This window comes from Salinarimonas rosea DSM 21201, from assembly GCF_000429045.1.
GTDB lineage: Bacteria > Pseudomonadota > Alphaproteobacteria > Rhizobiales > Beijerinckiaceae > Salinarimonas > Salinarimonas rosea.
This window is the reverse complement of sequence record NZ_AUBC01000016.1, coordinates 1-112,950: the sequence shown is the minus strand read 5'-3', so window position 1 is coordinate 112,950 and position 112,950 is coordinate 1. Positions and strand designations below refer to the sequence as shown.

Sequence of the window (112,950 nt, the reverse complement as noted above, 5' to 3'; positions counted from 1 at the left end):
GGGTCGCCGGCGCGCACCGTCTCGCCCAGATCGACATGGAAGGCGACGAGGCCGCCCTCCTCGGCGAAGGCGAAGCAGTCGCCCGACGGCATGTCGAGCCAGCGCGTCTCGCGCCGTTCCACTGCGCCCCCGAGGATGCCGGCGTGGATCAGGAGGTCGCGCACGCCCGCGCGGGCGATCGCGGCCGTGCGCGCCGAGGCGGTGCCGCCGCCGCCGAGCTCGGTCGTCACGAAGGTCTTCCCCATCGCCTCGACGGTGGTGTCGAGCATGCCGACCGCGTCGATCTCGAGCATGGTCATCGAGTAGGGCGCCCCGAACGCCTCCACCGCCGCCTTGCACGCCGCCTCCTGGGCCGCGTCCGGCAGGCGGTGGGCGGCGGCGAAGGGGACGAAGTCGAGCGTCCGGCCCCCGGAATGGAAGTCGAGCACGATGTCGGCGAGCGGCACCAGCGCGCGGGAGACGCAGTCCGCGATCTTCTGCGTCACCGTCCCGTCCGGCCGCCCGGGGAACGAGCGGTTGAGGTTGCCCCGGTCGATCGGCGAGGTGCGCGTGCCCGCCTCGAAGGCGGGGTAGTTCAGCGCGGGCAGGACGATCACCCGTCCCGTCACGTCCTGCGGCCGGAGGGTGCGGGCGAGCTCGTAGAGGGCGATCGGCCCCTCGTACTCGTCGCCGTGGTTGGCGCCCGTCAGGAGGGCGGTGGGGCCCTCCCCGTTGGCGACGACGCAGATCGGGATCATCACCGAGCCCCAGGCCGAGTCGTCGCGGCTGTAGGGCAGGCGCAGGTGGCCGTGCCGGACGCCGTCGGCCTCGAGGTCGATCGTCGGGACCACCGGCGACGGCGGCAGGTCGGGAGCGGGGATCGCCATGACGCGCCTCAGGCCTTCGCGAACAGCTCGCGCGGCACGTTCGCGAGGCATTCGACGCCGCTCTCGGTGATCACGATGCTCTCGGTGATCTCGAGGCCCATGTCCTCGAGCCAGAGCCCGGTCATGAAGTGGAAGGTCATGCCCGGCTCGAGCACCGTGCGGTCGCCGCGCCGCAGGCTCATCGTGCGCTCGCCCCAGTCCGGCGGGTAGGACAGGCCGATCGGGTAGCCGGTGCGGTTGTCCTTGACGATGCCGTGGCGCTCCAGCACCGCGAAGAAGGCGATGGCGATGTCCTCGCAGGTGTTGCCCGGCTTCGCCGCGGCGAGGCCCGCCTCCATGCCCTCGAGCGTCGCCGTCTCCGCATCGCGGAAGGCCTGGCTCGGCTTGCCGAGGAAGACCGTGCGCGAGAGCGGGCAATGGTAGCGGTTCACGCAGCCGGCGATCTCGAAGAACGTGCCCTCGCCCGTGCGCATCGGCCGATCGTCCCAGGTGAGGTGCGGCGCCGAGGCGTCGGCGCCCGACGGGAGCAGCGGCACGATCGCCGGATAGTCGCCGCCGACCTCCGGCGTGCCGCGGATGCCGGCGTCCCAGATCTCCGCGACGAGGTCGCACTTGCGCATCCCGGGCTCGATCGTCTCGAGGATGCGTGCGTGCATGCGCTCGACGATCCGCGCCGCCTGGCGCATGTAGGCGAGTTCCTGCGCGCTCTTGACCGCGCGCTGCCAGTTCACGAGCGCGGTCGCGTCGGCGAACTTCACGCCCGGCAGGCCCAGCAGCAGGCGCGTGTAGGCCTGGGCCGAGAAGTAGTAGTTGTCCATCTCGACACCGATCGTGCCCTGGGCCCAGCCGCGGTCCTGGAGCACGGTGCACAGGGCGTCCATCGGATGACGCTCGGTGGACTGCACGTAATGGTCGGCATAGCCGACGATGTCGTCTTGCCCGAGATAGGCGGTGCGCTTGGCCCCGTTCGCGTCCTGCCCGCGGCCGAACCACACGGGGTCGCCCTCGGGGCCGACGACGACGCATTGGTGGACGTAGAACGACCAGCCGTCGTAGCCCGTCAGCCAGGCCATGTTGGACGGGTCGGTGACGATCAGCGCGTCGAGACCGCGCGCCTCCATCGCCTTGCGGGTCTTGGCGAGACGCGCGGCGTACTCGGCGCGGGTGAACTTGAGGGCGGGCTCGGTCATGGCGGGTCTCGCGAGGGATCAGGTGTCGGTGGTGAGGCCCGCGCCGGCGTCGGCGACGCGGGCGCGGGCGAGGGTGGCGATGGCGGTGTCCTGCGCGCCGGTGCCGGTGAGGTCGCACACGGTGATGGCGTCGGATCCCGGACGGCCGGGGGCCGCGCCGGAGAGGACGACGCCGAGCTCGGGGCAGGCGAAATCGTGGGGGAGCACCCCCGCCGCGATCGCCGCGCGCAGCTCGCCGAGACGGCGGCTCTGGGCGAGGCTGTCGACGACGAGGCGATCCGCCCGCGCCAGGACGGCGGGCTCGAGCTCGGTCTTCGTGTCCGCGTCCGAGCCCATCGCGGTGACGTGCTGGCCCGGCGCGAGCCAGCCGGCGAACAGGATCGGCGCCGTCGCCGGCGTGGTGGTCACGACGACGTCGGCACCTGCCAAGGCGCGGCGCGGCTCGGCCGCGGCCCGGGTGGGCACGCCGGTCGCGGCCTCGATGTCGGCCGCGCAGGCGGCGGCCTTCACCGCGTCGCGCGCCCAGACGCGGATCTCGGCGAGATCGCGCACGAGTGCGAGCGCCTGCATCTGCAGCCGCGCCTGCGTGCCGGCGCCGAGCACGGTCGCGATCCGCGCGTCCGGCCGGGCGAGCGCGTCTGCGGCGACCGCGCCGGCGGCGGCCGTGCGCACGTCGGTGAGCCAGCCGTTGTCGAGGAACACCGCCTCGACGAGCCCCGTCTGCGTGGACAGGAGCACCATCAGCCCGTTCACGGAGGGGAAGCCGCGCTTCGGGTTGTCGAAGAAGCCCGGCGAGATCTTCACCGCGAAGCCGTCGAGGCCCGGCACGAAGGCGGTCTTCACGTCGACCTCGCCGTGGACCTCCGGCATCGCCATCGAGAGGATCGGCGGCATGATCACGCGCCCCGAGGCGAGCGCCAGGAAGGCGCCGCGCACGGCGTCGATCGCGGCGCGGTCGAGCGGCACGAGCGCACGCAGCTCCCGCTCACCGACGAGGGTGACCTTGCCCATCAGGCGAGCCTTTCGAGGATGGCGGGATCGGACACGATGCGGGCGTGCTGCGCGGGGTCGACGTTCGCGCCCGTGAGCAGCGCGACGGTCGGGCCGATCGGGCGGATGCGGCCGGCGAGGATCGCCGCCGGCCCCACCGCGCCGCCGCCCTCCACCACGACGCCCTCCGCGACGTGGCAGAAGGCCATGCCGGCGGCGATCTCGTCCTCGCCGAGGAGCACGACCTCGTCCATGAGGTCGCGCAGCATCGCGAGGGTGTGGCGGTTGGCGAGGCCGATGCCGCCGCCCAGCGAATCCGCGAGGCTCTCCGCCTCCTCGACGAGGACGGGCCGGCCCGCGCTCAGGCTCGCGTGCATGGCCGCACCCCGCTCCATCGAGATCCCGACGACGCGGGCGCGGGGGCGCTTCGCCTTCACCGCCGCGGCGACGCCTGCCGCGAGGCCGCCGCCGGAGAGCGGGATCAGCACCTGCGCGAGGTCGGGGACGTCGTCGAGGATCTCGAGCCCCAGCGTGCCCTGGCCCGCGATGACGTCGGGATGGTCGAAGGGCGGGATCTCGACGAGGCCTTCGTCGGCCACGCGGCGATCGACCTCCTCTTGCGCCTCGTCCTGCGAGGCGCCCCGGATCGCGATCTCGGCGCCCAGCGCGGCGATGGCCTCGAGCTTGTTCTTCGGGACCAGCCGGGACATGGCGACGACGCAGCGTACGCCGGCCTCGCGCGCCGCATGCGCCAGCGCGCGGCCATGATTGCCGGTGGAGACGGTGACGACGCCGCGGGCGCGCTCCGCGTCGGAGAGGTTGGCGAGGGCGTTCGTCGCACCGCGCAGCTTGAAGGCGCCGGTGTGCTGCTCGTGCTCGTGCTTGAGTACAACGGGAACGCCGAGACGCTCCGAGAGACGCGGCGAGTGCCGCGCCGGCGTGTGCCGGACGCGTCCTGCGAGCGCCGTGCGGGCACGCTCGATCTCGGCGAGGCCGGGGTGCGGGCTCATGCGAAGGCCGCGGGGTCGGGGAGGGGGAGGGCGGCGAGGCGCGCGTCCACGCGCGGGCTCTCGCCGACGAGCCGCGCGCAGGCCCAGGCGGTGGCGAGATTGGAGGTGACGACGGGTACGCCGAGCTCCGTCTCGATCGCGCCCGCGATCGCGGCGGAGCGCAGCGCCGTGCAGGACACGAACAGCGCCTCCGAGCCCGGCGCGAGCGCCGCACGGGCAGCCTCGACGAGCGTCGTCGCGTCGAGCCGTGCCATGCGGCGGTCGTCGTCGAGCCCGAGGCACGAGAGCGCATCGACCGAGAACCCCTGCGCCTCGAAATGGGGGCCGACGGAGGCGGAGGTCTCGACCGTGTAGGGGGTGAGGATGGAGATCCGCCGCGCCCCGAGCCCGCGCAGCGCCTCGACCGCCGCGCGGGTCGGCGTCACGACCGGCACGCCGGGCTTGCCGTCGCCGATCGCCGCCGCGACCGCGTCGTCGCCGATGACGACGGACGCCGAGGTGCAGGAATAGCAGATCGCGTCGAGCCGCTCGTCCGGCAGCAGCAGCGCCGCCCCGCGGGCGAGGTCCGGCTGCATCGCGGCGAGGTTCTCCGGCGTCGTCGGGTTGGCGTAGGCGATCCGCGCCACATACACGCCGAGCCGCGGCCCGGCGACCATGCGCGCGAAATCCGGCTCGGTCGTGTGGTCCGTCGCGAGCACGACGAGGCCGATGCGGCGCGCCACGGGGTCGGCGTCGAAGCCGAGCGGCAGGTCGAGGCGGTGCGGCGGGCGGGCGTCGCTCACGACCCGACCCTCCCGTAGCGCCGCTCGAGCCAGCGCAGGCCGAAGACGGAGATCAGGCTGATCACGAGGAAGAACACGCCCACCATCGTCATCGGCTCGATGTAGCGGTAGTTGAAGTTGGCGATGGAGCGGGCCTGGTTCATCAGCTCGAGGATGGTGATGGCGGAGAGGAGCGGCGTCTCCTTGAACATGGCGATGAAGTAGTTCGCCAAAGCCGGGATCATCGGCGGCACCGCCTGGGGCATGATGATGCGCGTCCAGGTCTGCGACGGCGTGAGGTTGACCGCCTTCGCCGCCTCCCACTGCCCGCGCGGCACGTTGTCGATGCCCGCCCGGTAGACCTCGGCGGTGTAGGTGCCGTAGTGCAGCCCGAGCCCGATCACGCCCGCGACCAGCGGCGAGAGCGTGATGCCGATGTCCGGCAGGACGTAGAACAGCACGTAGAGCTGGACGAGGAGCGGCGTGCCGCGGACGAACTCCGCCAGGAACGCGACCGGCTTGCAGACGAGGGGATTCCGCGAGCGCCGCAGGAGCGCGATGGCGAGCCCCACCACCGCCGCGACGACCGAGCCGAGCAGGGTGGCGAGGATCGTGATCTTCACGCCCTCCCAGAGGGTGGGGATGATCGAGATCGCGAAGGACCAGTCCCAGAGCATCCGCGTCCCTCCCTCAGGCCCGCACGCCGTCGAGGCCGCGCGTGAGGCGGCGCTCGAGGGCCCTGATCGCGCCGGATATCGCGAGCGCGAACAGGAAGTAGATCACCATGATCGTGGCGAAGGGCACGAGCGTGCTGCCCGTCTGGGCACGCATCACCTGCGCCTGGAAGGTCATGTCCGAGATCGAGATCAGCGAGACGATTGCGGTCGCCTTGAGCAGCTCGATGGCGTTGTTGCCGAAGGTCGGTAGCATCGGGACGATCGCCTGCGGCAGCACGACCCAGCGCATCGCCTGGAAGCGGGTGAGGTTGAGCGCCACGCACGCCTCGCGCTGCTCCCTCCCGATGGACTGAACCGCGCCGCGCACGACCTCCGCCCCGTAGGCGCCGACGTTGAGGCCCAGCGCCAGCACCCCCGCCTGGAGGGGCGTGAGCTCGACCCCCAGCAGCGGCAGCACGAAATACGCCCAGAACAGCTGCACGAAGACCGACGTGCCGCGGAAGAACTCGATGTAGGCGGTCGCGAGCGCCCGCACCGCGCCGAAGCGCGACAGCCGCCCGAGCCCCGCGACGAAGGCCATGACGAGCGCCAGCGCGCAGCCCATCACGGTCAGCTTCGCCGTGACGAGGGCGCCCTGCAGGATCAGCGCGATGTAGCCGGAATAGTCCATGGCGCGGCGTCTCGACGGGTTGCTCGAGCGAGGCGGGAGCGCGGCGCGCCGACGGGCGGCGCGCCGCGGGAGGCGGATCAGCCGCCGGCGCAGAGCTTCTCGCGGCTCGTGCTCATCGCGGCCGCGGCGGAGAAGCCGTAGGGCTCGATGATCGCGGCGAACTCGCCCGATTCCTTCATCTCGGCGAGGATGCGGTCGTACTCGTCGCGCAGCGCCGTGTCCTGCCGGCGGAAGGCGGCGCCGTCGCAATAGACCGGCGCGTCGGCGACCGGCGCGACCATCGCGAGGTTCGCGTCCTCGGCGCGCTTGAGCAGGTCGGAGATCGAGAGCACCGGCAGCGAGTAGACGTCGATGCGCCCGTCCTGGAGCATGTTGATGCCGCTCTGGCCGTCCGGCACGACGATGACGCGATCGCGCGGCACGCCGGCCTCGAGCGCCAGGCGCTCCTCGGTGCCGCCGCCCGGCGCGCCGATCGTCGCCGTCGGGTGCGCGGCGATGTCGGCGAAGGTCTCGAGGCCGAGCGGGTTGCCCGCCTTCACCGCGAAGGCCTCGGCGTCGCACAGGACCGGCTCGGAATAGGCCACCGCCGCGCAGCGCTCGGGCCGCATGAACAGGCCCGCCGTCACCGCGTCGAAGCGCCCCGCCTGGAGGCCGGGGATCATGGCGCCGTACTCGGAGATCGAGGCGACCACGTCGTCGATGCCCATGCGCTTGAAGACCTCGCGGGCCACGTCGGGCGCGGCGCCGGTGACGGTGCCGTCCGGGTTCACCTGGGTGAAGGGCGGCTCGTTGGCGATGGCGATGCGGGCGAAGCCCTGGTCGCGCAGCTCCTGGATGCGCGGGTCGTCCTGCGCGGCGGCCGGCCCGGCGAGCGCGGCTGCGGCGCCGACGAGCGCGACGGCCGCGATCCGGCGGGTGAGCGTGGCGATGGTCATGGTTCTGGTTCCCCTTCTTGGTCGGCGTCTCTCTGGTCGTCGTCGCACCCGGCCCGCCGGAGGGGGCCGGGGGTCACACGCGGTGTCCGGCCGCGATGATCTTGCGCAGGAAGCCCTGCGTGCGCTCCTCGCGCGGGTTCGTGAAGATCTCGTCCGGCGGGCCCTGCTCGACGATCCGCCCGCGGTCGAAGAACATCACGCGGTCGGCGAAGTCGTGGGCGAAGCCCATCTCGTGGGTGACGAGGAGCATGGTCATGTCGGTCTCGCGCGCGAGCCGATGCATCACCGTGAGCACCTCCTCGACGAGCTCGGGATCGAGCGCGGAGGTGACCTCGTCGAACAGCATGATCCTCGGCTCGAGGGCGAGCGCGCGGGCGATGGCGACGCGCTGCTTCTGCCCGCCGGAGAGCTGCGAGGGCATCGCCTTCGCCTTGTCGGCGAGGCCGACCATGTCGAGCAGCTCCATCGCCCGCCGCTTGGCGGCGTCCTTGGCGACGCCCTTGGTCAGGATCGGCGCGAGCGTCACGTTGTCGAGCACGCACATGTGCGGAAACAGGTTGAACAGCTGGAAGACCATGCCGACCTTGGCGCGCATCTCGTGCAGATGCGCCTCGTCGGCGGGGACGAGCCGGTCCCCCTTGCGCATGTGGAAGAGCTCCTCGCCGTCGATGCGGATGTGGCCGCCGTCGATGGTCTCGAGCGTCATCAGGATGCGCAGGATCGTCGTCTTCCCCGAGCCCGACGGGCCGATCAGCGCGAGCTTCTCGGCGGGCGCGACGGTGAAGGCGAGCTCGTCCAGAACCTGGAACTCGCCGAAGCTCTTCGAGACGCGGTCGACCTCGATGATCGGGGCTGTCGCGGTCGGCTGGGTCACGGGGGCGCCTCGCTGTCCTGCGATGAGACGCCCGACGGTGACGCTCGGGCAAAGTCATGTCAATGTACAAAATAAAACCATGACAATTTAGATGCGCCTGCGCTCCTTGCAGGCGCGCCGCTCAGATCGCGAGCAGCGCCGGCTCCGGCGCGGCGTGGATCAGGTGGGCCACCTGGGCGAGGCCCGTGCGCAGCTGCGTCGCGTCCGTCGAGCCCAGCGAGATCCGGACGGAGGGCGGCAGCGGTGCGTCGCCGATGCGGAAGCTCTGGCCGGGCGCGATGGCGACGCCCTGCGCCCGCGCCTGGCTGACGAAGGCGCTCTCGCCGTGCGCCTCCGGCAGGGGCACCCAGACGTGCAGGCTCTCGGGATGGGCGCGGTAGGCGATGCCGGCGAGCGCCTCGGCGACGATCCTGTGGCGGGCGTGGATCGCCCGGCGCTGCCAGCGCACCAGCTCCATCGCGGTGCCGTCCGCGACCCAGGTCGAGGCGATCTCCGCCATCAGCGGCGTCGCCATCCACATGGTGACGAGGTGCCGGTTGGCGGCGGCGGCCACGAAGCGGTCGGGGACGGCGAGATAGCCGATGCGCAGGCCGGGCATCACGATCTTGCTGAAGCTCGTGACGTAGAGTGTGCGCTCGGGCGCGAGGCGGGCGAGCGGCGGCGGGCGGCCCTCGACGATCGGCCCGAGCGGGTCGTTCTCGATGAGCGCGAGGTCGCGGCGGCGCGCGACCTCGACGAGGGCGGCGCGCCGGGCCTCGCTCATCAGGGTCGCGCAGGGATTGATCACCGTCGGCTGCACGAAGACCGCGCGCAGGTCGTGCTCGGCGCAGGCCCGGTCGAGCGCCTCGGGGACCATGCCCTCGCCGTCCACGTCGATTCCCACGAGCCTGATGCCGAGATAGCCGGCGAGCGGGGTGAGCGTGTGGTGCCCGATCGCCTCGGTGCCGACGGCGGAGCCGGGCGGGGCCGTGCTCATCAGCGCGATCGTCTGCGCCGGGGTGGCGCCGTTCGTCACGGTCACGTTGAGCGGCGAGACGTCGAGCCCGCAGCCGCGCAGCCAGTCGGCGGCGAGCGCACGGTGACGGGGGAAGACGACGTTGGGGCGAAACGACAGGATCGCGCTCGCCGGCACGTCCTCCGACAGGCGGGCGAGCGCCGCCTTCATGCGCTCGAGGTGGATCGGCTCGCAGATCGGCTTCAGGATCGAGAGGTCGATGAGCTCGTTCAGCCGCTCGGGCAGGTAGGGTGGCTCCGGCTCCCGACGCAGGCTGCGCACGAAGGTGCCGCGCCCGGTCTCGCCGGCCACGAGGCCGCGGCGGGCGAGATCCTCGTAGGCGCGGCTCACGGTCTGCACGGCGATGCCGAGGTCGTCGGCGAGCCTGCGCTGCACGGGCAGCTGGGTACCCTCGGCGAGCGCGCCGTCCGCGATCGCGCGGGCGATCTGGTCGGCGAGCGAGGCGTAGACGGGACGCTTCAGCGTGGACGGGTCGGGGTGCCAGATTGTCATGAGTTCACTTGTCGTTTAAGTCAGTGCAATCGGCAAGGACTTTCACGCGGGAACGGGCGACACGATGAGGCCTCCGAAGCTCGACGCCATCGATCTGCGCATCCTCGCCGCGGTGCAGCGCAACGGGCGGATCACCAAGCTCGCGCTGGCCGAGGCCGTCGGCCTGTCGCCGACGCCGTGCTGGAACAGGCTCGACCGCCTGGAGAAGGCGGGCATCGTCACCGGCTACCATGCCCGGGTGTCCCTGAAGGGCCTCGGGCTCTCCGCGGCCACCGTGATGATGGAGGTGACGCTCGGCGCGCACCGGCAGGCGGATTTCGAGCGCTTCGAGCGGGCTGTGAGGACGACGCCGGAGATCGTGGCGTGCTGGTCCGTCGGCGGCGGGGTCGACTACGTGCTCAAGGTCGTCACCCGCGACATCGACGCCTACCAGCGCCTCGTCGACGGCCTGCTGGAGCGCCAGATCGGTATCGACCGGTACTTCACCTACATCGTCACCCGCACGGTGAAGGACGAGCCGGGGCCCGACCTCGCGGCCATGGCGGAGGACGAGGGCGGCGAGGTGCCGGCCGCGTGGTGACCGTCCGCCCGGGCGGAAGGCGCGTGCCGGATCTCGCGCGGGACCTTGCGCGCAAGCCGGAATTCTCGCATCAGGAGCGCATGATCGACACGAGCGACAGCGGAGCGCCCCGGAGTGGTGCGCCAGAGGCCCCCTCCGAGCCGGATTACGGCGAGACCGGCCGCAAGGTCTTCGCGCGCGAGGCTGCGTTCCGCACCGCCGCCGACAAGTCCGAGTCCCTGCCTCCCATGCAGGGGCTCGAGATCGCCTTCGCCGGGCGCTCGAACGTGGGCAAGTCGAGCCTCGTCAACGCGCTCACCGGGCGCAATGCGCTGGCGCGCACCTCGCACACGCCCGGGCGCACCCAGCAGCTCATCTTCTTCGACGTCGGCGGGCTGTTCACGCTCGTCGACATGCCCGGATACGGCTACGCGGCGGTCTCCAAGCAGAAGGTCGCGGCCTGGACGCAGCTCGTGCGCGACTACCTGCGCGGGCGCGCCAACCTCGCCCGGATCCTGCTCCTGATCGACGCACGCCACGGCATCAAGCCCAACGATTCCGAGATCATGGACATGCTCGACAAGGCGGCGGTGTCCTACCAGATCGTGCTCACCAAGGCGGACGCGCCGAAGAAGGCCGAGCTCGACGCCGTGATCGCCCGCACGGGCGAGCTGATCGCCCGGCGCCCGGCGGCGCATCCGCGGGTGCTCGTCACCTCGAGCCGCTCGGCCGAGGGGATCTCGGAGCTACGCGCCGCGATCGCGCAGCTCCTCGCCGAGCGCGGCGTGGCACTGCCGGCAGGGCAGGGCGGGTGAGCGCCATGGCGGAGCGGCTGCTTCTCGCGTCTGGCGCGCTGGCCGGGCTGCTGGGCGTCGCCTTCTCGGCGATGGCGACGCACCTGGCCGGGTCCGGCACGCTCGAGGTCTCCGCCTCGTTCCTGCTGTTCCACGCCGCGGCGCTGGTGGGGATCGCGGCGCTGATCCTGGGCGCCCACGTGGGTCGCAAGGCGGGGCTCGTCGCGGGCTGGCTGCTCGTCTTGGGCCTCGCACTGTTCTCGGGCGACCTCGCGCTGCGCGCCTTCGAGGGGCGCGCGCTCTTCGCCAACGCCGCGCCGACGGGCGGCGTGCTGCTGATGGCGGGATGGCTGGCGCTGGGCGTGGCGGCGTTCGTGCGGCGGTGAGCCGTCGCGAAAACGTCCGACGATCCGGCTACCGTCCGACCCCGTTTCCCATTAGAAGCCGCACCAGCGCCTGAAGCTCGAACCGCCGGACGACCGCCGAAATGACCGAGAAGACTCCCGACACCACCCCCTCCGCCCTCGAGCGCGCCGAGATCCTCGTCCAGGCGCTGCCGCACATGCAGCGCTACGACGAGGAGGTCGTGGTCATCAAGTACGGCGGTCACGCCATGGGCGACCAGGCGGCGGCGGAGGACTTCGCCGAGGACATCGTGCTGCTCGAGCAGTCGGGCTTGAAGCCCATCGTCGTGCACGGCGGCGGGCCGCAGATCGGCGCGATGCTGAAGCGGCTCGGCATCGAGAGCGAGTTCCAGGCGGGTCTGCGGGTCACCGACAAGGCCACCGTCGAGATCGTCGAGATGGTGCTCGCGGGCTCGATCAACAAGCAGATCGTCGGCTGGATCGCGGCCGAGGGCGGCAAGGCGATCGGCCTGTGCGGCAAGGACGGCAACATGGTGCACGCCCGCAAGGTGACGCGCACCATCGTCGACGCGGATTCGAACATCGAGAAGGTGGTCGACCTCGGCTTCGTCGGCGAGCCCGACCACGTCAACCGCCAGATCCTCGACGCCGTGCTCAAGGCCGAGCTTATCCCGGTCCTCGCGCCGGTCGCCGTCGGCGACGAGGGTCACACCTACAACGTCAACGCCGACACGTTCGCGGGCGCCATCGCCGGCGCGATGCACGCCAAGCGCCTGCTGCTCCTCACCGACGTGCCGGGCGTGCTCGACAAGAACAAGCAGCTCATCCCGGAGATGACCGTCGACGACTGCCGGCGCCTCATCGCCGACGGCACGATTACCGCGGGGATGATCCCCAAGGTCGAGACCTGCATCTACGCCATCGAGCAGGGTGTCGAGGCGGTGGTCATCCTCGACGGCAAGGTGCCGCACGCGGTGCTGCTCGAGCTGTTCACCGACCACGGCGCGGGCACGCTGATCCGCCGGACGTGAGGTGCTCGCGTCACCTCCCCGGAGGGGAGGAGTCCGCGCGTCAGCGCGGGCGGTGGGGCCGTGAGATCATCGGCTGGGCCGGTTCGCCGCCCTCCCCACCCTCCGGCCTTCGGCCGTCGTCCTCCCCGGCGGGAGGTGACGGCCCCGAACCGCGCCCTCGCAATCCCGGGCCATCCGCGCTACATTGAGAAGGGGCCGCACCGGCCCCTTTTTCGTCGGGACATGAGACACATACCTTCCCCATCCGCCGCGCGGGCCGATCGCCGCCACTTCGTCGCCCCGGACGCGCGGGGATTCGGCCACGTCGAGACGTGGATCTTCGACCTCGACAACACGCTCTACTCCCACGAGGCGAGGGTCTGGCCGCAGATCGACGACCGCATCACGCTCTTCGTCGCCGACTTCTTCGGCATCGACGGGATTTCGGCGCGCGCCCTGCAGAAGCACTACTATCACAAGTACGGCACGACGCTGCGTGCGCTGATGACCGAGCACGACATCGATCCGCACGCCTTCATGGACTTCGTGCACGATATCGACCATCGCCACATCGAGCTGAACTCGGCGCTCGGCGCGGCGATCGAGCGCTTGCCCGGCCGCCGGCTGATCCTCACCAACGGCTCGCGCAAGCACGCCGAGGCGGTGGCGGCGAAGATCGGCATCCTCGACCATTTCGAGGACGTGTTCGACCTCGCGGACGCCAACTTCACGCCCAAGCCCAACCGCGAGGCCTACGAGATCTTCCTCGAGCGCTATGCCGTCGATCCGGCCAAGGCCGCGATGTTCGAGGACATCGCCAAGAACCTGCGCGCGCCGCACGACCTCGGCATGACGACGACGCTCGTCGTCCCGCGCACGAGGGACCCGTTCCGCGATGCCTTCGAGCAGGAGGCGGTGGAGGAGCCGCACATCGACTACATCACCGACGACCTCGCCGCCTTCCTGGCGGGCGAGCCGGGGGCCTGAGGCGTGAAGGGGCCCGGGGCATGACGAGGGCCCGGGGCATGGCCGACGACGTCGTCGTCCCCCGCGATCTCGCGGCGCGCTTCACGGCGCCGGCGGACATCGCCTTCGACGCATTCGACGCCCCCGACGGCATGGCGATCCGCTGGGCCGCGGTGGCGCCAGAGCAGGCGCGCGCGACCGTCGTGCTGCTGCCCGGCTTCACCGAGTACGTCGAGGCCTACTTCGAGACGATCCGCGATCTCCTGGCGGCGGGCATCGCCGTGTTCGCCATGGACTGGCCGGGGCAGGGCGGCTCGGGGCGCTACCTCACCCACCCGGAGAAGGCGCATGCCTGGGGCTTCGAGGCGCACGTGGGGGCTCTCAGGCGCTTTCTCGAGACGATCGTCCTGCCCGCCGAGACGCCGGGTCCGCTGACGCTCGTGGGGCATTCCATGGGCGGGCATCTCGCCACGCGCTTCCTGGAGGAGGTGCCGGGCCTCGCGGACGCGGCCGCGCTCTCTGCGCCGGCCTATGCGGTGGGCGTCGACAGCCCGCTGCCTCCCGGCCCGACGCGGCTCGTGGTCGAGCTCGTCGTCGCGCTCGGCTTCGGCGAGGCCTGGGCGCTCGGCGCGGGGCCGTGGGAGCGCCAGGCGAAGCGGCGCGAGCGCCTGAGGCCGCTCCTCTCCTCCGATCCGGAGCGGGCGGCGATCCTCACGCGTTGGGCGGAGGTCGCCCCGGCGCTCCGCGTCGGCGGTCCGACCTGGGGCTTCGGGCGCAGCTTCATTCGCTCCGCGCGGCTCGTCGTGGAGCCGCAGCGGCTGGCGCGGATCGGCGTGCCGGTGCTGATCGGCTCGGCCGGGCGCGACGCCTTCACCGATTCGCGCCTGCACGAGACGGTGGCCGCGAGCATCCCCACCTGCCGTGTTCTCGCCTACCGCGAGGCGCAGCATTGCCTCTTCCTGGAGAGCGACGCCATCCGAGGCCCCTGGATGAGCGCGCTGATCGCCCTGGCGACGAGCGGGCGCCTTCCGGCCTAGAGCCACGTTCTCGTGATCTCCCGCCGGGAAAAGCGGCTCGCCTCTTGTAACGAACGGCGCCTGCGCTTCGTATACGCTCAGAACGCCACGAGACCGAGGACACCTCCACGATGCGCCACGAGCCTTCGTCCGCCCGCGCGACCGGCCTCGCCGCCCTCCTGCTCCTCGCTGCGACGACCCTGCCGGCGCAGGCGCAGGGCGAGCCCGAGACGCGCGACTTCGCCGACATCCTCGCGGCGGCCGAGGGCCAGACGGTCTACTGGAACGCCTGGGGTGGCGATCCCGCGACGAACGACTTCATCGCCTGGGTCGGCGAGGAGGTCCGCGAACGCCACGGCGTCTCGGTCGTCCACGTCAAGCTCTCCGACACCGCCGAGGCGGTGTCGCGGGTGCTCGCCGAGAAGGCGGCGGGGCGCGACGAAGGCGGGGCGGTCGACCTGATCTGGATCAACGGGCCGAACTTCCTCGCCATGAAGGAAGAGAGCCTCCTCCACGGCCCCTTCGTCGAGGCGCTGCCGAACTTCGCGCTGGTCGACACGCAGGAGAAGCCCTCCAACGTGGTCGATTTCACCGTGCCGGTGGAGGGCCTCGCCGCGCCCTGGCGCATCGCCCAGGTGGCGTACCTCTACGATGTCGAGGCGGTCGACGCCGCCGCGCTGCCGGGCTCGATCCCCGAGATGCGCACGTGGGCCGAGGCGAACCCCGGCCGCCTGACGCACCCCACGGCACGCGACTTCATGGGCACGACCTTCCTCAAGCAGGCGCTCGTCGAGCTCGTCGACGATCGCGCCGCGCTGCAGGAGCCCGCGACGGACGAGACCTACGCGCAGACGGTGGCGCCGCTCTGGGACTGGTACGACGCGCTCCGGCCGAACCTCTGGCGTGCCGGCGCGGAGTTCCCCGAGAGCGGCCCCGCCCAGAACCAGCTCCTCGCCGACGGCGAGATCGACATGGCCATCACCTTCAACCCCGCGGAAGCCGCCGCGGGCGCGATCCAGGGGCGGCTGCCGGAGACGATTCGGGTATTCTTCCTCGAGGACGGCACGATCGGCAACACGTCCTTCGTGGCGATCCCCTACAACGCGGCGCACAAGGAGGGCGCGATGGTGGTGGCGAACTTCCTGATGTCGCCGGAGGCGCAGGCCCGCGGCCAGGACCCCGCCAACCTCGGCGCCTTCACCGTGCTCGACCTCTCCCGCCTCTCGCCGGACGAGCGCGCGGCCTTCGACCAGAGCGACGCGCATCCGGCGATGCCGGCTCCGGAAGAGTTCGTGCGCGTCCTGCCCGAGCCGCATCCCTCCTGGATGACGCGCCTCGTCGCGGATTGGGAGCGGCGGATCTCGGGGTGAGTGGCCGCAAGTCGTACGAGAGCGGCGCGGACGGACCCCACCCCGAGCCGGCTCGCGCCGGCATGTCCCTCCCCGCCAGGGAGGGAAGGCGGCGAGCGGCGACGAACACGACCTTCCGCGCCGACCCGCTGCGGGCGGCGCCGGCGCTGACCCTGGCGCTCTTCCTCCTGCCCATCGGCGCGGGCCTCCTCGGCACGCTCGCGCCCGCCTTCGGGATCTTCCCGGCGCTCGGCGAGACGCAACTCTCGCTCGACCCGTGGCGCGATCTCGTCGCCCAGCCGGGCTTCGCCACCTCGCTGCGGCTGACCCTGACGAGCGGGTTCCTCTCCACCGCGCTCGCGCTCCTCTTCGCCTGCGGCTTCGCCGCGCTCGCCTCGACGCGGGCGGGGACGGCGCGGCTCGAGCGGGCGCTGGCGCCGCTCCTGGCGACACCGCACGTGGCCGTGGCGATCGGGCTCGCCTTCCTGATCGCCTCGTCCGGATTCCTGGCGCGCGTGGTCTCGCCCTGGCTGACGGGTTGGGAGCGGCCGCCGGCGCTGGCCATCGTGCGCGACCCGTGGGGCCTGTCCTACGTGGCGGGGCTCGCGATCAAGGAGACGGCCTATCTCGTCCTGATGGTGCTCGCGGCGCAGGGACAGGTACGCGCGGCCCAGGCGCTCGCGGCGGCGCGCGCGCTCGGCTACCCGCCGCTCGTCGCCTGGGCCAAGGTCGTGCTGCCGGCGATCTACCGGCAGGTCCGCCTGCCGGTCTACGCGGTGCTCGCCTTCTCGCTCTCGAACGTCGAGGTCGCCGTCGTGCTCGCGCCCGGAACGCCGCCGCCCTTGTCGGTGCTGGCGATACGCTGGTTCTCGAGCTGGGACCTCTCGCTCTACCCGACCGCCGCCGCGGCCGCGACGCTCCAGCTCCTCGTCGTCGTCGCGGGCATCGGCGCCTGGCGGCTGGCGGAGATCGCGGGCAAGCGCCTCCACCGCGCCTGGTGCGCGCGCGGGGCGCGGCACGGGCTCGCCGGCCCGATCCTCGGGATCGGCGGGGCGGGCGCCGTCCTCTCGGGCGTGCTGGTGCTCGGCGCGATCGCCGTCATGGCGCTGTGGTCGGTCGCCGAGGGCTGGCGCTATCCGGACGCGCTGCCGCCGACGCTGTCGCTGCGCAATTGGGCGCGCGCGGCACCCACGCTCGTCGACCTCGTCGGCACGACGGCGCTCGTCGCCGCCTGCGCGACCGCGATCGCGCTGGCGCTGGCGCTGGCCTGCCTCGAGAACGAGGCACGCCGTGACCTGAAGCCCGGCGCCGGCGCGCTGTGGCTGCTCTACGTCCCGCTGCTCGTGCCGCAGATCGCCTTCCTGTTCGGCGCGCAGGTCGCGCTGGTGCGGCTCGATCTCGACGCGACGCTCCTCGCGGTGGTCTGGGCGCACCTCCTGTTCGTGCTGCCCTACGTCTTCCTCTCGCTGGCGGACCCGTTCCGCGCGCTCGACCCGCGCTATGCCCGGATCGCCGCCGGGCTCGGGGCGGGGCCGTGGCGCACGTTCCTGGCCGTGAAGCTGCCGATGCTCGCGCGCCCGATCGCGACGGCTTTCGCGGTGGGCTTCTCCGTCTCCGTGGCGCTCTATCTTCCCACGCTCTTCGCAGGCGCAGGACGCATCATGACGCTGACGACCGAAGCCGTGACCCTCTCCTCGGGCGCCGACCGCCGCGTCGTCGGCGTCACCGCCTTCGCCCAGGCGGCGCTGCCCCTCCTCGTCTACGCGGCGGCGCTCGCCGTGCCCGGCCTCCTCGCCGCACGCCGGAGGGTCGCGGCATGACCGGCCTCGTCCTCGACGACGTCGCGATCACGCTCGACGGCCGGCCCCTCGTCGGCCCGCTGTCCATCGAGATCGCGCCGGGCGAGGTGGTGACGGTGATGGGGCCGTCCGGCTCCGGCAAGTCGACGCTCCTCGCCTACGTAGGGGGCTTCCTGCCCAAGGCCTTCGCCGCCCGCGGGCGGGTCGCCGTCGACGGGACCGAGATCGGGGCGCTCCCGCCGGAGAAGCGGGCGGTCGGGATCCTCTTCCAGGACGACCTGCTGTTCCCGCATCTCTCCGTCGGCGGAAATCTCGCCTTCGGGCTGCGCGGGAGCGTGCGCGAGGCGGCACGGCGGCGCGCCCTCGTGGAGGAGGCGCTCGCGCAGGCGAACCTCGCGGGCTTCGCGGACCGCGATCCGGCGACCCTGTCGGGCGGCCAGCGTGCCCGCGTCGCGCTGATGCGCACGCTGCTGGCCGAGCCCCGCGCGCTCCTGCTCGACGAGCCCTTCGGCAAGCTCGACGCGACGCTGCGCCACGACGTGCGCGCCTTCGTGTTCGCCCGCGCCCGCGACCGCGGGCTGCCGACGCTGCTCGTCACCCACGATGCCGAGGACGCCCGCGCCGCCGGCGGGCGCGTGATCGAGGTCGGTGTCGACCCGGGCCAAGACGCGCCGCGCTCTTGACGCCGCCCGCACTTGACGGGCGCCCGGCCCGCGTCGGACATCTTGGGCGATCGCTCGCAGCACGAGGAGCCCCGATGCCCCGCCTCTCGACGCACGTCCTCGACACCGCCAACGGAGGCCCCGCCGCCGGGGTCGCGCTGACGCTCGACCGGATCGAGCCGGACGGCGGGCGCACCCGCCTCGTCGAGACACGCACCAACGCCGACGGGCGCACGGATGCGCCGCTGCTCCAGGGCGCGGACTACCGCGTCGGCACGTACGAGCTCGCCTTCGCCATCGGCGAGTACTTCCGCGCCCGCGGCGCCCCGCTCTCCGAGCCCGCCTTCCTCGACGTGGTGCCGATCCGCTTCGCCGTCGCCGAGCCCGACGGGCACTACCACGTGCCGCTGCTCGCGAGCCCGTGGAGCTATTCCACCTACCGGGGGAGCTGAGCCATGGCCCCGCACATCCCCGTGTTCGACCCCGCGAAGGCCGATTATCCCCGCGACATGATCGGCTACGGCCGAACCCCGCCGCATGCGGCCTGGCCCGGCGGCGCGCGTGTCGCCGTGCAGTTCGTGATCAACTACGAGGAGGGCGGCGAGAACGCCGTCATCCACGGCGACGCGGCATCGGAAGCCTACCTCTCCGAGATCGTCGGCGCGCAGCCCTGGCCGGGCCAGCGGCACTCGAACATGGAGTCGATCTACGAGTACGGCTCCCGCGCCGGGTTCTGGCGGCTGTGGCGGATGTTCGGGGAGCGCGGGATCCCCGTCACCGTCTACGGCGTCGCCACCGCCATGGCGCGCAACCCCGATGCGGTCGCCGCCATGAACGAGGCGGGATGGGAGATCGCCTCGCACGGCCTCAGGTGGATCGACTACCGCGACGCGCCGCCGGACGTGGAGCGGGCACACATCGCCGAGGCGGTGCGGCTCCACACCGAGGTCGCCGGGACGCGGCCGCTCGGGATGTACCAGGGTCGCACGTCCGAGAACACGTTGCGGCTCGTGATGGAGGAGGGCGGCTTCCTCTACGGCGCCGATTCCTACGCCGACGAATTGCCCTACTGGGTCGCCGATCCGCAGGGGCGGCCCTTCCTGATCGTGCCCTACACGCTCGACGCCAACGACATGCGCTTCGCCATGCCGCAGGGCTTCAACTCGGGGGACCAGTTCTACACCTACCTGAAGGACACGTTCGACGTCCTCTGGGAGGAGGGGGCGGATGCGCCGAAGATGATGTCGGTCGGCCTCCACTGCCGGCTCGTCGGGCGCCCCGGCCGCGCCGCGGCGCTCGCGCGCTTTCTCGACTACGTGAAGGCGAAGGACGGCGTCTGGTGCGCCACGCGCCTCGACATCGCCCGGCACTGGGCGCGCAATCACATCCCGGACGGCGTCGCGCCGGCCGACATGGGAAAGCCCCTCTTCGTCGCGGCCTGGGGTGACGTCTTCGAGCACTCGCCCTGGATCGCGGAGGCGGCCTGGGAGGCGGGCCTCGGGCCGGAGACGGCACGCGCCGACGGCCTGCACGCGGCGCTGATGCGCGTCCTCGACGCGGCGCCGCAGGCGCGCAAGCGCGCCCTCATCGACGCCCATCCCGATCTGGCGGGACGCCTCGCGGTGGCGGAGATGGCCCCGGAGAGCCAGGCGGAGCAGGCCTCGGCGGGGCTGACCCGGCTGACGCCCTCCGAGCGCGACCGGTTCCTGGCCCTGAACGACGCCTACAAGGCGCGCTTCGGCCACCCGTTCATCATGGCCGTGCGGGGACGCGGCAAGGGCGAGATCCTCGCAGCCTTCGAGGCGCGGCTCGCCAACGACCCGCAGGCGGAGTTCGAGACCGCGCTCGGCGAGATCGCGACCATCGCGCGCCTGCGCATCGAGGAGCGCATGCAGAAGGGCCGGCCGGGCTGAATGCCGCGGCCGGCCCTGTCGCGTCACGGACGGGGAGGACGCGTCAGGCGTCCGCCGCGACCTTCATCGAGACGATGCGGTCGGGATCGCGCACCGGCTCGCCGCGCTTGATCTGGTCGACGTTCTCCATGCCCTCGGTGACCTTGCCCCAGACGGTGTACTGCTTGTCGAGGAAGCGCGCGTCGCCGAAGCAGATGAAGAACTGGCTGTTGGCCGAGTGCGGCGCCGAGGTGCGCGCCATCGAGCAGGTGCCGCGCACGTGCGGCTCGGCGCTGAACTCGGCCTTGAGGTCGGGCAGGTCCGAGCCACCGGTGCCGGTGCCGTTCGGGCAGCCGGTCTGGGCCATGAAGCCCTCGATCACGCGGTGGAAGGCGATTCCGTCGTAGAAGCCCTGGCGCGCCAGCGTCTTGATGCGCTCGACGTGGCTCGGCGCCAGGTCGGGGCGCAGCTCGATGACGACGCGGCCCTTGGTCGTCTCCATCACGATCGTGTTCTCGGGATCGGCCATCGGGCCCTCCTGTCTCTCTGTGGTGAGGTCTCTCGTGTCACTTGCCGACGCGCATCGAGACGATGCGGTCGGGATCGGGCACCATGCCGGACTGGCCGACGCCCTTGGCGAGCGCGTCGATCGCCTCCATGCCGGAGACGACGTCGCCGACATAGGTGTACTGCCCGTCGAGCCACTCGGCGCGGTCGTAGACGATGAAGAACTGGCTGTTGGCCGAGTTCGGGTCCTGCGTGCGCGCCATGCCGATCGAGCCGCGCCGGAAGGGCGTGTTGGTGAACTCGGCCTCGATGTCGGGCAGGTCCGAGCCGCCGGTTCCGGTGCCCGTCGGGTCGCCGGTCTGGGCCATGAAGTTCGTGATCACGCGGTGGAACGGCACGTCGTCGTAGAAGCCTCGGCTCGTCAGCGTGCGCAGCCGCTCGGCGTGCTGCGGCGCGAGGTCCGGGCGCAGCTCGATCACGACCTCGCCGTGGGGCGTCTCCATGACGAGCGTGTTCTCCTGGGCGGCGGCCGGCAGGACGGCCGCGAGCAGGAGGGCGAAGGCGGCGAGTAGCGTCTTCATCGATGTCTCCAGATGGGAGCCGCGGGTCGTGCGCGGCATCAAGCGAGCTTGGCCTTCATGGCCGCCGCGACGGGCGCCGGCACGAAGGGGGCGACGTCGCCGCCCATCTTCGCGATCTGGCGCACCAACGTGCCGGAGATGTGGCGCGTCGGGCCGGAAGCCGGGAGGAAGACCGTGCGGATCTCGGGCGCCATCGCGGCGTTCATGCCGGCCATCTGCATCTCGTAGTCGAAATCCGTCGCGTCGCGCAGGCCGCGCAGGACGATCGTCGCGCCGGCGCGGCGGGCCGCGTCGACGGCGAGGTCGGCGAACGTGACGATCTCGATCGTCGCGGGCAGGGACAGGTCGGCGAGGCTCGCGCGGATGAGATCGGCCTTCTCCTCGGCCGAGAAAAACGGCGTCTTGCCCGGGTGCACGCCGATCGCGATCACGATCCGGTCGACGAGAGCGGCGCCCTGGACGAGGACGTCGACGTGCCCGTTGGTGACGGGGTCGAAGGAGCCGGTATAGAGGGCGGTGCGAGGGGCGGGCGGCATGGACGCAAGCGTTAGCCGCTCGCGCGGGCGCCCGCAAGAGCGCCGCGGCGCGCGATCTCGAGGCGGATCGTCCCGGTACGGCGCACTACCCGCTCGTTGCCGCCGTCGCGCTCGGGAGGTCCCCGCGCGGCGAGGTCGGATCGTTCACGCCGGCCCGGACGGGCGGGCGGCTCGACCGACTTCGGCCCGTGTCCGAGACGATTCGCCCGTCCTCGAGGGTGACGATGCGATCGGCGAGATCGAGGATGCGGTTGTCGTGCGTCACCATCACCGTCGTGGTGCCGCGCTCACGGCCGAGCGCGCGCAGCATGGCGACGACCGTGTGGCCGCTCTCCTTGTCGAGCGCGGCGGTGGGCTCGTCGGCGAAGACGAGAGCGGGGTTCGAGACGAGCGCGCGGGCGACGGCGACGCGCTGCTTCTGGCCGCCGGACAGGTTGTCGGGCAGGTAGTCGAGCCGCTCGCCGAGGCCGAGCAGGCGCAGGAGGTGCTCGACGGCGCGAGTCTGCAGGGCGGGATCGCCGCGACCGTGGACGGCGAGGCCCATGGCGACGTTCTGGCGCGCGGTGAGGCTCGCATGCAGATTGTGCGCCTGGAAGATGAAGCCGAGCCGCCGGCGCAGCCCGACCCGCACCGGCTCGGGCGCGCCCGCGAGCTCGGTGCCGAGTAGCCGCACGCTCCCCGCCTGGACCTCGCGCAGGCAGCCCATCAGCGTGAGGAGCGTCGTCTTGCCGGAACCCGACGGGCCCATCAGGATCGTCAGCGTGCCGGGGTCGAGGACGAGCGACACGTCGAAGAGCGCCTGCTTGCGCGCTTCCCCCGCGCCGAACCAGTGATCGAGCCCGGCGACGACGACGGGAGAGACGGCGGCGTTCATCAGAACAGCTCCGCGGGATCGGCGCCGGCGAGGCGGCGGGTGGCTATGGCACCCGAGATCGCGCAGGCCGCGATCGTGCCGAGGAACACCGCGCTCGCACGGACGAGCGTCATCTCGACCGGCAGGCCGGTGGCGCCGGCCATCACGGCGTAGATGCCGGTGGCCAGCGCGAGCCCGGGCAGGAAGCCGAGGATGCCGAGGACCAGCGCCTCCTCGAAGACGATGCCGAGGAAGAAGGGGTGGGCGTAGCCCATCGCCTTCAGGGTCGCGTATTCGCGCAAGTGGTCGGCGACGTCCGTCGAGAGCACCTGGTAGACGATGACGATGCCGACCAGCACGCCGATGGCCGCGCCGAAGCCGAAGATCAGCCCCACGGGGCGCTGCGTCGTCTGATAGGCGAGATCGGCCTCCATCGCGGCCTCGAGCGTGCTGACGACCACCGGCTCGCCGGCGAGCCGCGCGGCGACCGCGTTCGCCACCGCGACGGGGACCGCACCGGGTTCGACCCGTAGCAGCACCCGCGAGGGCGCTCCGGAGACGCGCTGGCCGTAGAGCCGCAGGAACGTCTGGTCGGAAACGACGAGGGCGCCGTCGGCGGTGAAGCCGGCTCCCAGCGAAATCGTGCCAGTGGCCGAAAGGGTCAGACCGTTCACCTCGAAGACGTACGGCCGCTCCGGCCCGATCGCGGCGAGCGCGTCGGGGTCGAGACCTCGAGTCGCGCTGTCGAGAAGCGCAGTGTCGCGCAGGCGCAGCCGGGCGAGGTCTTCCCGTAGCGCGGGTGCGACGAAGGCCTCGGCCTCCGGCGCGATTCCGTAGACCTGCAGCGAGGCGATCGCGCCGTCGGGCCGCGTGAAATCGACCTTGGCGAGGTGGAGCGGCGCCGCGGCGGCGACGCCGGGCACGGCGAGCGCCCGCCAGACAGCGCTGCGCGCGACGAGGGAGCCGTCGGTCAGGGTCTCGGCGTCGCCGGGCGCGATGACGACGTCGGCCCGCAAGGGGTCGTAAGTCGCGACGATCGTGCCTTCGAGCGCGCCGAGCATGCCGAGCTGGACGAAGACGAGCACGTTCGCGAAGGCGACGCCGGCGATCGCGGCCGCCATGCGCGTCCTGTTGTGGACGAGCTGGAGCCAGCCGATCGGCAGGCGCCCGAAAAGGCGGCCGAGAAGCTTGGCCATCTCAGCCTCCCGTCTCGATGCGCCCGACCACCTCCAGCCCGCTGAGGCGCGCCGCGCGGCGGGCGGAGGCCTCATCGAGCGTGACGGTGACGGTGACGACCCGCGCATCCGTGTTCGCCGCCGGATCGTTGCCGATCACGCTCTGGCGCCCGACTTCGAGGCCGATGCGGGTGACGTTGCCCACGAGCGGATCATCGCCCAGCGCCTCCGCTCGGATGGTCGCCGGCTGGCCGGGTTCCACCAGGCGGATGTCGCTCTGGTAGACCTCGAGCTCGGCCGTCATGCGGTCCACGTCCGCCAGGGTGGCGACGCCGCTCGCGCCGGGTTTCTCGCCGATGCGTGCATGGATCTCCAGGACGGTGCCGGCGACCGGCGCGATCACCTCGGCCTTGGCGAGGTCGCCGCGGGCGCGGGCGAGATCGGCGCGGGCGGCGACGAGGTTGCGCTCGGCCAGCACGATGTCGGGCTGCGTTCCGTCCTCTGCGCCCTGCCACCGCGAGAGCGCCGCTTCGGCCCGCTCGACGGTACGCGCGGCCTCGGCGCGGGTCGCCTCGGCGCGATCGAGCTGCGCGGCCGTGGCGACGCCGCGGGAGCCGAGCTCGCGGGTGCGGGCGAGCTCGCCCTCGGCCAGCGCGAGGGTCGCGCGGGCCCGCTCCAGCTCGGCGCCGGCTTCGCGGGCGCTGGCTTGCGTCGAGCGTCGGGTCTGCTCGACGGCCGCCTCGCGCACGGCGACCGTGGCCTCGGCGCTCTCGAGGGCGGCGAGGAGTTGCGGGCGGTTGTCGAGGAGCGCGACGACCGTCCCGGCCGCGACCCGCCGACCCTCCTCCACCCGGATCTCGGCGACCCGCGCGTCGCCGGCGCCGAAAGGCGGCGCGAGGGTGATGACGTCGCCCTCCGGCACGAGCCGGCCGAGCGCGACGACGTCGCCCGCCCTGCGCGCCGCCTCCGGCGCGCTGGCCCGAGCCGGAGCAGGCGCGACCGCGATGGGCGTCGTCGTGCCGCCGCCGGGCTCGAGCCCCGTCGCGCCGAAGAAGGCGCGCAGGGCCGGGGGCTGGAAATAGAGCCCGACGACGGCGCCGGTGAACAGGAGCAGCATCACCACGGGCACGAGCCGCAGGCGCTTCGGCAACCCGCGTCGCGTACGCGGCTCTCGCGGCGCGGCGATGCCGCTATCGGCGAGTGGAAGGTCGACGCCCGGGAGGTCGGTTCGGCGGCCGGAAACCTCGTTCATGAGCCGCTCTCCTCTTTAGTGACCTGTGAGTCATTATATGCGATCGTGTGGACCGCGCAAGGCGCCCGTGAGAGAAGATCGCCATGGACGGAGAGCCCCGCAAACGTCGCCGCCGCAAGGACGCCCGCCCTGCCGAGATCGTCGAGGCGGGCTTCGCCGAATTCGCCGAGAAGGGCTTCGCGTCCGCGCGGCTCGAGGACGTCGCCGCCCGCGCCGGCATCGCGAAGCCGACGATCTATCTCTACTTCCCGAGCAAGGAGGCCCTGTTCGAGGCGGTGGTGCGCAGCCGCATCGTCTCGGCCATGGACGGCTTCGACGAGCGTGCCGCCACGTTCCAGGGCTCGTCGCGGGACCTGATCGCGCTGATCCTGAGCGGCTTCTACGAGCGCCTTATCGGCGGGGGCGCGGTCGCGCTGTTCCGCATCATCGTCGCGGAGGGGCCACGCCATCCCGGGCTCCTGCGCTTCTATCGCGAGGAGGCGCTCTCACGCCTGATGGCCGTCCTCGGCAGGGTGCTGGAACGTGGCGTGGCGCGAGGCGAGATCCGGCCCGGCCCCGCCAGCCGCGAGCCGCGGGTCGTGATGGCGCCGGCGCTGGTCGCGGCTCTCTGGCTCGACCTCTTCCAGGCCGACGCGCCGCTCGATCGCGACGCCTATCTCGCGGCCCACATCGACCTCGTGCTCGACGGGCTCAGCGTCGAGCACGGCTCGGCGCCTTCCTGACGATCGAGGCGCCGCGCACGGCTTCGGCCCGCTCGCGGGACGACGCGGCATCGGCGGCAGTGGACTCGCACCGCCGCCGCGCACGCGCTGCCTGATCAGCTCTCGGGCGGGCTCTCCGGCGCATCGCCGCCGTTCTCGCCACCCGCTTCGCCCTCCACCACCTCGGTCTCGGCGCCGCCGGCGATGTGCTCGACGGAGACGACGTGCTCGCCTTCCGCCGTGTCGAAGACGATGACACCCTGCGTCGAGCGCCCGGCGATGCGGATTCCGTCGACGGGGACGCGGATCGTCTGCCCTCGATCGGTGATCAGCATCACCTGGTCGTGGCCCTCGACGGGGAAGGAGGAGACGAGCTTGCCGTTGCGGGCATTGGTCACCATCGCGGTGATGCCCTTGCCGCCGCGGTTCGTCACCCGGTACTCGTAGGCCGACGAGCGCTTGCCGTAGCCGTTCTCGGTGAGCGTGAGGACGAACTGCTCCTTCGCATCCATCTCGGCGTAGAGGTCGCCGAGATCGACGTCGGCGGCCTCTTCCTCGACGTCGCCGTTGGTCGGCAGCTCCTCGGCGCCGAGCTCCTCGCCGCGGGCGCGGCGCATGGCGGAGGCGCGGCGCAGATAGGTCTGCCGCTGCTCGGCGGTCGCGTCGACGTGGCGCAGGATCGCGATCGAGATGACCGTGTCGTCCTGCGCCAGCGCGATGCCCCGCACGCCCGTCGAATCGCGGCCCTTGAAGACACGCACGTCCGGAACCGCGAAGCGGATGCACTGGCCCTTCGCCGTCGTCAGCAGCACGTCGTCGTCCACCGAGCAGACCTGGACGTCGACGATCGCGTCGCCCTCGTCGAGCTTCATGGCGATCTTGCCGGCGCGGTTCACCTGGACGAAGTCGGAGAGCTTGTTGCGGCGCACGTTGCCGTTCGCCGTGGCGAACATCACGTCGTAGCGCTCCCAGGTGTCCTCGTCCTCCGGCAGCGGCATGATCGTCGTCATGCGCTCGCCCTCGACGAGGGGGAGCATGTTGATCAGCGCCTTGCCGCGGGCGTTGGGCGCGCCGACGGGCAGGCGCCAGACCTTCTCCTTGTAGACCTGTCCCCGCGACGAGAAGAACAGCACCGGCGTGTGCGTGCTCGCGACGAACAGGCGCGAGACGAAATCCTCCTCGCGGGTCGCCATGCCCGAGCGGCCCTTGCCGCCGCGGCGCTGGGCCCGGTAGGTCGAGAGCGGCACGCGCTTGATGTAGCCCATGTGCGACACGGTCACGACCATGTCCTCGCGGGCGATCAGGTCCTCGACGTCGAACTCGCCCTCCGCCTCCATGATCTCCGTCCGGCGCGGCGTCGCGAACTCGGCGCGGGCGGCGGCGAGCTCGTCGCGGATGATGCCGAAGATGCGCACGCGCGAGGACAGGATCTCGAGATAGTCGCGGATCTCGTCGGCGAGCTTCTTGAGCTCGTCGCCGATCTCGTCGCGGCCGAGCGCGGTGAGGCGCTGCAGGCGCAGGTCGAGGATGGCGCGGGCCTGGATCTCGGAGAGGCGGTAGGTGCCGTCCTCGGCCACGCGGTGGCGGGGGTCGTCGACGAGCGCGATCAAGGGCGCGATGTCGTGCGCCGGCCAGTCGCGCTCCATCAGCGACTCGCGCGCGGAATTCGGATCCGGAGCGGTGCGGATGAGGCGGATGACCTCGTCGATGTTGGCCACCGCGATGGCGAGGCCGCACAGCACGTGGGCGCGATCGCGGGCCTTGCCGAGCAGGAACTTGGTGCGCCGGGAGACGACCTCCTCGCGGAAGTCGACGAAGGCGCGGATCATGTCCTTGAGGTTCAGCGTCTCCGGGCGACCGCCGTTCAGCGCGACGAGATTGCAGCCGAAGGACGTCTGGAGCGGCGTGTAGCGATAGAGCTGGTTGAGCACCACGTCCGCCACGGCGTCGCGCTTGAGCTCGACGACGATGCGCATGCCCTGGCGATCCGACTCGTCGCGCAGGTCCGAGATGCCCTCGATGCGCTTCTCGCGCACGAGATCGGCGATGCGCTCGATCAGCGCCGCCTTGTTCACCTGGTAGGGGATCTCGGTGACGACGATCGCCTCGCGATCCTTGCGGATCTCCTCCACCTCGGCGCGGGCGCGCATGATCACCGAGCCGCGGCCGGTGTGGTAGGCCGAGCGGGCGCCGGCGCGGCCGATGATCAGGCCGCCCGTGGGGAAGTCGGGCCCCGGGACGATGCCGATCAGGTCGTCGACGGTGATCGCCGGATCGTCGATGTAGGCGAGGCAGGCGTCCACGACCTCGCCGAGATTGTGCGGCGGGATGTTGGTGGCCATGCCGACCGCGATGCCGCCGGCGCCGTTGACGAGGAGGTTGGGGAAGCGCGCCGGCAGGACCAGCGGCTCCTTCTCCTTGCCGTCGTAGTTGTCGCCGAAGTCGACGGTTTCCTTGTCGATGTCGTCGAGGAGCGCCATCGCGGGCTTGGCGAGCCGGCACTCGGTGTAGCGCATGGCCGCCGCGGGGTCGCCGTCGACCGAGCCGAAATTGCCCTGGCCGTCGATCAGCGGCAGCCGCATCGAGAAGGTCTGCGCCATGCGCACCAGGGCGTCGTAGATCGCCTGGTCGCCGTGCGGGTGGTACTTGCCCATCACGTCGCCGACGACGCGGGCACACTTGACGTAGGGCCGCTCGGGAAAGATCCCGGCCTCGTGCATGGCGTAGAGGATGCGCCGATGCACCGGCTTCAAGCCGTCCCGCACGTCCGGCAGCGCGCGGCTGACGATCACGCTCATGGCGTAATCGAGGTAGGACTTCTTCATCTCCTCGATGATGGAGACGGGCTTGACGTCGGCGCCGGGGGGCGGCGGCTCGCCCCCGGGGGTCTTGGGATCGTTCTCGGCCACGGGCGACCTTCTCTCGTGCGGCTCGCTCTGGAAGCGACGGGAACCCGCGGCGCGTGGGTCGGGGCGCGGGACGCGCCCGAATCCGCGGGGAAGTCAAACTCCTAGATGGCTGCTGGAGGCGCGGATCGCAAGCGCGGCAAGGCCCGCACGGGCACCGCCGCGGCAGTCATCCACCGGAAGGTCGACCCGCGCCGCCCCGCTTCCTCCCCGCAGGGGTGGAGTCCGCGCTTCGCGCGGGCGGTGGGGCCGTTCGACCGTGCTGGCGAGCGGCATCGCCGCCCTCCCCACCCTCCGGCCTTCGGCCTCCGTCCTCCCCTGCGGGGAGGAGGCGTGTCGCGGCCTTCATCCGCCGTTCGCGACATCCGCCGACCTCGCTTCCTCCCCGCAGGGGAGGAGTCCGCGCGGCACGCGCGGGCGGTGGGGCCGTTCGACCGTTCTGGCGAGCGGCATTCCCGCCCACCGTCCATCAACGCGCCAGGTACGCCCCGATCGGCGCCAGCCCGATCGCCTCGACCGACAGCGCGAGCCCGGCGGCCAGCAGCCCGGCGCCGACGATCCTCGCCGCGCGCGGCGTCGCGGCGAGCTTCTCGGCGGCCATCACGGCCGAGAACACCGCCATCCACACGAGGTTCATGGCACCGAGCACCACGAGGACCGCCATCATCGCCCAGCAGCAGCCGACGCAGCGCACGCCCTGCTCGACGCCGAGGCGGAAGACCGCGCGCGGGCTCGCCAGCCAGCCCTCGGGTCGCGCGCGGAAGGGCGCGCCGATGGCGACGAGGCAGGAGAGCTTGAACGCCGTGAACTGGTAGAGCCCCGCCGCCCCGAGCGCGGCGCCGCCCAGGACGCCCGCGAGCCGCTCCGGCAGGTCCGCGGAGGCGAAGGCGACGGAGACGCCGGTCTGCAGCAGCGCCACGAGAACGGAGAGCCCGACCCACACCGCGAGGTACCCCGCGCCGACGACGAGGGGCGAGACCGCGGGCCGCCCGGCGGCGCGGGCGTCCTCCGCCTTCTCGGCGAAGCCGACGATGAGGGCGCTCGCGGTCGGCAGCATCATCGCCACGCTCATGGCGATCCACATCGCGACGGACACGCCGAGCGCGGTGAGCGCGCCGGCGAGGCTCGGCGCCTCGAGCAGTGCTGCCGGCGTGCACAGCGCCTCCAGGAACGCGTCCGCTCCGCCGCCTCGGCGGATCGCCTCGAGGAGCAGGATCGCCCAGCCGAGGAGGGTGAGCGCCCCGATCGAGACGAGAGCGACCGGGACCGGCCGCCCCCGGAGGCGGGGGAGGGCGGCGGAAGCGGGATCTGCGGATCGGCTCACGGGAGGTCTCTGCGATCTCGGGTACGCGACGGCACGCGATGCGTCATAGCTCGCCCGCAGCCTAGCGGACCCGCCGCGGGGGCGCGTTGACGCGTATCAATCGCCATGGTGTACGCGGGGCGCTAAGTACCGTGTGCGGACATCGCAGCGAGGAGCGGGACATGACGGACAGGACCTTCGACGTGGTCGTCGTCGGCGCGGGGGCGGCGGGGCTCTCCGCCGCGCTCGCCTTCGCGCGCGAGGGCTTCTCGACGGCCCTCGTCGGGGAGGCGCGCGCGGCGCGCGACGGACGCACCGTGGCGCTGCTCGACGGCTCCGTGAGCTTCTTCGAGGCGCTCGGCGTCTGGGACGCGATCGCGCCCGAGGCGGCGCCGCTCGAGACGATGCGGCTCGTCGACGCCACCGACAACCTCTTCCGCGCCCCCACCGTCGACTTCAAGGCCCCCGAGATCGACCTCGACGCCTTCGGCTGGAACGTGGAGAACGCGACGCTCGTCGCGCGGCTGACGGAGGCGGTGGGCGAGACGCCGGGGCTCACGCACATTCCCGTCGCCTCGGAAGGGCTCGGCGGGACGCAGGAGGTGATCGCGCCGGGCGAGGAGGCGGGGCTGGGCGAATCGGGCCGCCGCGCCGTGCGGCTCGCCGACGGGAGCGTGCTCCTGGCCTCGCTGATCGTCGCCGCCGACGGCCGCGGGTCGAAGCTGCGCGAGGACGCCGGCATCCGCACGCGCACCTGGGCCTATCCCCAGAAGGCGCTCACCACGATCCTCGCCCACGAGCGCGACCATCGCGACGTGTCGAGCGAGTTCCACACCCGCCACGGCCCCTTCACCCTGGTTCCGCTGCCGGGGCGCCGCTCGAGCCTCGTCTGGGTGACCGCGCCGGAGAAGGCGGAGGCGCTCGCCGCCCTCGACGACGCCGCGCTCGCCCGCGCCGTCGAGCGGCAGGCGCGCTCGCTTCTCGGCGGCATGCGCGTCGAGGGGCCGCGGGGCGTCGTGCCGATGACGGGGATGTCGGTCGCGCGCTACACGGCAGACCGGCTCGCGCTCGTGGGCGAGACGGCGCACGTCTTCCCGCCGATCGGCGCGCAGGGGCTCAATCTCGGCCTTCGCGACGTCGCCTCCTTGCGGGATGCGGCCGTCGCGCGCGGGACGGAGGATCCCGGCGCGCGGGCGGCGCTCTCGGCCTACGAGCGCTCCCGTGCGCTCGACGTGCGCACCCGCACGATGGGCGTCGACATGCTGAACCGCACGCTGCTGGCCGGCATCCTCCCGGCGGACTTCCTGCGTGGCGCGGGCCTGCACGCGCTCTCCGCGGTCGGGCCGCTGCGGCGGCTCCTGATGCGCGAGGGGGTCACGCCGACGATCGGCACGCCCCAGCTCATGCGCCGCCGCGAGGCCCGCGCCGTGGCATTCTGACCGGATCGCCGACAACGCGACCCGCACCCTCCGCCGCCACCTCCCCGGAGGGGAGGACGAAGGCCGAAGGCCGGAGGGTGGGGAGGGCGGCGAGCCGGCTCGCCCGGCTCTCGGACGGCCCCACCGCCCGTGCTTCGCACGGACTCCTCCCCTCCGGGGAGGACGCAGCCCGGAATCAGCCGGGCAGCGCCGCGCGGGCGGCGGGCAGCATGCCGTCGCGGGTGATGCGCGCGAGGTCTTCCGCAACGGTGCGGGCGAAGTCGTCGTGGCGGGCGAGCGCCGGCGGGAAGATCGCCTCGAGCGCGAGCAGCGCGCGGGCGCGCTCCCCGGGGTCCGAGCCGGCCCGCGCGAGCGTCGCGCGCAGCGTGTCGGCGAGCGGGTCCGAGAGCGGCAGGTCGGCGCCGGCTTCGTCGCGGCCGTCGAGGAAGCGCATCCAGGCGGCCACCGCGAAGGCGCAGGTGCGCCAGGGCAGGCCCCGCTCCAGCGCCTCCAGCGCCGGCTCGACGAGGCGCGGCGGGAGCTTTTGGCTGCCGTCCATGGCGATCTGGACCGTGCGATGGGCCAGCGCCGGGTTGGCGAAGCGCGCGCGCAGGTCGCGCTGGTAGGCGTCGAGATCGATGCCGGGGACCGGGGCGAGGGTGCGCGCGACGGCGCTCTGATGCGCGACGACGAGGGCGCTGAGGGCCTCCTGCCTCATCACGTCTCGCACGAAGGCGAGCCCGGCGACCGCGCCCGTGTAGGCGATGAGCGAGTGCGCGCCGTTGAGGAGGCGCAGCTTCATCGCCTCGTAGGGCCGCACGTCGGCGGCGAGGATCGCGCCCGCCGCGTCCCAGGCGGGGCGGCCGGCGCAGAAGCGGTCCTCGATCACCCATTGCGTGAACGGCTCGGTCTCGGTCGCCGCCGCGTCCTCGAAGCCGGTCAGGCGGCGGGCGTCGGCGAGGGTCTCCTCGGTGGAGGCGGGGGTGATGCGGTCGACCATGGTCGAGGGGAAGGGGACCTCGGCGGCGATCCAGGCGGCGAGCTCGGGGTCGACGCGCGCGGCGAACTCCCGCACCAGCCGGGCGAGCACGGCGCCGTTCTCGGGGAGGTTGTCGCAGGAGAGCGGCGTGAAGGGCGCGATCCCGGCCGCGCGCCGGCGCGCCAGCGCATGAACGATCCAGCCGACGGCGGTGCTCGGCGCCTCGGGTGACGCGAGATCGGCGGCGATGTCCGGGCGCGCGGCGTCGAGACCGCCCGTCGCGGGATCGAGCCCGTAGGCTTTCTCGGTGACGGTGAGGCCGACGATGCGCGTCTGCGGCGCGGTCAGGAGAGCGCGGGTGCGCTCCGGGTCGCACGGTGCGGTGACGACGGCGGCGAGGGCGCCGATCACCCGCGCGCGCGGGCCCTCGGGACGGCGCTCGATCAGCGTGTAGAGCCCGTCCTGCGGCGCGAGCGCCTCCTCGGCGTCGGGCCGGCGCAGGCCGATCCCGGCGATGCGCCAGTCGCCGCCGGCGGCGGCGAGGGCGTCGTCCGTGTAGACCGCCTGGTGCGCCTTGTGGAACGCGCCGACGCCGAGATGCACGATGCCGACGCCGTGCGCCGCGCGATCGTACGCGGGCTTGGCGACCGCTGCGGGAAGCACGGCGAGCGCCGCCTCGGTGAGCCTCGTCATCGGGTTCCTCCGTCGCTCGACAGCCGGTGCGTCAACGCCTTGGCCACGCCCCGCAGCTCGGCGAGCCCGCGCAGGCGGCCGATCGCCGGGTATCCCGGCTGGCTCGGGCGCCTGAAGTCGTCGAGCATGACGTGCCCGTGGTCGGGGCGCATCGGGATGATCGGGTGCGGATCGCCCGCCGCGCGCCGGCGCGCCTCCTCGTCGAGGAGCGCGGCGATCACCGCCACCATGTCGACGTCGCCGTCGAGATGGTTCACCTCGGCGAAGGAGCCGTCCGGCGCGCGGGAGACGTTGCGCAGATGCGCGAAGACGATCCGCGGGGCGAGTGTGCGGGCCATGGCCGGCACGTCGTTGTCCGCCCGCGCGCCGAGCGAGCCCGTGCAGAAGGTGACCCCGTTCGCGGGGCTGTCGACGGCGGCGAGCATCGCGCGATAGTCGGCGAGCGTCGAGACGATGCGCGGCAGGCCGAGCAGGGGGAAGGGCGGATCGTCCGGGTGGCAGCACAGCCGCACGCCGGCCTCCTCCGCGGCGGGCACCACCGCCTCGAGGAAGGCGAAGAAGTTCGCCCGCAGCCGCTCCGGCCCGATCGCGTCGTAACGGGCGAGATGAGTGCGCACGCCCTCGACGTCCCAATGCTCCGCGGCGCCCGGGAGGCCCGCCAGCACGTTGTCGGCGAGCGCGCGCTTCGCGTCCTCGCCCATCGCGGCGACGCGGCGCGCGGCCTCCTCGCGGATCACCTCCGGATAGTCCTCGCCCGCGCCCGGGCGGGCCAGCAGGTGCAGGTCGAAGGCGGCGAAGTCGATCGCGTCGAACACCATGGCCGTGGCGCCGGTCGGTGTCGCGCGGGCGAGGTCGGTGCGCGTCCAGTCGAGCACGGGCATGAAGTTGTAGCAGACGATGCCGATGCCGGCGCGCCCGAGCGCGGCGAGGGTCTGCCGGTAGGCGTGGAGATGCGCGCGCCAGTCGCCCGTCTGCGTCTTGATGTCCTCCGACACCGGGACGCTCTCGACGACGGCCCAGTGCAGCCCCGTCGGCCGCCCGTCGGGACGCGTCGCGATCATCCGTTTGCGCGCGGCGATCTCCGCGTCGGACCAGGCGATCCCGGTGGGGACGTGGTGCAGCGCGCTCACGATCCCCGTCGCGCCCGCCTGGGCGATGTCGCCGAGGCTCACGACGTCCGTCGGACCGAACCAGCGCCAGCTTTCGAGCATGGGTGAAATCCGCTCTTCAATCGGTTGAAACGGCTTCGAGGTTGTAGGCGCGTCGCGCGAGGCCGACCGCCAGCTCCTGGGCCAGCGGCTCCGCCTCGTCGCGGTGGAGAACGCCCTCGCAGACCATCTCGGCGAGGAGCCCGCACTCGATGCGCCGGGACATGTCGTGGCGCGCCGGCAGCGACAGCAGCGCGCGGGTGTCGTCGTTGAAGCCCGCGTGATTGTAGAAGCCGGCGGTCTCCGTCACGAGCCGGCGGTGCCGGCGCATGCCCTCCGGTGCGTCGAAGAACCACCAGGCCGGGCCGATCAGCAGCGACGGATAGGCGCCGGCGAGCGGGGCGACCTCGCGGGCGAGCGTCGTCTCGTCGAGGGTGAAGAGGATGATCTTGAGCCGCTCGGCGAAGCCGTGGCGCTCGAGCAGCGCGTGGAGGCCGCCGGTCCAGTCCACCTTCAGCGGCATGTCGAAGCCCTTGTCGCGGCCGAAGGCCTCGAAGATCGCGCCGGAATGGTTGCGCCTGGAGCCGGCGTGGATCTGCATGACCAGCCCGTCCTGCGCCGACATGCCCGCCATCTCGGTGAGCATCTGCGCGCGGAACAGCGCGGCGTCCTCGGGTGTCAGCGCGCCCGCCAGCGCGCCGGCGAGGAGCTTCTGGCAGGTCTCGGGGTCGAGATCCGCTGTCGTGGCGGTGGGAGGGCCGTGGTCCGTCGCCGTCGCGCCGAGGTCGGCGAAGACGGCGCGGCGCTGGCGCAGCGCGTCGAGGTAGTCGCCCCAGCGCGCCACGTCGGCGCCCGTGAGCCGGCGCAGCTCCGTCATCGACGCCGGGAAGGCCTCGTGCTCGGGGTCGGTGACGGCGTCGGGGCGGAAGGTCGGGATCACGCGCCCGCCCCAGCCGCTGTCGCGGATGGCGCGGTGATGGTCCAGCGTGTCGGTGGCGCCGTCCGTCGTGGCGATCACCTCGATCCCGAAGCGCTCGTAGAGCGCGCGCGGGCGAAAGGCATCGTCGGCCAAGCGCTCGTTGATGGCGTCGTAGGCCCAGTCGGCGGTCTCGGCGGTGAGCCGCTTCTCGAGGCCGAGCACCTCGTGAAGCGCGTGGTCGAGCCACAGGCGCGAGGGCGTGCCGCGGAAGAGGTCGTAGTGCGACGCGAAGGTCCGCCAGCCCTCCCGCGGCGACGCGACCGGAATGCCGCGGTCGCGCTCGGGCGCGATGCCCAGCGCCTCGTAGGGCACGCCCCGGCTCTGGAGCATGCGGACGAGGTAATGGTCGGGCCACAGCAGCAGCTCGGCCGCGTCCCGGAAGGGCTCGTTCGTCGCGAACCAGGCGGGATCGGTGTGGCCGTGGGGGCAGACCAGGGGGAGGTCGCGCACGCGCGCATAGAGCTCGCGGGCGAGGCCGCGGGCGGGCTCGGCGATCGGCAGGAGGCGATCCGGGTCGAGGAGGGGTGTCGTCATCGGGGCGGCTCCAGGAGGTGGGGGAGGGCGCGCTCCCAGTCGTCGCGCGTGAGTTCGTGAGGGCCGGCGCGCAGGTGCCAGCCGAGCGGGCCGACGGTGAACGCCGCACCCGCGACGAGGGGTGCGTCCGCGTCGATCTCGGGGACGTCGCAGCCGAGCGCCCGCCAGGCGGGCGCCGCGGCGATCAGGCCGGCGCGCTCGCCGGCGGGATCGGCCCAGGAATCCTCCGTCGCGCTCGCGGCGTAGACGCGTCGCGGGGCGACGGCCGCGAGGAGGTCCGGCTGGTCGACCCCGTCGGGCGGGTGCGGATCGGCGGCGAAAGCCGGCGTCACCCAGTGCGGGAAGCGCGCCGCGAGCGCGTCCGGCGTCTCGCCACGGCGGATGGCGGAGGGCCGCACGCCGAGGCAGCCGGAATTGTTGGCGAAAACGCCGGCGATGCGCGTGTCGTGGGCGGCCGCGAGGAGCGCCGCCTTGCCGAGCCGCGAATGGCCGGCGACGACGATCCGCGCCGGGTCGATCTCGGGCCGGGCGAGGGCGACGTCGACGAGGCGGGAATAGGCCCAAGCCCAGAGCGCGAGGGCGCCGGGGGAGTTCCCCTCCGGTGGGAGAGCCGGCATCGGCATCGCGCCAATGCCGATCAGCGGCGCGACCCCGCGTGCGAATGACGCGATCGGGTCGTCGGGCGTGAACGAGCCGTAGCAGGCGAGCAGCAGGCCGCAGCCGGCGGCGTGGAAGAGGTCGCGCGGCCAGCGCGCGGCGTGGCGGCCGCGCATGGCTGGGCGGAGGCGCCCGTCCGGGAAGCCGGCGCTCGTCGCCTCGACGACCGCGTTCGGGTCGACGGGGAAGCCGGGCGCGTCGACGGCGCCCAGCGGTCCGAGGAAGGCGAGGCCGACGACGAGGGGGACGGGCCCTCTCGCATCGGGCGGCAGGAAGAGGGCGCCGTCGACCGTGTGCGTCCGCCCGTCGTGGGACATCGAGAGCGTCAGGATCTCGCCGCCGGCCTCGTGCCAGGGGCGGCGCGCGACGTCGAGCCGTTGCGGAGGAGGGGGGATCTCGCCGTAGACATGGCGCACGAGACGGTCGCGCTTGCCGTCGTCCCGGATGACGGATCTCGCCATCCCGAGCCCTCCCTCACGCGTCGACAGCGAGGTGCAGGGGCGCGCCGGGCGCGGCCGGCGCGCCGTTGAGCACGATCTCGCCGAACCGGCGCCCACCCGCGATCTCGATCTCCAGCGCCTCGTAGGCCGGGCGGAAGGCGCCCTCGCGGCGCGCCTCGAGCGAGAGCCGCTCGCCCTCGACCCGCATCGCGACGCGGATCAGGCACGCGCCGTCCCCGCGCCAATCCGCGGTCTCGCCGTTATCCTCGTAGAGCACCGTCTCGGACGCGCCGTCCGTGCCGGGATGGACGCGCAGGCCCCGCCAGGTCTCGCGCGCGGGGTCGATGCGGGCGAGCTGGCGCGAAAGCGGGATCAGCGCGCCCTCGCGCACCAGCACCGGAAGCCGCCCCAGCGGCGCCTCGACCTCGACCTCGCGCCCGCCCTCGACGCGGGCACCGGTGTGGAAGTCGATCCACGCCGTCCCGGCCGGCAGGGGCACCGCGCGGCGTATCTCGCCCTCGGCGAGGACCGGCGCGACGAGGAGGTCGTCGCCGAGCAGAAAAAGGTCGTCGCGGGTGCCGACGAGCGGGTCGTCCGCAAACAGCGTGAAGAGCGGCTTCACCGCGGGCGTGCCGTCGACGGCCGCGCGCCACATGGCGGTGTAGAGATACGGCATCAGCCGGTAGCGCAGGCGCATCGCCTCGCGCATTTGCGGGACGACCTCCGGGTACATCCACGGCAGGGTGGTGACGCCCGAGGATTTCCACGAGTTCATCACCATGCGCGGCCACAGGCTGCACATCTCGGTGAAGCGCACCAGCAGCTCCGGCGTCGGCTCCTGGCCGAGGAAGCCGCCGACGTCGTGGCCGGTGTTGCCCATGGCCGAGAGGCCCATCGAGAGGCCCTGCGCGATGTTCCAGCGCAGGGTCTTCCAGGCGGTGGTGTTGTCGCCCGTCCAGCTCTGGCCGTAGCGCCCGATGCCGGGCCCGCCGGCGCGGGTGATGGCGTAGGGGCGCCTGCCGGGCGCGACCTCCTGCTGCTCGCGGAAGGAGGCGCGGGTCATCAGGAGCGGCTGGAGCGGGCGCGCGAGCGCGAGGTCGAAGGGCCGTCCGAAGCCGGCGCAGCGCGCGTCCTCGTCCCAGATCTCGTATTCGTTGTTGTCGTTCCAGATCGTGTCGACGCCGATACCGAGGAGCCGCTCGCGCATGCGCCCGCGCCACCAGGCGACGCCGTCCGGGTTGGTGAAGTCGAGATGCGCGCCGGGCCCGTCCCAGAACAGCGAGACCGCCGGCGGCGCGTCCGCCCCGTCGCCGTCCTTCACCAGGATGCCCGCGTCGGCGGCCGGGCCGTAGTCCGGATGGTCGTCGAGGAGGCAGGGCTTGATGTTGGTGACCGTCCGCAGGCCCGCCTCGTGGAGCGCGGCGAGCGTGCCGGCGGGGTCGGGGAACTTCGTCTCGTTCCAGCGGAAGGTGTGGCGCCTGCCGCCGTGGAGCGTGTAGCCCGAGCCGAAGTGGAAGCTGTCGCAGGGCAGGTCGTGGCGCGCGAAGTCGGCGACGATCTCGCGGATGCGCGCGTCCGCGTCCGGCGCGTCCGCGATGCTCATCGAGGTGAGGCCGAAGCCGAGCGCCCACTTGGGCGGCAGCGCCTGGCCGCCGACGAGCTTGTCGATCCTGCGCGCGACGTCGAGCACGGAGGGGCCGAGCACGACCCAATAATCCAGGTCGCCGTCCTCCGCACGGTAGCTGCGGAAGGGCGCGTGGTAATTGTCGATCGTCGCGCCGAGATCGAGGTCCGCCGCGGCGAGGTTGTCGTAGAGGATGCCGTAGGCGGCCCCGGTCTCGCGATCGTCGCAGATGAGGATCGGCGCGACCTTGTAGAGCGGGTCGGAAGTCTCGGCGTCGTAGCCGCAGGGATCCACCGCCTCGAGGCGGAAGCGCCGTCCGGTGCGATCGACCGGGCCGGCCTTGTCGCCGAGACCGTAGTGCCGCTCGGAGGGGCGGCGCGCCATGTGGTGCGCGAAGGCGTTCGTGCGCCGCGAGAGCATGTAGGCGCCGCTCGGCCGGTCCGAGGCGAAGGGCGCGCTCTCGCCGGCGCGGTGGAAGGCGAGGTGGAGCGGGTTCGCGCGGATCGCGACCGCGATGTCGCCGCCCGCGAGGGTGACGACGCCGTCCTCCTGCGCGACATGCGTCGGCGGCGGGGAGAAGCCGTCGAGCGCGTCGCGCGCGCGGCCCTCGTCAGGCGGCTCGAGGCCGTTCGGCGCGATGGTCCAGGTCCGGTCGAGACGCCGGCCCTCGCGGCGCACGAGGGAGACGTGCGCGAGGTCGGGACCCGCGAGGACGATGCGCAGGCGCGCGCCGTGATCGGTCTCGGTCTCGACGCCGTGGGGGATCTCGCGGACCGTGTCCGCGCGCGCGAGGAGCTTCATCGATCGTGCTCGTGGGTCCTGCCGGTGCGTGGATCCTGCTGGCGTCAGTGCGCGGCGGCGACCGCGAGCGCGTCCGCCGGCGCGTGGTCGGCGCCGTGGGCGACGACGCTGCCGTCCGGCGCGAACAGGTGGATGGAGGCCGTGCGGATCGTCAGGCCGACCGAGTCGCCGTGGCGCACGGCGCGCTGGCCCGGCTGGTGGACCGTCACCTGCTCCTGGCCGGCCAGCGTGCAGTAGAGATAGGTCTCGCCGCCGAGCTGCTCGTTGATGTCGACGCTCGCCGGCAGCGCTCCGGATGCCTCGCGCCCGGCGATGTCGACATGCTCGGGGCGCACGCCCAAGGTGACGCGCGTGCCGGGTGCGAGGCCGGGCACGTCGAAGGGCAGCACCAGCCGGTGCCCGCCGTCGAGCCCGATCACGACGCCGCCGGCGACCCGCTCGGCGAGGGCGCCCTCCAGCATGTTCATCTTGGGCGAGCCGATGAAGCCCGCCACGAACCGGTTCGCCGGCCTGTTGTAGAGGTCGAGCGGCGCGCCGCTCTGCTCGACGCGGCCGGCGTTGATCACCACGATCTTGTCGGCGAGCGTCATCGCCTCGACCTGGTCGTGGGTGACGTAGACCATCGTCGCGCGGATCTCGCGGTGGAGCGCGGCGAGCTCCTTGCGCATGGCGACCCGCAGCTCCGCGTCGAGGTTGGACAGCGGCTCGTCGAACAGGAAGGCCTTGGGCTCGCGCACGATGGCGCGGCCGATGGCGACGCGCTGGCGCTGGCCGCCGGAGAGCGCCTTCGGCCGGCGCTTCAGGTAGTCCGTGATGCGCAGCTGCTCCGCCGCCCGGCGCACCCGCCGGTCGATCTCGTCCTTGGGCATGCGGGTGTTCTCGAGCCCGAACGACATGTTCTGGTAGACGGTCATGTGCGGGTAGAGCGCGTAGGACTGGAACACCATGGCGAGCCCGCGGTCGGCGGCGCCCTCGTGGTTGGCGACCTTCCCGTCGATGGCGAGCTCGCCGCCGGTGATCTCCTCGAGGCCCGCGATCATCCGGAGCAGCGTGGACTTGCCGCAGCCCGACGGGCCGACGAGCACGACGAAGGAGCCGTCGTCGACCGTGAGCGAGATGCCGTGGATGACCGCGACGTCGGCGTAGGACTTGCGGATGTCGCGAAGCTCGATCGTGGCCATGTCAGGCTCTCCGGAACATTGTGTGACGCGCCGTCGATGCCGGCTCTCCCCTCTCCCGGGAGTGTGTTCGCTCGGAGAGGGGCCGTGGGTGTGGGGCGTGCAGGACCGTCTCGCCATGGATGCAGCGCTGCCTTTCCGTGCGAGGTCGCCCGACGAAAGGTCCCGCTCGCCCGACGCCCCACACTCCTAGCCCCTCTCCACGAGGGAGAGGGGAATCCTCGTTTGCGCGTGGAGTGCGTGCGTGTGAGGCGAGACGGGCGCTCATCACTTCATCCCGCTGGAGGCGATGCCCGTCGTGATGAAGCGCTGCAGGAAGGCGAAGACGAGGGCGACGGGGAGCAGCGTGACCACGGTCATGGCCAGCACGTAGTTCCATTGCGTGTTGAGCTCGCCCTGGAAGGCGTTGAGCCCGAGCTGGAGCGTGTAGACCTCGGTCTGGTTGAGCACGATGAGCGGCCAGAGGAAGTCGTTCCAGCGCCACATGATCGAGAAGATCGCCAGCACCGCGAGCGCCGGCAGCGACAGGGGCAGGACGATGCGCCAGTAGATCTGCCACTCGCTCGCCTTGTCCATGCGCGCGGCCTCGATCAGCTCCTTGGGCAGCGTGAGCATGTATTGCCGCAGGAGGAACACGCCCGTCGGCGTCGCCGCGCCGGGGATGATGACGCCCCACAGCGAGTTGACCATGCCGAGCGAGGCGACCACGACGTAGGTCGGCACGAGCACGATGGTGATGGGGATCATCAGCGTGGAGATGATGAAGCCCATCGCCAGGTTGCGGCCCTTGAACTCGTAGATCGAGAGCGCGAAGGCCGCCATCGAGTTGATGACGAGCGTGATCATCGTGGCGATCACGGTGACGAAGACGGAGTTCCACAGGTAGCGCCCGAAGTCGAACTGCTCGAGGGGCGTCGTGTAGTTCTCCGTGGCGAGCTGGAACGCGCGGATCGGCTCGCGGGCCTCGATCGGCACGGAGATGCGCTCGTCCGGGTCGGCCGGGTCGATCATCGTCGAGACGATGCCGATGCGGCGCACCTCGGCGAGCTCGCGCACGCTGCCGTCCTCCATCGTGACGCGGAAGAGGGGGAGGGGGCGCGGGCTGCCCTCGACCTCCACCGTGACCTGCGAGAGCGGCAGGAAGGTCGGCGGGAATTCCTGAAGCCCCGCCTGCGTCTTGAAGGACGAGAGCAGGAGCCAGACGATCGGCCCGAACATCAGGAGGATGCCGAAGGCGAGATAGGCCCAGGTCGCCCAGTCGGTCCAGTGCAGGCGCTTGCCCCCGCGCCGGCGCGTCAGGAAGCCCATCACGACGCCCTTCTGCGGAGCGCGGCCCCGGCCCGTGGTGGATGCGGCGGTCTCGGTGGTCATGGTTCTCCTCCGAGCCCGGTCAGGCCGCCCCGTCGCGCCGGCGCGCGAGGGCGAGCTGGGTGATGGTGAGCGCGAACAGGACGACGCCGAGGACGACGGAGGCCGCCGAGGCGAGGCCGAAGTTCTGCACCCGGTTGGCGAAGCCGGTGTTGTAGATGTACTGCACCAGGAATTGCGTCGCCGTGCCCGGCCCGCCGCCGGTGAGCACGTAGACCTCGTCGAAGATCTGGACGGCGCGGATCAGCGCGAGCACGAGGACGACGAGGAGGTTCGGCCACAGCAGCGGCAGCGTGATGCGCCAGAAGGCACGCCAGCGGCTGGTGCCGTCCATCTCCGCCGCCTCGTAGAGGTCCGGCGGGATCGCCTGCAGGCCGGCCAGCAGGATGAGCGTGTAGAAGCCCATGTGCGCCCAGACCGAGACGAAGACCGACCAGAACATCGCCCAGTTCGCGTCCGCGAGCCAGAGGATGCGGTCGAGCCCCATCTCGAGCAGCATGGCGTTGAGCAGGCCGTCGCGCAGCAGGATCCACTTCCAGATCAGCGCCACGACCACCGGCGAGAGCAGGACGGGGAAGAAGAAGACCGCGCGGAAGAAGCCGCGGGCGCGGATCTCCTGGTTGAGCACGAGGGCCGTGACGAGCGCGAACAGCACCATGAACGCGACCTGGAAGGTCACGAAGGTGATCGTGTTGTAGACGCCGCGCCAGAAGCGGTCCTCCCGGCAGGAGGTCGGGTCGATCCAGCTGCCGCAGTCGAACAGGAAGCCGTACTGCTCGGCGCCCACGAAGGGCCGCTCGGAAAGGTAGAGGTCGGTGCCGCCGGTGACGGAATAGCCGAGGTTGATGAACAGCGGCGTGATCACGAAGACGCCGAAGAAGGCGAGGTTCGGCAGGAGGAAGAGGTAGGGCATGCGCCCGATGCCGAGCACGCGCTGGAGCGCGGCCATCGGCGGCTCGAACAGGCGCATGAGCGCGGCCCACAGGACGCCGAAGCCCGCGCCGGCGAGCTCCTTGAGGCTGCGGCGCTCCTCGACGGGCGCCCGCCCGGTCGACGCGTGCGACATCGGTCCCTTTCGTCCTTCACCGAGAAGAGGGGGCCGTCGGCGGAGCGGGCTCCGCCGACGGCATCGATCGCGACGCGCTCAGCGCGCGGCTTCGGTGAGCTGGTTCTCGATGTCGGACTCGATGCGCTCGAAGGCGTCGTCGAGGGACATCTCGCCGCCGATCGCCTCGGAGATGCGCGCGATGGTGGCGTTGAACACGATCCGGTTGTTGGTGTAGCCCTGCAGCGCATAGGCGGCCGCGGCGACCTTCGGCACCTCCGCCGCGAACGTCTGCAGCGCATGCTCCGCGAGCGGGTTGTCCGTCTGGAAGTCGATCGCGGTGGGGTTCAGCTGCAGGTGACCGGGCAGGAAGAGCGTGCGGCCGGCGAACTCGGCGATCACGTCGGGGGAGGAGAGGTACTCCATCACCCGCGCGACCGCTTCCGGATGGTCGGTGTCCTTCAAGGCGACCAGCGCCGCGCCGCCGGGCATGCCGGAGCAGGCGGCCGGGCCGCAGGGGTTGGGGACCGCCCACCAGTCGAAGTCCTGGCCGATGTTCTGGGCGAACTGCCCGATCTGCCAGGAGCCCGAGTAGTAGAACACCGTCTGCGCGTTGACGAATTCCTGGTTGGCCGGGACGTAGGTGCCGCCCGAGCCCGCGACGAAGATGTCCTTCGCCATCGTGCCGTCCTGGTGCCAGTCGTAGAGCATCTGCGCGAAGGTCCGGAAGCCCTCGTCGACGACCGCCGGCTCGCCCGCCTCGTCGAAATACGCCGCGCCCATCGAGATCGCCGGGCCGGCGATGCGGTGGCCGGAGCGGTCGATGGCGATCGGGATCTGCACGCCGGTCGCCTCGGCGACCTTGCGCGAGGCCTCGGCCCAGTCCGCCCAGGTCGCACCGGCGCCCGGCAGCTCGACGCCGGCCTGCTCGAACAGGGTCTTGTTGACGAAGGGGCCGGTGACGGTCAGCTGCGTCATGTAGCCGTGGATCGCGTCCTCGTTGCCCGGGACGCGCAGCCAGTTCAGGAACGGGCCGAAGCTCGCCTCCCAGTACTCCGGGTCCTCGAGATGGGGACGCAGGTCGAGATAGTACTGGGCGAGGCCGCCCAGATCGGTGACGCGGGCCATGTCCGGGCCCTCGCCGGCGGCGAGCTGTACCGGCAGCGACTCGAGGATCGCCTGGTAGGCCACCGTGTCGATGACGACGTCGATGTCGGGGTTGGCCTCCTCGAAACGCTCGACGAGGTCGGCGAGCACCTCGCCCTCGTTGCCGTCGTTGTACCAGGCGATGCGGACCTGCGTCTGCGCGGCCGCGGCGCCCGCCGTGAGCGCCAGCGCCGCCGCGCCGGTCATGAGCGTGGTGATCAGCTTCGTCATGGGTCTCCTCCCGATGGTCTCCGGGCGTTCCGCGCCCGCGCCGTCTCGCCCGTCGCGTGCCGACGGGAAGCCGTCTCACGCGATCGGATCAGCTCATCGTGTCGGGTGGATGTCAGTGCGGGATCGCACGGGCCTCGAGCCCTTGCGTCCTGCCCTCGGCCTCCTCCCCGCCGGTCTCCTGCCGGCCGTCGCGCCGTGGGCGGAGGCGTTTCGCCGCCGCCCCGACGTCTCGAGTACCGGTATACTAGTGCGCGGCGCCGAAACGTGTCAATCTGCTCCGCACGGCCCGCAACGGCGCCGGTGCGCCCCGACCTTCAGAATCCGACCTTCCAGAGCCCGACCTTCAGAGCCGACCTGCCAGAGCCCGACCCGAGATGAGCGACGTGATCCACGAGACCGAGCTGCGAACCCTGCTGGAGGCCGGCGGCACGCTCGACTTCAGCCGCTCCGCGGCGAGCCAGATCTACGAGTGGCTCTACGCCGCCCTCGTGCGCATGCGGCTGACGCCGGGCATGCGGCTTTCCGAGGTCGAGACGGCGCGTGCGCTCGACGCCTCGCGCACGCCGGTGCGCGAGGCCTTCATCCGGCTGGCCGAGGCGGGGCTGATCGAGGTCCGTCCGCACCGCGGCACGTTCGTGGCCAAGCTCGACCGCAAGCGCATCCTGGAGGCGCGCTTCATTCGCGAGGCGCTCGAGGTGGCGGTGGCGACGCGGCTCGCCGAGGCGGGGCCGGCGCCGGGGGAGGAGGGGGTGCTCGGGCGCTGCCGCGGTCTCGTCGACCGCATGCGGACGCTTGCCGAGGCGCGCGACCAGCTCGCCTTCAACGAGGCGGACGACCTCTTCCACCAGATCCTCGCAACGGCGACCGGCTACGGGCGGATCGCGTCGCTGGTGCGGGCCGAGGAGGCGCACGGCGTGCGCATCCGCGTGCTCAGCCTCGCCGAGGACGCGACCTACGCCCGCATCGTGCGCGAGCACACGGCGATCCTCGACGCGATCGAGGCGCACGACCCGGCGAGAGCGGCGACGGCGGTGCGCGGGCATCTCAACAACATCCACGGCTTCATCGCCGAGGCCGCCGCCGCCCATCCGGACTACTTCACCGACGCGCCCTGAGGAGCGGCCGCCGCCGGGAGGAAGGCCTCGTCGACGGGAACGCGCAGGCCGTTGGCGAGGCGGTTCGTCTCGTTCGCCTTGGCGGCGACGGCGAGGACCTCCATCAGCATGGCGTCGCTCATGCCCTTGGCGCGCGCGCCGGCCGTGTGCGAGTACGTGCAGTACTCGCAATTGTTCGTCGCCGAGACGGCGATGTAGATCAGCTCCTTCGTCAGCGGGTCGAGGGCGCCGGGCGCCATCACCGCCTTCACACCCTCCCACGTGCGCCGCAGGAGCTCCGGGTCGTGCGCCAGCGCGCGCCAGAAGTTGTTGACGAAGTCCGAGCCGCGGGTCGCGCGGATGTCGTCGAAGACCGCCTTCGCCGCGGGGGAGAGGGCGTCGTCGCCGAGGAGGGGGAGGAGGGGCGGGTGTCCGGTCACGGGGCGGCTCCGAGGTCGGCCGGGCGCGTCACAGCACCCGTCGGCGGTTGAGGATGTCCTGCGGGTCGAGCGCCTGCTTGATCGTGCGCATGAGCGCGAGCTCGGGCGCGCTGCGCGAGAGCGCGAGGTAGGCGCGCTTGTTGCGCCCGATCCCGTGCTCCGCCGAGACCGCGCCGCGGTAGTGCGCCACGACGGCGTAGACGCGCTCCTCCACCATCGTCTTGTCGAGGCCCGGCCCGCCGACGACGAGATGGAGGGTCGAATCCGCGATGTGCCCGAAGATCACCGAGAGCGCGTCGGGCCAGTGCGCGCGCGCCAGCCCGCGCAGCTCCTCGACCGCCTCGCCGATGCGGGCGCGGGGGAAGCTCACGTCGAAGGAGGCGAATACGGGGAGCTTGGGCTGGTACTCGTAGGGCGATTCGCGATAGGCCCACAGCCGCGCCCGGTCCGCTTCCGAGCGGGCGAGGACGGCGTCGAGGACGAGCCCGTCCTCGAGCATCGCGCCGAGGGTCTCCTCGAAGCGCTCGCGCCCCGCCGGCCCCTCGCCGGTCGCGGCCTCCACGAGAACGAGGAGCTCGTGCTCCTCGGCGAACGGGGGCGCTAGGCCGACCTCGTCGATGGCCGCACGGACGAACTCGCGCCACATCGCCTCGAAGACGAGGAGCCCGCCGGCGAAGCGCCGCTCGAGCGCCCGCAGGAGCCGGATCGCGTCGGACGCGTCGCGCACGGCACAGATCGCCGTGTGGACGCCCTCCGGGCGCGGCTGCAGCGCCAGCACGACGCGGGTGACGATTCCCAGCGTGCCCTCCGTGCCGATCATCAGCTGCGTCCAGTCGTAGCCCGAGTTGTTCTTCAGCATCTTGTTGAGCGAGGAGACGATCGTGCCGTCGGCGAGCACGGCCTCGAGGCCGAGCACGTTGCGCCGGGTCATGCCGTAGCGCAGCACGTTGTTGCCGCCGGCGTTGGTCGCGACGTTGCCGCCGATCGTGCACGAGCCGCGCGCGCCGAGGTCGATCCCGAGCAGGAATCCCGCCTCCTCGGCGGCATCCTGGAGCGCTTGGAGCGGCGTGCCGGCCCAGGCGGTGAGAGTCGCGGCCTCCGGGTCGATCTCCTCGATGCCGACCAGGCGCTCGAGCGAGAGCGCGACCTCGGCCGCGTGAGGGTGCGCGCCGCCGGCGAGCCCGGTCATCCCGCCCTGCGTGACGACCGGCTGGCCGTGGGCGTGGCAGATCGCGAGCGCGCGGGAGACCTCCTGCGTCGAGCGCGGGAGCACGAGCGCGAGCGGCGGCGTCGGTGCGAGCCCGCTCGCGTCGGCGCGCGCGCGCTCCGAGACGTCGGTGCCGGTGCGCACGGCGTCCGGGCCGAGGGCGGCGCGCAGCGCCTCGATCACGGCGCTCGGCGACGCGGGATTCGTCGAGGGCGAGGGGGCGGGCTGCGGCGAGGTCGGCGCGGGCATCGAGAGGCTCCGTTCGCGGCGCGCGCGATCGCGCCGTGCTGGGCCGACGCCTTCGCCGGGCTGCTCGTACGGAGGCGGGGCCCGGCGCCGAGTCGGCGGATCGAAAGGCATGATCTACCGCGGCCCGCGCCCGTTGTCGCCCGCTCAGGCGGCGCCGCGGGCGGAGAAGTAGGCGCGCTCGGCGGCGCTGATGAAGGATGCCATGCGGTCGCCGGCGACGACCGGGTCGCGGGTGGCGAAGGCGGCGCGGAGGTCCTCGATCCCCTCGAGCACGACCCGGCGTGTCTTGGCGCAGGCCAGCATCTCGCGGCGCACGGTCTGCACGTGGTCGACGAAGCGCGCCAGCGTCTCGGCCAGGCGGACGTTGCGGACGCGGGCGACCCAGGCATCGCGGAAGTCGACGTTGGCGCGGATGAGCCGGGCGACGTCGTCCGCGCGCATCGCCGCCTGCGCCTCCGCCAGTGCGGCGTCGAGCGCCTCCTCCGACGCCGCGTCGAGGTTGCCGGCGGCCAGCGCGGCGGCGCGGGGCTCGAGCAGCTTGCGCACCTCGAACACGTCGCGGACCTCCTGCATCGACAGCGTCGGGAGGGCGAAGCCACGCGAGGTGCCGACGAGATAGCCCTCGTTGACGAGCTGCAGCAGCGCCTCGCGCGCGGGCATGCGCGAGGCCCCGTAGGCGCGGGCGATCTCGACATCGACGAGCCGGTCTTCCGGGTCGAGCTCGCAGCGCCGGACGCGTCGCCGCAGGTCCGCGTAGATGCGCTCCCGGATGCTCTCGCGTCGGCTCGTCTCGTTGCCCGCCATCCTCGATACAATCCCCGCCCTCGACGTTGCCGCATACTGTATTCAGCACGATCCGCGGGGTCAAACCAACGGGAGGGCGATGCCGAATCGCCGACTCGCGTCGGAGGCGATAATCGGGGCATCGCTTCATCCTTGAAATGGATGCAATTCTGAGGGACGATGCACCATAAGGACGGGTCCGGTGCGCGCAGGCGCGCCCGCGCCGCCTTCGGGCCGAAGGGGGTCCGCTGACATGACACGTGTCGCTCGCAGATCCATCGGCCCGCTGCCGTGGCCGGCGCAGGGGATTCCGCCCCGTGCGGCGGGCCGCGCGGCGTCCGCGTGCGCGCCTCGCGAGGCGGACGGGGGGATTGGCGGGCGCCGCGACGGGGGAACGGTCGCCCGAGCGATTCGCGACGCGGCTCCCCGACGAGGCCCGGTGCTGCAGTACCGGATTGCGCTCAACGGTATTCTGCATCTCTTGGCGGCGCGGTGGTCCACCGGGCGTTCACCATGCGGGCGTTTTCCCCATCGAATTCGCGTTGAACATCCGCCGATTGCGAACCTCCGCCCGAGCGAGCACGCCGGGGCGGCTCCGCCGCCCCGGCGTGCTCGGGGTGGCGTTGCGTCGGGAAGCCGCCGTAACGCGCACCACCGGTTGGGGTCGAGGAGCGGCTCGGTACCGGGCGTCCGGGAAGACGAACGTCTCGCGCGCCGAAGTCTCTCCGCCCGCCCGGAGACGACGGGGAATGTGCGACACTGCACTAATACTTGGCGGCTGCAACGTACGCGCAGTGGTGGACCCGTTGTCGGGGCGCAATGGCGCACGATCCGGTCTAGCACTTCGCCCGCCTCGTGCATAAATGGCGATGCAGGAAGAGCGTCCGGCGGCACCCCGTGTCGGGTGAGGGACTTGACGGCGCGCGCGCCGTTTGGTGTCCAAAGAGACGTCGCTGGATCGCTCAAGTATCGCGGCACGCTTCTTCACCCGAAGAAAGTGCCGCGTTTGCCGACATCAGAGGCAACCTTTCGGGCAACTTTTCGGTTACAATCCGGAAACAACACGTCGGGAACCGGCTCATGACACGTTCACCCACTGAAATCGATCGCGAGATCGGCCAGCGCATCCGTCTCGCGCGCAAGCAGGCCAAGCTCTCCCAGAGCGAGCTGGGCCAGGCCATCGGCGTCACCTACCAGCAGGTGCAGAAGTACGAGAACGGCACCGATCGCGTCGCCGCCTCGCGCCTCGTGCAGATCTCGCAGGTCCTGGAGCAGCCCGCCTCCGCGCTGCTCGGCGGCGTCGAGCAGGGTCAGGCGCGCCTGATGGACGAGGACGCGATCGCGCTCGTCGCGCTGTTCAACGAGATCAAGCGCCCGGCGCTGCGCGGCGCCGCGCTCCAGACCGTGAAGAGCCTCGTCGCCGCCGGCAACGAGGTCTGAGCGACACGGGCCGCAGCCGCGTCGTTCGCGGCCGGCAGCCTCCCGGCCGCGCCGCGCGCCGCCGGATCCCGAGCCACGGCCGGCGCCCCGGGCGCCGGCCGCGCCCGTTCTGCGGCGCACGCCGCTCCAGCCGCGCGTTCCGCACGGCGGATCGCCGAACCACCGAGCGCCCGCGGCGTTTCGCCGATGTCATGGCGTGCCATCATCCGTTCACGTTCGGGATCCCGCTCGTCGGCCGCGCGGGCAGCGACGACTTCGCGCGTGTCGAGACCCTGCTGGCGCTCACGCTGCGCAGCATTCTCGCGCAGACCGACCCCGATTTCCGCGTCCTCGTCACGGGCCAGGACCGGCCCGCGACCCTGCCCGACGATCCGCGCGTGCGCTTCGTCGAGGCGGGCTGGCGCGCGGACGCGCCCGATGCGGCCAACAACGACGCCGGCCGCAAGAAGCACGCGCTCGGCGAAGCGGCGATGCGCGACGGCGACGGCTGGCTGATGCTCGTCGACGCGGACGACTGGGTTCCCCGCGACCTCGTCGCGGTGGCCCGCGCCACCGTGGACCCGGAGACGCTCGGCGGCGTCCTCGCGCAGGGCGACATGATCGACTTCGCCACCGGACAGACGGCACCGCTGCCGTTTCCCGGCGTGTTCGAGCGGCCGTTCTACGCGCTGTGCGGCTCGTCGATCGTCGCCCGCCTGCGCCCGGACGATCCGGATCCGCTGCGGCGCAACCCGCTCCACATGCTGCGCGATCACCACGACTGGCCGGAGGCCGCCGCCGCCCGCGGCGCGCGCGTCGTCGCGCTGCCGACGCGCGGCGCGTACCTGGTCGGCACGGCCCAGAACCATTCCGAGCGCTACGGCCCCTTCGCCGCCTGGCGCGCCGATCTCAACGGCGCGCTGCGCCGCCGCGGCCGACCGGTCGACGACGCGCTCCTCGCGCGCTTCGGGCTCGATCGCTCCGCGCTGGCGGCCGCAGGGGGCCTGGCCTCTGCCGGCGAGCCGCCGCGAGCGTGAGCGGAGGCGGGGGACGCGACGGTGCGTCGCTCGACCCGTCGCCGGCCTCGCGCGTTCCCCCGCCTCGTGAACCAGGGAGGCGGTCCATGGAGGACGCACGCAAGCAGGAGATCTATCGCGACTTCGAGGAGGCGGTGAACATGTCGCCCCGGGAACTCGAGGACTGGCTCGAGACCGAGGAGTCGCAGAACGTCGGCTGGACGCACGAGGGCGAGAACGAGGCGGTCGGCCACAAGTCCGGACGGCGCATCGTCGAGATCGCGCGCAAGAAGAAGGCGGAGCTGGCGGACGACGACTACGCGCACATGAGGGCGGTCGTCGGATACGTCCACCGCCACGCGAAGCAGGGCGGCCCGAGCGACGACAAGGAGCACTCGCGCTGGCGCTACTCCCTGATGAACTGGGGGCACGACCCGCTGAAGTGACGCCGACCCCGCCGCACCGGCGACGGCGGCCGGCATGCCGGCTGCGCCGTTCAGGCGGCGGCCAGCGCCTCGCGGATCGCCTGCGCCAGCGCGGCGTCGCGTGCCTCCGGCGTTCCCGCCGCGCCGTAGGCGTCGATCGTCGCCACCATGCGATCGCGGAAGCCGACGGCCGTCGCCTCGCTCAGCGCCTGGTCGGCGTAGAAGTCGCAGAAGGGCTGGGCGAGGCGTGCGAGCACGAACAGCGCGACGGTGTCCGGGTCGCCCGGCTTCGCGGCCCGCGCGAGGCAGGCCTGGATGAACTCCTCGGCGGTGTGGACGCCGAGGGGACCGTCGACGAGGATGCGCTTGACGTCGTCCAGCATGTCTTCTTGCTCCTGAGGATCAGCTCTGCGGGAAGCTGCTCGCCCCGCCGTGCGCCGCCGACCATTCCATCGGGCTGTTGAGGAAGGCCTCGACCTCGTTAAGGGTCTCGGCGGCGAAGTAGCCCTGCTTGCGCGCGACCGCCAGCACGTCCCACCAGGTGGCGAGCGAGTGCATGGTGATGCCGTGCTCGCTCAGCGTCTCCTTGGTCTGCGGGAAAATGTCGTAGTGGAAGATCACGAAGGTGTGCTCCACCGTCAGCCCCGCGGCGCGCAGCGCCTCGCAGAAGCGGATCTTCGAGCGGCCGTCCGTCGAGAGGTCCTCGACCAGCACGATGCGCGCGCCCTCGCGGAAATCGCCCTCGATCTGAGCATCCCGGCCGAAGCCCTTGGGCTTCTTGCGGACGTACTGCATCGGCATGGAGAGCCGGTCCGCGATCCAGGCGGCGAAAGGGATGCCCGCGGTCTCACCGCCGGCGATGGCGTCGAGCGACTCGAAACCGATGTCGCGCAGGATCACGGAGGCTGCGAAGTCCATCAGCGTGTTGCGGATGCGCGGGTACGAGATCAGCTTGCGGCAGTCGATGTAGACCGGGCTCGCCCAGCCGGAGGTGAAGCGGAAGGGCTCGTCGGCCCGGAAATGCACCGCCTGCACCTCGAGCAGCATCTTGGCGGTGAGCTCGGCGATCAGAGCCTTGTCGGTGAAATTCGTCACGGGATCGTCCCTCCATCGGCGCGCGGCGCCTCATCTAGCCGGTGAACGGGGGGACGTCCAACGCCGTATGGCCGTTGCGCACGGCTCATTTCGCGCGATCCACCAGCGTCTTCCCGAGCCGGCTCATGACGCCGACGGCGACCATCAGGTCGTCGACCTCCATGTGCTCGTTCGGATTGTGCGATCCCTTGGTGTTGCGCACGAAGATCATGCCGCTCGGCACGCCCGCCTGGGCGAACACGGCGGCGTCGTGCCCCGCGCCGCTCGGCACCGTCTCCGCGGGCAGGCCCTCGCCCTCCATCTCGGCGAGGATCGCCTGGAGGATCGCCGGATCGAGGCTCGCCGGGGCGGAGCGCACCGGCTCGTCGAAGTGGAAGCGCACGCCGCGATCGCGCTCGATCGCCCGCGCTTCCGCGTGGGCGAGGCGTTCCACGGCCTCGAGCGTGCCGGCGTCGAGGCTGCGCGCCTCGAAGCTGAAGGAGACCTCGCCGGGGATGCGCGACATGGCGTGGTGGGCGGCGTCCGTCTGGACGATGCCCGTGGTCAGCACGAGGTCGCCGCCGTGCTGCTGGATGGTCGCCCAGTGCTCGTCCATGCGCATGACGAGCTCGCACATGGCGAAGACGGCGTCGCGCCTCAGCCAGCGCGGCACGGCGCCGGAATGGCCGGCCTCGCCGAGGCAGCGGATCTCGCGGTGGCGGATGTTGCCGCGGATGCCGGTGACGCCGGCGACGGGCCACTTGCGCTCGACCAGGACGGGGCCCTGCTCGATGTGGAGCTCGACGAAGAAGGCGAAGGCCTTCGGGTCGACGAGCGGCTCGCCGGCGGCGATGCGCTCGACGGGAAGGCCCGTCTCGCGCATGGCGTCGGCGAGCGTGCCGACGCCGTCGCGGCGCCTGGCCTCGAGCGCCGCGCCGCCGAGGCGGCCGAACAGGGCGAGCGAGCCCATGTAGGCGCGCCCGAACCAGGCGCTCTCCTCGCCGCGCAGCGCCAGCACCCGCAGCGGCACGCGCCCCGCGCTGGTGCCGTCGCGGACGTTGGCGAGCAGCGCGAGGAGGCCCGCGACGACGCCCGCGAGGCCGTCGTAGTTGCCGCCTTCCGGCACGGTGTCGACGTGCGAGCCGAGATAGCCCGCCCGCGCCGCCGGATCGGTGTCGCCGGGGGCCGCGATCACGAGGTTGTCGCCGGGATCGCGCCAGGTCTCGAGGCCGTGGGCGCGGGCGGTCTCCTCGAGATGGGCGAGCATCCGGCTCTCGACGGCGCTGTAGGCGGGGCGCGAGAGGCCGACGCGGTCCGGCGACAGCGCGGCCGCGTCCGTGAAGAGGCGCTCGGCCAGCGCGCGCAGATCGAGGCTCGCGAGATCGACGGCCGTCGCAGCGGGATCGGTGCGCAGGTTCATGCGTGTGCCTCCAGAGCCGCATCACCGATCATGTCGCGCTCCGCCTGGGTGAGGTCGAGGGAGCCGATCACGTCCTCGATCCGTGCGATGCCGTTGGCGCGACAATGGTCCTCGAGATCGTCGATGACGTCCACGAGGGCGCTCGGGTGAATGAAGGAGGCGGTGCCGACCTGCACTGCGCGGCAGCCGACGATGAGGAACTCGAGCGCGTCCTTCGCGGTGGCGATGCCGCCGCAGCCGATCACCGGGATGGTCGCGGCCCGCGCGCATTGGTAGGCCATGCGCAGGATGATCGGCTTCACCGCCGGCCCGGAGAGGCCACCCATGACGTTGCCGAGGCTCGGGCGACGGGTGTCGACGTCGACGCTCATGGCGAGGATGGTGTTGGCGACGACGAGGGCGTCGGCGCCGCCCTCCTCGGCCGCCTGTGCCACCGCGCCCACGTCGCCGGCGTTCGGCGTCAGCTTCGCCCAGAGGGGAAGGGCGGTCGCGTCGCGCAGGCGCCGCACGATCTCGCGCGTGCTCTCCGGGCGCATGGCGAAGGCCTTGCCGTCGTCCTCGAGGTTCGGGCAGGAGATGTTGATCTCGATCGCCGCGACGCCGGCCACGCTCACCGTGCGGGCGAGGTCGGCGAAGGCGTCCGGCGTGTTCGCCGAGATCGAGACGACGAGGGGCGGGCGCCATTGCGCGAAACGCGGGATGACGTCCCGCACGAAGGCGTCGGCGCCCTTCGACGGGATGCCGATCGAGTTGAGCATGCCCCTCGGCACTTCCGACACCCGCGGCGTCGGGTTCCCCAGCCGCTTGTCGGGGGTGATCGTCTTCGTCACGAAGGCGCCGAGCCGCTCGAAATCGAAGATGCCGGCCTGCTCGAGGCCGAACGTGCCCGACGCCGGCATGACGGGGTTGGCGAGCGCGAGCCCGCCGCAGGAGACGGAGAGGTCGATCATGCCAGCGCCTCCGCGAGCGGGAACACCGGCCCCTCGCAGCACACGCGACGGTGCACCGTCTCGCCGTTCTCCCGGAAGGGCCGGACGCAGCAGAAGCAGACGCCGACGCCGCAGGCCATCTGCTGCTCGAGCGCGACCTCGCCGAACAGGCCGTGGCGCGCGGCGACGCTCTGGGCGAGGCGCGTGAGGCGGCTCGAGCCGCAGACGTATAGCGCTCCGCAGCGCCCCTGCGCGACGAGGTCCTCGAGCAGCCCCTCGACGTGCGGGACGGCGGAGGTGCCCTCGGAATCCGTCACCGTGAGCACGTCGGCCCCGGCGATGCGCATCTCCTCGACCGACATCAGGAGCTCGGGCGCCCGTGCGCTCAGGACGGCGGTGACCCGGTGGCCGTTCTCGCGGGCGAAGGGCACGAGGGGCCCCATCGTGGCGAGGCCGACGCCGCGGCCCAGCAGCACGATCGGCGCCGTGTCGGCGGGGAGCGTGAAGCCGATGCCGAGCGGGCCGAAGATGTTGAACCCGTCACCGGGCCACAGCCGCGCCATCGCCGCGGTGCCGGTGCCGGTCACCTTGTAGAGGAAGCCGACGCGGTTTCGCTCCGGCTCGACGCGGTAGACGCTCATCGGCCGGCGGAAGAAGGGCTCGAGCCCGTCGCCGCCCGGGCAGAGCAGGTGGTAGAACTGGCCCGGTCGCGCGTGGGGCACGCCGTCGGGCAGGTCGAGCGAGAGGTAGCGGTACTCGTCGTTGACGCAGACGTGCTCGCGCACCAGCGCCTCGATCTCCAGGGGGCGCCCCGGCACCGGGCGCGCGGGCGCCGCCGGGGGAACGACGTCGGGATCGAGCATGGGCATCATCATGGGAAGCGCTCTCCTCAGCCGAGGATCAGCCTGGGGAAGAAGGTCGAGAGCTGGGGCACGTAGGTCACGACCATCAGGGTCGCGAGGTTGATCAGCACGAACGGCCAGACGCCCGCGATGATGGTCGCCACAGGCTTCTCGAGGGTGGAGGACGCGACGAAGATGTCGAGCCCGAAGGGCGGCGTGATCATCCCGATGCAGATGTTCAGGGACACGATGAGCCCGAAATGGACGGGATCGATGCCGAAGGTCATCGCCACCGGATAGAGTGCGGGCACGAGCACCAGCAGCGCCGAGTTCGGGTCGATGAACATGCCGGCGACCAGGAACAGCAGGTTGACGATCATCAGGAAGACGATCCAGTTCGCCTCGATCGCCTGCATGAAATCGATCACGAGCCCTGGCAGCTGGGCGAGGGTGATGAAGTAGGACACGAGGCTCCCCATCCCCAGCAGGATGAAGATCACCGTGTTGGTCACCGCCGCGCGGCCGGCGACGCCGAAGAGGCCGGCGAAGCTCAGCTCGCGATAGACCACCGCCTCGACGAAGACCGCGTAGACGACGCTCACGGCCGCGGCCTCCGTCGGCGTGAAGATGCCGCCGTAGATGCCGCCGAGGATGATCACCGGCAGCCCCAGCGCCCAGCCGGCGGCGCCCGCTGCGCGCACCCGCTCGCGCAGCGACGGCGCGGGCGTCGCCTGGCGGCCCATGCGGTAGCTGTCCCACATCACGTAGAGCGCGAAGGCGAAGGCCAGCACGAGGCCGATGACGAGCCCGCCGGCGAAGAGCCCCGTGATCGAGGTGCCCGTGAGCCAGCCGTAGATGATCAGCGTGATCGACGGCGGGATGAGAAGCGCCGTCTCCGCCGAGGAGACGATGAGGCCCAGCGCGAAGCGGTCCTTGTAGCCCGACTTGATCAGCTCGGGGTACATGATCCGCCCGAGCGCCGCGACGGTCGCCGGCGCCGAGCCCGAGACCGCGCCGAAGGCGGCACAGGCGCCGATCGTCGTGTGGCCGATGCCGCCGGCGCGGTGGCCGAGGAAGGCCTTCACCAGCGTCGTCAGGTCGCGCGCGATGCGCCCGCTCGCCATCAGCTCGGCGGCGAAGATGAAGAAGGGGATCGCGAGCAGCGTCGAGTGGTTGATGCCGCCGACGATCTTCTGACCGATGACGATGTCCGGCAGGCGGTCGAACCAGATCTCCTTGATCATCAGCCCCGGCAGCCCGAGCACGAGCAGCATCTCGAAGCCGAGCACCAGGAGGAGGATCGCGAGGGCGAAGAGCGCGGCGACGATCATGACGGGCGCTCCGGATGCTCGTGCTCGAGGGCCCGGTCCTGGATGCCGAGCAGGCCCGCGAGGTAGCGCAGCGCGAGCAGCGCGAAGCCGACGGGAAGGGCGAGGTAGAGGATCGCCGTCGTGAGCCCCAGCGTCGGGCTCACCTGGCCGGTGCCGAGCACGAGGCGCGTGATGTCCCAGCCGAACCAGACGATGGCGAGCGAGAAGGCGAGGCCGACGGCGTCGATCGCCCGGCGCACCATGCGGCGGGCGCGCTGCGAGAAGGTCGCCAGCAGCGAGGTCATCGCCACGTGCTTGCCCTGCTCCAGCGCGAGGCCGAGGCCGAGGAAGACCATCCACACCATCAGCCAGCGCGTGGCCTCGTCGACCCAGGCGAGCTCGCGATAGAGCTCGTCCGAGACCTCGCGCACGAGGACGGCGCCGCTGTAGAGGAGCGTCATGGCGATCATGAGCGACGCGAGGAGCACCCGCTCCACCGTCGCGATCGCCCGCAGGAGCGCGATCACGGGTCTTGGTCTCCGGCTGGGGGCCTCGCGTCCGAGGCTCCCCTGTTCAGGCTTCCATGGCGGTGAACGGTCCCGACGCGCAGTGCGGCGGAACCCTGCAGCCCCGCGTCGACGACCGGGCTCGCGCCGAAGGTCGACGTCGGCTCTCTCCTCCCCCTACAGGGAAGGAAATGGACCCGCCCCGATCCCGAGAACGCTCCGGGAAGACGCTCGTCGTGCGCCGCGAACGGCGCAGGACGATGCGCGAAGCGACACGCCCGCGGGAGTGGGGAGGGCGTCGGACATGCCGGCGATCACTCGCCGGTCACGTCCGCGTACTGGTCCTCGTAGACGTCGACGATCGCCTGTCCCGCGTCGCCGGCCAGCCCGAGATAGGCGTCGCGGGCGCGGGGATACATGGCCTCGCGCAGGGTGGCGCGCTCCTCGTCGGTAAGCTCGCGCACGTTCATGCCGGCTTCCGTGAGGCGCTCGAGAGCGGCCTGCTGGGACGCCTCCTTGATCTCCTCGACCTGCGGGCGGACCTCGTCGAAGGCGGCGACGATCACGTCGCGGTATTCCTGCGGCAGCGAGGCCCACCAGCCCGGGTTGAACAGGACGATGTCCTCGTTGGCGCCGTGGCCGGACACGAGCAGGTTGTCCTGGACCTCGTTGTACTTCATCGTGGCGATCGTATCGAGGGCGTTCTCCTGCCCGTCGACCACGCCCGTCTGCAGCGCGGTGTAGAGCTCACCGAAGGGGAGCGCCACGGCGGAGGCGCCGACCGCGTTGAACTGCTCGATCAGCACGGGCGAATCCATCACGCGGAAGCGCTGGCCCTCGAAGGCGTCGACGCCCTCGAGCGGCTTGTTCGAGGTGAAGCTCTTGCGTCCGTTCGGCCAAATGGCGATCGCCTCGAAGCCGCGCGGCTCGAAGCTGTCGAGCACGGCCTGGCCGAAGGCGCCGGTGCGCAGCGCGTTCGCCTGCTCGCGGTCGGCGGGGTAGACGAACGGCACGTCGAGGATCGACACCGCCGGGTTGAAGCCCGCCAGGAAGGCGGCGGGGGAGACGGTGCCCTCGATGACGCCGAGCTGCACGCCCTCGTTCATCTCGCGCGCCTGGCCGAGCTGGCCGGCGGGATAGAGCTGGAACACGACGGCGCCGTCGGTGCGTTCCGCCACGAGGTCGGCGACCATCTCCAGGCCCTGGTGCCGCGGCTGCTGGGGCGACTCGAGATGCCCGATGCGGGCGGTGAATTCCTGGGCCGCCACGGAGCCCGACATCGGGCCGGCGACGACGGCGGCGGCGAGGCCGGCCGCGAGAACGAGTGTGCGCCTTGAGATCATCGAGGGTGTCCCCTTGTTTCTTCCGCTCCGGAAGTACCTAGGGAAGAGCCTCGCCGCGCCCCTGTCAACAGAAAAGTCTCAAAAATGAGACGCGCGCTGCGCGTCTTTTAGGCAGGCTCGACGCCGTGGCGCGCGACGAGCGCCCGCAGGTGCGCGAGCGCCGCGTCACCCCGGAGCGCGCTGGCGCGAAGCCGCGCGGCGATCTCCTCGTGCAGCGCCATCGGCTCGGGCGCCGAGGTGATCAGCGCGACGCCGAGGCTGACGTTGGGCTGCTCGCCGAGGCGGAACGGCGAGATGGCGAGGACCGAGCGGTCGGGCTGACGGAAGATCTGGAACGTCGTCGCCGGCGTCGGCTCGAGCACGATTCCGATCTCGACGTTCGCCGGCGGGTCGGCCACGAGCGCCGCGATGTGCTCCACCTCCCGCCGCGCTTCCCGGCGACGGCGCAGGATCGTCGCCTCGTCCAGGTCGTAGCGCCCCACCGCTCCGTGGGCGAGGAAGCGCTCGATGTCGGAGGAGGAGATCAGGCTGACGATGGCGGGCTTCGCCGCGCGGAACCAGGCCTTGCGCTCGCGCAGGACCGTCAGCAGCGTCTCCAGCGCCGCGCCGTCCTTGTCGCCCGCGCCGCGTCCCGCGCGTGGTCCCTCCCGCAGAACCTCCGCCAGCATGGCGTCGTAGGCGTCCGACGTCAGGAGGTAGGAGACCGGCCCGAACAGCCCGACCACCTCGTGGGAGGCCTCCTCCAGCTGGCGCATGCGCTCGAAGAAGGCCACCGCCGTCGGCACGTACTCGATGCCGGCGCCGAGCAGGCTCGCGAGCGAGGTGTCGAGCACGTCGGCGATGCCGGCCAGCGTCTCGATCTTGGGGATCTGGCCCTGCTCGGCGCGGTAGAGCGCTGCGCGCGAGATTCCGATGCGCGCCGCGACGTCCTCCGGCGTCAGCCCGCGGCCCATGCGGAAGGCGCGCAGGCGCGCGCCGACGTCCGAGAGGCGGATGCGCTGGCTCGGCTCGGCGGCGGGGGCGGGATCGGTGGCGTCCGTGACGGCGCGCCGGTCGGGGCCGGGAATCGGGGCGTCTCCATCTCTCGTTTCGCGGCGATCCTGGCCGCAGCCGCGTGCGGGGGCAAGCCGTCGCCCGTCGGGGAAATCGCGGCCCGCCCGGCGGTTTTTCCGAATTGCCGAGCGGCGCCGGAGGGCGTAGGTCCGGTCTCCCGCGCAGGGCGCGCGGGGAGGACGGAGGGACGCATGCGCACGATCACGATCCGCCAGCCGGCCGACATGCACGTCCACTTCCGCGACGGCGCCATGCTGCGCACCGTCGTGCCCTATACGGCCCGCGCGGTCCACGCCGCGATCGTGATGCCGAACCTCTCCCCGCCGGTGACGAGCGCGGCGATGGCCGCCGCCTATCGCGAGCGGATTCTCGCCGCCGTGCCGGAGGGCTGCGACTTCACGCCCCTGATGACCTGCTACCTCACGGACGACACCGATCCTTCGGACCTGGTGCGCGGGCACGCCGAGGGCGTCTTCACCGCGGCGAAGCTCTATCCCGCCAACGCCACGACGAACTCCGCCCACGGGGTCAGCGATATCCGCAAGCTCGACCGCGTGCTCGCGGCGATGGAGGAGGCGGGCATCCCGCTGCTCACCCATGGCGAGGTGGTGGGGCCGCACGTCGACATGTTCGACCGCGAGCACCGCTTCCTCGACGACGTGCTCGCGCCGACGCTCGCGCGCTTCCCGAAGCTGCGCGTCGTGATGGAGCACGTCACGACCCGCGAGGCGGTGGCCTTCGTGCGCGCTCATCCGGAGCGCATGGGCGCGACGATCACCCCGCAGCACCTGATCTACAACCGCAACGCCCTCTTCGCCGGTGGGCTCCGCCCCCACATGTTCTGCCTGCCGATCCTCAAGCGCGAGGAGCATCGCCTGGCGCTGCGCGAGGCGGCGACGAGCGGGGAGCGGCAGTTCTTCCTGGGCACCGACACGGCGCCCCACCTGCGCGACGACAAGGAGAGCGCCTGCGGCTGCGCCGGCGTGTTCTCGGCCCCCGTGGCCATCGAGGCCTATCTCGGCGTCTTCGCCGAGGAGGACGCGCTCGACCGCTTCGAGGCCTTCGCCTCCCTCAACGGCCCCGCCTTCTACGGCCGCGCGCCGTCCGAGCGGCGCGTCACCTATGTCGAGCGCGCCCGCCCGGTGATGCGCGCCCTCGAGGTGCCCGAGCACGGCGAGCTCGTGCCGCTGTTCTCGGAGGGCGAGACGCGCTGGTCGCCGGAGGCGGCGGCGTAGCCCGTCAACGCACGAGCCGGCAATAGACCTGCGGCAGGCGGTCCGGCAGGGCCTCGACCCGGGGCAGGTGGGCGACATTGGCGCGGCCGAACACGGTGGCGAGCGCGGCATCGTCGCGCGGCGCGACCGCCACGCAGAAGGCGTCCACGCCGAGCGCGGCGGCCTCCTGCACGGCCTTGCGCGCGTCCTCGACGAGATGGCGCGGGTCGGGGCAATCGACGTCCGACGGCTCGCCGTCGGTGACGAGGAGGATCAGCCGGCGATGGGCCCGGCAGTCGGCGAGCGCCCGGGTCGCCATGCGCAGCGCCGCGCCCATGCGCGTCGAGAAGCCGGGCCGCAAGCCCGCGAGGCGGCTCTTCGCGGCGGCCGCGAAGGGCTCGTCGAAGCCCTTGACGCGGGTGTAGTGCAGCTTCTCGCGCCCGTCCGAGGCGAAGGCGTGCACGGCGAAGGGGTCGCCGAGCGCATGGAGCACGCTGGAGAGGACGGCGGTGGCGTCGCGCAGGACGGAGAACACCGAGGTGGTCGTCCCGCCGATCGTGTCCTTGGTCGATTCCGAGATGTCGAGCAGGAGAACGAGGGCGACGTCGCGCTCGGCGATGCGCACGGTCTCGAACACCCGCGGGTCGGGCGCGAGGCCGAGACGCTGGTCGAGCACCGCGCCGATGGCGGCGTCGAGGTCGAGCCGCTCGCCCTCCGCCTGCCGGCGCAGCCGCTTCGGCCGGCCGACCCGCGCCTGCCGCACCAGCGCCTCGGTACGCAGCAGCGTCGCCGGACGCGCCTCGATCCAGCGATCGACGAGATGCGCGGGGGCGGTGCGGGGCCGCTCGTCGAGGACACTCACCCAGTCGGGCCGCAGGCGCCCGGCGCGGTAGTCCCACTCGGGCAGACGGAGGACGGGCCGGCCCTCCTCGGCGGCGTCGCGCGGGCGGGCCGGAGCGGGAGGCGCGTCGGCGCCGCGCTCGCGGCGATCGCGATCGGGGGGCGTCGCGGGACTCTCGGTCGCCTCGATGCGCACGGCCTGCGCGGCGATCTCCGGCGCGTCGACGGGCGGCGGCGCGTCCGGCTCGAACAGCCACAGGCCGGAATTGTCGTCGCGGTAGACCGGCTGGGGCACGTATCCCTTGGCGTCGAACCGCACCCGCATCTGGCCGAGGTCGTTGCCGAGCACCCCGGCGGCGCGGCGCAGCGTGCCGGGATGCGGATCGGCCAGCGCCTCCTCGAGGAGCGCGCGGCCCCGCATCACCCAGGGCGCATCGTCGCGGAAATTCGGGTCGACCAGCGCGCGGGAGAGCCGCGCCAGCAGGTTCTCGGCCGTCTGCGCGCCCTCGGCGCGCGCGGTGTGGAAGGGCAGCCACAGCCGCGCGAGGCCCGGCAGCGCCGCCATCGCCAGCCGCTCGACCCGCGCGTCCTCCATCAGCGAGACGATCGCGATCTGGACCGGCTTCAGCGTCCCCGGGTCGAGGCGGCCGCTGCCGAACGCGAGGTGGGCGCCGACATGGGCGAGGGCGGCGCGCTCGAGCCCTGCGGCCGCCGCGCCGCGATAGCCGCGGAAGCTCTCCGGCAGGAGGACGAGGCGCCCGTCGAAGCGCGTGCGCCGCGCCGCCCGCGGGTCGCCCTCGACGCTCGCGGGGCGCACGAGCAGGTGGACGCCGAACAGCGCGGCGACGAAGCGCGACAGGCCCGGCGCGCGCTCGGCGAGCGGCCGCTCCCCGGCCTCGGCCTCGAGCGCGGCGCGCCCCTCCCGGGAGGACAGGCCGACGAAGGCGACGAGCCGCCGCGCATCGGCTCCGGCCAGCGCGAGGCCGGTCTCGACGAAGGCGTCGAGGGCGTCGGGGTCGAGCCGGGCGAGGAGGAGGTGGCTCGTGCGCACGAGCGGCTCGACGGCGGCCGGCCCGCGCGGCGCGAGGCGCACGAGCGTGCCGAGGACGCGTGCGACGTCGTCCCGCGTCGGCAGCCGGGGCAGGAGCCGGGGGATCTCCGTGAGCGTCGCGACCGCGGCGCGGCGGCCGGCGCGCTCGAGGAGGACGGGGGCGTGCTCGGAAAGGAGCGCGACCGCCTCGCCGCGGCCCGCCTCGAGGCAGGCCTGCGCCGCGTCGATCAGGCTCGCCGCGGGAAGCGAGGACGGGCCGGCCCGCTCGGCGAGGGCCGAGAGCCCGGCGCGCCAGGCGGTTTCGGCGTCTGGGCCGGCGGCGGCGCGCAGGCGCGCGGCGAGCGCCTCGATCCGCGCCCTCGGAGGTGTCCCCGCCGGGTCCTGGCCGGATGCTAGAGGCACGCGTCGATCGCCTCGGCGAGGGTGCGGCGCAGGTCCGGCTCGTCCGTGAGCGGCAGGACGATGGCGATCTCGGCCGCGACGGCGGCCGCGATGCCGCGCCCCATCAGCCGCCCCGCCTGGATCAGCATGCGCGTCGAGGCGCCCTCGTCGAGGCCGTGGCCCTTCAGGTTGCGGCTGCGCTGGGCGATGCGCACGAGGAGCTCCGCCGCGTCGAGGTCGATTCCCGCCTCGCGGGCGACGATCCGCGCCTCCCGGGCGGAATCGGGATAGCCGAAGTCCAGTGCGACGAAGCGCTGCTTGGTGGATTCCTTCAGGTCCTTGAGCACGCTCTGGTAGCCGGGATTGTAGGAGATCACGAGCTGGAAGTCGGGATGGGCGCGCACCAGCTCGTTCCTCTTCTCGAGCGGCAGCACCCGGCGGTCGTCCGTGAGCGGGTGGATCACGACGGTCGTGTCCTGGCGCGCCTCGACGATCTCGTCGAGATAGCAGATGGCGCCGTGGCGCACGGCGAGCGTCAGGGGCCCGTCGTGCCAGCGGGTGCCGTCCACGTCGAGCAGGAAGCGGCCGACGAGGTCGGAGGCGGTCATGTCCTCGTGGCAGGCCACCGTGACGAGCGGGCGCCCGAGCCGCCAGGCCATGTGCTCGACGAAGCGCGTCTTGCCGCAGCCGGTCGGGCCCTTGATCATCACCGGCTGGCGCAGCGCGTGGGCGGCGGCGAAGAGGTCGATCTCGTCGCCCTGCGGCGCGTAGAAGGGCTCGGCGTCGATGCGGTAGTCGGAGAGGGGCATCTCGTGTTCCCTGGTCGGGAGCGCGGGCGGACGCCCGCGGAGGGTTGCGGGCCGTCCCGGGTGCGGCCGGGCCGGCCCGCGCGAGCGCTCGTGCTCGGGGTCTAGAGCATCGGCGGATGCTCAGCGGTGGGCGGAGCGCTCGTTGGGGATGCCCTCGATCGGGCATTCGTCGGTGCCGGCGGTGGAGCGGGTGATGGCCTCGACCATCTCGCGGGTCCCCTCCGGGTCGGAGATCCACTTCTGGTAGAAGTCGTAGGGGCAGGCGGCCACGCCCTTGTCGCTTTCGCCGGAGTTGATCATGCCGGTGTAGCCGCGGTGCACGAGCTTGTAGAGGTGGTTCTGCGACTGCATGTTGCGCCGCGCGTCGCGGATCAGCGACTTCGAGAGCGCGGCGTACTGGATGCCGTAATCCTCCTCGCCGCACTCGCCGAGCGTGCGGCCGTCGAAGCCGATCAGCGCCGAGTGGCCGAAGTAGGAATACACCCCGTCGAACCCGGCGGCGTTCGCCACCGCGACGTAGACGTTGTTGGCGAAGGCCATCGCCTTCGACATGATCACCTGCTGCTCCTTGGCGGGGTACATGTAGCCCTGGCAGCGCACGATCAGCTCGGCGCCCTTCATGGCGCAGTCGCGCCAGATCTCCGGATAGTTGCCGTCGTCGCAGATGATGAGGCTGACCTTGAGCCCCTTCGGCCCCTCGGACACGTAGGTGCAGTTGCCGGGATACCAGCCCTCGATCGGGACCCAGGGCATGATCTTGCGGTACTTCTGCACGATCTCGCCCTGGTCGTTCATCAGGATGAGCGTGTTGTAGGGCGCCTTGTTCGGATGCTCCTCGTGCTGCTCCCCGGTGAGCGAGAACACGCCCCAGACCTTGGCCTTGCGGCAGGCCTCGGCGAAGATCGCCGTCTCCTCGCCCGGGCAGGCGGAGGCGGTCTCGTACATCTCCTTCTGGTCGTACATGATGCCGTGGGTCGAGTATTCGGGGAAGATCACGAGATCCATCCCGGGCAGCCCGACCTTCATGCCCTCGATCATCGTCGCGATCTTGCGGGCGTTGTCGAGCACCTCGGCCCGGGTGTGCAGGCGCGGCATCTTGTAGTTGACGACCGCCACGCCGACGGTGTCGTTGCTGCTGGAAATATCGCCGTGAAGCATGGGTCTTTCCTCCGTATGGGAACGTGCGTTGTCCGGCGCGGACGGCGGCCGTGGTGGTCAGACCGCCATGTGCCGGTGCACCAGGTCGTCCGTCAGGTCGGCGACGGCCCCGGCGGCGACGACGTGCCCCTTCTCCAGGATGGCGAAGGAGGAGGAGGCGCGCCGCGCGAACGCGATGTCCTGCTCCACGAGCACGATCGTGATGCCGAGCTTGCGATTGAGGGAGACGATGGCCTCCTCGATCTGCTCGACGATGTTGGGCTGGATGCCCTCCGCCGGCTCGTCGAGCAGGATGATGCGCGGGTCGGTGAGCAGCGCACGCCCGATGGCGAGCTGCTGCTGCTGGCCGCCCGAGAGGTTGCCCCCGGCGCGGGTGCGGAAGTCCTTGAGCACCGGGAACATGTCGTAGACGAGCGCCTGCAGCTCGGCCCCGCGCCCGCTCGTGCGGGCGAAGCCGCCGAGCGCGAGGTTCTCCTCCACCGTGAAGCGCGGCAGGATCCCGCGGCCCTGGGGCACGTAGCCGACACCGGCGCGGGCGCGCTCGTGGGTCTTCAGCGCGGCGAGGTCGCGACCGTCGAGCCGGATCGTGCCGGCGGTGCGGTCGAGGAGACCGAGGATGGCGCGCATCAGCGTGGTCTTGCCCACGCCGTTGCGGCCGAGCACGGACAGGAAGCCGCCGCCCGCCACCGCGAGCGAGACCCCGTGCAGGGCCTGGGCGTTGCCGTAGAAGCCGTCGAGGCGGTCGATCTCAAGCACCGGCGATCCCCATCGTTCCGAGGTAGACCTCGCGGACACGCGCGTCGGCGGAGATCTCCGCCACGCCGCCTTCCGCGAGCAGTGCGCCCTGGTGCATGACGGAGATCACGTCCCCGATCTCGCGCACGAAGCCCATGTCGTGCTCGACGACGACGATCGTGTGCTTGCCCTTCAGGCGCTGGCAGATGTCGGCGGTCTTCGCCGTCTCCTGGTGGGTCATTCCCGCGGTGGGCTCGTCGAGCAGGATGAGCTCGCTGTCCTGCGCGAGCAGGAGCGCGATCTCGAGCCATTGCGTCTGGCCGTGCGAGAGGTTGGCGGCGGGGTCGTCGAGCACGTCGGCGAGCCCGACGAACTCGGCGAGCGCCTCGAGCCCGTCGCCCGCCGGGGTACGCGCCCGGCGCAGGAGCGTCGCCAACACGCCGGTCTCCCGGCACATGGCGACCTCGAGGTTGTCGCGCACGGTGAGCTGCCGGAAGACGCTCGGCACCTGGAACTTGCGGCCCACCCCGGCACGGGCGATCTCGTGCTCCTCGAGCCGCGAGAGTTCGCGCCCGTCCAGCGTGATCGAGCCGGAATCGGCCTTGGTCTTGCCGCAGATCAGGTCGAGCGCGGTGGTCTTGCCGGCGCCGTTGGGGCCGATGAGGCAGCGCAGCTCCCCCTTGCCGACCGACAGCCGCAGGCCGTCGACCGCCTTGAAGCCGTTGAAGCTGACGCTCACGTCGGTGAGCGCGAGATGCGGGGTCATGAGCGCTCTCCCGTTCCGGGTGCCGCCACGGGCGCGATCGGCTCGGCCGGCCGGGCGCGGGCGGCGGCGAGCCGCGCGCGGACGATCTCGACGAGACCGGCGAGCCCCTGGGGCAGGAAGAGGACGACGGCGACGAAGACGACGCCCATCACCAGCGTCCAGGTCTCGAGGAAGGCCTCGCTCTCGGACAGGGCCCCCTGCATCGCCGCGATGACGATGGCGCCGAGCATGGCGCCCGCGAGGCTCTGGCGGCCGCCGACGGCACACCAGATCACGATGGACAGCGACAGCGGCACGCCGAGGAAGGTCGGCGAGGCGAACTCCATCACGACCGTGTAGAGCATGCCCGCGAGCCCCGCGACGGCGGCGGAGACCGCCATCGCCATCACCTTGTAGGAGGCGACGTCGTAGCCGAAGAAGCGCACCCGCCGCTCGTCGTCGCGGATCGCCTGCAGGATCAGCCCTGCCTTGGAGCGCGTCACCGCCAGGCAGGCGAAGAGCGAGAGCGTGAGGCAGGTCGCGACGAGGTAGTAGGTCGACTTCGAGTAGGCGTCGAAGGTGATGCCGAAGAGGCTCAGCTGGGCGAGGTCGGTGATGCCGTTGAAGCCGCCGGTATAGGCCTGCATGTCGATGACGAGCAGGTTGGCGACGACGAGGCTCGCGAGCGTGATGATCGCGACGAACACGCCGGTGACGCGCCCCCGGAACATGAACCAGCCGAGCACCGCGGCGACGAGGGCGGGCGCGAGGAGCCCCGCCGCGATGGCGAAGGTCGTCGAGTGGAAGGGCACCCACAGCCAGGGCAGGGTCTCGACGTTGTTCCAGACCATGAAGTCCGGCAGGCCGTCCGAGCCCGTGTGCGTCGGCACCGTGCGCAGCTTCAGCGTCATCGCCATGCAGTAGGAGCCGATGCCGAAGCTCAGCGCGTGGCCGAGGTTGAGGATGCCGGCGTAGCCCCAGGCGAGGGCGAGCGACATCGCGACCATGCCGAGCACGAGGTAGCGGGCGTAGCGGTTGAGCAGGAAGTCGTTGTCCACCAGCACGGGGACGAGGAAGACCGCCAGGCAGATCGCGGCGTAGGCGGCGATCTGCAGCCGGCCCTCGCGCAGGTGGCGGGAGATGTGGCGGGAGGTTTCGCGCTTGGTCATGGCTCAGCTCCGCACCTTGGCGACGAACAGGCCCTGCGGGCGGAAGCGAATGATCACGACGATCGCGACGAGGACGAGCGCCTTGGCCACGGTGTCGTTCGTCACCCAGGCCAGCGAGCCGGTCAGCTGGCCGAGCAGGCCCGCGCTCACCACGGTGCCGAAGAGGCTCTGCACGCCGCCGAGCACTACGACGAAGAAGGCGTCGACGACGTAGGCGGTGCCCATCTCGGGCGACACGCTCTTCAGGGGCGCGACGAGAGCACCGGCGAGCCCGGCGAGGCCCGCGCCGTACGCGAAGGTGAGGGAATAGACGCGGTCGGCGTCGACGCCGAAGCAGGTGGCGGTGTCGCGGTCCTGCACCACGGCGCGCAGGCGCCGGCCGAAGTCGGTCTTGAACATCAGCGCCCAGGTCAGCGCGAACAGCGCGGCGACGACGACGAAGACGAACACCCGGTAGCCGGGGACCGTGACGCCCAGGATCGACACCGTGGCGGTGAGCACCTCCGGCATCTCGACGTAGCGCAGCTCGCCGCCAGCGGAGAGGCGCACCACCTGCTGGAGGATGATGCCGATGCCCCAGGTCGCGAGGATCGTGTCGAGCGGGCGCCGGTAGAGGAAGCGGATTACCCCGCGCTCGACCGCCCAGCCGAAGGCCCCGACGAGGAGGAAGACGAAGACGAGGCTCGACAGGAGCCCGAGGCCGAAGAACGTGTTCAGCGCCCAGGTGCTATAGGCGCCGAGCATCAGGAACTCGCCGTGCGCCATGTTGATGACGCCCATCGAGCCGTAGATCAGCGCCAGGCCGAGCGCGACGAGCAGCAGGATCGAGCCGATGCTGAGCCCCGTCATCACTTGCTGAAGGAAGAATTCCAAGGCGACCTCCTCGCCGGGTTCACGAAAGGGGAGGGGGCGGCGCCGCGCGCCGCGCCCCGAAGGCGCGCCCCGGAGGCACGCGCCGTGCGCGCCGATCAGCCCTCGACGAGGCCGTTCACGGTGCAGACCTGCCCGGGATAGGCGGCGTAGGGGTCGGGCCGCAGCCAGTCGGAGGAGGAGCGCAGCACCTCGAACTGGCCGTCCGAGCGGGCGACCGCGATCTTCGGCCACAGCCAGGCGTGCAGGTTGTCCGGATCGATGCGGATGCGCCCCTGCGGCGCCATCAGCTCCTCGCCGCGCACCGCCTCGCGGATGGTCGGCGGATCGATGTCGCTCGCCGCGAGCTTCTCGACCGCCTGCTTGAACAGGTAGACCTGGAAGTAGGAGGGCTCGGAGACGAAGTGCGTGACCTTGTCGCCGCCCCAGCGGCGCTGGTAGGCCTCGACGAAGCGCTGGTTCTCCGGGCTGTCGTGGACCATGAAGTAGGGCGCGGAGGTGAAGTGCCCCGCCGCGGCGTCGCCGCCCATGGCCGCCACCTCGTTCTCGGAGGTGGTGAGGGACGCCATCGGCATGGTCTCGGGATCGAGCCCCGCGGCGCGGTACTGGCGGTGGAAGGCCACGACCGAGTCGCCCACCACGGTGGAGAAGATCACGTTGGGCTGCGTCGAGCGGATCTTGTTGATGACCGAGGAGAACTCGGAGTGGCCCAGCGGCACGTACTCCTCGTCGACGACCTCGCCGCCGAGCTCGGCCAGGAGCTTCCTGCAGTAGTTGTTCTCCTCCTTCGGGTAGATGTAGTTCGAGCCGATGAGGTAGAACCGCGGGCCGAAGTTCTCGAACAGCCAGGGGATGAACTCGTCCTGCTGCTGGTTCGGAACGGCGCCGGTGTAGATGACGTTCTTCGAGCACTCGCGGCCCTCGTAGAGGGTCGGGTACCAATACAGGTTGTCGCGCCGCTCGAACACCGGCAGAACCGCCTTGCGGCTCGCCGAGGTGTAGGAGCCGAACACCGAGACGCAGCGATCGCCCACGACGAGCTTGCGCGCCTTCTCGGCGAAGGTCGCGGGATCGGAGGCGGGGTCCTCGACGATCGGCACGATGCGCATGCCGTTGATGCCGCCGGCCTCGTTGATCTCCTCGATGGCCAGCAGCGTCGCCTTGTTGAGCGATTCCTCGATGATGCCGGTCGTCCCCGTCAGCGAGAACAGGACGCCGACCTTGATCTCGCCGCCCTGGGCGCGGGCGAGGCCGGCATTCTTGCTCCAGATGTGCGGGAAGCCGGTGGCCGCGGCCACCGACGCGGCGGCGGCCCCTTGCAGAAACGTGCGCCTCTTCAACGTCATGTCACCCTCCGGTCGGACACGAAAAAAAGCCCCGTGCGGCCACGCGGTGCGTGGACGGCGACGGGGCTCCATTGCCAAGCTCGTACTGTGCGCGGCGGATCTGCCGCGGGGCGGGCGCGGGTCCTGCGCTGCGACGCGCACGGACACGAAAAAGCCCAGCGAATCCGATCACTCGGATTACAGCTGGGCTGCGACGCCTGCGATGTGAGCCGGCTCCGTTGCCGGCGGGGAATCGCCCTCGGGCGTTCCGGATAGGAAGCTAGCCAAGCAGCTCCTGCGAGTCAACGATGGCGTTGGCCACGGCGCCGATGGAGACGCGCCGGGACATCGCCTGCCGCCGCAGCAGCTGATAGGCCTCGTCCTCGCTCACCGAGTTGCGATGCATGATGATGGTCTTGGCGCGCTCGACGCTGCGCATGTTGCGCAGGTTCTCGTCGAGCTTGTCGATGCGCCCGCGCAGGCGCTTCTCGTAGCGGAAGTGGTCGCGCGCCAGAGCCAGGGTGCACTGCACGCTGAGCGGGTCCGCGGGCAGGACGAGCGCTCCGTGCGCCGCGCAGTCGCGCATCAGGTCCGGCCGGAACGGCGCATGGCGCGGCAGGAGGACGACGAGCGCCGATTCCGGCTCGCCCGGGAGCCAGGGCACGCGCCGCGGCAGGTCGTCGATCAGGACGCAGAACACCGCGTCGAACCCGAGCGGCAGCTGCGGCGGCGGCGGCCAGACGTGGTGCGGCTTGGCGCGCAGCCGCTGCAGCTCGCGCACGAGATCGTCGCCGTGCGCGTCGCGCTCGCACACCACGGCGATGCTCACGTCGGCGAAGGGGAAGGCGGGCCCGGTCCGCGCGGGCTGCGGGGCCCGCGCGGCGGGGGAGGGCGACCGCGGCGCATCGGCCGCGATGGCCCCGCGCCGCGCCGGGGACGGCTGGTTCCGGTCGTGCATCGGGCCCGGTCCTCAGGCGAAGGCCAGGCTGCGGGCGTAGCCGATCAGGTAGGGATCGGCGCGCACGCGGCTCGGCGACTCGTACACGATGTCGAACTGGCCCTGCCGGTTGGCGCGCCCGATGCGGGTCCACAGGTCGGTGTGGCCGCAGACGGGGTTGACGGCGACCTTGCCCTGCGGCGCGTCGAGCTCGACGCCGAGGGCGGAGGTCCGTAGGACCTCCGTGTCGAGCGAGTTCGTCTGCTCGAGCGTCTTGGCGAAGAGATGCACCTGGAAGTAGGCCGCCTCCAGGCACATGTTGGTCGACTGGTCCTCGCCGTAGCGCTTCTTGTAGAGCTGCACGAAGGAGGAGTTGCGCGTCCCGCCGAGCCCCTGGAAATAGGGCGCCGCGGTGACGTGGCCCTCGCCGACGTCGTGGCCCATGGCCTGGATCTCGGCCTCCGTCGTGGTGAGGCTGGCGATCGGCGTCACCTTCGGGTCGAAGCCGAAGTCGTGGTAGGTCTGATAGAGGAAGACCGTGCTCTGGCCCACCACGGTGGAGAAGATCACGTCGGGCTGCGCGTCCTTCACCTCGCGCAGCAGCGGCGAGAACTCGCTGCGCTCGGCGTTGAGACGCAGGTAGCGCTCGCCTACGACCTCGCCGCCGCTCGCGCGCACGAGCTCGCCCATGATCCGGTTCGACTCGCGCGGGTAGACGTAGTCCGAGCCGATGAAGAAGAAGCGCCGGCCGTACATCTCCATCAGCAGCCGGCAGAGCTCGACGCTGTTCTGGTTGGGCGCCGCGCCCGTGTAGATGACGTTGGGCGAGAACTCGAAGCCCTCGTAGAGCGTGGGGTACCACAGCAGCCCGTTGAGGCGCTCGACCACCGGCAGGACGGCGCGCCGGCTGCTCGAGGTGTAGCACCCGAAGATCGTGCTCACCCCGTCGTCCACCATCAGCTTCTTGGCGAGGCGCCCGAAAGCCCGCGACTCGGAGCCGGGATCGTAGATCACCGGCTCGATCGGCCGCCCGTTGATCCCGCCCGCCGCGTTGACCTCGTCGATCGCCGTGAGCGTCCCGCGAAGCTGCGTTTCCTCGATGACGGCCATGAAGCCGCTCTGCGAGAAAAGGACGCCCACCCGCCACGGCTCAGTCGTCTGACTGGAGCTGCGCATTCTTGTCCCTCCATCTGGATCGGCGCGGCCGTTCTGCCGTGCGGCCGTCGCCGAAGATCGTCCTAGGTCATGGCACCCGTCCCGGCTTCTCCTCCCGTGCGCGTCTCGCGAAGGGCTCCCATCCTTCGCGGCCGCTGCCGCCGCCGCCGCCCACGTCGTCGTCCCGCACGGGCGGGCTTCGGCGACGGCTGGGCGATAGTGCGTGACTTCCGTTACGGAAGGCAACGGCTTCCGCGGTCTCCGCCACGCTCGGCGCTTCCCACGTGCGCGCCGGTCCCCGGTGCGCACGGCGAAAACAAAAAAGGGCCTTCGCATGGCTCCCGCGGGAGGCATGAGAAGGCCCTCTCGGCTTCGATGTCGCGCGGCCTCGCTGCCGCTCGCCGGCATCGCTGCCGACGATCTCGCACGTTAGCCGAGGTTCCCGGTTTGTCAAATCCGACGCGCGGGGCGCGACCGCCCCGCGCGCAGGGCTCACGCGGCCTTGGCGGCGCCGTCGGCCGCGAAGCCCGCCTTGTGCGCGTAGCCCTTGACGATCGCCTCGCGCTCGGCGTGCCCGAGCACGGCGTCGATGTCCGTGAAACCGTCGGGGGCCAGCGCCTCGACCGCGTCGATGACGCCTTCGGGGCCGCCGCGGCGGTTGGCGCGCACGATCTCGGCGGTCTTGGGCAGGCGCTCGGCCTCGTAGGCGCGAAGCGCGGCCATCGGATGCTCGCAGCCGGCGAGCCGGTCGGCGAGGCAGCGCGCGTCGAGGATCGCCTGGCTCGCCCCGTTGGAGCCGACCGGATACATCGGGTGCGCGGCGTCGCCGAGCAGCGTCACGCGTCCGTGCGTCCAGCGGGGCAGGGGATCGCGGTCGCACATCGGATACTCGAAGAACTCGGGCGTCGCCTCGATCAGCGCGGGAACGTTGAGGTGGCGGATGCGGAAGCGCTCGACGTGCGGCATCAGCTCCTCGCGCCGGCCGGGGCGTGACCAGTCCTCGCGCCGCGGCGGGGGCGTGGTGCCGTCGCCGAGGCGCACGGCGACGGCCCAGTTCATCAGGACCATGCCCGCGCGATAGCCCTCCGCGATCGGGTAGACGACGAGCTTCTCCCGCATGCCGCCGGCGACGATCATCGAGCGGCCCGTGAGGAAGGCCGGCCATTCCGTCGCGCCGCGCCAGAGCATGATGCCGTTCCAGGCGGGCGGGCCCTCCTGCGGGAACAGGCTCGCGCGCACGAAGGAATGGATGCCGTCCGCGCCGATCAGCACGTCGCCGCGTGCCGTCTTCACGTGGCGCCCCTCCCGGTCGAAGAACCAGGCGACGACGCCGCCCTCGTCCTGTGCGTAGGCGCCGAGCCGGCAGCCGGTGTGGATCGCGTCCGCGCCGAGGCGGTCCTTCACCGCCTCGTGGATCACGCTCTGCAGGCGCCCGCGGTGGATGGAGAACTGCGGCACGTCGAAGCCCGCCTCGACACCGCGCGGCTCACGCCAGATCTCCTGGCCGAAGCGGTTCGTGTAGACGAGCTCGGCGGTGCGCAGCGCCACCCTGTCGAGCGCGGGCAGGAGCCCGAGCCGCGCCAGCTCCTTGATGGCGTGGGGGAGGGTGTTGATGCCGACCCCGAGCTCCCGGATCTCGGAGGACTGCTCGTAGATCTCGGCCTCGAGGCCGCGCTCCTTCAGCATCAGGGCCGTGGTCAGCCCGCCGATTCCGCCTCCGACGACGATCGCCTTCATCTCGCGACTTCCCCATTGTTACGCAACGTTCGTTCGTGCCGCGCGATTAAAGCGCAGCCGCGCGCCGGAGTCCAAGCGAACCGGCGGGGCGATGCGGCGAGACGATGCGCGACGACGACCCCGGGGCGTGCGCGAACGTCTCGCAGCGGGCCGACATCGGCGATCTTACGTCGCCCGTCTGGGCGAGATCGAGGCTTCCTCTAGGGAAGCCAACGCGGCCGCGCACCGGCCACGCTGACCCAAATCGTGACAGTCGATGCCCCGCGAGCCCGTCGAGCGGCTCTCGACGACCCGGCCGTCACCGGCCCCGACCCGTCTCCAACCCCTTGCACTGCATAAGCTTTTCCGAAGTGGACGAGGGACCGCGGCGCTCGGGCGGCCGGACGCGCGCATCTGGCATGGAAAATTCTAGTCGAATTCGACGAGCAATGCGCCGATCCCGGATCGGCACAGGTTGCGTGAGGGTTCCGGATGACGACCGTCAACGACCAGGGTGTCCTTTCACCATACCCGAAACGGCTGCGGCGCGCGCCCGCGGCGCTGGGCGTGCTCGCCGTCGAGACGCTGACGATCATCCTCGCCTCTTTCCTCGCCGGCATCTCCTGGCACTACGCCGCCTACCGCGACATCGGGCCCCTCGACCTGTTCCTGCGCGACGGCGTCTCGGTGGCGATCCTGTTCCTGATCGTCTCCAGCCGCGCACCCGGCTATCCGCTCTCCATCCTGCGCGAGGAGGCACCCGGCCCGGGGCTCGCGGCGTCGTGGGCCGTGGCCTTCTCGGCGCATCTGGGCATCGGCTTCCTGGCGAAGTCGCTCGACGAGGTCTCCCGCGGCTCGACGCTGCTGTTCCTGCCGCTGGGTTTCGTCGCGCTCGCGTGGCTGCGCACGGTCCTGGCGCGCACGCTCGGCAACCAGGATTTCGGCGGGCGCGTCCTCGTCGTCGGCAGCGCCGCGCAGATCGCCCGCTTCGGCGCCGACGATCGCGCGCAGCGCTATTCCTGCGTCTCGCTGCCGCTCGCCGATGCCGATCGCTGCGATACGCCGGTCGGTCGCCTGCGGCTCGACGAGCGCATCGCCTCGGGCGTCGCCATGGTGCGGACCTTCGACTGCGACCGGGTGCTGATCCTCGTGCCCTGGGAGGAGCGGGCGGTGATGGACGCGTGCATCCAGGCCTTCCTGGACACGCCGGCGACGATCCACGTCGCCACGCCGCCCGGCTTCGAGACCTTCGCGCGCGCGGCGCGCTACGACGCCGAGCCGCTGCCGAACCTGCGGGTGGCCGGCGCGCCGGCGGGGCCGGTCGTCCACGCCACGAAGCGGGTGATCGACTTCGTGCTCTCGGGCCTCGCGCTGTTCCTGCTCGCACCGCTGCTCACGGCGATCGCGCTCGCGATCCGGCTCGACAGCCCCGGGCCCGCGCTGTTCGTGCAGACGCGGCACGGCTTCAACCAGAAGTCCTTCCGCATCCTCAAGTTCCGCACGATGACGGCGCTCGAGGACGGCCCGACCGTGATCCAGGCGACCCGCGACGACCCGCGTGTGACGCGGCTCGGCCGCTTCCTGCGTCGGTACAATCTCGACGAGCTTCCTCAGCTCGTGAACGTGCTCAAGGGCGAGATGTCCCTCGTCGGGCCGCGCCCGCACGCCGTCGCGCACGACCTCGAGTACCAGCGCCAGATCGCCCGCTACGCGCGCCGCCACAACGTCAAGCCGGGCATCACCGGCTGGGCGCAGGTGCACGGCCTGCGCGGGCGCACCGAGACGGTCGCCAGCATGGAGCGGCGCGTCGCCTTCGACCTCTACTACATCGAGAACCACTCGATCGTGCTCGATCTGCGCATCCTGCTGATGACCCTCTCGCCGCGGGCGTTCCTCAATGCCTATTGAGAGGATCGTCCCGACGGCCGATGGCGGCGCACAGCGCCGGCTCGTCCAGCACGAGGCGCGGGTCGAGGTCGGCCGGCCCCTCGACGAGCGCCGCGTCGGCCCGCGTGGGGGCGCACGTGTCGGCGACCCACAGCGGGTTGGCCGCGCCGTCGGCGCGTGCATAGGCGACGCGGTTGCCCGCGAGGAGATGATGGCCGCACGGCCCACCGTCCTCCGCCGCCTTCCAGACGTAGATCCCCACGTTGGTGAAGGGCCGCGCGCGCGCGACCACGATGTTGTCGACGACGGTCGCGTGCGTGCCGCCGGCAACGCCGATGCCGTACTGCCCGGGGTCGACGAGGACGTTGCCCTCGACCTGCACGTGACCGCCACCGTGATCGCCCACCAGGATGCCTCCGCCGGACGGGCTGGGGCCGCCGCCGAGGATGCGGTTGCCCGCGACGCGGATCGGCGAGGCGGGGGTGCCCTCCGAGCGGAAGAGGTTGATCGCGTCCTCGGGCGCGGCTCGGCCGGGGCGCGAGACGACGACGGTGCAGGCGATCTCGTTGCCGGGACCCGCGACCTTGTCGAGCTGCACGCCCTGGCCGCGCGGGGCCGGTCCCTGCGCGTCGACGAGCCACGTGCCGCGCACGACGACCCCGCGCGAGCGGTGCGCGTAGATCCCCGAAGCCGACCGCTCGATGCTGCCGCCCTCGACGCGCACGTCCGTGGAGCCGTCGACGACGATGCCGCTCTGCCCCGTGTCGGCGACGGCGAGGCCGCGCAGCACGACCGCGCGCGCATTCTCGATCCGCACGCCGGCACCGCCGCAGCCCGCGAGCGAAAGGCCCTCCAGCACGACCCGCGCGGACGCGCGCACGACGACGCAATCCCCCTGCGCGCCCTCCACCCTGAGGTTCCGCAGGACGACGTCCTCGCGGCCCTCGACGACGATCGGCCCGGAGCGCGTGCAGGCGTCACCGCAGCCGCTCGCCGGGCGCTCGCGCATCAACGCCTCGGAGAGCGCCGTCACGCGATCGGCCTCGCCGCGCGCGGGGACGGCGCAGACCGCCAGCAGCACGAGCGCGGCGACCGCGGGGAGGCCGCGAGGCGGCCTTCGTCGCTCCCGCTCCGGGTCCTTCTCGGCGTCCGGCTCCCGGTCGTCCTCCCGGTCCTCCCCCATCGCCACGACCCCCACCCGTCACTCCTGCGACCGAGGCTCCAGCCGTGAAGACGCAAACGCCCCCGTCCCGCTGCCGCATCCTCGGCGTCGACGTCGCCATGGTCAACGTGCGCCGCGCCCTGGACGAGGTCGCGGGCTTCGTCGCGCGCCGGGAGACGCGCTACGTCTGCTTCAGCGACGTCCACTCGATCATGCGGGCGCAGGAGGATCCCGCGCACAAGGCGGCGCTGGCGGGGGCCGATCTCGTCATGCCCGACGGCCAGCCGCTCGCCTGGACCGGCCGCCTGCGCGGGCATGCGGGTGTCGAGCGTGTCTGCGGCCCGGATTTCCTGGGCGCGTTCTGCCGCGAGACCGCGGCGCAGGGCTGGGCGCACTATTTCTACGGCGGCGCCGACGGCGTCGCGCAGGCGCTGGCCGAGCGGCTGCGCGCCGAGACGCCCGGCCTCGTCGTCGCCGGCGCGGAGACGCCGCCGTTCCGTGCGCTCTCGGAGGTGGAGCGGGCTTGGACGCTCGCCCGCATCCGGGACTCCGGCGCGCGCGTGCTGTGGGTCGGCCTCGGCTGCCCGAAGCAGGAGAAATGGCTCCACGAGAACAGTGCGGAGCTGGAGGGCATCGTCTGCCTCGGCGTCGGCGCCGCGTTCGACTTCGCCACCGGCCGGGTGCGGCGCGCGCCGTTCGTGATGCGGCGCCTGGGCCTCGAATGGCTGCATCGCCTCCTGAGCGAGCCGCGCCGGCTGTGGCGCCGCTATCTCGTCCTCGCCCCGCGCTTCGTGATCGCCACGCTCGTGGAGTCCCGCGCCGGCCCCGCCGCCATCCCGCCGGCCGATCCTCGCACCTCGGGCTGAGCGGAGAGCCGGTTCCGGCGTCCTCGGGAGCGGCCGTCACCACGGCCCCGAGCCTCGCGCGCCCCCGGCCCCTCCTCACCGGGAAAAAAGGGGAGAGCGTCGGCGTCTCCCGCCCATCGGCAGCACGGTTCCCCGTCGGCCGACGACCGACGAAGCCGTGTGCGTGTGCGCCGATCAGGCCGAGCGCAGCGACGGCCCCCGCGGGCGGCGCCCCGCGGTGATGCGCCCGCAGCCCGACGGCTGGAGACCGCCGAGCCGCGTGGCCAGCGAGCGCACGATCCCCTGATCGTGCACGATCGGCCCGAGCCGGCGCCAGCGCGGCCAGCGGAAGCGCACGTCCGTCACGACGAGGGAGCCCAGCCGGTCGATGTGGTGCTGCCCGTTCGCGTCGGGCACCCAGCCGAGATCGACCGCGTCGATCTCCCGCTCGCGGTAGGCCTCCGGCGACAGCTCGTCGATCCGCATGAAGCGCAGCCGGTCGCCGTAGTAGAAGCGGTTGTCCTGCGCGCACCGCACGAGCCCGCCCGCCTCGTCCTGGAAGATCCGCCCCGCCATGCGCGCGCGCGACACGTCGCGCACGACCGGGTTCATCGGGTGGGGCTGCCAGCGGCTGCTGCGGAAATCGTCCGACCAGAACAGGTGGAGCTCGTGGCAATGATCGGGCGCGGCGCGGCGGTCGATGTTGGTGAACATCCACCAGCGGTCGGCGCCGCGCCAGAGCACGGTGTCCGACGCCGAGACGCCGGTCATCAGGTCGCGGTCCTTGACCCAGCCGAGGGGGAAGTCCTGCGCGCGCCACAGCTCGATCGTCCCGTTCGCGCTGCTCTCGGGGATCATCCAGCGCTCGCCGTCGACCCGGAACACCATGGGGAAGGACATGTGGTAGGGCTGCGCGATCGCCACGCCCAGGTCCTCGACCGTGTCGTCGCGCAGGCGCAGGACCGAGATCTCGCCCTTCTCCGGTGTGCCGCCCATGGTCTCGTGGAAGACGTAGACGTCCTCGCCGTCCTCCTCGAAGCACGGATCGGCGCGAAAGGGGCCGGTGACGAAGCGCGGGCGCGGGGACGCGCCGGTCGTCGCCGCCTCGTCGAGGTCGAACAGCGCGAGCTGCCAGCGCTCGTCGTAGAGGAGCTTCTGGAGGACGCGCACGCCGAGACGTCTCAGGCAGCGGGCCAGGACCCACGGATAGATCGGACGGGGGCGCAGCCAGGCCGGGGCCGGGCCGGCTCCGATGGGAGCCGGCAGCTGCCGCTCGACCGCGAGCGCGACCAGCGTATCGACCACGAGGGTCGCGGCACGCGCCTCGAGCCGGCGGCGATTCTCGTTCCAGGACGGCTGGAACGTCTTGCAGAGCGCCTGCGCGATCGTGCCGCCCGCCGCGCCGCCGCTTCCGCGGACCACGACGAGGGCGAGGCGAGAGAGCGGATGGTCCGAGGCGACCGCGTAATAGCCGAAGGGCCCGGCGTCCGGTACCGGCACGCCGTCGACCTCCAGCGTCCAGACGCCGAAGCGCGCGACGATGCCGGCGTTTCGCGGCGCGTTGGCGCTCAGGGAGAGGACGACGTCGGGCCTCGGGGGCGGGGGGGCGGCATCGGAGACCACCGGGACGAGGGCGTCGCCGTCGTAGCCCTGGCGCAGGAGCGGCGAGTTCCAGACCCGGCGCGAAACGATCCGCTCGATGGCGTCGGCGATGCGGAAGCCCGGCCCGGGGCGGCGCGCGTGCCCGCCACCCGGGGTCCCGGCCGGGTAGGCGGCGACGTGGAGCGCGATGCGTGCGTCGTCGCGCAGCGCCGTGATCACGTCGCCCTGCCAGCGCGGGACGAGCGGCGCGTCGACGAGGAGCAGGATCGAGAGACGATCGCCGGTCGCCATCTACACCTCCGTCGGCTCCGCCTCGTCCGCCGTCGCGGCCCGTGCGGGGCCAGAATGCGGCACGGCGCCGAAGATGTCGAGGAGCCGCGTCTCGAACGCGTCCTCGCTGAAGGAGGAGAGGTAGCGCGCGCGGGCCGCGCGCCGGTCGGCGAGGAGGCCCTCGCGGTCGGCGGCGATGGCCGCGATCCGCGCCGCCATGCGCTGCACGCGCTCCTGCGGAGGCAGCGTCCGCTCGATCACGTTGGTCGCGAAGCGCGGACCGACCATCTCGGGAATCCCGCCCTGCGTGAGCACGATCGGCACCAGCCCGTGGGCGAGGCCCTCGATCAGCGCCAGCGGCGCGTGGTCGTGCTCGCTCGGGTAGAGGAAGACGTCGAGCCGGCTCAGGAACTCCGCCTTGCCGTCCTCGTCGGGATTGTAGCGGGTCTCGGTGACGTCGGCGAGGCCGGCCGCCCGCAGCCGCGCCTCCAGCGCCTCGGCATCGAGCTCGACGGTCGGGCTTCCGCCGATGGCGAGGCGGATGTCGTGCCCCGCCGCGCGCGCGGCCGCGGCGGCGTCGATCGCCGCGAGCACCCCCTTGCGCGGGTCGAAGCGCCCGAACCAGCCGACGCGCAGCGGGCCCTCGGGGGCGATCCCCGGTTCGCCGGGGTCGAGCGCGTGGTTGTACAGGAGGTGCACGTCGCGGAAGAGCCCGCTCGCGCGCCCGATCCGCGCGGTCTCGCCGGTGATGGCGACGAGCTCCGTGCCCGCGAAGGCGCGGCGCAGGAACGCGTCCTTGCGGCTCGTGCCGTCGATCATCGCGTCGAGGCCCTCGCAGTGGACGTGGACGAGGACGCGGTCCGCGACGCCCTTGGCCAGCATCGCGACGAGCGCGTCGCGCACGGCCGTGTGCGCCCAGGGCGTGAAGGAGAGATAGGCCGTGTCTGCGCGCCGGCCGACGAGCCGGCGCGCGAGGAGGCGGGCGACGAGCCCGCCGAAGCCCAGCAGCTTCGCCGGCGTCTTCCTGCCGATGTCGGCGATCGCCCGCGCGCTGCCGCCCCACAGATGCTCGACCGCGACGCGCCCGTCCGCCACGAGCATGCGCCGGATCGCGTCCGCGACGAGGGTCGCGCCGTGGCGCGGCGGCGGCAGCTGGACGAGGAAGAGCGACGTCGCCCTGCGGCCGACGCGGCTCGACCGGCGATGCTCGGGGGTGCTCATGCGTCGGTTCCGGTCTTTCGGGGCGCGACCGCGGCCTCCGCGAGGACCCGCGACACCGCCGCGGCGATCTCGGCGGGCGCCTCGTCGGGCATGGTCGGGTAGAGCGGCAGCGTGATCACGCTGCGCGCGAAGGTCTCCGAGCGGGCGAGGCCCGACGACGCGACGCCGGCGAAGGCCGTCATCTCGTGTGCCGGTGGGTAGTGCAGGCTGGTCTGGATGCCCGCCGCGGCGAGGCCCGCGCGCACGACGTCGCGCAGGGCCGGGTCGACGACGATCGCCGCGACGTGCGCCGCGCCGGCGCCGTCCCGCGCCGCCGCACCGAAGACGTAGCGCACGCCCTCCGGCGCGGAGCCGAACGCCTCGGCATAGGACCGCGCGAGCGCGCGCCGGCGGGCGTTCGCCTCGGGAAGGCGCTCGAGCTGGACCGTCGCGAGCGCGGCGCGCAGGTCGTCCATGCGGTAGTTGAAGCCCGTGTCCACGACGTCGTAGGTCCCGAGCCGCCGCGAGTGGCGCTCCCAGGTCAGCGAGGTCATGCCGTGGGAGCGCAGCGAGCGGATGCGTGCGGCGAGCGCGTCGTCGTTCGTCACGACCATGCCGCCCTCGCCGCAGGTCATGTTCTTGTTGGAGAAGAACGAGAAGCAGCCGACGTCGCCGATCGTGCCGAGGTACCGCCCGTCCGGCGCCGTCTGGAGCGGGGCGTGGCAGGCGTCCTCGATCAGGCGAAGCCCGTTGCGCCGGCAGATCGCCTCGAGCGCGGCCATCCGCGACGGGTAGCCGCCGTAGTGCATGGCGACGACGGCGACGGTGCGCGGCCCGATGCGGGCCTCGACCTCGGCGGGATCGAGCGTCGGCTCGTCGAGGGAGAGGATGTCCCCGAAGACGGGCGTCGCGCCGCTCGCGACCGTCATGTTGGCGGCGGCGATGAAGTTGATCGACGGCTGGATCACCTCCTCGCCCGGCTGGCGCCCGATCCCGAGCGCGGCGTAGGCGAGGTGGAGGGCGGCTGTGCCGTTCGTCACGGCGATCGCGTGGCGCACGCCGTGGAGCTCGGCGAAGCGCGCCTCGAAGGCGGCGGCGCGCGGCCCCGTCGAGAGCCAGCCGGAGCGGACGCAGGCGACGAGCGCGTCCTCCTCCGCCTGGCCGAGATCGGGGGTGGAGAGTGGATAGATCCAGTCGCTCATCAGGCGGCTCCGAGGTTGAGGTCGGCCGAGCGGGTCTCGACGAGCTCCTGGGCGCGGGCGTAGTCCTCCGGCCGCCCGATATCGAGCCACATCGCTTCGTTGCGGTAGACGCGCACCGTCTCGCCCGCCGCGATCAGCCGCAGCACGAGATCGGGGAAGTCGAGATATTCGCCGGCGCGAATGTGGCGCAGGACGCGGGGGCTGTAGGCGTAGATGCCCATGGAGACGTCGTGGCGCATCTCCGGCTTCTCGTGGTAGCCGACGACGTTGCCGCCGTCGTCGACATCGAGGACGCCGAGGTCGATCTTGACGCTGCGATTGTGCGTCGCGATCGTCAGCGCCGCGCCCGACGCCGTGTGGTCGCGCAGCACCGCGCCGTAGTCGATGTCGGTCAGCACGTCGCCGTTCATCACGAGGAAGGGCTCGTCGAGGCCGCCGACGCTCGCCAGCGAGCCGGCGGTGCCGGTGGGCGCCTCCTCGTCGACGAAGTCGATGTCGATCTGCGAGCGCAGCGAGGCCTGCTGGTCGACGAAGGCGCGGATGAGGCCCGAGAGGTGGCCGAGCGTCAGCGTCGCGCGGCCGAAGCCGCAGGCGGCCAGCTGGCGCAGCACGATCTCGAGGATGGGCTTGTCCCCGAGCGGCACGAGGGGCTTGGGCAGGCTCGCCGTGTAGGGCCGCAGCCGCACCCCCTTGCCGCCGGCGAGGATCACCGCGCGGGGCTTGCCGGCCGTGCCGCGGGCGATCGCCGCCGCCCCGCCGCGCAGCCCGGGAAGCGCGTAGTTGCCGTAGAAGTCGCGGCGCTCCTCGACGTCCTCGAAGACGCGGTTGGAGAGCGCCTCCAGGATCTCGTCGATCCCGTCCTCCACCGAGTGGATCGGCTCGATCATCAGCTCGTCGCGCATCTTGGCGAAGCTGACGCGGTAGTTGCGCGGGTCGTTCGAGGCGCTGACCTCCTTGACCCGCGCCTGGGGCAGGCGGCGGCGGATCAGCTCGACGATGCTGCGCTTCGTGTGGTTGTTGCGGTCGGCGCCGACGTTGAACGTCTCGAAGCTCACCCTCTCGTGCGGCAGGCGCAGCACGCGGTCGATCACGCGGGCGAAGTCGCGCACGTGGCAATAGGGCCGCCAGGTCGCGGCATCGTAGACGACGAGCTCGCGCCCGAGGAAGAGCTCGCGGGTGAACTCGTTGACCGTGAGGTCGAAGCGCATCCGCGGCGCCAGCCCGAAGGCGGTGGAGAAGCGCAGGATCGTGACGTCGTAGTCGACCTTGCCCCGCAGCGAGGCGAGGTGGCGCTCGATGCCGACCTTGGCCTTGGCGTAGAGCGACAGCGGGCGCAGCTCGAAGCTCTCGTCGGCGATCCGATCCTCCGAGATCATGCCGTAGTTCGAGCAGGTCGAGACGAAGATCACCTTGTTGAGCGCGCGCCCGTCGAGCGCGGCGATGAAGGAGAGCATGCCGCGCTCGTTGATCGCGGCGGACGCCTCGGGGAACTTCTTGGTGATCGGGTCGCCGACGAGGCCGCCGAGGATGACGACGTCGCTCACGCCGTCGAGCGCCCGCACGACCACGTCGCGATCGCCGAAGTCGCCGTGGAGGAACTCGTAGCCGTCGCGTGCCGCGAGCCCCATCGAGGCCGGGCCGTTGCGGTAGACGCCGAGGTCGAGGTTGCGCACCCGGTAGCCGCGGGCGAGCAGGTGCTCGATGACGGGGACGCCGACGTATCCGCCGCCGCCGACGACGAGGACGGTGCGGCCGCCGCCGTCGCCGCGCTTGGCGAGACGCCGCTCCTCCTCCGCCTCGATCGCGCGCACGACGTCGCCGGGAAGCTCGCGCTCGTCCGCACCGATCGGCGCGAATGGGGCGCTCAGGGTCTGGCTAGTCCACATTGGTACGAACTCCCACGCTGATCTGTCCCAGGGCGACACGAGATCCGACGCTTGCCGCTCCGTTGCCGGAACGAGTGCAATTCGAGAACCATTCGCCGCATTTCTCTCTGTTGATTCCTCTGCGTCACGCCGTGCGCAGCGCCCGCGGCTGCGGCGCTTGCGCGGGCGCGAGCGCCTCCGCCGTGAGCGCGATGGCCGCGCCGATGCAGGCGCCCGCGACCGCGGCCAGGAGCGCGAGGACGAGGGGCGGCAGGCTGCTCGGGCGGTGCGGCAGGCTCGCGGGCGAGAGCACCCGCGCGGTCGGCAGCTGCAGCCCGACCTGCTCGGTGACCTCGTTCATCCGCGAGAGATAGTCGTTGAGCACGCCCTGGCTCGCGGCCGCCTCGCGCTGGAGGGCGCGCAGCTCGATCATCCGCTCGTCGAGGGCGGTGGTGCGCGAGGCCGCCTCCTCGACGCGCGCCAGCATCTCCCGCTCGCGATCCTCGGCGATGCGGAACTCGTCGCGCACGCTCTGGGCGGCACGGCCGAGCTCGGCGCGCAGCTGCGCCTGCAGGCCCTCGACCTGCTCCCGGGCGCGGACCATGCGCGGATGGTTCGGCAGGAGCTCGCTCGCGAGCGCGGCCTCGCGGTCGAGCGCCTCGGTGAGCGCGGCGCGCAGGCTCTGGACCGTTCCCGAGGAGACCGCCTGCGGGAGCGCGTCGATCCCCGCCTCGCCGCGCGCGACGCGCTCGACCGCCTCGAGGCGAGCCCGCGCCGCGGAGGCGTCCGCCCGCGCCGCCGCGTATTCCTGGTTCAGGAGGGCGAGCTGCTGGCCGTCGATCTCGGTCTCGCCGGCGCGCACGATGCCGTTGAGCCGGGCGAAGTCCTGGACCGCCGCCTCGGCCTCGCGCACGCGGGCGCGCAGACCCTCGAGACGCTCGTCGAGGAGGCGCCCGGCGCGACCGAGCTCGTCGCGCTCGGCGCGGGCCTGGTCCTCGAGATAGGCGGCGACGACGGCGTCCGCGACCGCCTGCGCACGCTCCGGCGTGTGCGCCTGGGCGGTGAGCTCGAGCACGTAGGTGCCGGGCACGCGGTCGACCGTGACCGAGCGTGCGAGCGCCTCGATGGCGCGATCCGTGCCGGCTTCGCGGCGCGGCGCCTCGCCGTCGACGAGCGCGCGCAGGCGATCGACGACGCCGGGGCTCTCGGGGGCGGAGCCGAGCGCCGCGTGCGCGGCGGCGAGGACGTTGTAGGAGGTGATGATCGCGACCTGGCTCTCCAGGCGCACGATGTCGGGCGTCTGCGCGCCCGGCACGAAGGCGCCCGGAACGACCTGCGGCTCGCGCGGATCGATCATCACCCGCGTCGTCGACTTGTAGGTGGCGGGTGTCAGGTACCCGTACGCGGCACCCATCGCGCCGAAGGCGAGCGCGAGGCCGAGGATCAGCCCGAGCCGCCGGCGCAGCCGGCCCAGCAGTCCGGCCGCGTCGCGCACCGCCGACGCCAGGTCCGTCCCCAGGGAGCGGGTGTCCGCGGCCTCGACCTGGCGCGGCAGCGAGAACAGGCGATCTCGCTCATCGATCGGTGGGACCGACATGGGCTTCTCCCTTGATGGCGAAGGTGCGGATGCAGGCGGGATCGTTGCGCAGGGCGAGCCAGGCCCACACGGCGGTGACGCCGGGCAGGTGGTACATGCCCGTGATCGCGACGTTCGAGCACACGACCATGACGAAGACGAAGAACAGCCAGGCGTCGAACTGCTCCGTCGCCGTGCGCGGGCTGCGGCGCGGCCGCAGGCGGACGATCAGCAGGACGACGAGGACGGCGCCCAGGATGCCGAGCCGGTAACCGGCCTGGACGACGGCGTTGTGCACGCCGATGAACAGGAAGTCCGGCTCGTCGGGCCGCTTCAGGGACCACGGCTCGGCGTAGAAATAGTAGACGCCGCGGATCGCCTCGCGGCCGAAGCCGACGCCGACGCCCCAGGTGTCGCGCACCGCGAGCCAGGCATCGCCCCAGAACACGGCGCGGATGCCGTTGTTGGCGTCGAGGGCGAGGAGCGGCTCCCAGAACAGCGGCGCCACGACGCCGGTCGCGAGGAAGAGCAGGACGCCCGCGAGCGACCCGAGCACGAGCAGGCGGCGCGTGCGGAAGACGAGGAGGGCGAGGAAGGCGAGCGCCGTGTTCAGGTGCGTCGTCAGCACGATCAGGATCGGCACGGCGAGGAACGGCGCGACGCCCGAGAGCGCGTGGAACACCCACCAGCCGATCAGGGCGGTGAGGATCAGCTCGGCGCCCGAGAAGCTGTTGAGCAGGAAGTAGCTGTGCCCGCCCTCCAGCGGCTCGCCGAAAAGGGTGAGCACGAGCGGGTTGAGGACGAGCCCGCCGATCACGCCCGCGGGCACGAGGACGCGCTTCACCAGAGTGGGGTAGCGCGCCAGCACGACGAGGGCGTTGACGTTCGCCGAGACGAGGATCGGCATGGCGATGTAGCCCACCGACTGCTGGGCGATGGCGCCGCGGTCGTAGACCTGCGTCCAGGCGGCGGGCAGCACGCCGGCGAAGGACAGGGCGACGTAGACGCCCGCGAGCACGGGCAGCGCGATCATCGCGCCGGGCAGGTAGGCCCGTCGCGCGCAGACGATCGAGAGCAGTGCCGCCGCGAGCAGAGCGGCGAGCGCGGGCACGCCGAGATGGCGCGAGATCGGCCAGAAGTAGACGTAGGCGAAGAAGGCGCAGACGTAGAGCACCGTCGCGAGCAGGCTCGCGGACACCGCGCCGCCGCCGGCGGTGGGCGCCGCCGACGCGAGAGGGTAGGGCGCCTGGAGCTGCTGGGCTTGCGCGGACGCCCGGCTCGTCATGCGCCGTCCTCCCCCAGCACGCTGCCGCCGAAGCCGCGCACGGCGAAGCCGGTGAGCAGCGCCGCCTCGACCACGAGGCTCAGGCTGAAGGCGATCGCCGCGCCGTGCACGCCGAGCGCATCCGCGAGCGGGAAGAAGGACCCCAGCGCCACCGTGGACGCCACGACGCTCGCCGCCAGCAGCGCGGCGCTGTCACGCTTGGCCTGGAGCTGGAACATGAACGGATAGGCCGCGATCATCGCGGCGTAGCCGACGGCGAGCACCGGCAGCGCGGAGGCGTAGGCGCGCCATTCCGGCCCGAACAGGCCGACGACGAGCAGCTCGTCGAAGGCGGAGGTGAAGCCCACGAGGGTGATCGCGGCGGGGATGGTCAGCGCCGCGAGCGAGACCGTGTAGCGCGTGAGCGCCTGCGGCCCCTCGGCGACGAGCTTTCGGCTCGCCATGCCCGGCACGACGTTCTGCATGGTCTGCAGCGCGATGTGCGAGACGCTGAGGATCTGGTGGAGGATGCGCAGCCCGCCGACCGCCGTCATGCCGAGCGCGCTGCCGGCGAGGACGTAGATCAGGTCGAAGCCGGCGCGCCGCGAGCCGGCCAGGACGACGAGCCAGCGGGAATACTTCCAGGAGCCGGCGGCGGTCTTCACCAGGGCGAGCGGGGACAGGCTCGGCCGCACGCCGCTCGCGACGATCCCGACGCCGAGCACGACGAGGCTCACGAGCCCGGCGCCGTAGGCGAAGGCGTAAGCGCCCGTCGCGCCGCCGGACGCGTCCGCGAAGCCCCACCCGAGCGCGGCGACGCCGAAGAGCCCGCCGAAGCGCAGCGCGTCGAGCGCGAGGGCGAGCGGCCCGCGCCGGTCGAGGAAGAGGAGCTTGCGGACGAACTCGCAGGCGAGGAAGGGCACGCCGAAGGCCGCCGCCGCGAGCGCCGCCGGCCCGATCGCGGCCCAGCCGAGCGCGTCCAGCACCGCCGCCGCGGCGAGGCCGAGCGCGGCCATCGCGACGAGGAAGACGAGCGCGAGCGTCAGCATGCGCCCGGTGAACCCGTGGTCGCCGCGGCTGCGCGCCTCGTGCGTGAAGACCTGGAGCGGCACGACGGCGAGCGCGAGCTGGAACTCGAGCGCGACGAAGACGGCGATCCAGATCGCGGCCCACACGGAGAAATCGTCGGGGCCGAGCGCACGGGCGAGGAGGATCGAGGTCGCGAAGCTGCCGCCGGAGACCACGGCCTGATCGAGCACCGCCCACACGAACGAGGTCGCATCGGGCGAACGCAGGCGCGTCAGCGACAATTTTCGCTCATTTTGATACATCTCGCAGCCCGCACGGTTCCATGTCGACCCATCGGCACCGGCGATGAGGCGGTGCAGCCGGTGTCGTGCCCCGGGGCAGCAAGCGGCATGCCGCGCGTCAGGCGCGCTTGCGGGGCCGGTCGCGGGAGGTGCGGTCGCGGGAGGTTCGTTCGCGGGAGGTGGGCCGGTCGTCGCGGCGGGCGCGGGCGAGGAGGCCGCGCAGCGCCGCGATGCGGCGGTCGAGGCCGAAGCGGGAGCGGAAGGCGAGATCGGCGACGAGGATGGCCGCCCCCGCCGCGAGGCTCGCGACGAACGGCGCGGCGAGGATCGCGGTCGCGAGGCCCAGCGCCGGGGCCGCGATGGCGAGGAAGGCTGCGCCCGAAACGAGGGCGACGGCGACGACGAACATGCGGCCCACCCCCTCTCGACGCGCGCAGCCGGTCTCGGCCGGCCGGCGGCAGCATGGCGTGCACGGGTGAACGGATCGTATATCCGCCCGTCGTCGCCGAAGGCCGGGCGACCGCCCCGGTGGTCAGGCCGCCGCTCGTTCCGCGTCGGGCTCGACCGCGCCCGGCGCCAACGCCAGCGTCGTGACCTCGCCGGCGAGCATGTCCGCCTGCGCGGCGTCGGGCTCGTCCGGCGTCGCCACGACGACGAGGTCGAAACTGGTCTCGACGAGACGGAGCATGCACGAAGCGTGCTCGGCACGCCAGCCCCGCGGATCGTCCCGGTCGGCGAGGTGCGGCAGGCGCACGGCCCGGGCGTCGAGGACGGGGTCGAGGTCGATCAGGCGTCCGACCGACCGCGCATCCTCCCCGAGATCGAAGCGGGCGAGGATGCCCGCGCTCGCGCTCGCGTCGACGAGGAGCACGCGCAGGCCGGAGGCGGAGGCGGCCTCCGCGAGGGCGAGCGCCGCGGGCGCGCCGCCGGCGTCGACCTCCTCGGCGTGCACCAGGACGCGTACGCGCTCGCCCGCCGCGAGCGCTTCGGCGAGCCGATCCCAGGTCGCGGCGAGCGCCGCCGCACGCCGTGCGTCGTCGGAGGCGCGGGCGTGCGCCCGGGCGGACCGGCCGGCGTCGGAGGGGAGCGGCGCGGGCGTCGTCCGCGCGACGACATCGAACCCTATCTCCGGCTCCGCCGGCGGCACGGCGGCCGCGCTTCGCGGGCGAGACCGCGCGCGACCAGACCCGGGCAGCCGCAGGGCCGTGAGGAAGTACGCGACGAGCGCGCCGGCGCCTGCGCCGATCGGCTCCCAGGGCATGGCCGCGCCGGGAGCCGACGCTTCGACCTGCGGGGCGAGGAGGGGCGGAGCCGGGAGCGCCGGGGCCGGGGAGGGTGCGGCGGCCGCCGGGGTCGCGACGACCTGCTCGGCGGCCGTCGCGCCGGGCGCGGCGGGGGCGCCCCGTTCGAGGCGGGTCGTCCGCTCTCGCGCCGCGTCGAGCGCCGCGAGCGCCTCCTCGCGCGCGGCGCCGGCGGCGGCGAGCAGGCGGTCGCGGGCGAGCTCGAGCCGCCTCAGCGCGGCGGCGCGGCTCGGGTGACGCGGCCCGTAGACGTCCTGCGCGTCCGCCGCGGCGATCGAGGCCTCGACCCAGCGCGAAGCCGCGGCCTCGACCGCGGGCGGCAGGCCCTGTGCGCTCGCGAGGCGCTCGGCGTCGTCCGCATCGCCCAGGCGGCGCAGCGTGGCGCTCGCCTCGTCCCGCGTCCGGATCGCGTCGAGGCGCTCGGAGAGGTCGGCTGCCGGCGGCGCGACCGCGGGCGGAGGGGCGAGAGGTGCCGCCGCCGCGTCGGACGGGGACGGGTCGCGCGCGTTCCAGAGGAGCGTGTAGGCGGCGGCGGTCGCGAGCGCCGCGGCCGCCGCGGGCGTCTCCCCGGCGGCGCGCAGCACCCGCCGGTCGCCCTCGTCCACGAGCTCCGCTCCCGGGGGCAGCGCGTCCACGGCCGGCCACGCAGCGTCGTGCGCGAGGTCGACGGAGGCGAGATAGGGTCCCGACCCCGGCGGCTCGATCGCCGAGGCGATCACGAGGCCGAGGCCGGCACCGGCCGCGACGATCGCAGCCCTGGCCATCCCGACGAGCAGGGACATGAGACGCTGAACTCCGGGCCGAGCGGTCTCGGCGTTGCTGCCGATTAACGCCGATTACGGTTAATTCCGGCTTAAGGCGCGGATCGCGTCGGAGCGCGGCGCATCCCCGTTTGACCCGCTCGGCGGCCCGACCTAGAACCGTGCGCCACGGCACACGCATCCCCTCACCGAGGAGCTCGAGAGATGGCGAAGGTAGCGTTCCTGGGACTGGGCGTGATGGGCTACCCCATGGCCCGGCACCTCGCGGGCAAGGGCCACGAGGTCACCGTCTACAACCGCACGCAGTCCAAGGCGGAGCGCTGGGTCTCCGAGCACGGCGGCGCCTTCGCCAAGTCGCCGCGCGCGGCCGCCGAGGGCCAGGAGATCGTGTTCGCCTGCGTCGGCAACGACGACGACCTGCGCGAGGTGACGATCGGCGACGAGGGCGCCTTCAAGGGCATGGCCAAGGGCGCGGTGTTCGTCGACCACACCACGGCCTCCGCCGAGGTGGCGCGCGAGCTCTCGGCGCTGTCCTGGGAGAAGGGCTTCGGCTTCGTCGACGCGCCGGTCTCCGGCGGCCAGGCGGGCGCGGAGAACGGCGCGCTCACCGTGATGTGCGGCGGCGACCAGGCGACCTTCGAGCGCGTGGAGCCCGTTATCCAATCCTACGCCAAGATGTGCCGCCTGATCGGTCCCGCGGGGTCGGGCCAGCTCACCAAGATGGTCAACCAGATCTGCATCGCGGGCGTCGTGCAGGGCCTCGCCGAGGCGGTGCATTTCGGCAAGCGCGCGGGGCTCGACCTGGAGGCCGTGCTCGAGACGATCTCGAAGGGCGCCGCCGGCTCCTGGCAGATGGAGAACCGCTGGAAGACAATGGCCAAGGGCGAGTTCGACTTCGGCTTCGCCGTGGACTGGATGCGCAAGGACCTCGACATCGTCCTCGACGAGGCCCGCAAGAACGGCGCGACCTTGGCGCTCACCGCCCTCGTCGACCAGTACTACGCCGACGTCCAGAAGATGGGCGGCAAGCGCTGGGACACGTCGAGCCTGGTGGCGCGGCTGGAGAAGTGAGGAAGCGCCCTCTCCCTTCCGGGAGAGGGCGCCTCTTGCATCGGATGGGGCGCAGCCCCGCCCTCACACCGCCTTCAGCAGCACGTGCTTCTTGCGGCCGAAGGACAGCTTGATCACGCCCTCGCGCAGGTCCGCCTCGCCGAGGGTGGCCGTGGCGTCCGTCACCGGCACGTCGTTGACGCGCAGGCCCCCGCCCTTCACCTGGCGCCGGCCCTCGCTCATCGAGGGAACCAGGCCCGCGTGCTCCGGGCCGAAGGCCGCGAGCACGCCGAGCCCCTCGACGAGCCGCGCCTTCGGCACCTCCACCGTCGGCAGCGTGTCGGCGAGCGCGCCCTCCTCGAAGGTGCGCCGTGCCGTCTGCGCCGCCTCGTCCGCGGCCTCGCGGCCGTGGAGGAGGGCGGTCGCCTCGGTGGCGAGGATCTTCTTCGCCTCGTTGATCTCCGCGCCCTTCAGGGCGGCGAGGCGGGCGATCTCGTCGAGCGGCATGAGCGTGAACAGCTTGAGGAAGCGCTCGACGTCGGCGTCCTCCGTGTTGCGCCAGAACTGCCAATAGTCCCAGGGCGAGAGCATGCCCGCGTCGAGCCACACCGCGCCCGCCGCCGTCTTGCCCATCTTGGCGCCCGAGGCGGTGGTGAGCAGCGGGCAGGTGAGCGCGTAGAGCTGGTGCGTGCCCATGCGCCGGCCGAGATCGATGCCGTTGACGATGTTCCCCCACTGGTCGGAGCCGCCCATCTGCAGATTGCAGCCGTAGCGTCGCGCGAGTTCCGTGAAGTCGTAGGCCTGGAGAAGCATGTAGTTGAACTCGAGGAACGACAGCTCGTGCTCGCGCTCCAGCCGCAGGCGCACCGAATCGAAGCTCAGCATGCGATTGACCGAGAAATGCCGCCCGACGTCCCGCAGGAAGTCGATGTAGTTGAGCGGCACGAGCCATTCGGCATTGTCGACCATCATCGCGTTGCCCGTCCCCTCGCCGAAGCGGATGAAGCGGCCGAAGACGCGCTTGATGCTCTCCTTGTTGGCCTCGATCTGGTCCGGCGTGAGGAGCTTGCGGCTCTCGTCGCGGCCCGACGGATCGCCGACGCGCGTCGTGCCCCCGCCCATGAGCGCGATCGGCTTGCCGCCGGTCTCCTGGAGCCAGTGCAGCATCATGATGGACAAGAGGTGCCCGACGTGCAGCGACGGCGCCGTGCAGTCGTAGCCCACATACGCCGTGACCGCCCCCTCCAGCGCCTTCTCGTCGAGCCCCGCATAGTCGGAGCACTGATGGATGTAGCCGCGCGCCTGCAGCGTCGCGAGAAAATCCGACTTCGGGGTGAGTGCGGTGGGCGCGCTCATGGCGTCTCTCTTTCCGTTCGCCTCTTCATGGGGAGGAGCCCCGGGTCGTCCGGGACGCGAGGCCTTTAGCAGGCCGCACGGCGGTTGGCACGTGCGAAACGCGCGCCGAGGGTGCCCTGCCGGCACGGTTCCGGCATGCGTGCGTCTTCCCCGTGGCCGTTCGGCATGCGAGACCCGCTCGAAAGAGGTTTTCAGGAGGGCCGCCCATGACCGCCGCCGACGAGGTCGTCACGCTCGACCGGAAAGGTGACATCGCCGTCGTCACGCTCGACAATCCGCCCGTGAACGCCACCTCCGCGGCGCTGCGGGCGGGGCTCGTCGACGCCATCGACCGCGCCTGCGCCGACGCGCAGGTGCGCGCGATCGTGCTGCTCTGCGCCGGGCGGACCTTCGTCGCCGGAGCGGACGTGAGCGAGTTCGGCAAGCCGCGCGCCGAGCCGACGCTGCAGGACGTCGTGGCGACGGTGGAGGGCGCATCGAAGCCCGTCGTCGCCGCGGTGCACGGGACGGCGCTCGGCGGCGGGTTCGAGCTCGCCATGGCCTGCCATCACCGGATCGCGACTCCCGAGGCCGCCTTCGGCCTGCCGGAGGTCTCGCTGGGGCTCGTCCCAGGCGCGGGCGGCACGCAGCGCCTGCCACGGCTCGCCGGCATCGCGACGGCGCTCTCGGTGATCGTGGAGGGACGGCGGCTCGTGGGCGAGGCCGCGCGCGAGGCCGGCGTCGTCGACGCGCTGGCGACGGGCGAGGAGAGCCTGCGCGAGGAGGCGATCGGCTTCGCGCGCGAACTCCTGGCGCGCGACCTCCCCCCCGAGCGGCTCGTGCGCCGCGTGCGCGACGAGACCGCGAAGCTCGCGCCCGATCCCGCAGCGTTCGAGGCGGCCCGCGCCCATGCGGCGAAGCGCCTGCGGGGGCAGGTCGCACCGGAGCGGGCGATCGCCTGCGTCGCCGCGGCGCTCGACAGGCCGTTCGAGGAGGGCCTCGCCCTCGAGCGCGCCACCTTCCGCGAGCTGGAGGCGGGCCCGCAGTCGAAGGCCCTGCGCCACGCCTTCTTCGCCGAGCGCGAGGCGGCGAAGGTACCCGGCATCGGCAAGGACGTGCCGCTTCGCCCGATCGCGCGCGTCGGCATCGTCGGCGCCGGCACGATGGGCGCAGGCATCGCCATGGCCTTCCTCGACGCCGGCTTCCCCGTGACGATCGTCGAGGCGAAGGAGGAGGCGCTCGGTCGCGGCCGGGGCACGATCGAGAAGACCTATGCGGGGTCCGTCGCGAAGGGGCGGATCGCGCGAGGCGAGGCGGATGCGCGGCTCGGGCGGCTGGCGACCTCGCTCTCCTACGACGATCTCGCCGCGGCCGATCTCGTGGTCGAGGCGGCTTTCGAGACGATGGAGGTGAAGCACGCCGTGTTCCAGGCGCTCGACCGCGTGGCCAAGCCCGGCGCGCTCCTCGCCACGAACACCTCCTACCTCGACGTCGACGTGATCGCGGCGGCGACGTCCCGCCCGCAGGACGTGCTCGGCCTGCACTTCTTCTCGCCGGCGAACATCATGAAACTGCTCGAGGTCGTGCGCGGCGAGCGGACCGCGCCGGACGCCGTCGCGACCGCGATGGCGCTGGCCAAGCGCCTGCGCAAGGTGGCGGTGTGCGTCGGCGTCGCCCACGGCTTCGTCGGCAACCGCATGCTCGCGCGTCGCCAGGCGGAGGCGACGCGCCTCGTCCTCGAAGGCGCCATGCCGTGGGACGTGGACCGCGTCCTGGTCGCCTTCGGCCTGCCGATGGGCCCCTTCCAGATGAGCGACCTCGCCGGGCTCGACCTCGGCTGGTCGCGGGAGACCTCGAAGGGGGAGACCTTGAAGGAGCGGCTGTGCGAGCTGGACCGCCGCGGCCAGAAGACCAAGGCGGGCTTCTACGACTACGACGAAACCCGCAGGCCGACGCCCTCTCCCGTGACGGAGGAGCTGGTCCTCGCCATGGCGCGCGAGAAGGGCATCGCGCGCCGGGCCGTCTCCGACGAGGAGATCCTGGAACGCTGCCTCTATCCGATGGTGGCGGAGGGAGCGCGCATCCTGGAGGAGGGCAAGGCGGTTCGCGGCTCGGACATCGACGTCGTCTGGATCAACGGCTACGGCTTCCCGGCCTGGCGCGGCGGGCCGATGTTCTGGGCGGACGAGACGGGCCTGCCGACGATCGTCGCGGCGCTCGACCGCTATGCGGCGGCGCACGGGGAGGCCTACACCGTGCCGGACCTGCTGCGCCGCCTCGCGCAGGAGGGCGGGAGGCTGTCGGACCGGTGATGTCGTCCGCGGCGGTCGGTGCCGAATGGTAGCCGACCGCGAATCTCCCGAGAGCCTCCCGCGCCCCACACCCCCGACCCCTCTCCACCAGGGAGAGGGGAGAGCCTCGGCGGGCGGCATGAGTGGCGAAGCCTGTTCTTCGCCGGAAAGCATGGCGTGCGCGCACCGACACGCGCGACGGGGCTCCCCTCTCCCTCGCGGAGAGGGGTGGGGGGTGTGGGGCGTGCCGGATGAGCCCGACGGCCGATGCCGTGCGGGAGCCCGCTGCGACTCTCAGAGCGCCTCGATCGCCCCGAGCGTCGCATCCGCCACCGTCAGGCCCTCGGCGCGCGCCTTCTCCCGCAGCGCGATCCGCCGCATTCCCGGTAGGCGCGCGCCGTCCTGGCCCTCGATCATCGCCGCGAGGGCGGAGACACGCATCAGCGACGCCTCGCCGCCGAGCGCGATCGGGTCGAGGGCGAGGATCAGCTGGCCGGTGCCGGGAGGCGGGCCCTCCGCGTCGAGGAAGGAGGAGGCCTCGGCCGCGTAGTTCGCGCCCGTGATGCCTGCGGCGAGCAGCTCGACCATGAGCGCGAGCGCGGTGCCCTTGGCGTCGCCGAGCGGCAGCATCGTGCCCTTCAGGGCGGCGCCGGCATCCGTGGTGGGGTTGCCGTCGGCGTCGAGCGCCCAGCCCTCGGGAATGGGCTCGCCCTTCTGCTTGGCCGCGAGGATGTTGCCGCGGGCGACCTTCGAGAGCGAGAGGTCGACGACGATCGGCGCGCGGCCCGGCATCGGGCAGGCGAAGGCGATCGGGTTCGTGCCGAAGACGGGGAGCTTGCCGCCCCAGGGCGCGATCGCCGCGGGCGTGTTGGCGAAGAGCAGCGCCACGAGCCCCGCCTCGGCGAGCGCCTCCACCGGATGCCCGGCCGCACCGCAATGGTGCGAGCGGCGGATCGCGGCCGCCGCCACGCCCTGGGCGCGAGCGATCTCGGGAAGCTCGTCGGCGACGATCGCGAGCGCCGGATAAGCGAAGCCGTGCGCCGCGTCGACGGCGAGCACGCCCGGCTTCGGGCGTGTCGCGGTCGGCGTCGCCCGCCCGTCGACCTTGCCGGCCTTGGCCTGCGCCGCATAGGTCGCGACTCGCGAGAGGCCGTGACCCTTCAGCCCGTCGGCCTCCGCCGCGACGAGGGAGCGGGCGACGTGGGCGGCGTTCTCGGGAGACGTGCTCGACCGCTCGAGCGCGGCGGCGACGACGTGCTCCGCTTCCGCGATGGTCAGGACCGGCATCGGATCAGGCTCCCTCGAGGCAGCGGCGGACGTTCTCGGCGGTGACGGCCGAGACGCGCACGTTCGATTCGACGCTCACGCCGGCGATGTGCGGCGTCAGCACGAGGTTCGGGCAGCCGGCGAAGACCGCGCCTGCCTCCGCCGAAAGCGGCTCCGACGCGAACACGTCGAGCGCTGCACCACCGAGGCGGCCCGCCTTCAGGGCGGCGGCGAGCGCCGGCTCGTCGACGACCCCGCCGCGGGCGGCGTTGATCAGGATCGCGTCCGGCTTGCAGCCGGCGAGCGCCGCGGCGTCGATCAGGTTCTTCGTCTTCTCGGTGAGCGGCACGTGCAGCGAGACGACGTCCGCCTCGGCGAGCAGCGCATCGAGGTCGCGCTTGGCGACGCGTCCCCAGGGCTGCGACCAGGCCGGATCGTCCTCGGGCACGAACGGGTCGTATGCGACGATCGTCATGCCGAGCGCGGCGGCGCGCTTGCCCGTCTCCTTGGCGATCGCGCCGAAGCCGACGAGCCCCAGCGTCTTGCCGTACACCTCCCGGCCCATCAGCCGGTTGCGCGGCCACGCGCCGGCGACCACCTCGTCGGTCGCACCGTAGGCGCCGCGCATCAGCATCATCGCCGTCCCGACGACGTATTCCGCGACGCCGATGTCGTTGGCGCCCGTCGCCGGGAACACCCTCACGCCCCGTGCCTCGCAGGCGGCGACGTCGATGTTGTCGAGGCCGACGCCGAGGCGCCCGACGCAGACGAGGGCGTCGGCGGCCGCCAGCAGCGCACCCCGGACCTGCGTGCGGTTGCGCACGATCAGCGCGCGGGCGCCCGTCACGGCCGCCGCGAGGTCGTCCGGGCGGTCGACGAGGCCGGGATCGTAGAGCACGTCGAAGCCCGCCAGCGAGGCGGCGATCGCGGCTTCGTCCATGAACTCGCTGACGACGATGTCTGCCATGGCGTTGATCCGTCTTCTCAGAGGACGATGAGCGCGCCCGCGGCGAGCGCGAGGATGACGAGGGTCGTGCCCGTGACGGTCGCGATGTGGCGCCAGCCGAGCCGGGCCATGGCCGAGAGCGAGGTGCCGAGCCCCAGCGCCCCGATGGCGATCAGGAGCCCCCAGGTCGAGGCCAGGATCGCGAGCTCGCGGATGGGCGCATAGATCGGCGCGAGAGCGGGCGCATAGGCCATCGCCGTGTTGAGGAGGCACAGGCCCAGGAAGACGAAGGCGAAGACCGGCGCGGGCACCTTCGCGTTCTCCGCGTGCCCGCCGGCGCGGGCGAACCACCAGCCGATGACGAGCACGACGGGCAGGAGCAGGAACACGCGAAACAGCTTCACCACGACCGCGGTGTTGCCGGCGGTCTCCGAGACGGCGTAGCCCGCGCCCACCACCTGCGCGACGTCGTGGATGGTGGCGCCGAGCAGCACGCCCGTCGTCTGGTGATCGAAGCCGAGCACGGCGCCGAGCGGCGGGTAGGCGATCATCGCGAGCGTGGAGAGCGCGTTCACCGCGACCACAACGAAAGCGACGTCGGCCTCCTTGCCCTTGTAGTTCGGGAGAACCGTCGTCGTGGCGAGGGCCGCGGAGGCGCCGCACACGGCGGTCGCCGCGCCGGCGAGCGCGCCGTACTCCGCGCGCTGGCCGAGGGCGCGCGCGAGCGCGAAGCCGGCGAGGATCGTCAGGGCCATCGAGGCGACGACCATGAGCGCGACGCCGATTCCCAGCGCGACGATGTCGCCGAGCGCGATGCGAAGCCCGAGCAGCGCCACGGCCCAGCGCAGGAGCTTCTTCACGCAGAAGGTCAGCCCCGGCTGGAAGACGGGCGCGGCGGCGGGCCGGTTCAGCGCGATGCCGAGGAGGAGCGCCAGCACCATCGCGGGGATGGGGAAGACGAGGGCGACGGCGGGCGCCGCGAGCGTCGCCGCCACCGCGATCGCGGTGGCGAACAGGATGCCGGGCACGAGGGCGCGCGTCGTCGCGGTGCTCGGCAGGGGGGAGGGGGCGTTCATGCGCACTCTTCTGGTTCTCTTGGCGTCGCGGAGGTTCGCGGGCCGTCCCTTATCCTTCCCTGTAGGGGAAGGTGTCTCGGCGAAGCCGAGACGGATGGGGCGCGCGAAGCGCGTTCGGCGGAGCCGAAGAGTGGCGCGACCCCGGGCCGTCGTCGAGCCGCTTCCGCTTCGCGGAACGCGCGTGCCGCGCGCCCCATCCGTCACCGCGCTTCGCGCGGCGCCACCTTCCCCTACAGGGAAGGAGAGAAGCCAGGTCCAGCTTCGGCGCGGGCTCGGACCACAACGCGGGCCGCGAGAGGAGGCCGCCGCACTGCACTACCCATGAAGCGCGGCGGCGAGACCGTCAAGCCGAGCGGTACAGCTTCGTCATGACGAACTCGCGGTGGCCGAGCGCCTCCGCGGCGGTGAGGCGGCCGTTCGCGGTGCGCACCACCATGTCGATGAGCGCGTCGCCCGCCTGGGGGATCGTCATCTCGCGGCGCAGCACGCCCGACACGTCGACGTCGACGTGCTCGGACATCGTGCGCACCGTGCGCGGGTTGCCCGTGATCTTCACCACCGGGACGATCGGGTTGCCGATGACGTTGCCCTGGCCCGTGGGGAAGGTGTGGACCACGTAGCCCGCCGCCGCCATCAGGGTGACGCACTCGGCGGCCGCCGAGGACGTGTCCATGAAGTACAGCCCCGGGCCCTTGGCGGGCGCCTCGGCCGGCTCGAGCACGTCGATATAGGTGCACTCGCGGCCGATCTTCTCGAGGTTGCCGAGCGCCTTCTCCTCGATCGTGGTCAGGCCGCCGGCGATGTTGCCCTTGGTCGGCTGGCTCTCGGAGAGGTCCGACGTCTTGAAGGGCTCGATCACCTCGTCCATGTAGGCCTGCCAGGTCGCCATGAACTTCTCGCCGACCTCGGGGCTCGCCGCGCGGGCCTTGCAGAGGTGCTCGGCGCCGGTGATCTCCGAGGTCTCGCCGAACACGCCCGTGAGGCCGAGCGGGATCAGCTTGTCGTACATGTTGCCCACCGTGGGGCAGGAGGCGAGGCCCGTCGTCGTGTCGCTCTCGCCGCACTTCGTCGAGACCCACAGGTCCTTGATCGGGCAGCTCTCGCGCTGCAGCTCGGACGCCCACTGAAGGTAGTCCTTGGCGACGCGCGAGGCCTTGGCGATCGTCATGATGTCGCCGGTGCCCTCGATGCCGAAGCCCGTGACCGGCTTGCCGGTCTTGGCGATGCCGTCGACGACGCGCTGGGTCCAGCCGTCCTCGATGCCGATCACCACCACCGCGGCGACGTTCGGGTTCGAGCCGATGCCGATCAGCGTGCGGAAGTGGAGGTCCAGGTCCTCGCCGAACTGCAGGCGCCCGTAGGCGTGGGGGAGGGCCAGCGTGCCCTTGATGTTGTTCGCCACCGCCTCGCAGGCGGCGTTGGACAGGTCGTCGAGGGGCAGCAGGACGACGTGATTGCGCACGCCGACGCGGCCGTTCTCGCGGCGCCAGCCCATGAACTCGAGGTTGGAGTACTGCATGGTCATGGCTCCGTCCTCACCAGCGCTTCGTCTTGACGTTGTGGACGTGGACGTGCTCGCCCACGCCGACGGGCTTCACGGCCTTGCCGATGTCCTGCCCGTACTTCCAGATCGTGTCGCCCTCGGCGATGTCCTTCAGCGCGATCTTATGGCCGATCGGCACGTCCATCTTCGCGGTGAGGTGGAAGGACGAATTGTCCTCGGTGACGACGCACAGCATCTCGCTGCCGGCCTTCAGGTCCTCCACGACGACGACACCGACGGTGTCCTTCTTGTCGTGCACGAGGAGATGCGGGATCCCCATGGTGTCCTCTCGCAGGATTGGTGGTGCCAGTCTTGTATAAGACACATGATCGGGGGTCAAGGCGCGTCGCACGGGTTGCAAGCCGTTGCCGGGGCGAGACTTCCCATCCAGTCTTGCATAAGACAATAGACATGAAATGGATTGACAGGGGGGCCCGGGCGCGCTCTCCTTCCGGCGGAGCGTCCCGCGAGAGGGCGCCGCGGGACACCGAAGATCCCCATCGGAGAGGAAACAGCCGCATGAACCGCACCACCCCGATCCTCGCGCTGGCGCTCGGCGCCGGCATGGTCGCCGCGCCGGCCTTCGCCTTCCCCGACAAGGACGTCGACTACATCATCCCGTTCTCGCCCGGTGGCGAGTCGGACATCGCCGCGCGCCTGCAGCAGCCGGTCTTCGCCGAGGAGTTCGGCCACCAGCTCATCGTCAAGTACCAGGCGGGCGCCGGCGGGGCGCAGGCCTGGTCGCAGCTCAACTCGATGCCGGCGGACGGCCACACGATCATGGGCATCAACCTGCCGCACGTGATCCTGCAGCCGATGATGAGCTCGCCCGGCTACGAGACGGCGGACCTGACGCCGGTCTACTGGTTCCACTACACGCCCGATGCCATCATCGTGAACGCCAGCAGCGAGTTCGAGACGCTCGAGGACCTGGTCGCCTTCGCGCGCGAGAACCCGGGCATGGTCACCTTCTCGGGCTCGGGCTCGAACTCCGCCAACAGCCTCGCCCAGAAGCGCTTCGACACGCTGGCCGGCATCACCACGACCTACGTGCCGTTCTCCGGCACCGGCCCGTCGGTGACGGCGCTCCTGGGAGACCAGGTCTCGGCCTCGTGGGGCTACTCCACCGTCGCCGCCGCGCAGGGCGACCAGGTGCGCATGCTCGCGGTCGCCTCCGAGGAGCGCCTGCCGCTCTTCCCCGACGTGCCGACCTTCCAGGAAGCCGGCTACGACATGGTCGGCGGCGCCTATCGCGGCGTCGCGGTTCCCAAGGACACGCCGGAGGAGACCCGCCAGGCGGTGTCGGACGCCTTCCAGGCGATGAACAACGAGCCGGCCATGCGCAAGGCGATGGACGACGGCGCCTTCGTGGTGATCGACGTTCCGTACGGGGAGGTCGAGGCGTTCATGGCCGAACGGCGCGAGGAGATCGCGGCCGCTGCCGAGGCCGCGAACTGAGCGCGCCCGCGCATCCCTGACGGCCCGTCGTTCCGGCGGGTGGCGTGTCCCTCCGCGCCGCCCGCCGGACCTCCCGCTTCACACCGACGCCGCGCGCCTCGCGCGCGAGCGCTCGAGGATCGTCCGTCCATGGACCTCCTGCCGTACCTCGCCCAGGCGCTCACGCCCTTCAACCTGCTCCTCGCGCTCGGCGGCGTCGTGCTCGGCACGCTGATCGGCGCGCTGCCGGGCCTCTCCGCGACGATGGCGGTGGCCGTGCTCGTGCCCTTCACCTTCGCCATGGCGCCGGCGTCGGGGCTGATCGGGCTCGGCGCGATCTACACGGGCGCCATCTACGGCGGCGCCTTCGCGGCGATCCTGGTCAACACGCCGGGCACGCCCTCGGCGATCGCGACGACCTTCGACGGCTTCCCGATGGCCAAGCGCGGCGACGGCAACCTCGCCGTGACGCTGGCCACGCTCGCCTCCGTCGTCGGCGGGCTCGTGGGCGCGCTCGCGCTGCTCTTCCTGTCGCCGCCGTTGTCGAAGGTGGCGCTCGCCTTCGGGCCGCCGGAATATTTCTGGCTCGCGATCTTCGGCCTGACGCTGATCTCGGCGCTGTCGCAGGGCGACACGCTCAAGGGCATCCTGGGCGCCTCCTTCGGCCTGTTCCTCGCCACCGTCGGCGTCGCCATCGTCGGCGGGGACGTGCGCTACACGCTCGACCAGCCGATGCTGGTCGGCGGCTTCGACGTCATCGCTGCGCTGATCGGCCTCTACTGCATCCCGGTGGTCATCGACCTCGTGGCACGTCCGGACCCGCACCTGAAGGTCGCGGTCCAGGCCGGCGGCTTCCGGCTGGCGGAGGCGATGGGCCATTGCGCGCGCAACTGGTTCAACCTGATCCGCTCCTCCGTGATCGGCACGGTGGTCGGCATCCTGCCGGGCGCGGGCGGCTCCATCGCCTCGCTCGTCTCCTACTCGGAGGCGCGGCGCTCGGCGCCGCATCCCGAACGCTACGGCAAGGGCGAGCCCGGCGGCATCCTCGCCACCGAGAGCGCCAACAACGCCACGGTCGGCGGCGGCTTCATCCCGACCCTCGTCCTCGGCATCCCCGGGACGCCGCCGGACGCCGTCATCCTCGGCGCGCTGCTCGTGCAGGGCATCCGTACGGGACCCGGCCTGTTCACGGGCCAGGGCGACATCGTCTTCACCTTCATCTTCGGGCTGCTCATCGCGACCGTGCTGATGCTGCCGGTCGGCCTGCTGATCGGTCGCTACGCCTACCAGGCGATCGTCTCGATCCCGAAGGCGGTGCTGGTGCCGACCGTGGCGTTCCTGACGATCATCGGCTCGTTCGCGATCCACAACTCGATCACGGACGTCTACACCATGCTCGGGCTGGGCTTCCTCGGCTGGACGCTCGCGCGCTTCGGCTTCGCGCCGTCGCCGATCGTGCTCGGCATCATCCTCGGGCCCATCGCCGAGCAGGGCTTCGTGCAGGCGTGGCTGATCGGCAATGCGCAGGGCAACGTGCTCGGCATGTTCTTCGGGCGCCCGATCAGCCTCGCGATCGCGGCGCTCGCGCTCCTGACGCTGCTCTACCCCCTCCTCACAGACTTGCTGAAGGCGCGCCGCGCCCGCCGTGCGGGCACGGTGCCGCCGCCCCGGGAGACGATCGATGCGGACTGAGCCCGGCTCGAGCCCCGCGCCCGAGCGCGCCCGCGGCGCCTCGAGGGGAGATTTGGGCACGATCGTGCTGTGCGTGCTCTTCGTCGCGCTCGGCGGCTGGATGATCGCCGGGAGCATGGCGATGAGCCCGCTGGGCGCGGTGTTCCCGCGGGTGATCGCCGGCATCATGATCACGAGCGCGCTCGCCATCCTCGGCTTGCGCGCGCTCGGGCGGGCCGGGCCCGCGCCCGCCGTCGAGACCGGCTCGACGCCACGCCGGCTCCTGCTCTGCGCGGCGCTCGTGGCCTGGGCCGTGCTGATGCCGCGGCTCGGCTTCTTCGCGACCTCGATCGCGGGCTTCCTCGCCGTCCTCGCGATCGCCGAGTACGACCGCTGGACGGCGAAGCGCACGGCCGCCTACATCGCCGCGGCGCTGGCCCTGGTCGGCGGGTTCTACCTGCTCTTCGTCGAGGTCCTGCTCGTGCCGGTGCCGCGCGGCGTGCTGTTCTGAGGCGCCGTCAGCCGCCGGCGCTCGCCGGCGTCGATGCGGGCGCGGGGAACAGCGCGTCCGTGCGCCCGGTGAGCCGATAGGCGACGAGGCCCACGTATTCCCGCGCCGCGACGTCGAGGCGCTGGAGGCCCGCCGAGATCGAGCGGAAGCCGCTCGTCGCCTCGCGCCCGCCGACGGTGCGGAAGTCGGTGGGGTAGGGCACCACCTCGAAGCCGGCGCGCCGGAACACGCCGACCGAGCGCGGCATGTGCCACGCCGAGGTGACGAGGAGCCAGCGGCTGCCGGGCGCGGGCGCCACCGCCTCGCGCGAGTAGACCGCGTTCTGGAACGTGTTCTGCGAGCGGTCCTCGATCACGAGCCGCTCCGGTGCGACGCCCATCGCGGTGAGCGCCTCCGCCATCGCCTGCGCCTCCGTATAGCGGTCGGCGCCGATCAGGCTGCTGCTGCCTCCCGAGAGCACGATGGGAATGCCGGGATGGCGTCCCGCCAGGATGACGGCGGTGGTGAGCCGGTCCGCCGCCTCGTTCAGGACCGGCTGGCCGAGCTCGATCGAGGCGTCCTGCGCGGTCGCACCGCCGAGCACGACGATCCCGTCGATGGGCGCGCCGGTCTCCTCGTAGAGCGGAAAGCGCGTCTCGAGCGGGTTCATCAGGAGGCTCGCCAGCGGCGTCAGCCCGAAGAGCGCGAGCGCCGCCGCCGCGGTCCAGGCGAGGCCGAGGCCGATGCGCCGCGCGGGCGCGAAGCCGGCGAGCACCAGCCCCGCGACGAGCGCGATCAGCATCAGGTTCGAGGGCGCGAGCACGAACCAGGCGACCTTGGAGAGGACGAAGAACACGGGATGCGCGCCTCGTCTCAGCCGCGGGCCGTCTCGGACTCGAAGCGCGCCTTCGTCTCGGCGTTGGGCGGATACAGCCCCGGCAGCGGCACCCCGCGCTCGACCTCACGCATGATCCACGCCTCGAGCCGCTCCTGCTCCACCGCGGCGAGCGCCACCTCGGCGACCATCGCCTTGGGGATGACGACCGCGCCGTCCCCGTCCGCCACGACGACGTCGCCGGGGAAGACGGCGACGCCACCGCAGCCGATCGGCTGCTCCCAGCCCACGAAGGTCAGCCCCGCCACCGAGGCGGGCGCGGCGACGCCGTCGCACCAGACCGGCAGGCCCGTGCCGCGCACGCCCTCGCCGTCGCGCACCGCGCCGTCGGTGACGAGCGCCTTGACGCCGCGCTTCTTCATGCGCGCGCACAGGATGTCGCCGAAGATGCCGGCGTCCGTCACGCCCATCGCGTCGGCGACGCAGATCGCGCCCTCCGGCATCGCCTCGATGGCGGCGCGGGTGGAGGTGGGCGACGCCCAGCTCTCCGGCGTGGCGAGGTCCTCGCGCATGGGTACGAAGCGCAGGGTGAAGGCCTCGCCGACCATGCGCTCCGAGCTCGCGAAGGTCGCCTTCGGGCCGGACATCCAGGAGCGGCGCACGCCCTTCTTGAGGAGCACGGTGGTGAGGGTCGCCGTCGTCGCGGCGTGGAGGGCGTCGGCGATGGTCTTGTCGAGGGGCATGATGAGGGGGTCCGATGAGAGGCGCCGCACACTAGCCGGCCCGCCGCCCGTGCGGAAGGCCGGATCGTGCGCATCACCCCCGCGCGAGGGAGCGCGCCATGTCGGCCTCGAGCCGCGACCAGGGCGCCGATTCCGCCTGTGCGGCGCGATAGCTCGCGACGATGCGACCGGCGAGGTCGGAGCCGGCGGCGATGGCGTCGATCTCCGCGCGCGCGGCCTCCGCCGCCGCCTCCATCAGGTCCGCGGGAAAGCCTTCGAGCCGGACCTGCGATTCCGACAGCATCGCCCTGAGCCCGATGGCGTTTCGTCGATGCGCGTCCGCGAGCGCCAGAGCGTGCTCGGCCTCCGCCGCCTCCGCGACCACCCGCCGGAGATCCTCCGGCAGGTCGGCGAGGCGGTCGCTGTTGACGAGGAGCTCGCTCGCGCCGTTGGGCTTGTTGAAGCCGGGTGCGTAGTAGAGCGGCGCGACCTGATGGAGGCCCAGCTCGTAGTCGGTGGCGGGAGCGAGGAACTCGACCGCGTCGACGGTCCCGCGCTCCAGCGCGGTGTAGGTCTCGCCGGCGGGGATCGTCACCGGCGTGGCACCGAGCCGCTCGTAGACGCCGGCGCCGAGCCCGGCGACGCGGATGCGCAGCCCCGCCACGTCGGCGAGGCTGCCGATCGGCCGGCGGAAGAAGCCGCCCATGCACGGGCCGGTATTCCCCGCGAGGAAGGGCGTGACGCCGAAGGCGGCGTAGAGCTCCTCCCACAGCGCCTGCCCGCCGCCGAAGGCGAGCCAGGCCTGGTGCTCGATCGGCCCGAGCCCGAAGGGAATCGTGGTGAAGAAGGCGGCTTCGGGAATGCGGCCCTGCCAGTAGAGCGCGGCGCTGTGGCCGGCCTCCACGGTGCCGTTCGAGACCGCGTCGAGCACGGAGAAGGCCGGCACGATCTCGCCCGCGGCGAAGAGCTCCACCACGAGCCGCCCGCCGGCCATGGCGTTGATGCGGTCGACGATGCGCTGCGCCGTGACGCCGGGACCCGCCTGGCCGCGCGGCCAGGACGTGACGAGCCGCCAGCGGACGGGCGCGTCCTGCGCGCGCGCGAGCGCGGGGGCGGCGATCGCGCCGCCGGCGAGGCCGAGGGCGCCGCCGGCGAGGCCGAGCGCGGCGCGGCGGGTGAGGCGGTTACCAGATGCCATGGAAATGATGCACGGGCCCGTGCCCGCTCCCGATCTCGAGGGTGTCGGCGGCCGCGAGCGCCGCGGCGAGCCAGGTCTTGGCGGTGCGGGCGGCGTCCGCCAGGGAGGCGCCCTTGGCCAGCTCCGCGGCGATGGCCGAGGACAGCGTGCAGCCGGTGCCGTGGGTGTTGCGCGTCGCCACCCGCGCGGCGGCGAGCCGGGTGACGCCGTGCTCCTCCACGAGCAGATCGACGCTCTCGGGACCCGAGGCGTGGCCGCCCTTGATCAGGACCGCCTTCGGCCCGAGCGCGAGCAGGCGCTCGCCCTGGGCGCGCATCGCCTCCTCGCTGTCGGCGACGGGCTCGCCGAGCAGCGTCGCGGCCTCCGGGAGGTTCGGGGTCAGCACCAGGGCGCGGGGCAGGAGGACCGTGCGCAGGGTCTCGATCGCGTCGTCCGACAGGAGCTTGTCCCCCGACGCCGCGACCATGACGGGATCGAGCACGATCGTGGTCACGCCGTGCCGGGCGAGGCCGGCGGCGACGGTCTCGATCACGGCGGACCTCGAGAGCATGCCGATCTTCACCGCGTCGACCGTGAGGTCCGAGAGCACGCTGTCCATCTGCGCCGCGACGAAGTCCGCCGGCACGTCGTGGATGCCCGAGACGCCGCGGGTGTTCTGCGCCGTGAGCGCCGCGATCACGCTCGCGCCGTAGACGCCGCGGGCGGAGAACGTCTTCAGGTCGGCCTGGATGCCGGCTCCGCCGCCCGAATCCGAGCCGGCGATGGTGAGGGCGATGGCGGTCATGTGGTCTCCTCGTCGATCAGGCGCCGCGGGCTGCCAGCGCCTCGTCGACGAGGCGGCGCAGGCGCCCGGCGGCGGCAGCGGGGTCGGGCGTGCCGAACAGCGCCGAGACGACGGCGATGCCGTCGGCGCCCGCCCCGATCACCGAGCGGGCGTTCGCCTCGTCGATGCCGGCGATGGCGCCGAGCGGCATCCCCGGCGCGGCGTCGCGGCCCGCGGCCGCGACCTCGGCGAGCCCGGAGAGGCCGATCGGCGGGTCGGGGTTGTCCTTCGACGTCGTCGCGAAGACGCCGCCGATGCAGCCGTAGTCGACGGGGACCTCCGCGAGCGCGCGGGCGTGCGCGGGCGTCTTCAGCGTCCAGCCGATGATCGCGTCGGGCCCGAGCAGGCGCCGGGCGTCGCGCGGATCCATGTCCGACTGGCCGAGATGGACGCCGTCGGCCTGCGCCGCGAGGGCGACGTCGACGCGGTCGTTGACGAGGAGCGGGACGCCGGTGCCGGCGAGCGTCCTCTTCAGCGCGCGGGCGAGATCCACCAGCGCGCGGGTGTCGGCGTGCTTCTCGCGCAGCTGCACGAGCGTCGCGCCGCCCGCGACGGCGCGCCCGACCAGATCGACGAGATCGCGCCCGCGGGCGTCGGCGAGGCCGATGATGGCGTACAGGCGCAGATCGACAGGGGTCACGAGATCCTCGCATGCGATTCGAGCGCCGCCTCGTCGAGCGCGTCGAGCGCATCGAGGAAGGCGGCCGGGAAGGAGCCGGGGCCGGCGGCGCGGGCGCCCGCGATCTCGCCGGCGACGCCCAGGACGAGGAGCGCCGCGGCCGCGGCGGCGAGCCGGTCGGCCTCGAGCGCGGCGAAGGCGGCCAACAGCGCCGAGCCGGCGCAGCCCATGGCGGTGACCCGCGCCATCAGCGCGTGGCCGTTGGCGATCCGAACGGTCCGCTCGCCGTCCGTGACCAGATCGGTCGGGCCGGTGAGGGCGACGACGCAGGCGTTCGCGCGGGCGAAGACGCGCGCCGCCTCGGCGGTCGGCGCGCGACCGGCGAGCGCCTCGAGCTCCCCGGGGTTCAGCCGGACGATCGCGGGGCGTGCCGCGAGGAGCTCGCGGGCGAATGCGAGCCGGGGCGGGGAGGCTTCGACGAAGACGGGGTCGAGCACCAGCGGCCGCCCGGCGTCGCGCGCGGCGGCGACGGCGACGGGGATCCCCGCCAGGCGCTCGGCGTCGAGCGTGCCGAGGTTGACGAGAACGGCATCCGCGCGGCGAGCGAAGTGGGCCGCCTCGTCGGCTGAGACGGTGAGCGAGGGGATCGCGCCCGCCGCCAGGAGCAGGTTCGCCGTGAAGGCCTGGGCGGCGGCGTTGGTGAGCGCGTGGACGCGCGGGCGCCGAATGCGCGTCTCGGCGAGGAGCCGCGCGGCCTGCGATGCGATGTCGTGAGACGCGGGTGCGCGCGACGGCGCGTTCTCGTCCATGTCTCGTTCCCTCCGCCGGTACGACCCGGATCAGGTTCGATGGGTTGGCGCGAAACCGCGCCTCTCAGCCCGAAGGCACCCCGTGAGACCGTTGTGTGGCTAGGTAACCCGCGCGGCGGCGGTCCGCAAGAGGGGCGCGCTCAGTCGCGGCAGGCGAAGGGAGGGAAGGTGCTCGCGGTCCCGGCATTCATCGCGAGGATGACCATCACGTTGGCGAGGGCGAGCTCCGCCTCCGATCGCGGGCAGACGTCGGCGGGCGCCGTGCAGCCGGAGGCGAGGAACGCGTCGTGGCGCGCGACGAACTGCGCGGAGATCCCCTCGGTGCCGAGGCGGCGCGTCGCCTCGGCCCAGGCGGCGGTGTAGCGCCGGCATTTCTCGCGGGTCCAGTCGTCGTCCTGGGCTCGGGCCGGCCGATCGGTCCCGGCGACGAGGCAGGCGGCCGCGAGCACCGCGATCGCTGCGGTGCGCCGCGCCGGTGCGAGCGCGAGCATCGCGCACGCGCCCATCGCCGCGAGCGGCCACGGCAGCAGATAGGGACGCGCCGTGACGGCGAAGGCGCCGGCGGCGTCGATCGTCAGCCCGATCAGGGCATGCCGAAGGGTCGAGACGAGCCCGTCCTGGCGGAAGGACCTGACCACTTCCACGCCGTTGCGGTCGATCGCGAACAGGACGAAGGCGACGCCCGGCAGCAGGACGAGCCCGACGAGCGCGCCGACGGCCACGCGCCGCCGGGCGCTCGCCGGCTCGAGAAGCCGCAGGAGGATCGTGGCGGCGACGCCGGCCACGAGGCCGGCCGCGCCGAAGAGCGCGACCACGAGGGTCGTGCGCGGCGACAGCGCCTCGCCGCGCTCGAGGATGCGCAGGCCGACGATGGCGGCCGCGGCGAGGGCGAGCGCGAGGCCTCGGGCGAGGGCGGAGCCGAGCGCGCCGGCGCTCACCCGCGCGCGCCCGCAGCGGCGGTGCGGATGGCGGCGATGTTGCCGGCATAGGCGGACGGCCCGCCCTTGAAGGCTGCGGAGCCGGCGACGAGCACGTTCGCGCCCGCCGCCGCGACGAGCGGCGCCGTCTGCGGCGTCACGCCCCCGTCGACCTCGATCGCGATCTCGCGATCCCCGATCATCTGCTTGATCCGCCGGACCTTCTCGACCACGGGCGCGATGAAGGCCTGCCCCCCGAAGCCGGGATTGACGGTCATCGCCAGCACGAGGTCGACGTCGTCGAGGAGCGGCGCGATCGCTTCCGCGGGCGTGCCCGGGTTGAGCGCGACGCCCGCCTTCCTGCCGAGCGCGCGGATCGCCTGCAGCGAGCGGTGCACGTGCGGGCCGGCCTCGACATGCACGGTGATCACGTCCGCGCCGGCCTCGGCGAAGGCGGCGAGGTAGGGATCGGCGGGGGCGATCATCAGGTGCACGTCGAACACCTTCTCCGTCGCGGGGCGGATCGCCTGGACGACGACGGGGCCGAAGGTGAGGTTGGGCACGAAGTGCCCGTCCATCACGTCGATGTGGATCCAGTCCCCCCCGGCCTCGGCGACCGCGGCCACCTCGGCGCGCAGCGCGCCGAAATCTGCGGAGAGGATGGAGGGGGCGATGAGCAGGTCGCGCGTCATGCGCCCGGCGCTATCACGAGGGCGGGGCGGGCGCAACGGAGTCGTCCCGGCTGCCCTGGCGGGCCGCCAGCCGCCCCGCTACGGGCTTCACGATCTGCGGCATCAGGTAGATCGGGAACTGGGCGAGCGCGAAGAACAGGAACGTGTCCCCCGGCGTCGCCGCGCCGAGCGCCGCGACGAGGACGCCGATGTTGCGCTGGCCGCTGGCGTAGCCGAGCACGAATCGCTCGGCGGGCGGGAGCATGCGCAGCGCGACGAGGCTCGCAGCGAAGCCCACTGCGGAGAGGCCGAAGACGAGGGCGAGGACGCCCGCGACGAAGCCCGGGCGTGCCAGCATCGCGGCGAGCACGCCGTCCATCGCGGCGACGGCGAAGAGCGCGTAGAACAGGACGCCGAGTCCGTCGAAGCGCGCCTTGTGGCGTCGGATGCGCTCGGTTCCGAGGCTCGCCCGCAGCGCCGCGCCCGCCGCGAGCGCACCGCCGACGAGGAGCGCGAGGCGCTCGACGAGGGCGCGCACGTCGAGGTCCACCGCCGCGCCCGCGATCCGCTCGACGAGGAGCGGCGAGACCAGCGGCGCCAGCATGGTCGTGAGCAGCACGACGCAGACGAGGAGCGTCGGCGGCAGGTTCAGCATCATCGCCACCGCCGGCGACGACAGGATCGGCGGCGCGGCGGCCCAGAGCGCGAGGCCGAGCACGATGCCGGGCCCCAGCGCCTCGCGCCCGACGACAGCGAGGATGGCGAGCGCGACGAGGGGCGGCGCGGCGACGAGCCAGGCCGTGGAGAGGCCGATGCGGGCGGGGCGGCGCACCAGCGCCGCGAGCGCCGCGAGGTCGACCCGCGCGAAGGTGATCGTCAGGAAGGCGAAGATCGTCGCGCCGAGCAGCGGCCGCGCCGCGGCGGCGAATTGCGGCAGGGCGAGGCCCACGAAGATCGAGAGCGCGAATCCTTGCGTGCCGTACCGCCCCACGAAGGCGAGGGGATCGGCGAGCGGGGCGGGGAGGGAACGCACGGGATCGATGCTCCTCGGGGCGACGTCGTCCGTCCGACGGCGCGCCCCCGCACGGCGACTTTCGCGTGCGGGGGCATGGCGGGACGGCCGAATTTGGCTTAACCCGGTCCGCGCGCGAAGAACACGGGCGAGGTTCGGTATCCATGCGTGCGGATGTGGTGGTCCTCGGGGCGGGAATCGTCGGCGTGTCGGTCGCGCTCCATCTCCAGGCGCGGGGGCGCTCGGTCGCGCTGGTCGACCGGCGCGAGGCCGGCGAGGAGACGAGCTACGGCAATGCCGGGCTCATCGAGCGCGCCTCGATCGTGCCCTACGCCTTTCCGCGCGATCCGGGCAAGCTCCTGCGCTACGGGCTGAACCGCTCGACGGAGGCGCACTACCACCTCGCCTATCTGCCGCGGATCGCGCCCTGGCTCCTGCGCTATTGGCGCAGCTCCTCCAAGCGCGGCCTCGCCGAGGCGACCCGTGCCATGCTGCCGCTCATCGAGCTGTGCGTCAGCGAGCACGAGAAGCTGATGAACGACGCCGGCATCGCGCCGCTCCTGCGCAAGACCGGCTGGATCAAGGGCTTCCGCTCGCAGCGCACCTTCGACAAGGCCCTGCGCGAGGCGGAGGCGACCAGGCCCTTCGGGATCAGCTACGACGTCCTCGACCAGGCCGAGGTGCACGCCCGCGAGCCGCATCTGTCGGACGTGATCATCGGCGGAATTCATTGGCTCGACCCGGCGACGGTGCCCGACCCGAGCGCGGTGGCCAAGGGCTATGCCCGGCTCTTCCTGCAGCGCGGCGGGCGCTTCGTGCACGGCGACGCGCGCAGCTTCGCGCCGGAGGCGGGCGGCTTCGCGGTGGACACGGAGGGCGGGCGGCTGTCGGCCGCCGAGGCCGTGCTGGCGCTCGGGCCGTGGTCGGACGACGTGTTCCGGCCGCTCGGCTACGCGATTCCGCTCGCGGTGAAGCGCGGCTACCACATGCACTACAAGCCGCAGGGTAACGCGGTGCTCAACCACCCGGTCTTCGACACCGATGCCGGCTTCGTGCTGGCGCCGATGACACAGGGCGTGCGGATGACGACGGGCGCCGAGTTCGCCCATCGCGACGCGCCGCCCACGCCCGTGCAGGTCGACCGGGCGGAGCCGCTCGCGCGCGAGATCTTCCCGCTCGGCGTGCGCGCCGAGGAGAAGCCCTGGCTCGGTGCGCGGCCCTGCCTGCCGGACATGCGCCCGGTGATCGGCCCGGCGCCGAAGCACCGGGGCCTCTGGTTCGCCTTCGGCCACAACCACCACGGCTTCACGCTCGGGCCGGTCACCGGCCGGCTCCTCGCCGAGATGATGACGGACGCCGTGCCCTGCGCCGACCCCTACTGGTTCCGGGCCGACCGGTTCTGATCCGCGCCGGGCGCGGCCCCGCCGTGCTGGTTGTCGTGCGGGTCGTCGGGTGCGATCTGCGCCTCCTCCGCCTCGGCGAGGGAGCGGCTCGGGTCGCCCGGCAGCTCGACCTCGTCGAGGCGCCCGTGCGCCGCGAGCGCCTCCCAGGCGGCGACGTGCTCCGGGGTTCCGGACTCCACCGCCGAATCGAACGCGGCGAGGACGGCGGCCCAGTCCGGCCCGGCCTGCGCGCCCACGGCCTCGCGCCACGTCTGCGTCATGCGCTTCCTGGCGACGCGGGCCATCGGCGTGCTCCCGACTTGAACCGAACGATAAGGCTTCCTTACTTAGATGCGCCGTATTGATGGCGCTCTGCAAGGAGCGAGCGGCGCGGGATCGGGTGGGACGATGGCGTACGGGGACCGACAGGCCCGCCGGGGCGGGATCGGGGACGCGGGCGGGGGTGCCCGCGCCACGCTGCTCGTGCTCGCCGCCTTCGCCGCCCTCGGCTGGGGCGCGGCCTTCTACGCATTGTGGCTCGACGCCGGCCACCGCACCGAGGCCACCGCGGCGCTGGAGCGGCTCGAGTCCGAGAACGCCATGCTGCGCCGGGTGATCGCACCGATCGACAACCTCGCCGAGGCGCCGGCGCCTTCCGCCCCGGCGACGCCCTTCGGCGCGACCTCGCCCGTCCGGGGCCTCCCGGGTGACGGGGGCGCCGCGCCGGATCGTGCGGACCCTCGCGAGACCGGCGCCGTGCTGCGGCTCGCGGAGGCGCAGGCCGCCGAGCTCGTCCCGACCGCCGAGGACGCCGCGGCGGCGGACGAGGTGCGCCGCGCCCGCACCCAGGCCGTGCGCGTGCTGGAGGACCGGGTCCTCGCGCTGCGCGACGACATCGTGCGCCTGGAGCGCCAGGTCGCGGAGGCGCAGCGCGCCCGCGACGCGGCGCGGGCGGAAAGCGAGGCGCGCACCGCCGAGGCCGAGCGCGCGGCGGCGGAGGCGGATGCCGCGCGGGCCGAGGCGCAGGCCGCACGCGACGAGAGTCGCACGGTGCAGGAGGCGATGCGCGCGATGCAGGAGGAGATCCGCGCCACGCGGGACGATCTGCGCGCCGTGCGTGACGAGGCGCACGCCGCGCGCGCGCAGGCCGGAGCCGCCCGTGCGGACGCGCAGCGCCGTCTCCAGAGCCTCGAGGACAGGCTCGTGGGCGCGCGGACGGCGCTCTCCGCCGCCGAGGAGCGCCGCGACGGCCTCGGCACCGAGGTCGCCGGCCTCCAGGCGCGCCGCGACGCCCTCGCCGACGAGCTCGACGCCCTGCGCGCGGAGCTGCGCGAGGCGCGCGAGCAGGCCGCCGCGCCCGCCGCACCCGCACAGGACGACGGGGCCCGCGCACGCGCCGAGGCGCGACTGGCGGCGCTGCGCGCCGATGTCGCTGCCGCCGAGCGCCGGC

Annotated in this window: 102 protein-coding genes, 1 pseudogene and 1 riboswitch (1 of these 104 only partly in view); of the genes and pseudogenes, 27 read left to right on the top strand and 76 right to left on the bottom strand. The window is 72.4% G+C overall.

Going from position 1 to position 112,950, the window contains the following annotated elements; all coding sequences use genetic code 11:
- The 10 genes from doeB to ehuR all read right to left on the bottom strand — a co-directional run.
- Positions 1-866 carry the 5' portion of a N(2)-acetyl-L-2,4-diaminobutanoate deacetylase DoeB gene (gene doeB, locus G407_RS0113855; RefSeq protein ID WP_029031271.1) on the bottom strand. The gene continues 148 nt to the left of window position 1, outside the view, so the window shows 866 of its 1,014 coding nt (coding positions 1-866); its start codon is at positions 864-866; its stop codon lies beyond the left edge, outside the window.
- Positions 867-874: 8 nt separating this feature from the next.
- Positions 875-2,056 carry an ectoine hydrolase DoeA gene (gene doeA, locus G407_RS0113850; protein ID WP_029031270.1) on the bottom strand — a complete coding sequence of 394 codons (1,182 nt, stop codon included), beginning with the start codon at positions 2,054-2,056 and terminating at the stop codon, positions 875-877.
- 18 nt (positions 2,057-2,074) lie between these two features.
- Positions 2,075-3,067: a cyclodeaminase gene (locus tag G407_RS0113845; RefSeq protein ID WP_029031269.1), complete on the bottom strand. Its 993-nt coding sequence runs from the start codon at positions 3,065-3,067 to the stop codon at positions 2,075-2,077.
- The gene (gene eutB / locus G407_RS0113840; RefSeq protein WP_029031268.1) at positions 3,067-4,056 is read right to left on the bottom strand and encodes a hydroxyectoine utilization dehydratase EutB; all 990 of its coding nucleotides are present in this window, start codon (positions 4,054-4,056) and stop codon (positions 3,067-3,069) included. The genes G407_RS0113845 and eutB overlap by 1 nt, the downstream gene beginning before the upstream one ends.
- The gene (gene eutA, locus G407_RS0113835; protein WP_052341365.1) at positions 4,053-4,838 is read right to left on the bottom strand and encodes an ectoine utilization protein EutA; all 786 of its coding nucleotides are present in this window, start codon (positions 4,836-4,838) and stop codon (positions 4,053-4,055) included. The genes eutB and eutA overlap by 4 nt, the downstream gene beginning before the upstream one ends.
- Positions 4,835-5,494, bottom strand: coding sequence for an ectoine/hydroxyectoine ABC transporter permease subunit EhuD (ehuD, locus tag G407_RS0113830; RefSeq protein WP_029031266.1), 660 nt, complete (start codon positions 5,492-5,494; stop codon positions 4,835-4,837). The genes eutA and ehuD overlap by 4 nt, the downstream gene beginning before the upstream one ends.
- A 13-nt stretch (positions 5,495-5,507) precedes the next feature.
- On the bottom strand, positions 5,508-6,164 hold the full coding sequence (gene ehuC / locus G407_RS0113825; protein ID WP_029031265.1) for an ectoine/hydroxyectoine ABC transporter permease subunit EhuC: 657 nt from the start codon (positions 6,162-6,164) through the stop codon (positions 5,508-5,510).
- A gap of 77 nt (positions 6,165-6,241) precedes the next feature.
- Positions 6,242-7,099, bottom strand: coding sequence for an ectoine/hydroxyectoine ABC transporter substrate-binding protein EhuB (gene ehuB, locus G407_RS0113820; RefSeq protein ID WP_043539790.1), 858 nt, complete (start codon positions 7,097-7,099; stop codon positions 6,242-6,244).
- Positions 7,100-7,172: 73 nt separating this feature from the next.
- Positions 7,173-7,973 carry an ectoine/hydroxyectoine ABC transporter ATP-binding protein EhuA gene (gene ehuA / locus G407_RS0113815; RefSeq protein WP_029031263.1) on the bottom strand — a complete coding sequence of 267 codons (801 nt, stop codon included), beginning with the start codon at positions 7,971-7,973 and terminating at the stop codon, positions 7,173-7,175.
- A 121-nt stretch (positions 7,974-8,094) separates the two neighbouring features.
- The gene (ehuR, locus tag G407_RS0113810; protein WP_029031262.1) at positions 8,095-9,480 is read right to left on the bottom strand and encodes a MocR-like ectoine utilization transcription factor EhuR; all 1,386 of its coding nucleotides are present in this window, start codon (positions 9,478-9,480) and stop codon (positions 8,095-8,097) included.
- Between the two features lie 64 nt (positions 9,481-9,544).
- Here ehuR and G407_RS0113805 point away from each other — a divergent pair, with 64 nt between their 5' ends.
- From G407_RS0113805 to puuE, 11 genes are all read left to right on the top strand, one after another.
- Positions 9,545-10,060 carry an Lrp/AsnC family transcriptional regulator gene (locus tag G407_RS0113805; protein ID WP_029031261.1) on the top strand — a complete coding sequence of 172 codons (516 nt, stop codon included), beginning with the start codon at positions 9,545-9,547 and terminating at the stop codon, positions 10,058-10,060.
- 80 nt (positions 10,061-10,140) lie between these two features.
- Positions 10,141-10,854 carry a ribosome biogenesis GTP-binding protein YihA/YsxC gene (gene yihA, locus G407_RS27780; protein WP_052341377.1) on the top strand — a complete coding sequence of 238 codons (714 nt, stop codon included), beginning with the start codon at positions 10,141-10,143 and terminating at the stop codon, positions 10,852-10,854.
- Positions 10,855-10,859: 5 nt separating this feature from the next.
- Positions 10,860-11,219, top strand: coding sequence for a DUF423 domain-containing protein (locus tag G407_RS0113795; protein ID WP_043539829.1), 360 nt, complete (start codon positions 10,860-10,862; stop codon positions 11,217-11,219).
- A 101-nt stretch (positions 11,220-11,320) separates the two neighbouring features.
- The gene (argB, locus tag G407_RS0113790; protein ID WP_029031259.1) at positions 11,321-12,229 is read left to right on the top strand and encodes an acetylglutamate kinase; all 909 of its coding nucleotides are present in this window, start codon (positions 11,321-11,323) and stop codon (positions 12,227-12,229) included.
- A gap of 222 nt (positions 12,230-12,451) precedes the next feature.
- Complete coding sequence (locus G407_RS0113785; protein ID WP_052341364.1) at positions 12,452-13,195, top strand: pyrimidine 5'-nucleotidase; 744 nt, start codon at positions 12,452-12,454, stop codon at positions 13,193-13,195.
- Between the two features lie 38 nt (positions 13,196-13,233).
- Positions 13,234-14,211: an alpha/beta fold hydrolase gene (locus G407_RS30535; RefSeq protein ID WP_052341363.1), complete on the top strand. Its 978-nt coding sequence runs from the start codon at positions 13,234-13,236 to the stop codon at positions 14,209-14,211.
- A gap of 110 nt (positions 14,212-14,321) precedes the next feature.
- The gene (locus G407_RS0113775) at positions 14,322-15,560 is read left to right on the top strand and encodes an ABC transporter substrate-binding protein (protein WP_052341362.1); all 1,239 of its coding nucleotides are present in this window, start codon (positions 14,322-14,324) and stop codon (positions 15,558-15,560) included.
- 62 nt (positions 15,561-15,622) lie between these two features.
- Positions 15,623-17,359 (top strand): ABC transporter permease, encoded by a 1,737-nt coding sequence (locus G407_RS0113770; RefSeq protein WP_084327528.1) that lies wholly within the window; start codon positions 15,623-15,625, stop codon positions 17,357-17,359.
- Entirely contained in the window at positions 17,356-18,021 is a 666-nt protein-coding gene (locus G407_RS0113765) for an ATP-binding cassette domain-containing protein (protein ID WP_029031255.1), read from the top strand. The genes G407_RS0113770 and G407_RS0113765 overlap by 4 nt, the downstream gene beginning before the upstream one ends.
- A gap of 74 nt (positions 18,022-18,095) precedes the next feature.
- Complete coding sequence (gene uraH / locus G407_RS0113760) at positions 18,096-18,452, top strand: hydroxyisourate hydrolase (protein WP_029031254.1); 357 nt, start codon at positions 18,096-18,098, stop codon at positions 18,450-18,452.
- Between the two features lie 3 nt (positions 18,453-18,455).
- The gene (gene puuE, locus G407_RS0113755) at positions 18,456-19,913 is read left to right on the top strand and encodes an allantoinase PuuE (RefSeq protein ID WP_052341361.1); all 1,458 of its coding nucleotides are present in this window, start codon (positions 18,456-18,458) and stop codon (positions 19,911-19,913) included.
- A 43-nt stretch (positions 19,914-19,956) separates the two neighbouring features.
- Here puuE and G407_RS0113750 read toward each other — a convergent pair whose 3' ends face one another.
- The 6 genes from G407_RS0113750 to G407_RS0113725 form a co-directional block, all read right to left on the bottom strand.
- Positions 19,957-20,421: a peptidylprolyl isomerase gene (locus tag G407_RS0113750; RefSeq protein ID WP_029031252.1), complete on the bottom strand. Its 465-nt coding sequence runs from the start codon at positions 20,419-20,421 to the stop codon at positions 19,957-19,959.
- A gap of 37 nt (positions 20,422-20,458) precedes the next feature.
- The gene (locus G407_RS0113745; RefSeq protein ID WP_052341360.1) at positions 20,459-20,980 is read right to left on the bottom strand and encodes a peptidylprolyl isomerase; all 522 of its coding nucleotides are present in this window, start codon (positions 20,978-20,980) and stop codon (positions 20,459-20,461) included.
- 38 nt (positions 20,981-21,018) lie between these two features.
- Positions 21,019-21,516, bottom strand: a complete 498-nt coding sequence (coaD, locus tag G407_RS0113740; RefSeq protein WP_029031250.1) for a pantetheine-phosphate adenylyltransferase — start codon at positions 21,514-21,516, stop codon at positions 21,019-21,021.
- An 85-nt stretch (positions 21,517-21,601) separates the two neighbouring features.
- The gene (locus G407_RS27770) at positions 21,602-22,390 is read right to left on the bottom strand and encodes an ATP-binding cassette domain-containing protein (RefSeq protein ID WP_084327527.1); all 789 of its coding nucleotides are present in this window, start codon (positions 22,388-22,390) and stop codon (positions 21,602-21,604) included.
- Positions 22,390-23,565: an ABC transporter permease DevC gene (devC, locus tag G407_RS0113730; protein ID WP_029031249.1), complete on the bottom strand. Its 1,176-nt coding sequence runs from the start codon at positions 23,563-23,565 to the stop codon at positions 22,390-22,392. The genes G407_RS27770 and devC overlap by 1 nt, the downstream gene beginning before the upstream one ends.
- Position 23,566: 1 nt before the next feature.
- Positions 23,567-24,796: an HlyD family efflux transporter periplasmic adaptor subunit gene (locus tag G407_RS0113725; protein WP_029031248.1), complete on the bottom strand. Its 1,230-nt coding sequence runs from the start codon at positions 24,794-24,796 to the stop codon at positions 23,567-23,569.
- 83 nt (positions 24,797-24,879) lie between these two features.
- Between G407_RS0113725 and G407_RS0113720 the strand changes: the two genes are divergently transcribed.
- Positions 24,880-25,518, top strand: coding sequence for a TetR/AcrR family transcriptional regulator (locus G407_RS0113720; protein WP_029031247.1), 639 nt, complete (start codon positions 24,880-24,882; stop codon positions 25,516-25,518).
- Positions 25,519-25,613: 95 nt separating this feature from the next.
- Here G407_RS0113720 and gyrA read toward each other — a convergent pair whose 3' ends face one another.
- Positions 25,614-28,406 (bottom strand): DNA gyrase subunit A, encoded by a 2,793-nt coding sequence (gene gyrA / locus G407_RS0113715; RefSeq protein ID WP_029031246.1) that lies wholly within the window; start codon positions 28,404-28,406, stop codon positions 25,614-25,616.
- A gap of 466 nt (positions 28,407-28,872) precedes the next feature.
- Complete coding sequence (locus G407_RS27765) at positions 28,873-29,727, bottom strand: DUF2182 domain-containing protein (RefSeq protein WP_052341359.1); 855 nt, start codon at positions 29,725-29,727, stop codon at positions 28,873-28,875.
- A 161-nt stretch (positions 29,728-29,888) separates the two neighbouring features.
- On the opposite strand from G407_RS27765, the gene G407_RS0113705 reads away from it, so the two are divergent.
- The gene (locus G407_RS0113705; RefSeq protein ID WP_029031245.1) at positions 29,889-31,145 is read left to right on the top strand and encodes a UbiH/UbiF family hydroxylase; all 1,257 of its coding nucleotides are present in this window, start codon (positions 29,889-29,891) and stop codon (positions 31,143-31,145) included.
- 175 nt (positions 31,146-31,320) lie between these two features.
- Here G407_RS0113705 and G407_RS0113700 read toward each other — a convergent pair whose 3' ends face one another.
- The 9 genes from G407_RS0113700 to G407_RS0113660 all read right to left on the bottom strand — a co-directional run bounded on the left by G407_RS0113700 (position 31,321) and on the right by G407_RS0113660 (position 43,935).
- On the bottom strand, positions 31,321-32,796 hold the full coding sequence (locus tag G407_RS0113700) for a mannitol dehydrogenase family protein (RefSeq protein ID WP_029031244.1): 1,476 nt from the start codon (positions 32,794-32,796) through the stop codon (positions 31,321-31,323).
- On the bottom strand, positions 32,793-34,007 hold the full coding sequence (gene uxuA / locus G407_RS0113695) for a mannonate dehydratase (protein WP_029031243.1): 1,215 nt from the start codon (positions 34,005-34,007) through the stop codon (positions 32,793-32,795). Before uxuA ends, G407_RS0113700 begins: the two co-directional genes overlap by 4 nt.
- A gap of 16 nt (positions 34,008-34,023) precedes the next feature.
- Positions 34,024-35,457, bottom strand: a complete 1,434-nt coding sequence (gene uxaC / locus G407_RS0113690) for a glucuronate isomerase (protein WP_029031242.1) — start codon at positions 35,455-35,457, stop codon at positions 34,024-34,026.
- Positions 35,454-36,575, bottom strand: a complete 1,122-nt coding sequence (locus G407_RS30530) for a glucuronyl esterase domain-containing protein (protein ID WP_052341358.1) — start codon at positions 36,573-36,575, stop codon at positions 35,454-35,456. Before G407_RS30530 ends, uxaC begins: the two co-directional genes overlap by 4 nt.
- Before the next feature lie 13 nt (positions 36,576-36,588).
- Complete coding sequence (locus G407_RS27755) at positions 36,589-38,979, bottom strand: glycoside hydrolase family 31 protein (protein WP_052341357.1); 2,391 nt, start codon at positions 38,977-38,979, stop codon at positions 36,589-36,591.
- 44 nt (positions 38,980-39,023) lie between these two features.
- Complete coding sequence (locus G407_RS27750; protein ID WP_052341356.1) at positions 39,024-40,160, bottom strand: ABC transporter ATP-binding protein; 1,137 nt, start codon at positions 40,158-40,160, stop codon at positions 39,024-39,026.
- Positions 40,161-40,424: 264 nt separating this feature from the next.
- Positions 40,425-41,465, bottom strand: a complete 1,041-nt coding sequence (locus G407_RS0113670) for a carbohydrate ABC transporter permease (protein WP_029031241.1) — start codon at positions 41,463-41,465, stop codon at positions 40,425-40,427.
- 82 nt (positions 41,466-41,547) lie between these two features.
- Entirely contained in the window at positions 41,548-42,591 is a 1,044-nt protein-coding gene (locus G407_RS0113665; RefSeq protein ID WP_029031240.1) for a carbohydrate ABC transporter permease, read from the bottom strand.
- Positions 42,592-42,669: 78 nt separating this feature from the next.
- A complete protein-coding gene (locus tag G407_RS0113660) occupies positions 42,670-43,935 on the bottom strand; it encodes an ABC transporter substrate-binding protein (RefSeq protein WP_425337499.1) in 1,266 nt (421 codons plus the stop codon).
- Positions 43,936-44,321: 386 nt separating this feature from the next.
- Here G407_RS0113660 and G407_RS0113655 point away from each other — a divergent pair, with 386 nt between their 5' ends.
- Positions 44,322-45,062, top strand: a complete 741-nt coding sequence (locus G407_RS0113655) for a GntR family transcriptional regulator (protein ID WP_052341355.1) — start codon at positions 44,322-44,324, stop codon at positions 45,060-45,062.
- Here G407_RS0113655 and G407_RS27745 read toward each other — a convergent pair.
- The 3 genes from G407_RS27745 to G407_RS27740 all read right to left on the bottom strand — a co-directional run bounded on the left by G407_RS27745 (position 45,041) and on the right by G407_RS27740 (position 47,741).
- Complete coding sequence (locus tag G407_RS27745; RefSeq protein ID WP_043539789.1) at positions 45,041-45,481, bottom strand: carboxymuconolactone decarboxylase family protein; 441 nt, start codon at positions 45,479-45,481, stop codon at positions 45,041-45,043. The genes G407_RS0113655 and G407_RS27745 overlap by 22 nt on opposite strands.
- Before the next feature lie 28 nt (positions 45,482-45,509).
- On the bottom strand, positions 45,510-46,937 hold the full coding sequence (locus G407_RS0113645) for an FAD-binding oxidoreductase (protein WP_029031237.1): 1,428 nt from the start codon (positions 46,935-46,937) through the stop codon (positions 45,510-45,512).
- A gap of 144 nt (positions 46,938-47,081) precedes the next feature.
- Positions 47,082-47,741 carry a GntR family transcriptional regulator gene (locus G407_RS27740; RefSeq protein ID WP_052341354.1) on the bottom strand — a complete coding sequence of 220 codons (660 nt, stop codon included), beginning with the start codon at positions 47,739-47,741 and terminating at the stop codon, positions 47,082-47,084.
- A 1,059-nt stretch (positions 47,742-48,800) separates the two neighbouring features.
- Between G407_RS27740 and G407_RS0113635 the strand changes: the two genes are divergently transcribed.
- The 3 genes from G407_RS0113635 (at position 48,801) to G407_RS0113625 (ending at position 50,601) form a co-directional block, all read left to right on the top strand.
- Positions 48,801-49,160: a helix-turn-helix domain-containing protein gene (locus G407_RS0113635; protein WP_029031236.1), complete on the top strand. Its 360-nt coding sequence runs from the start codon at positions 48,801-48,803 to the stop codon at positions 49,158-49,160.
- Positions 49,161-49,351: 191 nt separating this feature from the next.
- Positions 49,352-50,176, top strand: a complete 825-nt coding sequence (locus G407_RS30525) for a glycosyltransferase family A protein (protein ID WP_052341353.1) — start codon at positions 49,352-49,354, stop codon at positions 50,174-50,176.
- A gap of 86 nt (positions 50,177-50,262) precedes the next feature.
- Positions 50,263-50,601: a DUF3140 domain-containing protein gene (locus G407_RS0113625; RefSeq protein ID WP_029031235.1), complete on the top strand. Its 339-nt coding sequence runs from the start codon at positions 50,263-50,265 to the stop codon at positions 50,599-50,601.
- Between the two features lie 50 nt (positions 50,602-50,651).
- Here G407_RS0113625 and G407_RS0113620 read toward each other — a convergent pair whose 3' ends face one another.
- The 9 genes from G407_RS0113620 to G407_RS0113580 all read right to left on the bottom strand — a co-directional run bounded on the left by G407_RS0113620 (position 50,652) and on the right by G407_RS0113580 (position 58,972).
- Positions 50,652-50,963: a hypothetical protein gene (locus tag G407_RS0113620; RefSeq protein ID WP_029031234.1), complete on the bottom strand. Its 312-nt coding sequence runs from the start codon at positions 50,961-50,963 to the stop codon at positions 50,652-50,654.
- Between the two features lie 19 nt (positions 50,964-50,982).
- Positions 50,983-51,675 (bottom strand): orotate phosphoribosyltransferase, encoded by a 693-nt coding sequence (locus tag G407_RS0113615; RefSeq protein ID WP_029031233.1) that lies wholly within the window; start codon positions 51,673-51,675, stop codon positions 50,983-50,985.
- 85 nt (positions 51,676-51,760) lie between these two features.
- Positions 51,761-53,074, bottom strand: a complete 1,314-nt coding sequence (locus G407_RS27730) for a hydantoinase/carbamoylase family amidase (RefSeq protein ID WP_052341352.1) — start codon at positions 53,072-53,074, stop codon at positions 51,761-51,763.
- Positions 53,071-54,024: a dihydroorotate dehydrogenase gene (locus G407_RS0113605; RefSeq protein WP_029031232.1), complete on the bottom strand. Its 954-nt coding sequence runs from the start codon at positions 54,022-54,024 to the stop codon at positions 53,071-53,073. Before G407_RS0113605 ends, G407_RS27730 begins: the two co-directional genes overlap by 4 nt.
- Positions 54,021-54,878 carry a dihydroorotate dehydrogenase electron transfer subunit gene (locus G407_RS0113600; protein WP_245259088.1) on the bottom strand — a complete coding sequence of 286 codons (858 nt, stop codon included), beginning with the start codon at positions 54,876-54,878 and terminating at the stop codon, positions 54,021-54,023. The genes G407_RS0113605 and G407_RS0113600 overlap by 4 nt, the downstream gene beginning before the upstream one ends.
- Positions 54,879-54,892: 14 nt before the next feature.
- Positions 54,893-56,176, bottom strand: coding sequence for a TRAP transporter large permease (locus tag G407_RS0113595; RefSeq protein WP_043539787.1), 1,284 nt, complete (start codon positions 56,174-56,176; stop codon positions 54,893-54,895).
- On the bottom strand, positions 56,173-56,682 hold the full coding sequence (locus tag G407_RS27725) for a TRAP transporter small permease (protein ID WP_052341351.1): 510 nt from the start codon (positions 56,680-56,682) through the stop codon (positions 56,173-56,175). Before G407_RS27725 ends, G407_RS0113595 begins: the two co-directional genes overlap by 4 nt.
- Before the next feature lie 293 nt (positions 56,683-56,975).
- Complete coding sequence (locus G407_RS0113585) at positions 56,976-58,004, bottom strand: TRAP transporter substrate-binding protein (protein WP_029031229.1); 1,029 nt, start codon at positions 58,002-58,004, stop codon at positions 56,976-56,978.
- A gap of 107 nt (positions 58,005-58,111) precedes the next feature.
- Positions 58,112-58,972 carry a helix-turn-helix domain-containing protein gene (locus G407_RS0113580; protein ID WP_280742379.1) on the bottom strand — a complete coding sequence of 287 codons (861 nt, stop codon included), beginning with the start codon at positions 58,970-58,972 and terminating at the stop codon, positions 58,112-58,114.
- Positions 58,973-59,248: 276 nt separating this feature from the next.
- On the opposite strand from G407_RS0113580, the gene pyrC reads away from it, so the two are divergent.
- Positions 59,249-60,292 (top strand): dihydroorotase, encoded by a 1,044-nt coding sequence (pyrC, locus tag G407_RS0113575; RefSeq protein ID WP_029031227.1) that lies wholly within the window; start codon positions 59,249-59,251, stop codon positions 60,290-60,292.
- A 4-nt stretch (positions 60,293-60,296) separates the two neighbouring features.
- On the opposite strand, the gene G407_RS27720 is transcribed toward pyrC, so the two are convergent.
- From G407_RS27720 to G407_RS0113520, 11 genes are all read right to left on the bottom strand, one after another.
- A complete protein-coding gene (locus tag G407_RS27720) occupies positions 60,297-62,564 on the bottom strand; it encodes a nitric oxide reductase activation protein NorD (protein WP_052341350.1) in 2,268 nt (755 codons plus the stop codon).
- The gene (locus G407_RS0113565; protein WP_029031226.1) at positions 62,555-63,352 is read right to left on the bottom strand and encodes a CbbQ/NirQ/NorQ/GpvN family protein; all 798 of its coding nucleotides are present in this window, start codon (positions 63,350-63,352) and stop codon (positions 62,555-62,557) included. The genes G407_RS27720 and G407_RS0113565 overlap by 10 nt, the downstream gene beginning before the upstream one ends.
- Before the next feature lie 120 nt (positions 63,353-63,472).
- Positions 63,473-64,510 carry an aliphatic amidase gene (locus tag G407_RS0113560; RefSeq protein WP_029031225.1) on the bottom strand — a complete coding sequence of 346 codons (1,038 nt, stop codon included), beginning with the start codon at positions 64,508-64,510 and terminating at the stop codon, positions 63,473-63,475.
- Positions 64,511-64,567: 57 nt separating this feature from the next.
- Positions 64,568-65,266: an urea ABC transporter ATP-binding subunit UrtE gene (urtE, locus tag G407_RS0113555; RefSeq protein ID WP_029031224.1), complete on the bottom strand. Its 699-nt coding sequence runs from the start codon at positions 65,264-65,266 to the stop codon at positions 64,568-64,570.
- On the bottom strand, positions 65,259-66,011 hold the full coding sequence (urtD, locus tag G407_RS0113550) for an urea ABC transporter ATP-binding protein UrtD (protein WP_029031223.1): 753 nt from the start codon (positions 66,009-66,011) through the stop codon (positions 65,259-65,261). The genes urtE and urtD overlap by 8 nt, the downstream gene beginning before the upstream one ends.
- On the bottom strand, positions 66,008-67,159 hold the full coding sequence (gene urtC, locus G407_RS27715; protein WP_084327525.1) for an urea ABC transporter permease subunit UrtC: 1,152 nt from the start codon (positions 67,157-67,159) through the stop codon (positions 66,008-66,010). Before urtC ends, urtD begins: the two co-directional genes overlap by 4 nt.
- A 3-nt stretch (positions 67,160-67,162) precedes the next feature.
- Positions 67,163-68,032 (bottom strand): urea ABC transporter permease subunit UrtB, encoded by an 870-nt coding sequence (gene urtB, locus G407_RS0113540; protein WP_029031222.1) that lies wholly within the window; start codon positions 68,030-68,032, stop codon positions 67,163-67,165.
- A 95-nt stretch (positions 68,033-68,127) separates the two neighbouring features.
- Positions 68,128-69,375, bottom strand: a complete 1,248-nt coding sequence (locus tag G407_RS0113535; protein ID WP_029031221.1) for a transporter substrate-binding domain-containing protein — start codon at positions 69,373-69,375, stop codon at positions 68,128-68,130.
- A 259-nt stretch (positions 69,376-69,634) separates the two neighbouring features.
- Positions 69,635-70,312: an ANTAR domain-containing response regulator gene (locus tag G407_RS27710; RefSeq protein ID WP_052341349.1), complete on the bottom strand. Its 678-nt coding sequence runs from the start codon at positions 70,310-70,312 to the stop codon at positions 69,635-69,637.
- Between the two features lie 12 nt (positions 70,313-70,324).
- Complete coding sequence (locus tag G407_RS0113525) at positions 70,325-71,467, bottom strand: transporter substrate-binding domain-containing protein (RefSeq protein WP_029031220.1); 1,143 nt, start codon at positions 71,465-71,467, stop codon at positions 70,325-70,327.
- Positions 71,468-71,938: 471 nt separating this feature from the next.
- Positions 71,939-73,183, bottom strand: a complete 1,245-nt coding sequence (locus tag G407_RS0113520) for a flavin-dependent oxidoreductase (protein WP_029031219.1) — start codon at positions 73,181-73,183, stop codon at positions 71,939-71,941.
- Positions 73,184-73,654: 471 nt separating this feature from the next.
- Between G407_RS0113520 and G407_RS32370 the strand changes: the two genes are divergently transcribed.
- Entirely contained in the window at positions 73,655-75,070 is a 1,416-nt protein-coding gene (locus G407_RS32370) for an exopolysaccharide biosynthesis polyprenyl glycosylphosphotransferase (protein WP_084327524.1), read from the top strand.
- On the opposite strand, the gene G407_RS30520 is transcribed toward G407_RS32370, so the two are convergent.
- Positions 75,057-76,247 carry a right-handed parallel beta-helix repeat-containing protein gene (locus G407_RS30520; protein ID WP_029031218.1) on the bottom strand — a complete coding sequence of 397 codons (1,191 nt, stop codon included), beginning with the start codon at positions 76,245-76,247 and terminating at the stop codon, positions 75,057-75,059. The two genes, G407_RS32370 and G407_RS30520, sit on opposite strands and share 14 nt — an antisense overlap.
- Positions 76,248-76,276: 29 nt before the next feature.
- Between G407_RS30520 and G407_RS27695 the strand changes: the two genes are divergently transcribed.
- The gene (locus G407_RS27695) at positions 76,277-77,077 is read left to right on the top strand and encodes a WecB/TagA/CpsF family glycosyltransferase (RefSeq protein WP_052341347.1); all 801 of its coding nucleotides are present in this window, start codon (positions 76,277-76,279) and stop codon (positions 77,075-77,077) included.
- Between the two features lie 174 nt (positions 77,078-77,251).
- On the opposite strand, the gene G407_RS30515 is transcribed toward G407_RS27695, so the two are convergent.
- The 9 genes from G407_RS30515 to G407_RS30510 form a co-directional block, all read right to left on the bottom strand.
- Positions 77,252-78,949 carry a glucosamine inositolphosphorylceramide transferase family protein gene (locus G407_RS30515; protein WP_052341346.1) on the bottom strand — a complete coding sequence of 566 codons (1,698 nt, stop codon included), beginning with the start codon at positions 78,947-78,949 and terminating at the stop codon, positions 77,252-77,254.
- Positions 78,950-80,149, bottom strand: coding sequence for a glycosyltransferase (locus G407_RS0113495; protein ID WP_029031217.1), 1,200 nt, complete (start codon positions 80,147-80,149; stop codon positions 78,950-78,952).
- Complete coding sequence (locus tag G407_RS27685; RefSeq protein ID WP_052341345.1) at positions 80,146-81,330, bottom strand: DegT/DnrJ/EryC1/StrS family aminotransferase; 1,185 nt, start codon at positions 81,328-81,330, stop codon at positions 80,146-80,148. The genes G407_RS0113495 and G407_RS27685 overlap by 4 nt, the downstream gene beginning before the upstream one ends.
- The gene (locus G407_RS32365; RefSeq protein ID WP_084327523.1) at positions 81,330-83,216 is read right to left on the bottom strand and encodes a sugar phosphate nucleotidyltransferase; all 1,887 of its coding nucleotides are present in this window, start codon (positions 83,214-83,216) and stop codon (positions 81,330-81,332) included. The genes G407_RS27685 and G407_RS32365 overlap by 1 nt, the downstream gene beginning before the upstream one ends.
- 124 nt (positions 83,217-83,340) lie before the next feature.
- On the bottom strand, positions 83,341-84,792 hold the full coding sequence (locus G407_RS0113475) for a GumC family protein (protein WP_029031216.1): 1,452 nt from the start codon (positions 84,790-84,792) through the stop codon (positions 83,341-83,343).
- Positions 84,770-86,056 carry an O-antigen ligase family protein gene (locus tag G407_RS0113470; RefSeq protein ID WP_029031215.1) on the bottom strand — a complete coding sequence of 429 codons (1,287 nt, stop codon included), beginning with the start codon at positions 86,054-86,056 and terminating at the stop codon, positions 84,770-84,772. The genes G407_RS0113475 and G407_RS0113470 overlap by 23 nt, the downstream gene beginning before the upstream one ends.
- Positions 86,053-87,345, bottom strand: a complete 1,293-nt coding sequence (locus tag G407_RS0113465) for a lipopolysaccharide biosynthesis protein (RefSeq protein WP_029031214.1) — start codon at positions 87,343-87,345, stop codon at positions 86,053-86,055. The genes G407_RS0113470 and G407_RS0113465 overlap by 4 nt, the downstream gene beginning before the upstream one ends.
- Positions 87,346-87,463: 118 nt before the next feature.
- Entirely contained in the window at positions 87,464-87,754 is a 291-nt protein-coding gene (locus G407_RS0113460; protein WP_029031213.1) for a hypothetical protein, read from the bottom strand.
- 123 nt (positions 87,755-87,877) lie between these two features.
- A complete protein-coding gene (locus G407_RS30510) occupies positions 87,878-89,428 on the bottom strand; it encodes a hypothetical protein (RefSeq protein WP_029031212.1) in 1,551 nt (516 codons plus the stop codon).
- Between the two features lie 183 nt (positions 89,429-89,611).
- Between G407_RS30510 and G407_RS0113450 the strand changes: the two genes are divergently transcribed.
- Positions 89,612-90,478: an NAD(P)-dependent oxidoreductase gene (locus tag G407_RS0113450; RefSeq protein ID WP_029031211.1), complete on the top strand. Its 867-nt coding sequence runs from the start codon at positions 89,612-89,614 to the stop codon at positions 90,476-90,478.
- A gap of 63 nt (positions 90,479-90,541) precedes the next feature.
- Here G407_RS0113450 and tyrS read toward each other — a convergent pair whose 3' ends face one another.
- The gene (gene tyrS / locus G407_RS0113445) at positions 90,542-91,813 is read right to left on the bottom strand and encodes a tyrosine--tRNA ligase (RefSeq protein WP_029031210.1); all 1,272 of its coding nucleotides are present in this window, start codon (positions 91,811-91,813) and stop codon (positions 90,542-90,544) included.
- Between the two features lie 206 nt (positions 91,814-92,019).
- Here tyrS and G407_RS0113440 point away from each other — a divergent pair, with 206 nt between their 5' ends.
- Positions 92,020-94,104, top strand: a complete 2,085-nt coding sequence (locus G407_RS0113440; protein WP_029031209.1) for a 3-hydroxyacyl-CoA dehydrogenase NAD-binding domain-containing protein — start codon at positions 92,020-92,022, stop codon at positions 94,102-94,104.
- A gap of 273 nt (positions 94,105-94,377) precedes the next feature.
- Here G407_RS0113440 and G407_RS0113435 read toward each other — a convergent pair whose 3' ends face one another.
- From G407_RS0113435 to G407_RS0113415, 5 genes are all read right to left on the bottom strand, one after another.
- The gene (locus G407_RS0113435; protein WP_029031208.1) at positions 94,378-95,370 is read right to left on the bottom strand and encodes an Ldh family oxidoreductase; all 993 of its coding nucleotides are present in this window, start codon (positions 95,368-95,370) and stop codon (positions 94,378-94,380) included.
- A 4-nt stretch (positions 95,371-95,374) separates the two neighbouring features.
- On the bottom strand, positions 95,375-96,316 hold the full coding sequence (locus G407_RS0113430) for a hydroxyacid dehydrogenase (RefSeq protein ID WP_029031207.1): 942 nt from the start codon (positions 96,314-96,316) through the stop codon (positions 95,375-95,377).
- Between the two features lie 17 nt (positions 96,317-96,333).
- Complete coding sequence (locus tag G407_RS0113425) at positions 96,334-97,371, bottom strand: YeiH family protein (RefSeq protein ID WP_052341344.1); 1,038 nt, start codon at positions 97,369-97,371, stop codon at positions 96,334-96,336.
- Positions 97,372-97,714: 343 nt separating this feature from the next.
- On the bottom strand, positions 97,715-98,896 hold the full coding sequence (locus tag G407_RS0113420) for a UxaA family hydrolase (RefSeq protein WP_029031205.1): 1,182 nt from the start codon (positions 98,894-98,896) through the stop codon (positions 97,715-97,717).
- Between the two features lie 10 nt (positions 98,897-98,906).
- Positions 98,907-99,194 (bottom strand): UxaA family hydrolase, encoded by a 288-nt coding sequence (locus G407_RS0113415; protein ID WP_029031204.1) that lies wholly within the window; start codon positions 99,192-99,194, stop codon positions 98,907-98,909.
- A 239-nt stretch (positions 99,195-99,433) separates the two neighbouring features.
- Here G407_RS0113415 and G407_RS0113410 point away from each other — a divergent pair, with 239 nt between their 5' ends.
- From G407_RS0113410 to G407_RS30505, 3 genes are all read left to right on the top strand, one after another.
- Complete coding sequence (locus G407_RS0113410; protein WP_029031203.1) at positions 99,434-100,372, top strand: tripartite tricarboxylate transporter substrate binding protein; 939 nt, start codon at positions 99,434-99,436, stop codon at positions 100,370-100,372.
- A gap of 129 nt (positions 100,373-100,501) precedes the next feature.
- A complete protein-coding gene (locus tag G407_RS27660) occupies positions 100,502-102,043 on the top strand; it encodes a tripartite tricarboxylate transporter permease (RefSeq protein WP_052341343.1) in 1,542 nt (513 codons plus the stop codon).
- Positions 102,033-102,533 carry a tripartite tricarboxylate transporter TctB family protein gene (locus G407_RS30505; protein WP_084327522.1) on the top strand — a complete coding sequence of 167 codons (501 nt, stop codon included), beginning with the start codon at positions 102,033-102,035 and terminating at the stop codon, positions 102,531-102,533. The genes G407_RS27660 and G407_RS30505 overlap by 11 nt, the downstream gene beginning before the upstream one ends.
- 7 nt (positions 102,534-102,540) lie before the next feature.
- Here G407_RS30505 and G407_RS0113400 read toward each other — a convergent pair whose 3' ends face one another.
- The 9 genes from G407_RS0113400 to G407_RS0113360 all read right to left on the bottom strand — a co-directional run bounded on the left by G407_RS0113400 (position 102,541) and on the right by G407_RS0113360 (position 110,139).
- Entirely contained in the window at positions 102,541-103,368 is an 828-nt protein-coding gene (locus G407_RS0113400; protein WP_029031202.1) for a YdcF family protein, read from the bottom strand.
- A gap of 17 nt (positions 103,369-103,385) precedes the next feature.
- On the bottom strand, positions 103,386-104,090 hold the full coding sequence (locus G407_RS0113395) for a ribonuclease activity regulator RraA (protein WP_029031201.1): 705 nt from the start codon (positions 104,088-104,090) through the stop codon (positions 103,386-103,388).
- Between the two features lie 73 nt (positions 104,091-104,163).
- Positions 104,164-105,267 carry a TRAP transporter substrate-binding protein gene (locus G407_RS27655; RefSeq protein ID WP_043539780.1) on the bottom strand — a complete coding sequence of 368 codons (1,104 nt, stop codon included), beginning with the start codon at positions 105,265-105,267 and terminating at the stop codon, positions 104,164-104,166.
- Complete coding sequence (gene thiD, locus G407_RS0113385) at positions 105,254-106,051, bottom strand: bifunctional hydroxymethylpyrimidine kinase/phosphomethylpyrimidine kinase (RefSeq protein WP_029031200.1); 798 nt, start codon at positions 106,049-106,051, stop codon at positions 105,254-105,256. The genes G407_RS27655 and thiD overlap by 14 nt, the downstream gene beginning before the upstream one ends.
- Before the next feature lie 16 nt (positions 106,052-106,067).
- On the bottom strand, positions 106,068-106,730 hold the full coding sequence (thiE, locus tag G407_RS0113380; RefSeq protein ID WP_245259087.1) for a thiamine phosphate synthase: 663 nt from the start codon (positions 106,728-106,730) through the stop codon (positions 106,068-106,070).
- Positions 106,727-107,518 carry a hydroxyethylthiazole kinase gene (thiM, locus tag G407_RS0113375; RefSeq protein WP_052341341.1) on the bottom strand — a complete coding sequence of 264 codons (792 nt, stop codon included), beginning with the start codon at positions 107,516-107,518 and terminating at the stop codon, positions 106,727-106,729. The genes thiE and thiM overlap by 4 nt, the downstream gene beginning before the upstream one ends.
- Positions 107,508-107,611, bottom strand: a riboswitch (TPP riboswitch). (Overlaps the previous gene by 11 nt.)
- 47 nt (positions 107,612-107,658) lie before the next feature.
- Entirely contained in the window at positions 107,659-108,456 is a 798-nt protein-coding gene (locus G407_RS0113370; RefSeq protein WP_029031197.1) for a hypothetical protein, read from the bottom strand.
- Positions 108,453-109,127, bottom strand: coding sequence for a ribulose-phosphate 3-epimerase (rpe, locus tag G407_RS0113365; protein WP_029031196.1), 675 nt, complete (start codon positions 109,125-109,127; stop codon positions 108,453-108,455). Before rpe ends, G407_RS0113370 begins: the two co-directional genes overlap by 4 nt.
- A gap of 13 nt (positions 109,128-109,140) precedes the next feature.
- A complete protein-coding gene (locus tag G407_RS0113360; RefSeq protein WP_029031195.1) occupies positions 109,141-110,139 on the bottom strand; it encodes a hypothetical protein in 999 nt (332 codons plus the stop codon).
- Between the two features lie 143 nt (positions 110,140-110,282).
- Here G407_RS0113360 and G407_RS0113355 point away from each other — a divergent pair, with 143 nt between their 5' ends.
- Positions 110,283-111,521 (top strand): NAD(P)/FAD-dependent oxidoreductase, encoded by a 1,239-nt coding sequence (locus G407_RS0113355; protein WP_029031194.1) that lies wholly within the window; start codon positions 110,283-110,285, stop codon positions 111,519-111,521.
- Here G407_RS0113355 and G407_RS0113350 read toward each other — a convergent pair.
- On the bottom strand, positions 111,494-111,805 hold the full coding sequence (locus G407_RS0113350; protein ID WP_029031193.1) for a hypothetical protein: 312 nt from the start codon (positions 111,803-111,805) through the stop codon (positions 111,494-111,496). The genes G407_RS0113355 and G407_RS0113350 overlap by 28 nt on opposite strands.
- A gap of 103 nt (positions 111,806-111,908) precedes the next feature.
- Here G407_RS0113350 and G407_RS27650 point away from each other — a divergent pair.
- Positions 111,909-112,950 (top strand): annotated as a pseudogene (locus tag G407_RS27650) (hypothetical protein); the annotation flags it as partial.

Coding starts and splice junctions, on each gene's coding strand:
- G407_RS0113635 (WP_029031236.1), top strand. CDS start 48,801: ATGACACGTTCACCCACTGAAATCGATCGCGAGATCGGCCAGCGCATC.
- G407_RS27710 (WP_052341349.1), bottom strand. CDS start 70,312: ATGCACGACCGGAACCAGCCGTCCCCGGCGCGGCGCGGGGCCATCGCG.
- G407_RS0113460 (WP_029031213.1), bottom strand. CDS start 87,754: ATGTTCGTCGTCGCCGTCGCCCTCGTTTCGGGCGCAGCCTTCCTCGCC.
- yihA (WP_052341377.1), top strand. CDS start 10,141: ATGATCGACACGAGCGACAGCGGAGCGCCCCGGAGTGGTGCGCCAGAG.
- G407_RS0113560 (WP_029031225.1), bottom strand. CDS start 64,510: ATGCTTCACGGCGATATTTCCAGCAGCAACGACACCGTCGGCGTGGCG.
- G407_RS27655 (WP_043539780.1), bottom strand. CDS start 105,267: ATGGCATCTGGTAACCGCCTCACCCGCCGCGCCGCGCTCGGCCTCGCC.
- devC (WP_029031249.1), bottom strand. CDS start 23,565: ATGGCCAAGCTTCTCGGCCGCCTTTTCGGGCGCCTGCCGATCGGCTGG.
- uraH (WP_029031254.1), top strand. CDS start 18,096: ATGCCCCGCCTCTCGACGCACGTCCTCGACACCGCCAACGGAGGCCCC.
- G407_RS0113415 (WP_029031204.1), bottom strand. CDS start 99,194: ATGGGGATCCCGCATCTCCTCGTGCACGACAAGAAGGACACCGTCGGT.
- G407_RS30505 (WP_084327522.1), top strand. CDS start 102,033: ATGCGGACTGAGCCCGGCTCGAGCCCCGCGCCCGAGCGCGCCCGCGGC.
- G407_RS27755 (WP_052341357.1), bottom strand. CDS start 38,979: ATGAAGCTCCTCGCGCGCGCGGACACGGTCCGCGAGATCCCCCACGGC.
- G407_RS0113720 (WP_029031247.1), top strand. CDS start 24,880: ATGGACGGAGAGCCCCGCAAACGTCGCCGCCGCAAGGACGCCCGCCCT.
- G407_RS0113765 (WP_029031255.1), top strand. CDS start 17,356: ATGACCGGCCTCGTCCTCGACGACGTCGCGATCACGCTCGACGGCCGG.
- G407_RS0113655 (WP_052341355.1), top strand. CDS start 44,322: ATGAGCGACGTGATCCACGAGACCGAGCTGCGAACCCTGCTGGAGGCC.
- G407_RS0113430 (WP_029031207.1), bottom strand. CDS start 96,316: ATGGCAGACATCGTCGTCAGCGAGTTCATGGACGAAGCCGCGATCGCC.
- G407_RS0113745 (WP_052341360.1), bottom strand. CDS start 20,980: ATGAAGACGCTACTCGCCGCCTTCGCCCTCCTGCTCGCGGCCGTCCTG.
- G407_RS0113565 (WP_029031226.1), bottom strand. CDS start 63,352: ATGCCCCTCTCCGACTACCGCATCGACGCCGAGCCCTTCTACGCGCCG.
- G407_RS0113350 (WP_029031193.1), bottom strand. CDS start 111,805: ATGGCCCGCGTCGCCAGGAAGCGCATGACGCAGACGTGGCGCGAGGCC.
- G407_RS0113670 (WP_029031241.1), bottom strand. CDS start 41,465: ATGGGCTTCCTGACGCGCCGGCGCGGGGGCAAGCGCCTGCACTGGACC.
- G407_RS0113410 (WP_029031203.1), top strand. CDS start 99,434: ATGAACCGCACCACCCCGATCCTCGCGCTGGCGCTCGGCGCCGGCATG.
- G407_RS0113725 (WP_029031248.1), bottom strand. CDS start 24,796: ATGAACGAGGTTTCCGGCCGCCGAACCGACCTCCCGGGCGTCGACCTT.
- G407_RS27750 (WP_052341356.1), bottom strand. CDS start 40,160: ATGGCCACGATCGAGCTTCGCGACATCCGCAAGTCCTACGCCGACGTC.
- G407_RS30515 (WP_052341346.1), bottom strand. CDS start 78,949: ATGGCGACCGGCGATCGTCTCTCGATCCTGCTCCTCGTCGACGCGCCG.
- G407_RS0113525 (WP_029031220.1), bottom strand. CDS start 71,467: ATGCGCAGCTCCAGTCAGACGACTGAGCCGTGGCGGGTGGGCGTCCTT.
- G407_RS0113450 (WP_029031211.1), top strand. CDS start 89,612: ATGGCGAAGGTAGCGTTCCTGGGACTGGGCGTGATGGGCTACCCCATG.
- G407_RS0113620 (WP_029031234.1), bottom strand. CDS start 50,963: ATGCTGGACGACGTCAAGCGCATCCTCGTCGACGGTCCCCTCGGCGTC.
- G407_RS0113355 (WP_029031194.1), top strand. CDS start 110,283: ATGCGTGCGGATGTGGTGGTCCTCGGGGCGGGAATCGTCGGCGTGTCG.
- G407_RS0113775 (WP_052341362.1), top strand. CDS start 14,322: ATGCGCCACGAGCCTTCGTCCGCCCGCGCGACCGGCCTCGCCGCCCTC.
- uxuA (WP_029031243.1), bottom strand. CDS start 34,007: ATGCTCGAAAGCTGGCGCTGGTTCGGTCCGACGGACGTCGTGAGCCTC.
- G407_RS27660 (WP_052341343.1), top strand. CDS start 100,502: ATGGACCTCCTGCCGTACCTCGCCCAGGCGCTCACGCCCTTCAACCTG.
- thiD (WP_029031200.1), bottom strand. CDS start 106,051: ATGACCGCCATCGCCCTCACCATCGCCGGCTCGGATTCGGGCGGCGGA.
- ehuB (WP_043539790.1), bottom strand. CDS start 7,099: ATGACCATCGCCACGCTCACCCGCCGGATCGCGGCCGTCGCGCTCGTC.
- G407_RS0113700 (WP_029031244.1), bottom strand. CDS start 32,796: ATGACGAGGCTCACCGAGGCGGCGCTCGCCGTGCTTCCCGCAGCGGTC.
- G407_RS0113665 (WP_029031240.1), bottom strand. CDS start 42,591: ATGTCGCACGCGTCGACCGGGCGGGCGCCCGTCGAGGAGCGCCGCAGC.
- ehuC (WP_029031265.1), bottom strand. CDS start 6,164: ATGGACTATTCCGGCTACATCGCGCTGATCCTGCAGGGCGCCCTCGTC.
- G407_RS0113785 (WP_052341364.1), top strand. CDS start 12,452: ATGAGACACATACCTTCCCCATCCGCCGCGCGGGCCGATCGCCGCCAC.
- G407_RS0113750 (WP_029031252.1), bottom strand. CDS start 20,421: ATGGCCGATCCCGAGAACACGATCGTGATGGAGACGACCAAGGGCCGC.
- G407_RS0113535 (WP_029031221.1), bottom strand. CDS start 69,375: ATGACGTTGAAGAGGCGCACGTTTCTGCAAGGGGCCGCCGCCGCGTCG.
- thiM (WP_052341341.1), bottom strand. CDS start 107,518: ATGGACGAGAACGCGCCGTCGCGCGCACCCGCGTCTCACGACATCGCA.
- G407_RS0113470 (WP_029031215.1), bottom strand. CDS start 86,056: ATGACGAGCCGGGCGTCCGCGCAAGCCCAGCAGCTCCAGGCGCCCTAC.
- G407_RS0113845 (WP_029031269.1), bottom strand. CDS start 3,067: ATGGGCAAGGTCACCCTCGTCGGTGAGCGGGAGCTGCGTGCGCTCGTG.
- G407_RS27730 (WP_052341352.1), bottom strand. CDS start 53,074: ATGAACCTGCGCACCGATCCCGCTGCGACGGCCGTCGATCTCGCGAGC.
- G407_RS0113425 (WP_052341344.1), bottom strand. CDS start 97,371: ATGAACGCCCCCTCCCCCCTGCCGAGCACCGCGACGACGCGCGCCCTC.
- G407_RS0113595 (WP_043539787.1), bottom strand. CDS start 56,176: ATGATCGTCGCCGCGCTCTTCGCCCTCGCGATCCTCCTCCTGGTGCTC.
- uxaC (WP_029031242.1), bottom strand. CDS start 35,457: ATGACGACACCCCTCCTCGACCCGGATCGCCTCCTGCCGATCGCCGAG.
- puuE (WP_052341361.1), top strand. CDS start 18,456: ATGGCCCCGCACATCCCCGTGTTCGACCCCGCGAAGGCCGATTATCCC.
- G407_RS0113435 (WP_029031208.1), bottom strand. CDS start 95,370: ATGCCGGTCCTGACCATCGCGGAAGCGGAGCACGTCGTCGCCGCCGCG.
- G407_RS0113705 (WP_029031245.1), top strand. CDS start 29,889: ATGACGGACAGGACCTTCGACGTGGTCGTCGTCGGCGCGGGGGCGGCG.
- G407_RS27740 (WP_052341354.1), bottom strand. CDS start 47,741: ATGGCGGGCAACGAGACGAGCCGACGCGAGAGCATCCGGGAGCGCATC.
- G407_RS0113585 (WP_029031229.1), bottom strand. CDS start 58,004: ATGATCTCAAGGCGCACACTCGTTCTCGCGGCCGGCCTCGCCGCCGCC.
- G407_RS30535 (WP_052341363.1), top strand. CDS start 13,234: ATGGCCGACGACGTCGTCGTCCCCCGCGATCTCGCGGCGCGCTTCACG.
- G407_RS0113770 (WP_084327528.1), top strand. CDS start 15,623: ATGTCCCTCCCCGCCAGGGAGGGAAGGCGGCGAGCGGCGACGAACACG.
- argB (WP_029031259.1), top strand. CDS start 11,321: ATGACCGAGAAGACTCCCGACACCACCCCCTCCGCCCTCGAGCGCGCC.
- ehuR (WP_029031262.1), bottom strand. CDS start 9,480: ATGACAATCTGGCACCCCGACCCGTCCACGCTGAAGCGTCCCGTCTAC.
- G407_RS0113520 (WP_029031219.1), bottom strand. CDS start 73,183: ATGAAGGCGATCGTCGTCGGAGGCGGAATCGGCGGGCTGACCACGGCC.
- urtD (WP_029031223.1), bottom strand. CDS start 66,011: ATGACCCCGCATCTCGCGCTCACCGACGTGAGCGTCAGCTTCAACGGC.
- G407_RS30525 (WP_052341353.1), top strand. CDS start 49,352: ATGGCGTGCCATCATCCGTTCACGTTCGGGATCCCGCTCGTCGGCCGC.
- G407_RS32365 (WP_084327523.1), bottom strand. CDS start 83,216: ATGTGGACTAGCCAGACCCTGAGCGCCCCATTCGCGCCGATCGGTGCG.
- coaD (WP_029031250.1), bottom strand. CDS start 21,516: ATGCCGCCCGCCCCTCGCACCGCCCTCTATACCGGCTCCTTCGACCCC.
- doeA (WP_029031270.1), bottom strand. CDS start 2,056: ATGACCGAGCCCGCCCTCAAGTTCACCCGCGCCGAGTACGCCGCGCGT.
- G407_RS0113600 (WP_245259088.1), bottom strand. CDS start 54,878: ATGATGATGCCCATGCTCGATCCCGACGTCGTTCCCCCGGCGGCGCCC.
- G407_RS0113805 (WP_029031261.1), top strand. CDS start 9,545: ATGAGGCCTCCGAAGCTCGACGCCATCGATCTGCGCATCCTCGCCGCG.
- G407_RS0113645 (WP_029031237.1), bottom strand. CDS start 46,937: ATGCCCGCGCCGACCTCGCCGCAGCCCGCCCCCTCGCCCTCGACGAAT.
- G407_RS32370 (WP_084327524.1), top strand. CDS start 73,655: ATGACGACCGTCAACGACCAGGGTGTCCTTTCACCATACCCGAAACGG.
- G407_RS0113625 (WP_029031235.1), top strand. CDS start 50,263: ATGGAGGACGCACGCAAGCAGGAGATCTATCGCGACTTCGAGGAGGCG.
- G407_RS0113420 (WP_029031205.1), bottom strand. CDS start 98,896: ATGACCATGCAGTACTCCAACCTCGAGTTCATGGGCTGGCGCCGCGAG.
- urtC (WP_084327525.1), bottom strand. CDS start 67,159: ATGACCAAGCGCGAAACCTCCCGCCACATCTCCCGCCACCTGCGCGAG.
- ehuD (WP_029031266.1), bottom strand. CDS start 5,494: ATGCTCTGGGACTGGTCCTTCGCGATCTCGATCATCCCCACCCTCTGG.
- rpe (WP_029031196.1), bottom strand. CDS start 109,127: ATGACGCGCGACCTGCTCATCGCCCCCTCCATCCTCTCCGCAGATTTC.
- G407_RS0113495 (WP_029031217.1), bottom strand. CDS start 80,149: ATGAGCACCCCCGAGCATCGCCGGTCGAGCCGCGTCGGCCGCAGGGCG.
- G407_RS0113605 (WP_029031232.1), bottom strand. CDS start 54,024: ATGATCGACCTCTCCGTCTCCTGCGGCGGGCTCGCGCTCGCCAACCCC.
- G407_RS0113440 (WP_029031209.1), top strand. CDS start 92,020: ATGACCGCCGCCGACGAGGTCGTCACGCTCGACCGGAAAGGTGACATC.
- G407_RS30530 (WP_052341358.1), bottom strand. CDS start 36,575: ATGGCGAGATCCGTCATCCGGGACGACGGCAAGCGCGACCGTCTCGTG.
- G407_RS0113395 (WP_029031201.1), bottom strand. CDS start 104,090: ATGCCCCTCGACAAGACCATCGCCGACGCCCTCCACGCCGCGACGACG.
- G407_RS30510 (WP_029031212.1), bottom strand. CDS start 89,428: ATGTCCCTGCTCGTCGGGATGGCCAGGGCTGCGATCGTCGCGGCCGGT.
- pyrC (WP_029031227.1), top strand. CDS start 59,249: ATGCGCACGATCACGATCCGCCAGCCGGCCGACATGCACGTCCACTTC.
- G407_RS27770 (WP_084327527.1), bottom strand. CDS start 22,390: ATGAACGCCGCCGTCTCTCCCGTCGTCGTCGCCGGGCTCGATCACTGG.
- eutB (WP_029031268.1), bottom strand. CDS start 4,056: ATGAGCCCGCACCCCGGCCTCGCCGAGATCGAGCGTGCCCGCACGGCG.
- G407_RS0113795 (WP_043539829.1), top strand. CDS start 10,860: ATGGCGGAGCGGCTGCTTCTCGCGTCTGGCGCGCTGGCCGGGCTGCTG.
- G407_RS0113475 (WP_029031216.1), bottom strand. CDS start 84,792: ATGTCGGTCCCACCGATCGATGAGCGAGATCGCCTGTTCTCGCTGCCG.
- G407_RS27685 (WP_052341345.1), bottom strand. CDS start 81,330: ATGAGCGACTGGATCTATCCACTCTCCACCCCCGATCTCGGCCAGGCG.
- tyrS (WP_029031210.1), bottom strand. CDS start 91,813: ATGAGCGCGCCCACCGCACTCACCCCGAAGTCGGATTTTCTCGCGACG.